Raw genomic sequence first — 114,883 nt, 5'->3', positions numbered from 1 at the left:
GCCGACGCGGTCGGCGCGGCGCCGTACCAGGTGGCGCAGTCGCCCGAACAGTTCGCCAGCAAACAGGTGATCTGGGGTGGCCGCATCGTCGGCGTGACCAACCTCGCCGACCACAGCGAGGTGGAGATCCTCGCCTACCCGCTGGACAAGTCGCAGCGGCCGCAGGCGAACGACAGCGGCAATGGCCGGTTCATCGCGGTCATGCCCGGCTACGTCGAATCGCTCGACTACCCGGCCGGCGCGCTGATCACGGTCAACGGGCAGCTCAGCGGCAGCCGCGCGGGCAAGGTCGGCCAGGCCGATTACGTCTTCCCGCTGGTGCAGGTGAACCAGTCGCACGTCTGGACCGCCGACGAGATGAACAAGGGCAAGAACAACGTGCACTTCGGCGTGGGCGTGGGCGTCGGCATCCGCTGATGCCTGGGCCATGTAGGAGCCCACGTGTCGGCGATGCCTTCTGACGCGCTGGCGCCAAAACTTCGCCCACTAGTGGGCTCCCACGAAAGGCGGTCCGACGGCGGCGCAATGTCATGCGCTGCCCTAGACTAGCCGGCTCACCTGCCACGGAAACGGTTTCATGTCCGGTCACGCCAATTCGCTCAAGGCGATCTTCCTCGCGCTCGGCGCCAACTTTGCCATCTTCATCGCCAAGCTGGTGGCCGCCTTCGTGACCGGTTCGGGCGCCATGCTCGCCGAAGCGGTGCATTCGCTGGCCGACTGCGGCAACCAGGGCCTGTTGCTGCTGGGCATCCGCCAGGCGAAGAAGCCGCCGTCGGACGAATACCCGCTGGGCTGGGGCCGCGCGCTGTACTTCTGGTCGTTCCTGGTGGCGATCCTGCTGTTCAGCGTCGGCGGCATGTTTTCGGTCTACGAGGGCGTGCACAAGCTAAGCCATCCCGAACCGCTCAAGTGGCCCTGGCTGGCACTCGGCGTGCTGGTGTTCGGCATCGTTGCCGAGGGCATCTCCATGCGCGGCTGCATGCAGGAGGTCAACAAGGCGCGCGGCGAGCAGAATCTGTGGACCTGGTTCCGCGAGACCCGCTCCAGCGAGTTGCTGGTGATCTTCGGCGAAGACCTCGCGGCACTGATCGGCCTGTGCCTGGCTGCGCTGGCCGTGGGCGCCACCATGCTCACCGGCAACCTTCTGTTCGATGCGATGGGGACGATCGCGATCGGCGCGCTGCTGGTGGTGGTGGCCGTGGCGCTGGCGGTCGAGGTCAAGGCCCTGCTGATCGGCCAGGGCGTGGAACCGCGCCGGCGCGCCGAGCTGATGGCCTTCCTGGAAAACCGCGCGGAAGTGGCCAAGGTGCTCAACCTGATCACACTGCAGATGGGCGCGGACGTGATGGTGTCAGTCAAGGCGAAGATGGAGGCGTGCGCCAGCGATCGCGCGATGATCGAGGCCATCAATACGGTGGAGCGGGCGATGAAGGCGCAGTTTCCCGACATCCGCTGGAGCTTCTTCGAGCCGGACCTGGTGGACTAGCCTGGCCCTCCCCCGCGGGAGAAGGTCCAGCTTCCTCTTCCCGCCGGGGAGAGGATCGCGGTGAAGGGGGCGGGGCTCGCGACCGGAGCCATGCTCCGATCCATTCCCAACGCAAGAGTGGCCCCTCACCCCAACCCTCTCCCCGGTGGGGAGAGGGAGCAAGGGCGTGCTTCGACCCATCGCTATCGCAAGAGTGTCTCCATAGCCAGCCTCTCCCCGGGGGAGCGGGCCAGGCTGCCGTACCGTTCCAAGGCGTTCGCCGGCGTAGAATGAACCGTCCCATCCGCGATACAACCCCATGATCCTCACACCTCGCCTGGTCGTTCTGCTGCTGCTCCTGCTGTTCGCGCTTTGCGTGCTGCTGGTGCACCTGCGCGGGCGGGCGCGGCTGCGCTTCGACCGCCAACTGGTCGACCATTCGGCGATCTTTGCGCCATACAACCTGCTGATGTACGCCTTCTCGGCGGTGCCGGCGCGACCGATCCTGGACCGCCGCGGCTTCCCGCAGCTGGACCTGCTGCAGGCCAACTGGCAGACCATCCGCGAGGAGGCGCTGCGCCTGTTCGACGAGGGCCACATTCGCGCCGCCGAGAAGCACAACGACGCCAGCTTCAACAGCTTCTTCAAGCAGGGCTGGAAGCGCTTCTACCTCAAGTGGTACGGCGAACCGCTCGCCTCGGCCGAGGCGCTGTGCCCGAAGACGGTCGCGCTGCTCAACGCCATCCCCAGCATCAAGGCGGCGATGTTCGCCACGCTGGCGCCGCACAGCAAGCTCAACCCGCACCGCGACCCATTCGCCGGTTCCCTGCGTTACCACCTGGGCCTGATCACGCCGAACTCGCGCGACTGCCGCATCTTCGTCGACGGCGAGGAACACGCCTGGGGCGACGGCAAGGACGTGGTGTTCGACGAAACCTACGTGCACTGGGTCGAAAACAAGACCGACCAGACCCGCGTGATCCTTTTCGCCGACGTCGAGCGCCCGTTGCGCACGCGCTGGATGGGCGCGATCAACCATCGCGTGGGTGCGTTCATGGGCAAGATCACAGCCTCGCCCAACGCGGACAACGGTGCCGAGAAGGTCGGCTTCGTCAACCGGATGTTCGCCCTGAACCAGCGCAGCCGCGAGCGCAGCAAGGCCTTCAAGCGCAGGCACCCGAAGCTGTTCCGCGGGCTCAAGTACGCCGGCATCGTGCTGCTGATCTGGCTGGTGTTCCTGGCGCCCTGGCCACTGGTGCGCTAGGCCACGGTCACTTTTTTCGCCGGTCGCGCGTCCTGGCCTCATCCCACCGGAGATTTTCCATGGATGCCCAGACCGCCCTGTTCCAGCAGCACCGCCCGCGCCTGTTCGGGCTCGCCTACCGCATGCTCGGCACGCCGACCGACGCCGAGGACGTGCTGCACGACGCCTGGCTGCGCTGGCACGCGCAGGACACCGCCCTGCTCGACGACCCGGAAGCCTGGCTGGTCACCGTGACCACCCGCCTGGCGCTCGACCGCCTGCGCCGGGCCAGGACCGAGCGCGAGCACTACACCGGGCCCTGGCTGCCCGAGCCGCTGGTGCCCGATGCCGAGCACCCGGAAACCGAGCTGGAGCGCGGCGAGACGCTCACGCTCTCCTTCCTGCTCCTGCTCGAACGATTGAGCCCCGAAGAGCGCGCCGCCTTCCTGCTGTACGAAGTGTTCGACTACAGCCACGCCGAGGCCTCGGCGATTCTGGGCATCGCCGAGGATGCCTGCCGCCAGCGGGTGCACCGCGCCAAGACGCGCCTGCGCGAGGGCCGCCCGCGCTTCAGCGTGGATGTGCGGGCCAGGCAGCGCATGATCCAGCGCTTCTCCGAGGCGTTGAAAAAACCGGACCTCGCATCGCTGCGCGCACTGTTTGCCGAGGACGCCATCGCCATCTCCGACGGCGGTGGTGTGGTGCGCGCCGTGCTGCGGCCTTTGCAGGGTGCCGATCGGCTGGTCCGCCTCTACACGCAGATCGCCACCCGCTTCTATTCGCAACCAGGCGTGTGTTTCACCACCACGACGCTCAACGGCGAACCGGTGCTGTTGGCCTGGGCCGACGACACGCTGGTCAGCGCGACATGGGTCGAATGCGAGGGCGACCGCATTACCGCCACGCTGGCATTGCGCCACCCCGGCAAACTGGCGCGCCTGGCGGCGGTCACGAAAAGCCGGCCCGTGGCGTCCTTGCATTGAACGGCCCATGTCGGGCCGCCTTCCAAGCCAAGGAGCCTCCCATGTCCCGTTTCGCCATCCAACGCCACTACAAGTCGATGATGCCGCTGGTCGAGCTCGGCAAGCAGGTCCACGACGCCGGCCGCCTGGAGCCGCGCCTGATCGACCTGGTGCTCATGCGCGTCTCGCAGATCAACGGCTGCGCCTACTGCCTGGACATGCACAGCAAGGACGCCCGCGCCGCCGGGGAAACCGAGCAGCGCCTGTACGTGCTGCCCGCCTGGCGCGAGACCACCCTGTTCAGCGAGCGCGAGCGCATCGCCCTTGCCTGGGCCGAGGAACTGACCGAGCTCGTCTCGCACGACGCGGTCTCAGATGCCCTCTACGAGCAGGCTCGCCAGCAGTTCGACGAGGCATCGCTGGTCGACCTGACCCTGCTGGTGGTCACCATCAACAGCTGGAACCGCATCAACGTCGCGGCCCGCACGATCGGCGGGAACTACCAGCCGGGGACGCACTGAGCCCATCGCGCCTGCGGCCTCCCCCCGTCCGAAAGGAAGTCTCACCCGCAGGCGCCCCGCTCTACCAACCGGAATCCGCACCGCCACCTGAACCGGGCGCCGGCTCTCTTCCGAGCCTTCCCCCGCCCCGCGGGGGAAGGTGCCGACAGCCGGATGGGGGCCACCGGAGCCAGCGACCCGACGTTCGCGTGAACAGGAACAACGCGGCGGCCGCGCGATGCCCTCAGCGATCACCCCGCGGCGGAGGCGCGCGTCGCGCGCGAGCCGAGCTTGCCCAGCGAGGTGGCCATGGCCTGGTGCGCGGCGCGCACTTCGGCGGCAAGGTCGCGATGGTGGGCCAGGTCGAGCGCCTCGGCCAGATCGGTCAATGCGCTGTCGAGCTCCACCGTCAGCACGTGCTCGCCCAGCGCCGACAGGCTGCTGCGGATAAGCCTTTGCGCCCGCGGCTGCTGGCCCGGCGGCAAGCGGCCGAACATCAGCACGAAAGTTCGCACGAACGAAGCCATCGTCTGCGGCTGCATCGATTCGGAGCCGACTACAGCCAGTATCTCGAACGTGTCCAGCAGTTTGGCGAACACATTGTCTTCGTAGACGACCGGCACCTGCGACGCACGCCGATCCGGCGTCTCGGTCGTCGCTTCCGTTTCGGCCGACCATCGCGCCATCAGATCGCGCAGGGTGTGCAGCACCATCCGGCCAGGCGCCGGGTTGGACTTGGCGGTCGATACCGAGGTCCAGCCGATCACCGCCAGCTGGTCGATCCCGTAGGCCGGGTCACCGTCCAGGTCGCGCTGCTGTTCAAGCCGGATCGCATTGCGCACGGCGTCGACCAGGCTCGCCGGCGCGTGCTCGGTGGGCGTGCGGATGGTCGCCAGCATGTCCTCGAAGGCGACGTAGTGCCCAATGGCGATCGCCAGGACAACCTCGGCGCCGGGCGTCCTGGCCAGCGCCGCCGCCATCGCGTCCAGGTCCACCCGCACCACGTAACCGTGCCCGGCGGCGCGCACGGGCGTGGATAACGATGCCGTAGCGGACGCCTCGGGCCGGGTGCGCCGCAGGAACTCCTGCTGGGTCCTGCGGGCGCGCAGGATGTGATCGTGGATGGTCTCGATCACCACCACCGGGCGCATCTGGTTGATGGTGGTGTAGAGCAGCACGATGATCAGCGACATCGCCACGAAGGTGAGCACCAGCGCCGCGGTCGCGCCGAACACCGGGTTGTACGGCCGGTTGACGGTAGCAAGGATCAACAGCATGTAGACCGCCAGCCCGACGAAAAACCCGAAGTAGAGCTGATTCAAGCGGCGCCGCAGGAACTGGTCGTAGACCACCGGCGTGAGCGCACCGGCCGCCTGCTGTACGGCCAGCAACAGCAGCGAGAAGGTGATCGAGGTGACCGTGATGATGCTGCCGGCAATGGTCGAAAGCAGCGAACTGGTGGCCTCCGCGTCGCGGAACAGCACCACGCGGATGGTGGTGCGCACCGGCTCCAGCCATCCGATGCGCGCCGAATCGAGCGCCGAGGTGCCCGCCGCCAGCAGCAGGAAGCCGACGATGAGCAGGCTTGGCAGGCCCAGGAATTCGACGAACGCGCGGCGGACGGTTTCCCAGGATCTCTTCAGCCGGCTGTCGCCCTCGCAGGCAAGGCGTTGGGGATCTGTCATGCGGTGAGCTCCATGGTCTCGGCTCCGCTTGCAACGCCTGCAAGCGGCCGGCGCTTCGGCGCGTGCCGAAGCGCTGGAAAGATCAGAGCATCACGGGCGTGGCGCTGCCGTCCACGCACCACCCGCCATCATGACGGTGATTCAGCCAGCCAGGCGGCGGGAGATCGCTTCGCCGAAGCTGGCGGTGTTGCCCTTGCCACCCAGGTCCGGCGTGACGTGGTCATGGTCGTTGACCATGGTCTCGCGGATGGCGCTGCGCAGGCGGGTGCCCTTGTCGACCATCCCTAAGTGGTCGAGCATGTCGGCCGCGGCCAGCAGCAGCGCGCAGGGGTTGGCGATGCCCTTGCCGGCGATGTCCGGCGCCGAGCCATGGACCGCCTCGAAGATCGCCGCGTGCTCGCCGATGTTGTCGCCCGGGGCCAGACCCAGACCGCCGACCAGGCCAGCGCACAGGTCCGAGAGGATGTCGCCGAACAGGTTGGTGGTCACGATTACGTCGAACTGCTCGGGGCGCATCACCAGCTGCATGCAGGTGTTGTCCACGATCATCTCGTTGAACTCGATCTGCGGGTATTCCTTGGCGATCTCGCGCGCCACGTTGAGGAACATGCCCGAGGCGGTCTTGATGATGTTCGCCTTGTGCACCGCCGTGACCTTCTTGCGGCCCTTCTTGACGGCCATCTCGAAGGCGTAGCGCACGATGCGGGCGCAGCCCTTGCGCGTCACGCGGATCATCGAGGTGGCGATCTCGCCGTCCTCGGATACGCTCTGGCCTTCGGCCAGGTAGGCGCCCTCGGTGTTCTCGCGCACCGTGATGATGTCGATGTTCTCGTAGCGCGCCTTGGTGCCCGGGAAGCTGGTCGCCGGACGCACGTTGGCGTACAGGTCGAAATGGCGGCGCAGGGTCACGTTGATCGAGGTGAAACCGCCGCCGATCGGGGTGGTGAGCGGGCCCTTCAACGCAACCTTGTGCTCGGCGATCTTGTCCAGCGTGGGCTTGGGCAAGAGGTCGCCGTGCTTCTCCAGCGCCACCATGCCGGCGTCGACGAAGTCGTAGGTCAGGCCGCAGTCCAGCGCCTCGAGCACGCGCAGGGTGGCGGTCATGATTTCCGGACCGATGCCGTCGCCCGGGATGACGGCGATGGTTTTGCTCATGGGGAACTCCTTGGGGACTGATCGCGGCCGCGCGGCTGGGCATGCGCGCGGCAAAGAGCCCCATTATCGCCGATGCGGCCCCGTGCCGGCAGCAGGCGGGGCCCGCCAGGGCGTTGCAAATCCTCGCATGGAGCGTTGCGGTTCATCGCACTGCACGGCCGATGGGCGGGCAGCGGCTATCGCCAGCCGCTGCCTGCAGGTCGTCCGTAGGAGCGCCCTTGGGCGCAACCCGGATGGCGGTCGCGCCCAAGGGCGCTCCTGCAAACGCGAGCCGTCGGATAGGTGAGCAGCCCTAGGGGTTCACGCTACGCGTGGTCGGCGCAAGAGGCGCCTTCGGCCTCGCCGCCCTCCAGCCGGTCGAGGAAGTCGACCGCGCGGCGCAGGTGTGGGATCACGATGGAGCCGCCCACCACCAGGCCGACGCTGAAGGTTTCGAAGAACTCCTCGCGGGTGACGCCGGCCTCCTTGCACTGCGCCACGTGGTAGCTGATGCAGTCGTCGCAGCGCAGCACCATCGAGGCGACCAGGCCGAGCAGCTCCTTGGTCTTCACGTCGAGCGCGCCCGGCTTGTAGGTCTGCGTGTCCAGCGCGAAGAAGCGCCGCACGACCTGGTTGTCCTCGGACAGGATGCGCTCGTTCATGCGCTGGCGGAACGCGGTGAATTCCGCCACGCGGTCCTTGCTGTTGTCGGCGTCGCTCATGCGGCCTCGCCCAGCAGTTGCTTGAGCTTGCCGCTGCGGTCGGCGGAAACCAGGTCGTCGTAGCCGCCCACGTGCTGGTCGTTGATGAAGATCTGCGGCACCGTGCGGCGGCCGCCGCTGCGCTGGAGCATCAGCTCGCGCTGCGCCGGGTCGGCGTCCACGCGTACTTCGTTCCACTCCAGCCCCTTGGACTTGAGCAGGTTCTTGGCGGCCACGCAGTAGGGACACACGGCGGTGGAGTAGACCTCGATCTTGGGCATGACTAACGCTCCGGGGGAACTGTGGAACCGGCCCTCTAGATGAGGTCCAGCCCGTCCATTTGCAAGCAACGGACGATGAACCGACGCCGCTACCGGCGGTCTGTACTGATGTATTGTCGCCCACCTATGGCCATGGCACCACGACTCGCCCCCCGCCTGCTCACTGCGCTGGTCACCGCCTGCCTCGCCGTTGGCGCGGGCGCGCAGGAGGACATCCGGCTGCCCGACCTGGGCAGCTCGGCCGACGCGCTGATTTCGCCGCAGGATGCCCAGGACTACGGCGCCGCGATGCTGCGCGAGATGCGCTCGCTGGACATGGTGGTCGAAGACCCGTTGCTGGACGACTACCTCAACGACCTGGGCTACCGCCTGGTGGCCAGCAGCGACCGTCCGAAAGACCACTTCACGTTCTTCGCGGTCAAGGACGAGGAGATCAACGCGTTCGCCGCGCCGGGCGGCTACATCGCGGTCAATGCCGGCCTGATCGCCATCACCCGCAGCGAAAGCGAGCTGGCCGGCGTGATCGCCCACGAGATCGGCCACATAACGCAGAACCACCTGCAGCGCGCGTTCGAGGATTCGAAGAAGGACGCGCCGCTGATGGCACTGGTGCTGCTCGGCGCGGTCGCCGCGGGCGCCGGCTCGCACAGTGGCGACTCGCCGATGGCGGTGCTGGCCGCGGGCCAGGGCCTGATCGCCCAGCGCTCGATCAACTTCACCCGCAAGGACGAGATCGAAGCCGACCGCGTGGGTATCCAGACGCTCGCCAACGCCGGCTTCGACCCGCGCGCCATGGCCAGCTTCTTCGAGCGCATGCAGGACACCCTGCGTGCCGGCGCCGGCGGCACCGACGTACCGGCGCTGCTGCAGACCCACCCGGTGACGCTGGCGCGCATCAGCGACGCCAAGTCGCGCGCCGGCGCGCTGCTGGCCGCGCAGAAGCAGCGCCCGAGCGGCACCACGCTGGTGCGCGGCGACTGGGAGAAGACCACCGCGCCGATCGCCTACGTGAAGGACCCGACCGCGCTGCTCGCCGCCGCCCCCGCGAAGGACGGGCTGGATACGTACGCGTTGATGCGCGAGCGCACCCGCGTGCTGGCCGGCGACGCGTCCAAGCTGGTCCACTACTACGACGCCAGCTTCGGTACGGCCGGCTTCGACAGCCCCGCCAACCGCTATGGCTACGCGCTGGCGTTGACCCGCAGCGGTGCCGGCGCGCAGGCGATCGCGCAGCTCAAGCCGCTGCTCGCCGCCCACCCGGACAACCTGATCCTCGACCTGGCGATGGCCGACGCGCAATGGCAGGACGGCCAGCGTGCCGCCGCGCTGGCGCGCTACGCCCGGCTCAACGCCCGCTCCCCGCGCAACCGCGCGGTGGCGCTGGCCTACGCCAAGGCGCTGACCGCCGGCGGCGACACCGCACAGGCGACGCTCGCGGCTTCCCTGCTGCGCCCGCTGCTGGACAACGCCGACGAACCGGACATCTACCGCAGCTACGCCCGCGCCAGCGACAAGGCCGGCGACGGCGTGCGCGCCGGCGAGGCCTATTCGGACGCCAGCTACCTCTCCGGCCGCCCGTTCGATGCCATGGAGCAGCTCAAGCGACTGCTCAAGCGCGACGACCTGGACTACTACGCCCGCGCGCGCATCCAGGCGCGCATCGCCGACCTGACGCCGCTGGTGCTGGAGCTGCGCAAGCGCAAGGTGCAGACGGTGGACAACCCGGACGGGCGGAGCCAGTAATCCCGGGCGCTTCACCACGGTCACCTTCCCGAACCCTGCACGAGGTCCCCAGTCCCGAGCCTTTCCCCGCGCATGCGGAGGAAGGTGCCGACAGTCGAATGGGAGCGCGCCTGGCCGAAAACCCTGGGGGTTGTCTCCCCTGCCTCCCGCGCTGCCGCACACCAACGGGAAAACCACTTCGCCCGCCCGGTGTCATCCCCACGTAACATTCCCCCATTGCAATACGCCCGTCACAGGCCAGGCGCAATCCGCGTGCACAAGCGCATCCTCATCATCGAAGACGAAGCCTCCATCCGCGACATGGTCACCTTCGCCCTGCACAAGGCCGGCATGGAGGCCATGCAGGCGGCCGATGCCCGCGCGGCGCAGATCGCCATCGCCGAACAGGTGCCCGACCTGATCCTGCTGGACTGGATGCTGCCGGGTACCAGCGGACTGGAACTGGCGCGGCGGCTGCGCAAGGAAGAGCTCAGCCGCGAGATCCCGATCATCATGCTCACCGCGCGCGGCGAGGAGATGGACCGGGTCAACGGGCTGGAAGCGGGCGTCGACGACTACGTGGTCAAGCCCTTCTCCACCCGCGAGCTGATCGCCCGCATCAAGGCGGTGCTGCGCCGCAGCCAGGGCGACGACGGCACCGGGATGGTGGAGCTGGGTGGCCTGCGCATCGACGGCCCGGCGCATCGCGTCTTTGCCGGCGAGGAGCCGGTGCCGATCGGCCCCACCGAATACCGCCTGCTGTACTTCTTCATGACCCATCCGGAGCGCGTCTACACCCGCGCCCAGTTGCTCGACCACGTCTGGGGCGGCAGCGTGTACGTGGAAGAACGCACGGTGGACGTGCACATCCGCCGCCTGCGCAAGACCCTCGAACCCTGGCAACTGGACGGCATGGTGCAGACCGTGCGCGGTTCCGGCTACCGTTTTTCGGCCAGCGCCTGAGCCCTCTTCCCGACCCCGGAGCCGACGCATGACCCGCGCCCGCCGCCTCGCGATCACCCTGCACGACCTGCGCGACGCGGCCGACAGCCTGCCTGATGCGATCGTGCTGCTGGACGAGGCATGGCGGGTGCGCTGGTTCAACCGCGCCGCCGAGACACTGCTTGGCCTGCGCCGCGGCAAGGAGCGCGGCGTGCTGCTCTCCGACCGGCTGCAGGGCACCGACCTGGCCGCCTGGCTGCGCGCCGGAGCGCGGGTGCCGCTGCACGACGTGCCGGCGCCCGGCCGGGCCGAGGGCCATCTGGACGTTTCCGTGCAGCCGTTCGGCCGCCGCCAGCGAATGCTGCTGGGGCGCGACATCAGCCCCCTGACGCGGCTGGAACAGATCCGCCGCGATTTCGTGGCGAACGTCTCGCACGAACTGCGCACCCCGCTCACCGTGATCCACGGCTACCTCGAACTGCTGGACCCCGAAGACGTGCCCGAACTCGCCCCGGTGCTCGGGGAAATGCGCGCGCAGTCCAAGCGCATGGGGCAGATCGTGGAGGACCTGCTGACCCTCTCCCGTCTGGAGACCCAGGACCACGTGGTCGACGAGCGCGTACCGATGGCCGCGCTGCTCGCCACCCTGCGCAAGGAAGCCGAGGCGCTGAGCCAGGGCCGCCACCAGATCACGCTGGAAGCGGATGCCGACTATGACCTGCTCGGTTCGCCCAAGGACCTGCACAGCGCGCTGTCCAACCTGGTCAGCAACGCGGTGCGCTACACCCCCAGCGGCGGGCGCATCACCATCGGCTGGCACCGTGCGACCGGGGGCGCAACCTATTCGGTGCGCGACACCGGCTACGGCATCCCGGCCAGCCATCTTGCGCGGCTGACCGAGCGCTTCTACCGCGTTTCCTCCAGCCGCTCGCGCGAGACCGGCGGCACCGGGCTGGGGCTGTCCATCGTCAAGCACGTGCTCAACCTGCACCAGGGGCGCCTGACCGTGGAGAGCACGCCGGGCCAGGGGTCCACCTTCGCCTGCCATTTCGGGCCCGAACGCCTGCTGCCGCCCGAAGCGGGCCCCCAGTAAAGGCGCACCCGTGCGCGACCGCGGGCCTTCCGGTCGCGCACGGTGCGTTCCTACAGGGGCCTGCACGGCTGAAGGCCACCCGACCGTGTGACGGTCACCGGGTGTACTTGGTCCCCGCATCGTCCAGAATGGGTCCCCATGGCCCGCAAACCGCCACAAACCGCCACTGCGATCGCCGACCTGTCCGCGCCGGAGCTGTACCTGAGCCGCGAGCTGGCCGCGCTGGAGTTCAACTTCCGCGTGCTCGCCATGGCGCGCGATGCCCACGTGCCGCTGCTGGAACGACTGCGTTACCTGAGCATCGTGGCGAACAACCTCGACGAGTTCTTCGAGGTGCGCGTGGCGATGCTCAAGCACCACCATGCCTATGGCTCGGCCGCACCGGGCCCGGACGGGCTGTCCTCCGGCGAACTGCTGACGCGCATCCGCGCGCGGGTGCTGGACCTGGTCACCGAGCAGTACGCGACCTGGCAGGAACAGCTCCGTCCACAGCTGGACGCCGAGGGCATCCGCTTCCTCACCCGCCACCAGTGGAACGCGGTGCAGCGGCGCTGGCTGCAGGGCTATTTCGAGCACGAGGTGCTGCCGGTGCTCTCGCCGCTGGGGCTGGACCCGGCGCATCCGTTCCCGCGCATCCTCAACAAGACGCTCAACATCGCCGTGGTGCTGCAAGGCCGCGACGCGTTCGGGCACGAGGGCCACATGGCGCTGGTGCGTGCACCGCGCTCGCTGCCGCGCATCGTCAAGCTGCCGACCGAAGTCGGCGGCGATGGCGACACGTTCGTGTTCCTGGCCGAACTGCTGCAGGCCTTCGTCGACCTGATGTTCCCCGGCTTCAAGGTGGTCGGTTCGTATCAGTTCCGCGTCACCCGAAACAGCGAGCTGATCGTCGAGGAAGCGGAGGTGGAGAACCTCGCCCGCGCACTCAGCGAGGAATTGCTCGGGCGCGGCTACGCGCGCCCGGTGCGGCTGGAAATCGCCAACGACTGCCCGAAGGCAATCACCGCCATGCTCGTGGCCAACTTCGAGCTGGAGGAATCGGACGTCTACCGTTGCGACGGCCCGGTCAACATCATCCGTGCCGGCGGCATCTACGACCATGTGGACCGGCCGGAACTGAAGTTCCCGCGCTTCGTGCCCTGCCTGCCGGCGGCGATCGAACCGGGCGCCAACCTGTTCGAGCTGATCGGCCAGCACGACGTGCTGCTGCACCATCCCTACGAAAGCTTCGCCGCGGTCGTCGACCTGCTGCGCCAGGCCGCGGCCGATCCGGCCGTGCTGGCGATCAAGCAGACGCTCTACCGCGCCGGCGAGGACACCCCGCTGGTCGACCTGCTGGTGGAGGCCGCGCGCAACGGCAAGGACGTCACCGTGGTGATCGAGCTGCGCGCGCGCTTCGACGAGGAGGCCAACATCCGCCTGGCGACACGACTGCAGGAAGCCGGCGTGCAGGTGGTCTACGGCGTGGTCGGCTACAAGACCCACGCCAAGATGATGCTGATCGTGCGCCGCGAGACCGGCGTCCTGCGCCGCTACGTGCACCTGTCCACCGGCAACTATCACCAAGCCAACAGCCGGATGTACACCGACATCGGCCTGATGACCGCCAACCCTGAGATCGGCGAGGACCTGCACAAGGTGTTCCAGCAACTCTCGGGCCTGGGCTCGGTGATCAGCCTCAAGCGCCTGCTGCATTCGCCCTTCACGCTGTACAAGAGCGTGGTCGCCAAGATCGAGCGCGAGACGGCCAACGCACAGGCGGGCAAGCCGGCGCGCATCGTGGCCAAGCTCAATGCGCTCAACGAGTCGCACGTGATCGAGGCGCTCTACCGCGCCTCGCAGGCCGGCGTGGAGATCGACTTGATCGTGCGCGGCGCCTGCACGCTGCGCCCGGGCCTGCCGGGTATTTCCGAAGGCATCCGCGTGCGCTCGATCGTGGGCCGGTTCCTGGAGCACAGCCGCGTGTACTGGTTCGCCAACGACGGCCAGCCAGAGATCTATTGCGCCAGCGCCGACTGGATGGAACGCAACCTGATGCGCCGCATCGAGGTGGCCTTCCCGATCCTCGACCCGGCGCTGGCCGCGCGCGTGTTCGACGAGACGCTGGCCAACGGCCTGGCCGACAACACCCAGGCCTGGCTGCTCGGCAGCGACGGCCGCTACACCCGCGCGGTACCGGGCGATCAGCCTCCGCACAGCGCGCAGCAGACGCTGCTGGACAAGATCTGCACATGAGCCTCGCACAACCCTGCTCTTGTAGGAGCGCACCTGGGCGCGACCGCCATGCCCCGTATGCCGAAACCGCCAGCCCACGCCAGCATGACGATGGCGAATGGGTGCGCTCCTCCAGCGTGAAGGCCGCGTGCGCCCGGCCGCGCGTGGCAGAATGCGCGCCTCGCCTGCCTGGAACCGCCGCGTGACCACCGAGCCCGTACCCATCAAGGATGGCGAGCTGATCGCAGCCGTCGACCTGGGTTCGAACAGCTTCCACATGGTGGTGGCGCGGATGGAGCACGGCGAGCCGCGCGTGATCGACCGCCTGCGCGACAGCGTGCGCCTGGCCGCCGGCCTGCGTTCGGACGGCACGCTCGATGCCGCCCACCGCGCCCGCGCACTGGCGAGCCTGGCGCGCTTCGGCCAGCGCATCGAGAGCCTGCCCTCGGCCAACGTGCGCGCGGTGGCCACCAATACCGTGCGGCGGCTGTCGTCGCCGCACAACTTCCTGGGCGCGGCCGAAGACGCGCTGGGCCATCCCGTGGAGATCGTCTCCGGCCGCGAGGAAGGTCGGCTCATCTTCCTTGGCGTGGCGCATGACCTGCCCGCCTCGCGCGAGCCGCGGCTGGTCATCGACGTAGGCGGCGGCAGCACCGAGTTCATCATTGGCCGCGGGCTCGCGCCGTTGCACACCGAGAGCGTGCAGGCCGGCTGCATCGCGTCCACGTTGCGCTTCTTTCCCGGCGGCCGGCTTACGCCCAAGCGCTGGCAGCGCGCGCGCAGCGAAGTCGGCGTGCTGCTGCAGCAGTTCGCCGAGGATTTCCGCGAAGCCGGCTGGCAGGAGGCCTACGGCTCCTCGGGCAGCGCCAAGGCGGTCGACGCCGTGGTGCAGGCGATGGGCCTGACCGACGACGGCGTCACCCTGGATGCCCTGGCCGAATTGCGCGAGGCGATCCTCGAACAGGGCCAGATGGACCTGCTGCGCCTGCCCGGCCTTACCGAGGAACGCGCACCGGTGTTCGCCGGCGCCGTGGTGATCCTGGAGGCGGCGTTCGAGGCGCTGGGCATCGGCCACATGCGCGTGTGCGAAAGCTCCATGCGCGAAGGCCTGCTGTGGGACCTGCTCGGCCGCGCCGGCGGCCGCGACCCGCGCACCGACAGCATCGACGCGCTGGCCACCCGCTACGGCGTCGATCGCGCGCAGGCGCGGCGCGTCGAGCAGACGGCGCTGGGGCTGTTCGACCAGGTCGCGCGTCCGTGGAAGCTGGATGCCGAGGCGCGCGAGTGGCTCTCCTGGGCCGCCCGCGTGCACGAGATCGGGCTGGCCATCGCGCACAGCCAGCATCACCACCACGGCGCCTACATCCTGCGCCATGCCGACCTGGCCGGTTTCTCGCGGCAGGAGCAGCAACTGCTCTCGGCCGTGATCGAGGCGCACCGGCGCAAGCCGGCCAAGGCGCTGATCTCGGTACTGCCGCAGCGCTACCGCGCGCTGGCCCGGCACATCACCGCGCTGCTGCGGCTGGCGGTGCTGTTCCGCCGCGGACGCCGCGCCGAGTCGCTGCCGCCACTGAAGCTCAACGCCACCAGCCACCGCCTTCGGCTGGCCATTCCGGCTACGTGGCTTGACCAGCATCCGCTGACCGAGGCGGACCTGGAGCAGGAACAGGGGCCGATGGCGGAGCTCGGGCTGACGCTGGAAATCCAGCGCACCTAGGCAGGCACCCACGCATCCCCTCGCCGGAAGGAAGGATGCGGCACACGGCGCGATCTCCCCGCGTGGTCCTTCCCCCGTCAACGGAAGAAGGCACACGGGCGCAGCTTCCCGGAAAAGCGCGCTTCAGCCCACGCAACGCCACCGCGTATCATGCGCAGGCAATCCACACAGGTTCCGCACGCATGCCCCGACTCCTGCTGGCCCTCCTGCTGTTCCTGCCCCTGGGCGTCGCCGCCCAGGCCGCGCCGCCGCCGGCGAGCACCAGCGCGACGCCCCCCGCGCCGGGGCCGAAGGTGCTGGTGCACACCAGCGTTGGCGACATCACGCTGGAACTGTTCCCGGACAAGGCGCCCAAAAGCGTGGCGAATTTCCTGCAGTACGTGCGCGAGGGCTTTTACGACGGCACCGTGTTCCATCGCGCCATCAACGGGTACCTGGTGCAGGGCGGCCTGTACACGCGCGACCTTCAACCCAAGCGCACCCATCCGGCGATCGCCAGCGAAGCGGACAACGGCCTGTCCAACCTGCGCGGCACCGTGGCGGTGGCGCGCGGCGCCGATCCGAACTCGGGCACGGCGCAGTTCTTCATCAACCTGGTCGACAACCGTCGCCTGGACTACGCCGGCAACCAGAGCGGGCTGACCTGGGGCTATGCGGTGTTCGGCCGGGTCGTCGAGGGCATGGACGTGGTCGACAAGATCGCGGGCCTGCCGACCCGCGGCCAGGGCCCGTTCGCCGCCGACGTGCCCTACCCGCTGCCGGTCATCCAGAGCGTACGCGTGATCGGCGAGGAGGCGCCCGCCTCCGCCGCCAGCGCCAAGGCAGCCAGCGTGGCCAGGCCAGCCGGCAAGAAGGGCGGCTGATGGCCAGCCTGTTCATCGCCGACCTGCATCTGGACGACAGTCGCCCGCACATCACCGACCTGTTCGAGCGCTACCTGGCCGGCGACGAGGTGCGCCAGGCCGACGCGCTGTACATCCTGGGCGACCTGGTCGAAGCCTGGGTCGGCGACGACGATGATGCGGAACTGCCGACCCGGATCGCCCGCGCCACGCGCGCGGTGCGTGCGTCGGGCCGGCCGGTGTACTTCCTGCCCGGCAACCGCGACTTCCTGCTCGGCCAGGATTACGCCGACCGCGCCGGCCTGACCCTGCTCGAGGACGGCGTGGTGCACGACCTGCATGGCCGCCCCACCCTGCTCATGCACGGCGACACGCTGTGTACCGACGACGTCGCCTACCAGGCGGTGCGCCGCCAGGTGCGCACGCCCGAGTGGAAGGCGAACATCCTGGCGATGCCGCTTCAGGCACGCCGCGCCTTCGCCGCCAAGGCCCGCGCCGACAGCCGCGCGCACACCGGCGCCACCATGGAGTCGATCATGGACGTGAACGCCGAAGCGGTCGCCCAGGCGATGCGCGGCGCCGGCGTCACCCGCCTGATCCACGGCCACACGCACCGGCCGGCGGTCCACGAATTCACGCTCGACGGCCAGGACGCGCAACGCATCGTACTGGGCGACTGGTACGAACAGGGCTCGGTGCTGCGCGTGGACGCGGACACGGTCGACCTGCGCCGCCTGCAATCGACGTAGGGCGGGCTTCAAGCCCAGCACCTTCGCCGGCGCGAACAAGGTGGGCTGAAGCCCACCTTGCGGGCTCGGGCCGGTTCGCGGCTTCGGCTACCATTGCCGCTTTCCGCCTCACAAGGACCCCTCCCATGCAGCTCGATCAGGTCAAGGCCGTCATCACCGGCGGCGCCTCCGGACTCGGCCACGCGGTGGCGCAGCATCTCGTCGCGCAGGGCGCGAAGGTCGCGCTGTTCGACGTCAACGAGGAGAAGGGCCAGCAGGCCGCCCAGGCGCTGGGCAATGCCGCGCGTTTCTACCGCACCGACGTCACCTCCGAGGAAGGCGTGACCGCCAACGTCGCCGCCGCGCGCGAGGCGATGGGCGGACTCAACGTGGTGATGAACTGCGCCGGCATCCTGGGCGCCGGCCGCGTGCTGGGCAAGGAAGGCCCGATGGCGCTGTCGCAGTTCCAGGCCACCGTGATGGTGAACCTGGTCGGCAGCTTCAACGTGGCCAAGGCCGGTGCGGCGCTGATGCAGTCCAACGAAGCCGGCGAAGACGGCGAGCGCGGCGTGATCATCAACACCGCCTCGGTGGCCGCCTACGAAGGCCAGATCGGCCAGGCCGCGTATTCGGCCTCCAAGGGCGGCGTGGTCGGCATGACGCTGCCGATGGCACGCGAACTGGCGCGCTTCGGCATCCGCGTGGCGACGATCGCGCCGGGCATCTTCTGGACCCCGATGGTCGATGGCATGCCCCCGCAGGTGCAGGAATCGCTCGGCGCCTCGATCCCGTTCCCCTCGCGCCTGGGCAAGCCGGAGGAATTCGCGCAGACGGTCGCCTTCATCCTGGGCAACCGCTACATCAATGGCGAGACCATTCGCCTGGATGGCGCGGTGCGGCTGCAGCCGAAGTAAATCGCCAATGGTCAATCGGGAATGGCCAAAGGCCTCCCGACTGCAGCGCTTACCATTCCCTATTCACCATTCCCGATTCCCAGCCCAATGAAAGCTTCCGACGTCAAGAAAGGCAACGTGGTCGAGCACGACGGCACTGTCTACCAGGTGCGCGACATCGAGCGCAGCGCGCCCACCGCGCGCGGCGGGAACGTGACCTTCCGCTTCACCATGTATTCGATCCCGGGCGGACGCAAGTTCGACCTGAGCCTGCGCGCGGACGACGACCTGAAGGAAATGGACCTGGTCCGCCGCGCGGCTAACTTCTCCTACATGGATGGCGAGGCGTTCGTGTTCATGGACGCCGAGGACTACACCCAGTACCTGCTCGGCCCCGAGCTGGTCGGCGACAACGCCGGCTACATCGTGGAGGACACCGAGGGCTACTACGTGCAGCTGATCGACGACGCGCCGGTAGGCCTGCAGGTGCCGACCAGCGTGGTGCTGACGGTGGTCGACACCGCACCGGAGCTCAAGGGCGCCAGCGCAACCAAGCGCACCAAGCCCGCGCGCCTCAACACCGGCGTCGAGATCCAGGTACCCGAGTACATCACCAACGAGGAAAAGGTCTGGGTGAACACGCTGACAGGCGAGTTCGCCGGGCGCGCCTGACCGGGCCGGTTCCCCGCGGGGCGCCCCATCCGCCGTGCGGGCACCCTCCCCCGCGAGAGCGGGGAAGGATCAAGGCGCGCGGTTCGGACGATGAGCTTGCCGCGGGTCACGGGGAAGGTGCCTAAGGCGAATGGGGTGCTCCTGGCGCGACGTCCTATACGGCGGTTCAACTAGTCTTGTGCAGAATCGCCTGTCCCCACCCCAGCGATTCGTCCCATGACCGCCAGCGTCTATTCGCTACGCGCCAACGTGCTGGAAAGCCTGACGCGAACCAAGCGTCCGGACGTCCCGCTGCGGGTGGTCGTACGCAACACGCTGGCCGTGGTGCTGCCGCTGGCGATCGGCATGGCGACCGGTTACACCGCGGTCGGCCTGGGCATCGCCGCCGGCGCGCTGGACACGATGTTCTCCGACCAGCCCGGACCGTACCGACAGCGGGTACGACAGCTCCTGCTGGCCTCGCTTGCCGCCGGCCTGGCGGCGTTCGCCGGCTTCCTGATCGGCGGGCACCTGCCCTCGATGCTGCTGGCTACTGCGCTGGTCGGCTTCGGCGGCGGCATGCTGGTGGTGTTCGGTACCGACCTGGCGCGCGTGGGCATGACCAGCATGATCCTGCTGGTGGTCACCGCGGCCTATCCCACCTCGCCCGCGCTTGCGGCGGCGGGTGCCGGGCTGATCTTCGCCGGCGGCCTGCTGATGATGCTTTTTTCGGTGGCTGCCTGGCCCCTGCAGCGCTACCGGCCCGAGCGGCAGGCGCTGGCGGTGGTCTACCGGGGTCTGGCCGCGGTGGCCCGGCAGCGCTCGCAGGACGACGAGGACGAGCCTGCGCTCAGTGGCGCGATGACCACGCTGCAGCAGACGCTGCTGGGCCGCTTCCACGCACGCGGCCGCGCCATGGAAGCCTTCGGCGTGATGCTGGAACTGGCCGAACGCATCCGCCTGGAGCTCACCGCGCTGGCCGACGGCTCACCGAACCACGCCGTGCCGCTGCGCTTCCGTGCTCGCGTGGCGCGCGTGCTCGACCATATTGCCGAGGCGCTGGAGGAAGGCGTAGCCCCGGATCCGGCCGAACGCGCGCTGCAGGCATTGCGCGCGATCGAACGGCATGCCGCCGAAACCAGCCCCCAGCGGGCGCTGCACGTGCATGCGCTGGCCGGCCAGCTCGCCGCTGCCGTGCGCAACGCGAACTGGGCCGGCAGCCGCGGCGAACAGCGCGCCGAATCCGCGGACCTGCGCCTGCCGGTATCGCTGCGGCAAAGCTCCGCACGCGCCATGTTGCTGGCCAACCTCACGCCGCGTTCGGTCGCGTTCCGCCATGCGGTGCGCTCCGCCGTGGCGCTGAGCCTGGCGCTGGCACTCTCGCGCGCACTGGAACTCCCGCACGGCTACTGGCTGCCGATGACCGTCGCCATCGTGCTGCGCCCGGACTTCGCCGCCACTTTCAACTTCGGCCTGCTGCGCGTGGTCGGCACCGTGCTCGGCCTGTTGCTGACCACCGGGCTGCTGCACGTGATCCCCGACGAGCCGTGGGCGCACCTGGTGCTGATGGGCGTGCTGTGCATGGCTTTTCGCTACCTGGCGACCGCGCACTACGGCATCGCGGTGGCGGCGCTGACCGGCACCGTCGTGGTCCTGCTTTCCTTCGAGGGCGTCGATCCGGGCGTGGCGGTGGCCGACCGCGTGATCAACACCGCGCTGGCCAGCGGCATGGCGCTGCTGGCCTACGTGCTGTGGCCGACCTGGGAACACGGCCGCGCCCGCGCAGCATTGGCCGACATGCTCGATGCCTATGCCGACTATCTGCGCGCACTCGGTCGACCGCAGCGTCGCGCAACCCACCGGGAGACGCGCACCGCCGCCCGTACCGCGCGCACCAACGCACTGGCTTCGCTCGAGCGCATGCGCGCCGAACCGGCCACGCCGGCGGCGCTGGTCGACCTGGCGCAGGCCCTGTTCGCCAACGGCAATCGCCTGGCGCGCACCGCGATGACGCTGGAAGCGTTGCTGCAACACCGCGCGAGCCTGCCCGAGCAGGCCGAGGTGAGCGCCTTCGTCGACCACACGGCCACGGCGCTCCACGGCATCGCCGGCGCACTGCGGGAGCAGCGTGCGGTATTGGAGTTGCCCGACCTGCGCCTGCTCCAGCGCAGCCTCGGCGCGCTGCTGGCGATGTCCGAGGACCCGTCCGGCGCCGACCAGGTCGCCCGCCTCACCGATCGCCTGGTGGACAACGCCAACACGCTTGCCCACGTGGTGGGCCGTTGCCCGCAGGAACCGGCTGCGCAGTCGGCCGGCAAGCACGTGCATCCCTGACCCACGTCGGTACCTGGCGATTTTCACACGCCGGTATTGCGTAAATCGCAGCGTAATTTATCCACGCATTTTTTTGATACCGCATTGTGTCGGTACCGCATTATCCGTGTTGTATTATCCCGCGGTACCACAGGGGATTTACTGACGATGACGCGTTACGACCCGGCAGCCTTTCTCGCCCCGCTGGATGGCGACTCGCCCACCGGCAGCGACCTCGAATACGATCCCGATTTCATGGCGCTCGAACGGGCGGCCGCGCCGCGCGCCGAACGCGCCATGGGCGACAGCGTCAAGGCGGCCGAGGAGCCGGACTGGGACGAGGTCGACTCGCTCGCCACCGGACTGCTCCAGCGCTCGCGCGACCTGCGCGTGGCCACGCACCTGGCGACCGCCTGGATGCGCACCGGCGGGATGCCCGGATGGGCCGCCGGCCTGGCGCTGATCCGCGGTCTGCTCGAAGACCATTGGGAGGGCGTGCACCCGCAACTGGACGCCGAGGACGACGACGATCCGACCGCGCGCGTCAACGCCGTCTCGGCGATCGCCAATCCCATGGGGCTGCTCGCCTATTTCCGTAATACGCCGTTCGTTCAGTCGCTGCGGCTCGGCCGGTTTTCTCTGCGCGATCTGCGCATCGCCAATGGCACGGTAAAAATCGATGCGGGCGACGAGGCGCTACCGAGCATGACGGAAATCGAGGCCTGCTGCCTCGATTGCCCTGAAGACGAACTCGCCGGCACGCTGGAAGCCGTGACGCGCATCCTCGACGAAGCCAAGGCGATCGACCGGATTTTCAACGACCGCATCGGCACCGCCGGCCCGGACCTCAAGCCCCTGCTGACCGACAGTTACGAATTGAAGAAATTCGTCGAATCGCAGGCAGCCCGGCGCAATCCCGATATTGCCGGTGAAGGCGAAACCGCCGCCGAGGACGGCGAGCCGTCCGGCCCGGCCACGCGCACCGGCGTGCCGGGACGCATCGAGACGCCGCAGGACGTCCTGCGCCGGATCGACGAGATCTGCGACTACTACGCGCGCTGCGAACCCTCCAGCCCGGTCCCGCTGCTGCTGCGCCGCGCCCAGCGCCTGGTCGGCAAGAACTTCCTCGACCTGCTCAAGGACCTGGCGCCCGGCGGCGTCAGCGAGATGGAAGTGATCTCGGGCCCGAACGAGGAATAACCCGCGTGGCGCCGCGCCACCTCGCGGCGCCACCTCAGGCATCTGGCGCTTGCAGGCACTTCCGCAAGCCACAGCCGTCGCCAGCAGGCGACCGGAAGCGAGCCAGGTCGCAGCAAGGGCACGCAAAAGCGATATCCATGCAGCGCTCCCGCGGACATTCGCGCGAGCCCCAGCCCCTCACCCCAGCCATCTCCCCGGTGGGGAGAGGGAGCCGAGTGCAGCGCTCGTGCCCCGGACCCACAAGTCCTGTTGCCTCAGCTCCCAAGCGCCCGCGGTTAAGCGGCGGCAGCTCCTCCAGAGCAAGTGACGGAGCAAGCTGAGCGCACAGGCGCCATGACGCTTGGTCCCCCGTGCTCAGCCAGGCCGTCAATTTTCCTGGGTCGAAAAGACAATCGCCCCCGGCGCCGGCAGGCGATCGGAAGCCCGCCGCAGGCGGCCCGGTCGCGTAGCGGCCACGCAAGATCGGATCCTGGCATCGCATGCGGGAGACGCTCCCGCGAGCCCCACCCCCTCCTCGAGCGGGAGACGGGGCTGAAGGTCAACGCACGCCCTTGCACATTGGCGCACCCGAACGCACGAACAGCTGGCGTACCGCCGGATCCCAGCTCAACGACAGGCCGCCCGGAAGCCCCACGGTGGCATTGGCGTCCGCGCTCTGCTCGAACGGACCGGCCGTTGCACTGGCGCCGTCGGCATAGGCGCCCGTGGCGGAAATCCGGAAGGCCACCGGGTCGGCGCAGGCCGACGTGTCGATAGCCTGCGCCACGGTCGCCCCGTAACCATCCAGCGGCGGCAACGTACCCTTGCCCAGCGCGACCGTGCGCGGGTCGGCCCGGCCGCACACCGCGTCCAGCGCATAGCCGACGGTGAAGGTCGGCGCCGGCACCACTTGCACCGCGACAGTCGCCTCCGGTTGCGCGCTGCAGCCGACCAGGAAGGCCTTGTGCTGCGGCCGCGCGTGCAGCACGTAGCTGCCCGGCACGAGCGATGCGGTCGCGGGCCACTCGAATTCGATGCGCGTGGGCAGCACTCCGGTGATACGCGGTTGCACGGCCAGCGGCGTACCGTTGGGATCAGTCGCGGTCAACTGCGGGTCCGGGCACTGCGGATCGTGCAGTTCGCTGCCCACCAGCGCCAGCGTGACCGACGTGTCCGCCACGCGCAGCGCGAAAACGGCCGCATGGTCCGCCGTTTCGAGCCGGTCGATGGTCGCCTGCATCGGCTTGCCCTCGGCCGGCGCCTGCGCGAGCCGGCGGACCGACAGCGCAAGCGCCTGCGCCATGGCCGCGAGCTCGCCCTCGCGACAACCGCCGGCGTTGTCGAGAAAGTCCGAGGCCAGCTGCGCGGCGGCGTGCGCGCGCAGGACCTGGCCGCGCGCGCGGTCGTCCAGCGCGGTCAGCGGCTGCGCGAGCTGTTTGCCCAGCGAGCCACGCAGGTTTTGCGCGAGCGCCTGCAACTGCGCCGTCGTCGCCGCGGCGGCCGGCTGGCCGGCCAGGCGTTGCCGTGCGGCGTCGAGCTGGTCGGCCACGCTCCCGGCCGTCAACCGCGGCGGAAGCTGCGCCCACGCCGGTGCGGCCAGCGCGAAGAGCAGCCCGAGCCCGGCCGCCTGGCGCAGGCGCAGCGCCTTACTCATCGCAATCCTCCACTTCCGGGTCGCAGGCCTGCTGGTCGGCAGGCAGCAGGATGCCGGAGGGCACGATGCCGTACGAGCGGTAGTCGGCCGAGATCACGCTCGGATCGATATAGACGTCCGTATGGTTGTTGGCGTTCTGCGCGCGACTGGTGAACAGCGAGGTCGGCACGTTGACGCTGTCGCCGCCGGTGAGCGGCAGCAGGTTGCCGCTGGCGTTCACCGCGTAGAAGTAGGCCGGCGGGATGCCGACCAGCGCGACGGCCTGGGGCCCGGTACCGGTGACGTAGATGGGCGCGTCGGACGTGCCAATGCGGCCGGTCGAGGCGAACGCGCCCTCGCCGTCATACAGCCAGGTCTTGCCGACCTGCAGCAGGTCGCCGCCGGTCACCCCGAGGTACAGCGACGAGGTTCCCGCATCGACGGTGTAGCCACTGCCGCCGACCGAGGCCAGCGTCAGCGTCTGCGCATTGGTCAGGCTGAAGCCAGCCGTCGAGGAGAAACCGCCCAGCGTGCCGATGTAGTTGGCCAGCGGACTGTTCGCCTTGCCAAGCTGGGTGTAACCACCGGCGCGGCCGGAGAGCGTGTCTGCGACGATGCTGCCGCCCTGCCCCTCGGTGATCGCGCCGGAGGACACCAGCGTGGTCGCCTTGCCCCTGACCTGTCCGTTGATCAGCAGGTCGCCACGGGTGGTGGTCAGGCTGAGGCTGGCGCCGCCGTCGAGCGGGCCGGTCACGGTGAGCGACGGACCGTTGCTCAACGCGAAGCCGGCGGCGGTGAACCCGCCCAGGGTATCGAGGCGGTTGGCACCGGTGAGCGCGACGGCGCCGGTGGCGTGGCCGCTCAGCGTGTGCGTGGTGATGCTGCCGGCGCTGCCTTCGCTGACGTTGCCGCTGACCGCCAGCGTAGTGCTGTCGCCGGTCAGCGAGCCGTTGATCGCCAGACTGCCACCGGTGATCAGCGTGGTGTTGCCACCGCCGTCGACCGTGCCGGTGACGGTGAGGGCCCGGTTGGTGGCGACCGTCAGTCCGTTGGCAGTGAAGTCGTCGAGCGCGCCGATCGCATTGGCCTGGTCGAGCGTGGTGCTGCCGGCCGAGTGACCGCTCAGGCTGTCGGCGGTGATGGCGCCGCCAGCGGTCTGGCTGATCTTGCCGCCGGACGCGAGGGTCACCGCTCCGCCGCGGATGGCCTGCGCCAGGGCCAGATCGCCAGCCGAATCGAGCGCGATGGTATTGCCGCTCAACGCCGTGTTGAGGACCAGCTTGCCCGCGGTGGTGGCCAGCGCGATGTCGCCGCCGCTGGCGGTCAACGGCCCGTTCACCGCCAGTGCCTTGCCGTTGCTCAGCGCGAAGTCGCGCGCGCTGAAGCTGCCCAGGGTGTCGATGCGGTTGTCGCCGTCCAGCGCGACGTCACCGCCGGCCTGGCCGGTCAGCGTACCTGCGGTAATGCGGCCCTGGTCGGACTGGTCGATGCCGCCGGCGATCGCGAGCGAGGTGCTGGTGCCGTCCAGTGTGCCGTTGATGGTGAGGCCGCCGGCCTTGGTGGTCAGCGCCGTGCTGGCTCCGCCATCGACGGTGCCGGCGATGGTCAGCGCCTGGGTGTCGGTGAAGCTGAGCCCGGCCGCGTCGAGATTGCCCAGGCTTGCCACCGCGTTGTCGCCCGTGAGGCTGGCGCTGCCGGTGACGTGCCCGGCCAGCGTGTCGGCGATGATGCGGCCGCTGCCGCTTTCGCTCAGTGCGCCGGTCACGTTCAGGCGCGTGCTGCTGCCCTTGACCGTGCCATTGATCACCAGGTTGCCGGCGGTATCGAGCGTGGTGCTCGCGCCGCCATCGACCGTACCGGCGACGCGCAGGTCCTGTGCGTCGTGCAGGCTGAAACCGGCCGCCTGGAAGTTGCCCAGCGTGCCGACGTGGTTGGCGCCACCGAGCGTGACGGTGCCGCTGGCCTTGCCGGTGAGCGCGTCGGCGACGATGTTCCCGCTGGCGCCCTCGGTGATGGTGCCGCCGGCCGAAAGGTAGGTGGCGTCGCCGTTGACGGTGCCGTCGATGCGCAGGTTGCCGCCCGCGGCCAGCGCGGTGCTGGCGCCACCGTCGACCGTGCCGGCGACCGTCAGTGCGCGGGTGCTGGTGAGGCTGAAGCCGTCCGCGCTGAAGTTGTCCAGCGTGGAGATGGCGTTGGCCTGGTTCAGCGTGGTCGCCCCCGCGGATTGCCCACTCAGTGTGCCGGCGCTAATCAGGCCGGTGGCGGTCTGGCTGATCGAACCGGCGGACTTCAGGCTCAGCGTGGTGGCGTTGATCGCCTTGCCCAGCATCAGGTTGGCCGCCGAGTCCAGCGCGATGCTGCCGCCGCTGAGTGCGGAGTCCATGTTCAGCGCGCCCGTGGTGGTGGTCAGCGCGATGCTGCCCGTGCCCACGCCGAGGCTGCCGTTGACCGTGAGCGCCTGCGCATTGGTCAGCGCGAAGCTGGCGGCAGCGAAGTTCCCCAGCGTGCCGACGTGGTTGCCGCGGGTCAGGGTGACGCTGCCGCCCGCCTGGCCGCCCAGTGTGCCGGTGACGAGATTGCCACTGGCGCCTTCGCTGATCGCGCCGTCCACGTCCAGCGAAATGCTGGCTGCATCGAGCGTGCCGTTGACGGCCAGGTCACCGCCGATCGTCAGCGCGGTGGCGCCGCTGGTCGTGACCGGGCCTGCCAGCACCAGGTCCTGCGCGTTGGTCAGCGACAGGTTGGCCGCGTCGAAACTGCCCAGGCTGAGGAGATGGTTGGCACCGGCGAGGCTGGCATCGGCCATGGCACTGCCGGTCAGCGTGCCGGCGGTGATCGAGCCGCCGGCCTGGGTGATGCCCGCGCTGGAGGTTAGCCCGACCTGGCCGGTGCCGGCGTCGATGCTGCCGGCGGTCTGGCTGATGCCGGCGCCCTGCAGCGCGATGGCCTGGCCACTGATGCCCGCCGCGACCTTCAACAGGCCGCCGGTGCCGATATCCACGCCGCCGGCACCGCCCGCCACCGCACCGTTGACGGTCAGGTCGCCCGCGGTGCGGAGCAGGAAGCCGTCGGCGCTGAAGCTGCCGAGTGCGGCGATGGCGTTGGCCGAGCCGAGCGTCACGTTGCCCAGCGCGTTGCCGGTCAGTGTGGCGGCAGTGAGCACGCCGGCGGTCTGCGTGATGTCGCCGCCGGTGCTGGCCAGGGTCAGCGTGCCGGTCGCGTTCACGTCGTGCGCCAGCGTCAGGCCGTCGCGGCCTTGCAGCGAGACGTTCGCGCCGCTGAGCGTGCCCTGGGTGGCCAGCGTGCCGCCATTGGCGGTGAGCACGAGATCGCCCGTGCCGGTGTCGATCCCCGACACCGGCAGGATCAGCGACCCGCCCGCGACCAGGCTGACGTCGGTATTGGCCGCGGCGGCCAGCGCGCCGATGGTCAGGTCCTCGGCGTCGCGCACGGACAGGCCGGCGCCGGTGAGGCCCACGCTGCCCTGGAAATCGTTGCCGGCGTTCGCGAGCGTGATGGAGCCCGTGGCTGCATCGAGCGTGCTCGTACCGGTCACCGTCAACGCACCCGACTGGCTGATCGCGCCGCCATTACTAGTCGCCGAGAGATGGCCGGCGATGGTTCCGCTGCCCAGGTTGAGCGCGCCGGTGCTGGTCACGCTCAGGGCGCCCGTGTCCAGCGCGCCCAGGGTCAGCGCGTTGGCGTCGACCAGTTGGGTGGTGCCGCCGGCGACGCTGACCGCGCCGGTGAAATCGTTGGCCGCGCTGGCCAGCGTGATGGCACCGCTGCCCGCATCGATGCTGCTGGTGCCACTCACCGTCAGCGCACCGTCCTGCGTGATCGCACCGCCGTTGCTGCCGGTGACGAGGTTGCCGCTGATGGTGCCGGCGCCCAGGTCGAGCGCACCCGTGCTGGTCGCGGCCAGCGACCCGGTGGCGAGGGTGCCCAGCGACAGTGCGTTCCGGTCGGTGATCCCGACCGCGCCGCCGCTCAGGCTCACCGTACCCACGAAGTCGTTGTTGCCGTCCGCCAGGGTGATCGCGCTGCTGCCGGCGTCGAGCGTGCTGGTGCCGTTGACAGTCAGCCCGCCGCTGGCCTGGCTGATCGCGCCGCCGTTGCTGGTTGCCAGCAGCGTGCCGGCCACGGTGCCCTTGCCGAGGCCGAGGTTGCCCGTGCTGGTGGCGGTGAGGTCGTCGGTCGCGAGCGTGCCCAGGGTCAGTACGTTGGCGTCGACGATCTGCGCGCTGCCGCCGGTCAGGCTGACCGCTCCCTGGAAATCGTTGCCGGCGCTGGTGAGCGTGATGGTCCCGGTGCCCGCGTCGACGGTGGTGGTGCCGGCGGCGGAGAGCGCGCCGGCGGTCTGGCTGATCGCCGCGTTGGTGCTGCCCAGGTAGAGGGTGCCGCTCGCGGTGACGTTGCCATTGAGCGTCAGGCCCGCGCCGCCAGTCAGCGATACGTTATTCCCGCCAAGGTCCGCGCTGGTGGCGAGGCCATCGCCCGCGCTAAGCGTGAGGTCGCCGGTGCCGGTGTCGATCGCCCCGAACGAGGCCAGGTCCAGCGCGCCGCCGGCCACCAGGCTGAGCGAGCCGTTGGTGGCGACGTTCATGCCGACCACGTGCAGGTCGCCCAGCGTCGTCAGCGAGACGGACGCGCCCTGGGCATCCACGGTACCGGTGAAGTCGTTGCCGGCGTTGTCGAGTACCAGCGCGCCACTGCCGGCGGCCAGGGTCACGGCCCCGCCGCCGGCCGCCTGGGTGATGCCGCCCACCTGGGTCAGGCCAAGGCCCGTCAGCGACAGCGTGCCGGTGCCGACGGTCGAGCTGCCCAGCACCAGCGCGTGGCTGCCGTTGTCCACGGCGACGTTGTGGGCGCCGCTGTTGGACAGGCTGACCGCGCCAATGAAATCGTTGCCCGGACCGGCGAGCGAGATGCCGGCGTTGCCCGCGTCGATGGCACTGGTGCCGTTGACGGTCAGGCCGCCCGACTGGCTGATCGCGCCATCGTTGCTGGTCGCGGCGAGGTTGCCGGCGACGGTGCCGCTGCCGAGGTTCAGCGCGCCGTGGCTGACCGCGGTCAGGTTCGCGGTCGACAGCGTGCCCAGCGCAAGCGCATTGGCATCGGTGACACGCGTGGCGCCGCCAACGAGGTTCACCGTGCCGCCGAAATCGTTCGCCGCGTCGTTGAGCGTGATCGCACCGCTGCCAGCGTTGACCGTGGCATTGCCGCTGATCACGAGCCCGCCCGCGGCCTGGCTGATCGCGCCGCCGTTGCTGGTGACGACCAGGGTGCTGGAGAGGCTGCCGGTACCGAGGTTGAGGTTGCCGTGGCTGGTGGCGGCCAGGTTGCCGGTGGCCAGCGTGCCCAGCACCAGCGCGTTGCGGTCCACGATCTGCGTGGCGCCGCCAGCCAGGCTGACCGCGCCGCCGAAGTCGTTGTTGGCCTGGGTGAGCGTGATCGCGCCGGTGCCGGCATCGACGCTGGAGGTGCCGGTGACGACCAGCGCACCGCTCTGGCTGATGTCGCCCGCGCTGGTGGCATTCAGGTTGCCGCCGACGCTGCCGCCGACGAAGCTCAGCGTGCCCGCACTGACCACCGTCAGGTCGCCGGTGCCCAGCGTGCCCAGCGCCAGGCTTCCGCTGTTGGTGATCCGCGTCGTGCCACCCGCGAGGCTGACCGCACCGGCGAAGCTGTTGGCGCTGTTGTCGAGCGTGATGGCGCCGCTGCCGGCGTCGATGTCGCTGGTGCCGCTGATGGCCAGGCCGCCGGCCTGGCTGATGGCGCCGCCATGGCTGGTGGCCGTGAGGTTGCCGCCGATCGCGCCCTGGCCGAGGTCGAGCGCACCGGTACTGGTGGCGGTCAGCGCGCCGGTGGCGAGGGTGCCCAGGCTCAGCGCGTTGCTGTCGGTGATGGCGACGGTGCCGCCGGTGAGGCTCACCGCGCCGGCGAAGTCGTTGCCGGTGTCGGTGAGCGTGATCGCGTTGGCCCCGGCGTCGAGGCTGCTGGTGCCGGTGACGACGAAGCCGCCGCTGGCCTGGTCGATCGCGCCGCCGCTGGTGGCGACGAGGTTGCCGCCGACCGTGCCGGCGCCCAGCGTCAGGCTGCCCGCGCTGTTCGTGGTCAGGTTGCCGGTGGCGAGGGTACCCAGCACCAACGCGTTGGCGTCAGTGATCTGCACGCTGCCGCCGTTCAGGCTCACGGCGTCCTGGAAGTCGTTGGCGGCACCGGCCAGCGTGATGTCGCCGGCCGCGGTGATCGCGCTGGTGCCGCCGGCGGTGAGGGTGCCGGCGGTCTGGGTGATTGCCCCGCTGCTGCTGCCCAGGCCGAGCGTCCCGCTGGCGGTGACGTCGTACGCGAGGACCAGGCCGTCATGGCTGGCCAGCGACACGTCGGCGCCGCTCAGGTTGCCGTTGATGCCGAGGTTGCCGCCGTTGGCGGCCAGGGTCAGGTTGCCCAGGCCGGTGTCGATCGCCGCCGTGGGCAGGAACAGCGAGCCGCCCGCGATCAGGCTCACCGAGGCGTCCGTGCCGCTGGTCAGCGCGGCCACGGTGAGGTCGCCCGACGACTGCAACGACACGTCGCCACCGGCAGCGCTTACCGCGCCGGTGAATACGTTGCCTGCGTCGGCCAGCGTGATTGCCGCACCGCCGGCGTCCAGCGTGCTGGCCGCGGTGACTGCGAGCGCACCGTCCTGGGTGATCGCGCCCCCGTTGCTGGTGGCCACGAGCGCGCCACCCACCGAGCCCTGGCCAAGGTCGAGCGCGCCGCTACTGGTGGCCGTCAGGTTGCCGGTGGCGAGCGTGCCGAGCGACAGCGCGCCGCCGCTGGTGATCTGCGTGGCGCCGCCGGTCAGGCTGACCGCTCCGCCGAAGACATTGCCCGTCTGGGTCAGCGTGACGGTGCCGCCGCCACTGGACGTGAAGCTAGAGATGCCGGTCACGTCCAACGCGCCGGTCTGGCCCAGGTTGCCCGCGCTCGTAGCATCGAGGCTGCCCGTGACGGTGCCGCCGGCGAACGTCAGCAGGTCGCCGCTGTCGACGGTGAGGTTGCCTGTGGCGAGCGTGCCCAGCGACAGCGCACCGCTGCTGGTGATCTGCGTGGCGCCGCCGGCGAGGGTCACCAGGCCGGTGAAGTCGTTCGCCGCATCGGCGAGCGTGATGCTGCCGGTGCCCGCATGGATCGTGCTGGTGCCGGTGACCGCCAGCCCGCCGCTGGCCTGGGTGATCGCGCCGTTGTTGCTGGTCGCGGTGAGGTTGCCGCCGACGGTGCCGGTTCCCAGGTTCAGCGCGCCGGTGCTGGTGGCGACCAGGTCGTCCGTGCTCACCTGGTCGAGCGTCAGGGCGTTCTTGTCGGTGATCTGCGCAGCGCCGCCGCCGAGGCTGACCGCGTCCTGGAAGTCGTTGTTGGCCTGGGTGAGCGTGATCAGGCCGGCGCCCGCGCTGAAGCTCGACGTGCCGGTGACGGTGAGCGCGCCGGTCTGGCTGATGTCGCCATTGCTGGTCGCGGTGAGGTTGCCGCTGACGCTGCCGCCGGCGAAGCCCAGCGTGCCGCTGGTGGTCGCGGTCAGGCTGCCGGTGGCCACCGTGCCCAGCACCAGGCTGGTGCTGTCGCTGATCTGGGTGGTGCCGCCGTAGAGGTTGGCCGTACCGATCGCGTTGGCACTGTTGGCCAGCGTGATGCCGTTGGTGGCGCGCGCGGTCACCGTGGTCGCCACGATGCTGCCGTTGCTGCCCTCCTTGATCGACGCGACCTTGTTGCTGGCGCTGCCGATGGTGAGCGTGGCGGCGTTGACCACCGCGGTGTTGGTGCTGTTGCCGATCTTCACCGCGCCCGAGGCCAGGATGTCGACCAGCCCGTCATGGGTATCGATCGTCGCGGCGCCGGTATCGCCGATGCTCACCACGCAGGCGGTGGTGCACGAGCCCTTGGTGTAGGTGCTCGCGCCGGCGGTGCCGGCGTAGTTGGCCCACAGATGCACGTCCAGCGACTGCCCGGCCGCCGCGGTGATGTCGTCGTTGACGAAGATGCTGCCGAAGGCCTGCAGGTAGAGTTGGCCCGCCCCGCTCGCGGTGATCGGGGCATTCACCGTGATGTCGCCGTTCTGCGACCCGCCGGCGGTGTTGGTGAACACGTAGACACTGGTGCCACCGGTCAGCGCCGTGCCAATCTCCCCGGCGTTGACCACCGACGGGTTGCCGCTGGGCGTGTAGACGGGGCCGCCGGAGACCTTGCTGTCCGTGCCGCTGCTGATGGTGATGTTGTAGGGATCGAGCAGCCAGCTGCCCATGTTGCCGTGCGCGGCCGACGCGTCGACGTGGCCCTGCGCGTTCAGTCCCTCGTGCGACGAGGTCTCCACGCGACCGCCGTCACCGCCGTAGGCGCCGCCGCGCGCGCTGATGCTGCCGTAGAAGTTGTTGACCTGGTTGCCCCAGACCACCACCGAGCCGCCATCGCCGTTGCGCGTGGCGTCCGCCTTGAGCGTGGCGTCGCCGTCCACGTAGACCGCCTTGGCCGTCTGCAACCCTTCGCCGCCCTGCCAGCCGCCACCGACGCGGATGTCACCGCCGCCGAACGTACCGGAGGCATCGATGCTGCCGCCGGTCACGCCGACGTTGCGGTCGGACAGCAGCTGCACGCTGCCGCCGTGCGTACCCGTGGCATCGATGCGGCCGCTGCTGACGGTGTCGCCGCCGCGTGCGACCAGGCGTACCGCGCCGCCGTCGTGGCTGATCGCGCCGGCGTCGATCACGCCCGAGTTGTTGACCAGGTTGGTGAACAGGTCGCGCGCGGCCGCGGCCTCCAGCACGACGGTGCCGCCATCGGCCTGCAGCGTGCCGGCGTTGCTGACCGCCGCCTTGGCATCCAGGCGCTGCTTCAGTTCGCCGGTGATCTGGACGTTGATCAGCCCGTTGCCATCGAAGTCCAGCACCGCGTGCTCGGCACCGTCGAGGTTGATCCGGCCGTAGTTGGCCAGGATCACGCCGTCGTTGGCCACGCTTCCGCCGATCAGGCTGACCGAACCGCCGCTGGCCGCCGCGATCGTGCCGTGGTTGACGATGCCCGCGCCGCCGCCGACCGCGTTGAGGTTGAAGTGGTTGGAGAGGAAATCGGTCGGCGTGAGGTCCAGCGTGCTGGCGACCAGCCCGCCCACGTTCACCTGCGCGGTGCTGCCGAAGATGATGCCGTGGGTGTTGATCAGGAACACCTGCCCGTTGGAGCTGATCTGGCCGAAGATCTGGCTCGGGTTCTGGTCGAGGATGCGGTTGAGCGCGATCGCCGATGTGCCCGGCTGGTTGAAGCGCACCAGCGCGTCCTGTCCCAGGTTGAAGCTCTGCCAGTTCAGTACCAGCTTGTCGCTGGTCTGGTTGATCACCACGTTGGCGCCGTCCTGCAGGATGCTGGCGCTGCCGCCGACGACGGTGCCGCCGGTCGGCGTGGTGGTCCGTCCCACCCCGCCGCCGGCCTGGACCGGTGCGCTGGCGAGCGCGCCGCACAGCAGCAGCGACAGGCTCAGCGGCAGTGCCTTGCGGCGCAGGCTGGCGAGGGAGTCCTTGCGGAAGGTCGCGCAGGTGGTGTGCATGGGCAAAGGTCCGTCAGAAGGTGAAGCCGAAGCGCGAATAGACGTGGTAGCCGCGCTTGTCCGAAGCGTCGCGGCTGCCGGTCGGCACCGAGGCGTCGAGGCGGAATTCGAAATGGTGGAAACGCGGGATGCGGAAGATCAGGCCCGCGCCGATGCCCTCGAGCGTTTCGATCGGGTTGTTGCCGTCGCGATGGTTCGAGGCGTAACCGCGGCCGAAGTCATAGAACACCTCCACTTCCAGCAGCTCGCGCCAGGGGCGGTCGTAGAACGGCGAGACCCGGTCGCCCAGGCCCGGCGCGTCGATGTGGTACTCCAGCGAGGTGTACCAGCCGCGGTCGGTGAGCGCGTCGGCGATCGGATAGGCGCGCACGCTGTCCGGGCCGCCGATCACGAACTGCTCCAGCGGCGGCAACGCATCACGCGTGTACTGGCCGCCCAGCTTGAAGTACAGGCGCTGCGAACGGGTCAGGAACTGCAGGCGGGTGTAGGAAAGCCGCGCCAGCAGGAAGTTGCTGTCGTGGTCGGGGCTGACCAGGTCCGGTTCCAGCGAGTCGTCGCGCACCGACTTGCGCAGGCTGCCCTGCACCACGTCCAGGCCGCGCAGGCGCTGGTCGGTGCGCTGCAGGCCAAAGCCCAGTTCGGCCACGTCGAAGCGCTCGTCCGAGAGCTTCACGCCGAGCGCGCCGAGCTGGGACTTCTCGCGGATGTAGCGCAGCGAGCTCTGCATCGAGACGTCGTCGGTGTTGACGAACTTCCAGTCGGCGCCGGCGAAGGTCGAGGAGGTCGGGCCGCGCACCTTCAGATCGGCGAAGGCGCCGCTGTTGATCTGAAGTTCGCTGCGGGTGGCGCCGATCACGCCGCTCAGCCCCGGCACCACCACGGTGGGCGCACGGTAGGACAGCGCGTAATAGACGTTGCTGTGCGGGTCCAGCGCGTAGTCGACGTTGGCGTTCAGCTGGTCGCCGATGCCGAGCGGGCTGTTCCAGGCCGCGCCCGCCTGCGCGCGGTAGCGACCGGTCAGTTCGGTGCCGTAGTTGTTGCCGCCCACGGTGAAGGTGAACGGGCTCCTGGCCTCGTGCGCGACCATGACCAGGTCGGTCTGGCCGGTCCTGGCGCCGGGCTGGAAGGTGGAAGAGACGGTCACGCCCGGCAGGTCGCGCGCGTACAGCAGCGCCGAGTCGATGTCCTGCTTGCGCAACGGCTGCCCCTTGAGCTTCTCGGCCGGCGCGGCAATCACTCCCGGCCGGTAGCGCGAGGTGCCCTTCACCACGACCTTGCCGATCGTGCCCTCGAGCACCCCCAGCCGCACGATGCCGTCGCTGCCCACGTCCTGCGCGGGCACGAAGGCGGTGGCCACGATGTAACCGGCCTTGCGATAGCGGTCGGTGATGCGGTCGGCAACCTGCTGCAGCTGGCTGAAGTTGGCCTGGACCGGCTTGCCGGACCCGCCGGAGAGCGTGGCGAACTGCTCGTCGGCCATCGCCTGCACGGTGGCCGGGGTGATGCCGTCCTCGGGATGGTCACCCACCCCCTGCACGCGAAAGCCATGCACGGCCAAGGTCTGTTCCTGCGCCCCGGCGGCCTCGCGCTCGCGCAGCGGCGGTACCGCGGCGGTGGCTGCGGCGTCGGGCACCGGCGCCGCCGGCGTGGCAAGGGCCTGCGCCACGGTCGCCGCAGGCGTCGCGCCCGCCCCCAGGTGTACCGCCAGCACCTGCCCCGGCAGGTAGGCGTGGGCGTCGGGGTAGCCGGCGTCATGCAGCCGGGTGGTAATCAGCACGGCGGCGGCCTGCAGTTGGCCGGCGTCGAGCGAGCTGGCGCCCGCGGTGGCCAGCGCCTGCTGGTATTCGGACTGGATCAGCTCCTGCACCTGGTCGGCCTGCGGCCCTTCCGTCGGGACGCCGCTGACCAGAATGTCCTGCGCGGGGGCACCCGGCGCGGCCGGTGCCGGTGGCGACGCCTGGGCCAACGCGTTCCCGCCCGCCAGGGCAAGGGCCACCGCTGCTGCGAGGCAAGCAATCCGCACGTCATTCCCCTTTGATGACCGTTTCCTTGGCGCGGCGCCGGTTGCCGGGCCGCATCAACGCGACGGCCGGGATCCGACCCGGCCGCTGGCAGCCGCGCAAACGCGCGGTCTCACCCTGTAGTGCGAAGTCCGTCAACAAAAGCGCCCATCCGAAGGCATTTCGTTCACGAATGACTCATCAGGCATTCACATTTCAGGAGGTGACGAACAGCAAGCCGAGCAGCACGGCACAAGCGAGCGCACCGGCGGCGAAGAGCGCCAGCAGCATCCGGCTCGAACGCGTCGTCCTGCCCAACAGGGCCGGTACCACGTCGGCGTCCGGCACGTCGGCGGGACGGGCCGGACGCACCACCGCCTTGCGGGCGGTGATGCCGTGGCTGTCGCGCAAGGCGGACAGCACGTTGCGCCGGCGCGCGCGGTACTCGGCGCGGGCGATGCGCCCCCCGTAATGAGCCTCGTCGAGGAGGCTCAGGTCGCGGTTGACGATGCGTTCGCGATCGTTCATGGCACCTCCCTCACCAGGCGCAGGCCGACATCCTTCTGCGCGCCGCCGCCGTCAGGGCGCCGGCTGTCGACGGTGCAGTCGGACCAGTAGCTGGTGTAGCTGCCGCCGCGCACCGCGGCGCCATCGTCCACCCATTCCCAGACATTGCCAGTCAGGTTGATCAGGCCCCACGGGTTGGGGCTGCGACCGCGGGCGGCGATCGGCGCGCCGCCGCCGTCGTCGGCCCCGGCGGTCGGTGGAATGCAGTTGCTGTCCGGCGCCTGCTTCCAGCCGCCCCCGGCGCGCGCGGCCGCCAGCCACTCGGCGTCGGTCGGCAGGCGATAGACGTGGCCGCTGGCGCCGCCGAGCCATGCCGCGTAAGCGCGTGCCTGGGCCAGGCTGATGTTGCTCACCGGCAGGCTGCCGGCGGAACGGTCGTCCAGTGCGATGGCGCTGCACTTGCCGGTGGCCGCGCAATAGCGGTTGTACTCGTTGACGGTGATTTCCGAGCGGGTCATCGCCAGCGTCTTGGCGCCGGCACGCACCACCACCAGCGCGGGGCCGCGCGTGCCGTCGATGCTGTCGAAGCAGGCGCGGCCCGCACCGACCAGGTCCGGCGCGGCACAGGGGTCGGCGGTGGGGCCGGCGGCAGCCGTGGGCGGCGCGGGGCGGATCACGGCCGGACTGCCCTTCCCTGCCGCGGTGGCCGCAGGCTGACCGGTGGCCGGTGCACGGCCGGCGGGGGACGCGACATTGCCCTGGGCGGGCGTCGGCGTAGCGGCAGGCGAAACCGGCGTCGACGGTGCACCGCTGACGGACTTGAGCGAATCCAGCAGCGCGGCGAGGGAGCCTTCGCCGAGCTGTCCGCGCAGCTTCATCTCCGCCTCGAGCGCGGCCAGCGCGTCGGCATCCGCGTGGCGCACCTGCGCCAGCTGGTGGCGCAAGCGATCGAGTTCGGTCGGGGACAGCGCCTGCCCGCGCGCTTTCACCAGGTCGGCCGCCAGGCCGTAGCGGGCGCTGGCCTTGACCAGATCGGTGCGCTGGCCGAGCAGGCCGATAGCGCGTGTGAGCACGTCGGTGGCTGCCTGGTAGCGGCCCTTGCGGAACGCTTCGCGCGCCTGGCCCAAGTAGGCATCGGCGAGCAGCTGCGGGCCTTCGCTGGCCAGGAACGGATGCTGCGGGACCAGCGTGCGGATACGCGCCAGCGATTCCTGTGCCTTGGCGGTGTCGCCCGCCGCTGCAGCGCGCTTGACCGACTCGATGCGTGCGGTGACTTCGGCCGCCGCGCTCTCCTGCGCCAGGCGGTCCTGCTGCTGCTTGTCCAGCGCGGCCAGGCGATCATGCTCGGCCTTGAGCACGGCCGACCGTGGGGCAACGGACAGGCCAAAGTCGACCAGCGCCTGATCCTGCGGCAGGTGCAGCGCATCGGTCTGGCGATCGGCAACCCTTGCGATGGCCGCCGCCAGCTGGTCGATGAGCGCACGGGTCTGCGGCGAGGTGTCACCCTTGAGCGGCGCCATCGCGGCGGCGACCTGGCGTTGCCACTCGGCGCTCGCTTCCGGGCGGGCGATCAGCACGGCCAGCGCGGCGCGTGCCTCGGGCAGGCTGGTGGCGGTCGCCGCGGTCGGCGCGGCGGCCACGGCCGTGCCGGAGGACATCGCCTCGAGCTGCGCCTGGCGGCGCTGCAGGCGGGCCGAATCGGGGAACAGGGCGATCGCCTGCTTCAGCTGCGCGGTGGCCTGGTCGCCGTGGTGCAGCGCCAGCGCATTGCCGATGGCGATGTCGTACTTGAGCTCCAGCTCGGCGTTCTTGAGCAGGCTGCTGGACGGATCGATGGCGCGGATCTTCTGCAGCGTCTCGATCGCATTGTCCGGCTGGTCGGCGAAGATCGCGCCGGCCTCGATCCGCTGGGAAAGCTGGGTGTCCAGGCTGTTGAGCAGTTCGTTCTTCTGCTGGTCCATCGCACTGCGACGGATGTCCAGCTCCGGGGAATACAGCTTGAGCTGGTCGCGCAAGGCGAACAGCTGCTGCGCGTGGGCGTAGTCGTAGCGGCCCTGCGCGGGGTTCCAGTAGGCGTCCAGGCGGCTCAGCAGGAAGCGCTGGATGAGATCGCCCTGGTCGAGCACCAGGCGCTTGCGCTCCTCGTCGCCGAGCGTGTCCAGCGCGGCCATCGCCTGGGCTTCGTCGGTGTAGCGGTGAGCGTCGTCCGGCGTGAAGCGCGCGATCACCTGCGCGACCTTGCGCTGGTGCAAATAGTGCGCGCCGCCCCAGCCGCCGGCGACCAGCACGACCAGTGCGCCGGTGCCCCAGGCGAGATATGGGCCGATGCGCTCGCGCAGGCCGACTTCGCGCAGGCCCTCGACGAATTCCTGCGCGGTGCGCAGGCGGTCCTCGCCGCGGAACGCGACCGCATCGCACAGCGCCTTGTACTGGCGGCGGGTGAGTCCCGGCACTGCCGGCGGCTTGCGCCCCTCGCGCATCGCCACCTCGGCACTCACCTTGTCGAACGGGTGCTTGCCGGTGAGCAGTTCGAAGGCGACGCAACCGAGCGCGTAGATATCGTCGCTCGGCGTCGGCTCGCTGCCCTGGATCATCTCAAGGCTAGCGTAGGCCGGCGTCAGCGCACCGAGCGTGCCGGCGTCGAACACGGTCTGCTCGCCGACCGCATCACCCATGTGCTTGCCGGCGCGCGCGATGCCGAAGTCAAACACCTTCGGCACGCCCTCGCGCGTGACCATCACGTTGCCGGGCTTGAAGTCCGAGTGCACCACGCCGGCGGCGTGTGCGCGCTTGAGCGCCCAGGCCATGCCCTCGATCAGCGGTCGGGCCTTGGCCAGCGGCATGCCGTTGTAGGCGCGCTCGCGGATCAGCGCCTTCATGTCCGAGCCGTCGACGTACTCCATCGTCATGAAGACGATGGTGCCGTCCTTGTCGAAGTCGTAGACGCGCACGATGTTGTCGTGCGCCAGCGACTGCGAGCGGCGCGATTCGCGTTGCAGCGCGATCAGCGAGTCGGGGTGGCGGCGGAACTCGTCGTTCAGCACCTTGACCGCGACGTAGGGATCGCGGTCGCGCGCTTCCACCTTGCGTTCGTCGCGCGCCAGGAACACCACGCCCATGCCGCCGCGGCCGATCTCGCGCTCGAGCAGGAAGCGGCCCTTGAGCAGCATGCCGACGTGCGCGTGATCGCCGCCCGCGGCGCCGGCCAGGCGTTCCCAGCTGGCGCTGTTGCCCGAGTGCGTGCCGGTGCCCGTGCCCGACTGGGTGCCGGTGGATTGCGCATCGTCCGGGGCACGGCCATGCGAGGCGGGCATGACCACCGTCGTCCCACCCACCGGTTCGGAAACCACCGGCGGACGCGAGGCCGGCATGACGACGGTCGCGTCGCCCGGGTCCTCGGACATGCCACGGGCGACCACTGGCGGCGCCACTCTGGTGGCGTCGCCTTCCATGGCCACGAACCCGGCCGGCGCGACGACGGTCGCGTCGTCAGCCACGACCGCCTCCGCCGTGATGGTCTGCACGGCCATCAGACGATCCAGCAAGGCCCGGCCGATCTCCGCATCCAGTTCGCCCTCGTCGTGCAGGCGCCGCACCAGCGCGAGCTCGTCGTGGTGGCGATCCTCGGGCACGGCGCCGCGGCGATCCAGCGTATCGAGCAGCACGGGGAGCGGCAGGTGGCCGTTGCGGAAGGCGGCGATCAGTTCGGCAAGCGTGTTCATGCAAAGCTCTTCGTCGGTGCTGCGATGGCCGGAGGCGCGGTCAGCTGACCACCAGCATGGGGACTTCGTTGGTGCGAACCTGCTGGCCATCCATGTACAGCGCCGAGCGCATCGTGTAGCGGCCGTCCTGGATGCCCTTGGGCAGGTTGAAGTCGAAGTTGGTCTCGTATTCGCCAGTGCCGTCGATCGCGGTGGCGTCCTTGGTGACGGTGGTCAGCTGGCGGCCGTCCGGCGCGAACAGGGTCAGCTGCTCCTTGAGCTGTGGCGCCTCGTCGTGGGTGCCGCGCACCAGCGTGACGCGCGACTGCATGGCCGCCTGGCTGCCGGAGCGGATGGTCTCGCCGGGCAGCAGTGCGGTCTGGTAGGCGCTGATGGTGTTGTTCGCCGGCAGGGCGCCGCGGTCGTGGCGGTACTGGTCTTCCACCGAACGCGCGTCGCGCACCTTGCGCGCGTGGTAGTTGTAGGCCATGCAGGCGAACACACCGATGCCGGCCCCGATCGCGGCGCCAGCCAGATGGCCCTTGCCCTTGCCGAACATCGAGCCGGCCAGCGCGCCAATCGCGCCGCCGACAGCCGGATTGCATGTGGGCGATGCCGTCTGGCTGGCGTTCGTGCGGGCACCGTCGTTGGCCATGCCCATGCCGGGCATCTGGGCGCAACCACTCACCAGGGCGAGTGTGCAGGCCGCACCCAACAGGCTGATACCGCGGAATCCTTGATGCATGGCGAGTCCCTCCTCAGTTGATCGAAATGCTGTTCATGGCCTGCTGCTGCGCCTGTTGGGCACGGCGCAGGAGACGTCTGGCGGCCGCGTCGCCCGGGTTCACCTGCAACGCGGCCTTGGCATTGGCGATGGCGGCCGAGTAGTTCTGCTGGGCGAAGTTGCGTTCGCCCTCGCGCAGCAGGCCTGCCGCGACCTCCTGCATGCGGCTGGAAGAACCTGCGGCCTCGTGCTTTTCGTTCGATGGCGTTCTGCCGGGCGTCGCGGCCGGAGCCTGCGTGGCCGGCGCACGCGTCTGTTGAACCGGCACCGGCGGCGGCACAGGCGTGCTCTGCGGAGGCAACGCGGGCACGGGTGCCGGCGACGCTTTCACCATGGCGGGCCGATCCAGTTCCTGTTTCTCCTTCTCCACGGCGGCGCGCCTGAGATCCAGCCGCGGCAGGAACAGATGCAGCCGCGCGGGCAACTCGAACACGCGCTCGGCCGCGGCGTAATCGCGCCGCCCCTTGGCCGGGTTCCAGTAGGCGTCGACACGGTCGAGCAGGAATTGCTGCACCTGGTCGCCCCGGTCGAGCATCAAGCGTTTGCGTCCGTCCTCGCCCAGTTGCTCGAGCGCGGCAGCCGCCTCGGCTTCGTCGCCGAAGTGCCGCGGGCTGGCTGTCTGGAAGCGCGAAGCGACCTCCGCCACCTGGCGCGCGCGCCACTGCCCCAGCGCACCCCAGCCAGCAACCGCCAGCAGCAGGACGCCGACCAGCGTCCAGGCGAGCGGTCGGCCCAGGCGCTCGCCCAGGCCGACATCGCGCAAACCCTCGACCAGTTGGTCCGCACTTTTCAGGCGCTGAGCGGCGGTGAAGGCGACCGCGTCGCACAAGGTTCTGTACTGGCGGCGGGTGAGTCCCGGCACCGCCGGCGGCTTGCGCCCCTCGCGCATGGCCACCTCGGCACTCACCCGGTCGAACGGGTGCTTGCCGGTGAGTAGTTCGAAGGCGACGCAACCGAGCGCGTAGATGTCGTCGGTCGCCTGTGGCGGCCGGCCCTGGATCATCTCCAGGCTGGCGTACGCCGGGGTCAACGCACCAAGGCGGCCTGCGTCGAACACCGTCTGGTCTTCGGCCGCCTCGCCCGGCTGCTTGCCGGCGCGCGCGATGCCGAAGTCGAACACTTTGGGCATCCCCTCGCAGGTGACCATCACGTTGCCGGGCTTGAAATCCGAGTGCACCACGCCGGCGTCGTGGGCGCGCTTGAGCGCCCGTGCCATGCCCTCGATCAGCGGCCTGGCCCTGGCCAGCGGCATGCCGCGAAAGGCGCTCTCGCGGATCAGCGTCTTGAGGTCCGAGCCGTCGACATACTCCATCGTCATGAAGACGATGGTTCCGTCCTTGTCGAAGTCGTAGACGCGCACGATGTTGTCGTGCGCCAGTTGCTGCGAGCGGCGCGACTCGCGTTGCAGCGCGATCAGCGAATCGGGATGGCGGCGAAATTCGTCGTTGAGCACCTTCACCGCCACGTAAGGGTCGCGGTCGCGTGCCTCGACCTTGCGCTCGTCGCGCGCGAGGAACACCACACCCATGCCGCCCCGTCCGATCTCGCGCTCGATCAGGAACCGGCCCTTGAGCAGCATGCCGATGGTCGCCTGGTCGCTGCTCGCCACATCGGCCAGCCCCTGCCAGGCGGCCGCGTCGATGCTGCCGGTGCCGCCCGCGGTGCGCGAACCGGTGACGCCGGTGCGGGTCGCCTCCGGCTGGACAGAGGCCGGCTTGACCACGGTCGCCTGGTCCGCCGGCGCATCGTCGGTGGCAGGCAGCATTGGCGGCGCGACGCGGGTGGCCTCGTCGGCGTGGAAGGCGATCGGTGTCGATCGCACGGACGGTGCAACGCAGGTCGCCTCGTCGGCTTCGGACGCGGCCAGCACCGAGGCCACTTCCTCGCCAGCGCGCTGCAGCACCTCCAGGCGCTCGCAGACCAGTTGTGCCACGCCGGCATCGAGGTGGCCTTCCTCGCGCATCCGCGCGATCCATTGCAGGTCGTCCGCGTGCTGGTCCGGAGGCACCACGCCACGCTCGGTCAGTGCATCGACCAGCAGCGCCGGCAACGACAACTGACCGGCCTGATAGGCCTCGACAAGAGCGCTTAGCGAGGGGGTAGCCATGTTCGTCGGGTCAGTCCTGCAGCCGCACGACCACGGCGGACACGTTGTCGCGCGCGGCGCGCCCCATGGCCATTGCGAACAGTCCCTGCAACACGTCGCCCGGCGGCTGCGGGCGGGCGCAATGCGCATCGATTTCCTCGTCGGACATCTCTTTGTTGATGCCGTCGGAACACAGCACGAACTGCATCCCCGGGCGGTTGCCGGCGACGACCCAATCGACGAACAGCCGCTCCTCCGCGCCGACCGCGCGGGTCAGCACGCCCGCGCCGGGCTGCGGGCGCGCGGGTGCGGGGCCGCCGGCGAACTGGGTAATCTCTTCCTTGACGCCGTGCACGTGGTCCTGGGTGATCTGGCGCAGGTGGCCGTCCTCGAAGCAGTAGGCGCGGCTGTCACCGACCCAGCCGCACAGCATGAAGTCCGGGTCGTAGACGAGCAGCACCACGGTCGAGCCGATCAGGTCGACGCCGCGCGCCATCGCCACCTGACGCAGTTCGCTGTTGACCTGCGCCAGCGTGTCTTCGATCGATTCGATGAACTCGAACACGTCGCCGTTGCGCGGCAGCGAGCCCAGTCGCTCGACGATCAGACCACTGGCGTAATCGCCCGCCGAGTGGCCGCCCAGGCCATCGGCGACGACCCACAGGCCGATGTCCTCGCGCAGCAGAATCGCGTCCTCGTTGTGCTTGCGGACCTTGCCGGTGTGGGTATGCCCCGCGGACTGGTAACGCACGGTCATGGCTGTACCTCGATGACGGCCAGCGGCCAGGGCCGCGAAGGGTTCGGACCCAGCGCCTGGGCCAGGCGCGCCTGCGCGTCCTCCGGCGTGGCGGCGGCCAGCGCCTGGGCCAGCGTGGCTTGCGAGAGCTGCGTGTGCGCCACGCCAGCCAGCAGCAGCAGGCGATCGCCGGGCACGAGCTCGCAGGCGACCTGCTCGCAGCCGGGCATGCCTTCAGCGCCCAGGCCCGGAAGCGAGGGAGCGTCGTTGGCGCCGAACAGCAGGTCGTCCAGTTCACCGCCACCGGGCAGCGTCGGCTGGGGCGGCGCGGTGGCAAACAGCGGGCGCATCCGCCCACCGCGCCAGTGCCAGGCACCGGCGGCCCCCACCCGCAGCAGCCCGGCCTGGTTGCCGGCGACACGGGCGGCAACCACGGCGCCGTCCTCGGTCGCGCGCCCGTGGCGCAGCAACGGATGGAGCGCCATCAGGCGGGCACGCAGCGCATGCGTGCCGGGCGCCGCCTCGTCGGCCGGGCTCATCTCGGCACCGACACTGGCTGCCGCGGAGGCGGCGCGGCGACGCGGGTCGGCCAGACCCTGATCCGCCGCCACCAGGGTCAGGGCGCAGGCGGGATGGCGAACCACGGCGGCACCGGGCGCCGTCTGGACCGAAAGCGCGGTATTGAACACGGGTGCGCCCACGAGCGCGGCCGCTGCCTGCGCCTGGCGGACGAAGCCCGGTACGGTCACGTCGTCATCCGACTCGTGCGCTCGAGCCGGTACCGGCGGCGGCACAGGCATCGGCGCCAGTTCGATAGCGGCAGGCGCCGCCGGCTCGGGCGGTGGTGCAGAGACAGCACCCGGAGTCAGCCATGCACCGGCCCGGGCCGCATCGAGGAAACCGGCATAAGCGTCCGGCGCAGGCAGGCCGCGGGTGGCGAGGATCCCGGCCGGCACGCGGCCTGCGCCCTCGCTCCACCACAGACACCACGGGCCGCCGTGACCGGCGAGCCGTCGCCACAGCCCGAGCAGCACCTCGGTGTCGATGGCGCGCGCCGGCAGCGGCAGGCGCCAGTGCGTCGCGCGGCTCACATCGATGCCCTCGCATGGGTCGACGGTCGCCGGCGCGCGGGTTTCGGGGCCCGGCAACGCTGCCACCAGCGCATCGAAACCTTCGGCGTCCACAGAAGCGCCTCGCTGGCCTTGTGCGTGCACGCGCGCCAGCGCGTCGAACCAACCGGCACCCTCGCGCAGCAGCAGCTCGATTTGCGCCGGCGAGATTGCCGCGGCCAGCACCATCGGGAAACTGCGGCCGACGCGATCGTCGGCGGGGCCGAACACGCCGGCCCAGGCACCCTCGCCGCAGGCCTGCGGCGACAGCACGAAGCGCCATGTCGGGCTGGCCCGGTAGGCGGCCGCCCAGTCCTGGCCCAAGGCCTCGCGGCTGGCGAACACCGCCTGCTCGAAATGCCGGTCCCAGCGTTCGACGAACGCGCCGGGCAGCCGCCGCTGCACGAAATCCCCCGCCCCCGGCAACTTGCCGAAGAATCCCACGCTCGCCGTCCCGCCCCCTGTCGGCCCGGACATGGCTAGCCTCCGCACCGGAAGCGTTGTACCTGCGTGTTGAGGAATGGGTTCTTCAGATTGCTGGCCTGGACGATCAGCTGCACCGCCTGGCCGCCGAAATCGAAGTGCGCCTGGTAGCGCAGGTCCGACTGGCGCGACAGCTTTGCTGCCTGCAATGCGTGGAAGAACGCCCAGTCGCCCTGGTAGTCGTAGCTGCTGAGCAGGTTGCCGGAGGTGTCCCAGGCGGACACCTTGACCTGCCCCGGCGTCGGCCCGGGCCACTTCATCGCCATGCTGGTGTTGCCGCCGGGCTTGTAATCGAAGGTCTGCCCGTCGATGGCGATGGCGAAGTGGCCGATGCCCGGCGCCAGCACCGGCGCCAGCAGCGTGAAGCCAACTTCGGGCGTGGGACTGCCGTTGCGGAAGTACATCTGCTTGATGCTGTCGGCCAGCTGCATCTGCGCCAGCATCGAGGCCGAGCCGCTGACCGCGCCCGGCCCGCTCTTCCACTGCCAGGTGCGCCCGCTGGTGTCGACCAGCTTGGCCAGGGTCTGCTTGAAGAAGCCGTCGTAGCGTCCGCCGTAGCCGAACATCTCGCCGAAGTTCTGCACCGGGATGTCATTGCGGCTGGCCGGCGAGAACGGGAAGCGGCCCTGGGTGAACGCCGCGCAATCCTGCGCCGCGGCCTGCTGGAACTGCTCGTCGAGCGCGCCCTTGGTGCCGCTGGCAACCAGCGCCTGGCTCTTGCCGGTGAGCGAGGCGACCCAGCCGGACACCGGCGGCGGCAATTGCGCCGCGGCCTGCTGCGCCATCAGCAACTGGGGGTTGGGCTGGCCCGCCGCGTCGCTGAAGTCGGTCATGGTGAGCAACGTCTTGCTCAACTGGTCGAGAGCGCCCAGGGTCTGGTCGATCGGCGCGGCACCGGGTGCGCCATCGCTCAGTTTGTTGAGCGTGTCGAAGTGCGCACTGATCGCGCTTCCCGGCGGCGCCTCGTCCGCCGCGCCACCGCCGCCGGCCTTCGCCAGCGCGCGGCCCAACGCGTTCTGGGTGGCCTTCTTGGCGGCGGCGTCCTTGGCCGCATCCAGCGCCTTGTCGCCGGCGTCGGTCGTCGGTGCGCGCAGCATGTCGCTGGTGTTGTCTCGCACCAGTTTGAGCAGCGACTTGAGCGGCGAGCTCGGGCCGGAGAGTTTTGCAGCGATCGTGCTGGCGTCCTGGATGCTGGCCGCTGGCTGCAGCTGCAGGTCGGCCAGCAACGCGTCCCAGGCCTTGATGTAGTCGGCTTCGTAGAGCGCCAGCACCTGGCGCGAGAGCCGCGCCTGCGCCAGCGCGTCGATCGGCTCGGCGCCGAACACCCAGTCGTCAGCGGCGAACTGCTTGACCGCCTCCTCCACGCCCTTGTCCGCCTCGATGGCGAACACCGGCTGCGTGTAGACCGCCGGCAGCGGCTCGGACAGCGGCTTGCCACTCTGGCGGCGGAACACGTTGCCGAGCAGGCCCAGTTCCTTGTCCAGTTGCAGCGGCTTGCCGGCGCTTTCGGCCGACAGCTTCATGCTGCCGTACACCAGCGTGGAAAGGTCGGCGGTACGCAGCGTGGTACGTGCCTGCTCCACCAGCGCCGCATCCAGCGGCAGCGCGCGCAACTGGCCCGGCTCCGCCACCAGCGCCTGGAAATGCTTCGCCAGTGCCTGCTGCAACACCGGCTCGTCCGGGAACACCTTGCGCCATTCCAGGTTGGCCAGCGCCACCAGTTCGTCGGCATCCAGGTGCTTGGGCTCGCCCAGCATCAGGTAGCCTTTCAGGTAGTAGTACAGCGCCTGCGGATCGGACGCGCTGGCGGCCAGGCCGCCGCGGAACTGCGCGCCCACGCCGGGCAGCAGCAGGGCGTTGAGTTCGCGCAGGTACGCGGCGTGCAGGTCCTCGCCCACCGCCTTGCCCTGGTACAGGCCCAACCGCATCGACATCGGCACGCCGCCCTCGGGCGTGGCGGTCTGCTGCACCGCCGACAGCGCTTCCAGACGGTCGAGCACCTTGGCGAAGTATTCCTTCGGGGTGACGCTGGCCGGCAGGTCGACGCCGGCCGGATAACCCTTCAGCGCGTCCTGCACCTGCCCCAGGTAGGCACGATTGCGCGCGTAGCTGGTGGCGAAACCGAAGCACAGCAGCACGGTGAACAGCGCCATGCCGGCGTAGGCGGCCAGTTGCACGGCGACCTTGCGCCGCTCGATCGCGGGGTTGGTGCCGGCCAGGCCGGACTCGCGGAACAGCACTTCCTTGAGCAACCGCTCCACGAAGAAGGTGCGTCGCTGCGCACCTTGCGGGTTCACGCGCGCGGCGTCCAGGCCGAAGGTGCGCGCCACCGCGCCCATCATGCGGTCGATCGGCGTGCCTTCCTGCGTGCCGGAGGTGAGGTAGACGCCGCGCAAGAGCGGCGGCGTGCCGTAGGCGTGGCCGGCGAACACGCCTTCGACGAACTGTCGCGCGGTCTCGCCCAGTGAGGCGAGCTGTTGTGGGAAAGACAGCACCGCCGCGCGACGGCCGCGGTCGCGTTCGGCGTGCAGCCGGTCGAGCGTGCGCGTGTTGAGCCGGTCGAGCAGCAGCCGGTATTCGTCGGCGAAGGCCTTCGCGGCGCTGCCGTCCATGGTCTTGTTGAGCGGGAAGGACACGCCCCAGACCTGGTTGCGCAGCTCGGGGTTCATGTCGTCGAAGAACTCGCCAAAGCCGGCGACCAGGTCGCACTTGGTTAGTACCAGGTAGACCGGCACGCCGATCTTCAGGTGCTCGGAAAGCTCGTCCAGCCGGCGCCGGATCGCGCGCGCGTGCTCCTGCCGGCCGGTGTCGTCCAGCACCATCAGGTCGGACAGGCTCATCGCCACGATCACGCCGTTGATCGGACGGCGCTTGCGGTAGCGGCGCAGCAGCTTGAGGAATTCGCCCCAGGCGGTGGCGTCGGCGGCGCGATCGGAGTCCTGCGTGGTGTAGCGCCCGGCGGTATCGAGGAACACCGCCTCGTCGGTGAACCACCAATCGCAGTTGCGGGTGCCGCCTACGCCGCGCAGCGCTTCCTTGCCGAAGCGCTCGGATAACGGGAAGTTGAGGCCCGAGTTCTGCAGCAGCGTGCTCTTGCCCGAGCCCGGCGGGCCGATCACCACGTACCAGGGCAACGCGTACAGGTTGCCGCGGCGCCGCTTGCGCAGCATCTCGACCGCTTCGGCGAAGCGGCCCTGCAACTGCGAGCGCTCGCCCGCGCTGCGGTTGTCGCCACCGGCGGGCGCCGCGCCATCCTGCCCGGCCAACTCGCCGGACATCTTGTTGGCCTTGCCGCGGGCGCGCAGCGCCTGCATCTGAAGCCAGGCGCCCCAGGCCAGCACGATCAGCATGATCAGCAGCAGCCGCGCGACCGGACTGGCCAACGGCTGCGCATCGCCGATCCCGAGATACGGGCCGCCCAGCCACACCAGCACCGAGAGAAGCAGCACGCCGATCAGCGTGACGAACCAGGCGGACTTCAAAAGGCTCAGCAACTTCGCCACGGCGTCAGGCCTCCGGAATGAACTTGATTTCGACGCGGCGGTTGCGCGTGCGGTTGTCCGGCAGGTCCGGCGGCAGCGCGATCGGCTGCGAGGCGCCGGCGCCGGTCGACTCGATACGGCCCGGGTTGTCCAGCCCCTGGGTCAGGACCTGCCGAACCGACTGCGCGCGCGCGGCCGACAGCGCGAAGTTGTCCTTGAACTTGAGCGAGTGGATCGGCTGGTCGTCGGTGTGGCCGATCACGATCACGCGGCCGGGCACCTGGTTGAGCGCGGCGGTGATCTTATGCAGCAGTGGCAACTGGCGATCGTTCACGTCGACGCCGCCGGAGGCGAACATCGCATTGCCCGACAGGCGCAGCATCGCCTGCCCGTCCGGCTGTTCGTCGATGCTCAGCAACCCCGCCTGCTCTTCCGGCGCCAGCAGTTGCTTCAGGCGCTTGCGCTCGGGCGCCGGGCGGTGCGCGGTATCCGGCGGCGTGGCGCCTTCGAGCCCGATCCGAGCGAGTTGCGCATTGACCGGTGCGGCCGCGTCGTTGAGCCGGGTGTAGAAGAACAGGAAGGCCGCCAGCAGTACGCAGGCGGCGGCGGTGGCGATCACCCACAACGGCACGTAACGCACCAGCGGGTTGCGCCGGTCTTCCACGCCGCGCCAGTGCGGCGCCATTTCCTGCGCGGCCGGCGTGCGCTGCTCCTTGAGGCGCCGATAAATATCTTCCTGGATGTCGGCGAGCTTCGCGCGCCCGCCCGCCTCGATCTGGTAGCGGCCGCCGAAGCCGAGCGCCAGGCAGATGTACATCAGTTCGATCAGGTCGATGTGCCGGGAGAAATCCGCACACAGCCGCTCGAGGATCTGGAAGAACTTGGCGCCGCCGTAGGACTCGCTGTGGAACGCCACCAGCAGCGTCTGCTGGGCCCAGCCGCTGTGCTCGCCCCAAGGCGCGTTGAGCACGGACTCGTCGAGCATGGTGCACAGCACGTAGCGCGCCGCCAATACGGTCTGCTGCGGCAGGTTGGACGCCTGCGCGCGGGCTTCGAAACGTCGTACCTGCGTGGTCGCCTGCTCGCGCAGGCGCGCGGCGTCCGGCGCGGTGGCACTGTGGCGCAACTGCACCGCCAGCAGCAACAGCGGGCTGGCCGCCTGCACCAGGGGATTCATGCCACCGCCGAGGAAACCGCTGATGTCCTCCTCGCGTGCGGGCCGGGCCGGTGTGCCGTAGGCAGCCTGCGGCGGTACGTGGGCGGCAGGCGGTGGGGCCACGGGCGCGGTCGGTGCCGGTGCGCCGCGCGGGCGCACCACGGTGGCATCGCGCATGTCCTCGTCAAAGGGACCGCTCATGGCATCAGCTCCGGATGGCCCAAAGTTGCAGGTCGAGGCCGGCGAACTCGCTGCCGAAATGGAAGGCGATGCCGCCGGAGGTCTTCAGCTCGCGCCACATCGGCGAGTGCTTGTCGAACTCGAAGTAGAGGTAGCCGGCGTTGTAGGGAATCTGCCGCGGCGCCACCGGCATCGGCTGCACCGCGATGCCGGGCAATTGCAGGTTGACCAGGTCGCGGATCTTCTCGGTCGGGCCGATCTTGGCGTGCGCGGGCAACTGCCGGCGCAGGTCCTCGGACTTCATGTCGGCCTTGGCCGAAAGCACGAAGGCGGCGGTGTCGATGAGGGTCAGGTCGGGCACCACCGCCACCCACACGCCGTACTTGCGCTGCTGCAGCGGGATCGGCATCGCGGTCTGCTCCATCACCGCGCTGAGCGCATTGCGCAACGAGACGATCACCGGCTCGAAGCTCTCGCGCAGCAGCTCGTGGCGGTACGGCGGGAACATCGGCGGGCGCTTGCCCGGCGCGGTGAAGGTGGTCAGCTCGCCCGCCATCGCCACCAGCGTGCGGTAGAAGGCTTCCGGGTGCTCCAGCGGCGCCTCGGCCAGGTGCGCGACGAGCGGCTGGTAGCGGTTGACCACCTGCAACATCAGGAAGTCGGCGATCTCCGCCGCGCCGCCGCGGTCGGTCAGCGCCACGCGGCTGGCCAACGCCTCACCGCGCTGGTGCAGCAGGCCGAGCAGCTCAGTGAGGAAAGTCACCAGCCGCGGCACGGCCTGGCAGCTCAGGCCGGTGGGCATGAACGACTCGTCCAGCATCACCCGGCGGTCGGCGCGACATTCGACGATGCGCGCGACCGGAATCTGCGCCAGTCCTTCCATCGGCTGCGACTGCGGCAGCAGGCGCGTGCTCATGCCGCCAACCTCCAGCGGGGTAAGACCCTCGACGCTGCCAGAGCTGTCGCGCACTTCGGTCTCGCGTACGCGGTAGCGGAACAGCCGCTCGGCCGGGGCTTCCGGCCGGCCGCTCTCGGGCTGGGTGGGCGAGCGCAGCGGCAGGGTCAGGTAGACGGTCTGGTCGCGCCAGTTGGCGTCAACCTCCAGCGCCGGCGGCAGCGGGTCGTCGCCGGGCATGGAGAACGGCGTACCGTCGGGGAAGATGCCCCGCGCGCGGCGGATGCCGAGCTTGCCGATGGCCAGCAGGTCCGGTTCCAGCTCCAGCTCCTGGAAGCCCCAGGCGTAGGGCCGCAGCGCGCCGGCGCGCAGCTCGACGAAGCGCTCGAAGTAGCGCTCCTGCTGCTGCAGGTGCTGTGGGCGCAGGAACAGGCCCTCGCTCCAAACCACTTTGTTGTTTTGCGTCATGACCGACCTGTCTGCTGGTTGTTTGCCGTACGGGCGCGGCGTCCGGGCGTTGGATGCAGGCGCCTCTCCCGGCCTCCCGCCCTCCTCGCGTCGATCCCTCGAAAGCGGGAATCCACCTGCTTGCCGGCCACTGCGCAGGGATGCGCGAGGGCAAGATGGATGCCCGCTTTCGCGGCAATGACGCCGAGGCAAGGGTGTCGTCCGTCTCCTCCGACCGGTTCGTCCCGATAGACCGTGCCTCGCTTCCTGGCGGCCCTCTCTCTAGTGCGTGTTTTTCACGTGAAAAGCGCCATGCGCGCTCACCGCTGCCGTATCCGCGCCGATTTGAGCCGCGCCAGTTGTTCTTCGTAGGCGCGCGCGAACTCATCGCCGAACAGGCGGCGGAAGCATTCGTCCGGGTCCTTGGCCAGGCCCTCGAAGTTCTCGCGGTAGCGCTCCCAGTAACGGCCCTTGCCGCCGAAGGCCGAGCGCTTGCTGCCGTCCACTTCCTGCTCCAGACGATCCGGGTTGAAGTGCGCCAGCACCGCCTCGAAACCGGCGCGCACGCCGGCCAGCATCGCCATCTGGTGGCAGCGGATGTCGTCGAAGGCGTCCTGGAAGGCGTCGGTACCCGAGAGGAACGCACCGTTGGCCGGGGCGAGCAGCTTCTGCAGCGCCTCGTCCGCGGTGGGCGCGAATTTCAACGGGTTGTTTTCCGAGCGCTGGATCAACGTGACCGGCAAGCGGAAGGTGTTCTTGATCTCGGCGCGGGCGCGCAACACGTCCATCACGCCATCGACGACGATGCGGAAGATGGTGTCCAGTTCGGGCGGCACGCCCGCGGCCGGTGCCATCGCCGCGGCAGCCAGGGCTGGTGGCGCCACCGGGGTCGCGGGCGGTGGCGCTGGGGCCGGCGCCGGGACCGGCGGCGTCCTGGGCGCGAAGTCGCCCATGGTGAGGTCCCAGTTCTCCGGCAGCGCCGGGCGCTGGCCGGCGACGCCCGGTGGGTGGAAATGGTCGGCCATGCCGCTGGAATGATTCCAATCGGTGGCGGGCGCTGGCACCGGTGCGGGGGCTGCGCCGAATGGCTCGTCCAGGAACGCCAATGGATCGAGCGCACCGACCGACCCGCCGGAAGCGGGAATCAAGGGCTCGCCGGACATGCCGCCCGCGGGCGGTTGTGGAGCGCCGAACGGACCACCGAGCATCTCGTCGAGAAAGTCGCCACCGGGCAGCGGCGCGGCCACGGCCATCGCCGGGATCGGCGCCGGCGCGGCGGCCGGGGCTGGCTGCACCAGGGTGGCGCTATCGGCCTGCAGCCGCACGGCGACCTCGAAGGTGTCGATCTGCAGACGGTCGCCGTCCTTGAGCGAGGCCGGATCGCCTTTCACCAGCGGGCGGCCGTTGAGCAGCATGCCGTTGGTGCTGCGATCCTCGATGAAGTACATGCCGTTGAGGCAGCGCACCATGGCGTGCACGCGCGAGACACCGGCGGCACCGAGCACCCAGTCGCAGTCCTCCGCGCGGCCGATGCTGCCGTCGCGGCCTTCGAACGCCTTCTGGCTGCGCGCGCCGAACTGAGCGGCGTGCGGGCCGAGCACGGCCAGGACGAGTGTCTGTGGAATAGGCACGCGTGGCTCCTTAGCTGGTCTGCATTTCGCCCGCGCCGAGCAGGCTCATGGCGCGCGCCATGAAGCCGGCACGGCGCTGCTCGAACCGTTCGGGCTCGAGCCCGGCCATCAGGTTGATCGCCGCAACCACGGCGCAGGCGGTGAGGTGTTCGGCCGGTGGCACGGGCGTTTCCTGGGTCGCCGGTGCCAGGCTTCCGCTGGCCCAGCCCGCGCAGGCGGCCAGCCAGGCGCCGATGCTCTTGTAGCCGCCGGCGTTGGCGAACTCGAACGCGGCGCGGCGATGGGGTTCCTCCGGCTCGCGCACCCATTGCTCGGCGAGTGCGGCGCCAGCGCGGTCCTCCAGCGGCAGCGCCGCATCGCGCGCGCACTGGCAGGCCCACGCCACCGCGTAGCGCTTGGGCAGCAGGCGCGCGAGCAGCTTCAGCGCGTCCTGCGTATCGCCGCCCTCGAGCAGGACCTGCACGGCTTCTCGCGGGCTCATTCCCGGTTCGAGCCGGCCGCGCGCAGGCGCGCCCAGTTCCATCTGTTCGGCAGCTTGAATGACGATCGACATGGCGCCCTCCCCTTACCCGATCATCACGACGCCACCGGACACCTGATTCATGCCGTCGCCCTTGAGCGTGAGCATGGGTGCCTTGACGGTGGCCATGGCGCTGCCGGCGACTTCGACCATCGCATCCGAATGCACCTTCAGGCTGGCGCCCGCGCCCAGATCCATGGTGGCGCCGGCTTTCACGCCGACCTCCACCTGGCCCTCGACCTTGACCCCGACGCTGCCGGTGATCTTGATATTGACGCCCTTGATCTCGATGTCGCCCGAGCTCTTGAGCACGATGCTCGACGCGCCGGTGACCAGCTCGATCTCCGTGCCGGCCGTGAGCTTGAACTTCTGGCCGATGCCGGTCGTGCCGTTGTTGGTGACGTCCAGCTTGTCGTCGTTCTGCACGGTGACCTTGCGGTCGTGCTTGATCGTCTCGGTCTGGTCGTTTTCCACGGTGAGCGTCTGGTCGTGCTTGACCGTTACCGTCTCGTCGTGGTCGATGGTGACGACGTGGTCGTTCTCGACCTCCTCGTGCATGTCCTTCTGGGCATGGATGAAGAAGTCTTCCTCGCCCTTCTTGTCCTCGAAGCGCAGTTCGTTGAAGTCGGCCGCACCACCGAGCAGGCTGCGGCTCTTGATGCCGCTCTGCGTCTTGGTCGCCTGCAGGCCGTAGGGTGGCGTGTTGTCGCCGTTGTAGACGCTGCCGATGATCAGCGGGCGGTCCGGGTCGCCTTCGAGGAAGCTGACGACCACCTCCTGCCCCACCCGCGGCAGGCTGACCGCTCCCCAACCCTTGCCCGCCCAGGCAGAGGCCACGCGCACCGGGCAGGAGCTCTTGGCCTCGGGCTTGTCCGGCTTGTTCCAGTGGAAGGTCACCTGCACGCGACCGTGGTCGTCGATCACGATGTCCTCGTCGGTTTCGCTGCCGGTGACCACGGCGGTCTGCAGGCCGACGATGGACGGCTTTACCGCCGTGGGCAGGCTGCGGAACGGTCGGCTGCTCTCGATCGCCTGGAAGCCGCAGCTGAAAGAGGGAGCATCCGCTCCGGCCCCGGACGCATAGCCGCCGCCATGGAGTTGCATGGCGGTGCCGATCACCAGGTACTCCTGGTTCAGATCGCTGCGCGGGAAACCGGTCAGCGTGAACAGACCGCCGATCTCGATGCCGCATGCCGTGGTGTTGCCGTTGTAGTGCGAGCGCGACGCGCTGAGTGCTTCGGCGCGCACCTGCGCGAAGTGCTGGCCGACCCGGGCATCGACATGCCCCCCGGGGAAGTCGAAACCGTCCGGGCCCTTCACCCCTTGCGTCCCGCCGGTGCCGTTGCCCAGCAACGAAGCCTTGGGCTTGAGCGGGTCGTAGTCGGTCAACTGCACCTTGCTCACGTCACGGCCGCGCGAAACGCCCCATTCGCTGATCGTGGCCTCGGTCCGCAACGCGCTATCGCGACTGGTCGAATACGCCACCTTGTCGAAGTGCGCCGCCTTGACATGCGCACCGATGCCATCGGCCAGCACCATCGTGTGCGTGCCTGCATCGTGGACGAAGTAGTAGTAGATGCCCTCCTGCTCCAGCAGGCGGCTGATGAAGTTCAGGCTGCTTTCGCGGTACTGCACGCAATAGTCGCGCGCCACGTAGCTGGAGCTCAGGCTGAGCTTGACGTCGGTATAGCCGGCTTCGGCGAGCACCTGCTTGACGATGTCCGGCACGGTCATGTCGGTGTAGATGCGGCAGTCGAACTTGTCCACCAGCAGCCAGGGCCTGGGCACCAGGCGCACGCTGTAGTGGGCGTAGTTGAGCCCCTCGATGACTTCGGCGCTGGTCTGCGTCGCCTCGCACACGATGCCGTTGAAGTGGCGCGAGAAGCCGTCGGCCTCCAGCCCCACCGTCATCGACGTGCCAAGCAGGCCGTTCAGGTCGATCTTCTCGTCACGGCTCACGAAGTCGACGTGATAGGAAAACATGCGTCCGAGCTGCTCCTCGGCCGCCATGCTGGTGAAGAGCAGGTCTTCGCACTGGGGCGAGGAAAGCGTGATCTGCTGGCTCATGGGTCCTTCCTGTGTGCGCAACGCGACGTCATGGCTGCCGTGCGCGCACCGAACGCGACCGCGGCAAAAAAACTGCTATAAGAGCGGCGCACGCCCGGCAGCAGGGATGACCGCCGTGCCGCCCACGCATACGCGCCAGCGGGGTTCCCCGATCCCTTCCCCGCGAGCGAAACCGGCATGTTCCATTCGCGCATTTCCGATCCCCTGGCCACCGAGGGGCTGCGCCGCCCGACCGGTGCCGTGCGGTGGTTCGCCACGATGCCGCTGCCGGGCACGACGTCGCAGGCACCGGCGCGCGCCGGCGCCACCGGGCCGGATGGGTCATTCCGGTTCCGCATGTGCCTCACCGACCACAGGTCCAAGCCATGAAACGCGTTGTCGTTCTTTCGATCGCCTCGCTGCTCGCCAGCGCCTGCGTCGGACCGGCCAGCTCGCTCGCGGCGGGCCTGTGCCGCGCCGGCGAAACCACCTACTTCAGCTGCCGGACTGCGCAGCACACGACGATCAGCCTGTGCGGCAGCCTGGGCGCGATGCAGTACCGCTACGGCAAGGCGGACAAGGTGGAATTGGCTTTTCCGGAAGATGCCTGGCAGGGCTCGCAACAGCTCGGTTACGCACACTACACGCGCTACCGGACCGAGCGCAGCGAAGTGGGTTTCAGCCGCAGCGGGGTCGACTACGCCTTGTTCGACGACAGCGAAGACGGCCACCGCAGCGCCGGCGTGCGCGTGACCACCGCCGAGGGAACCGATCACGAAGTGGCCTGCCACGGGCCGGTCGAAGGTCGCCTGGATACGCTCGGCAAAAGCCTGCGCTGCGATGCGGACAACGCGCTCAACGGCGGCAATTGCCCCTGAGCGGCCCGCCAGCCTGCTCGAGGGGAATGCCACCTTCTGCCGACCATGGAGGTGCAACCCGTGGGCCAACGAACACCTGTCCCACAGGGACGCGGAGCCATCGCCCCGTATCTGGGCAGACGTGAAACCGGACAAAGCTCGCACAGCCGCGGCGTCCATCAACCAATCAATACCTTGAAGCAGCCGAGCACGATCGTGCCGCCGTGTGCGCAGCTGTCCCCCATGCGCGCAGCCGGCTGACCGTCGATCAGGACCTTGGGCGAGCCCAGGACGATGCTGTCGGGCGGGCCCACACAGGTCGCGATGTCGCCCAGGCGGGCCGCCGGCAGGCCGCCGATCAGCACCGTGGGTGCGCCGGGCGCGGCGATCGGACCGCCCACGTGGGGCACGACGCCGGTGACCATCGGGCAGACATGCATGTCGGTGAGGCGGGCGGCGGGCTGCATGCGATTCCTCGGCTTAAGGTTGCCGGCCCGAACATGCGGCCACGCGCCGCGCCGGCCCGCCGATGTGCTCATCGGCAGTCCGGATCCACCGGGAACGGCTTCCAGCCTGGATTTCCGGCCGCCGGCGACGCTGGCGGGCTCCCCCTGGTGGCGGCACGCTGGCCGGGCCGGCCAGCGTTGCCTATAGGTGAATCCGTAAAACCGTGGCGAATCTGGTCACGCCTTCTTCACGCCGGAGTTCAGGCCAGCCCGACCTGCTTGAGCGCCTTGCTTTTGACGCCCGCGAAGAACCCCTTTTTCGAATGCGTGCCCTTGTTACTGCTGAGCCCCTCCAGCTGGAGGCGCGAGCCCTGGATGTTCTTGGTGGCGATCTTGAGCATCGGGTCCATCTGCTTCTTCTTCATCTGCTCCACGCGATCCATCCAGCCTGGCAGGCCGATATCCGCCACGAACATGTTCGCCACCGAGGAGGTATCGGCGCAGGTCAGCAGGTAGCAACCCAGCACCGGGCATTCGTTGAATACCGTCAGGTCGAGTGTGTTGGGCGTGGCCAGGCGCTTGTTGCCGGCGCGCATGTCCTTGATGTCCAGACCCAGCGAGAACAGTTGCAGTCCCAGGCTGGCCAGCGCATTGGCCGCGCCGATACCGGCGGTGGTGGCGGTGCCGAAGTCGGCAAACAGGCCGGCGATCTTGGCACCGGTGGCAACGCTCTGCTGCCCCAGCTTGACCGAGTGCCGCGCCAGGTCACGCTTGATGATGATCTGGATGGCCTCCGCCGCCGCGTAGGGATCGCCGGAACGAAATCCCTGCTTGTAGTCGCCGCTCTTGTAGAGGTTGTAACCGTCCTGGGCGACGGCCTTGCCCGCCTTGACCAGCTTTACGCCACTGGTGACTACGCCCAGGAACGGCGTGATCTCGGCCACCAGCTCGGACAGGACCTCGCCAGACACCGCCTCGATGACATCCTCGATGCCGGAGACGTCCGCGCACTCGACGATGAAGTCGCTGACCGCCTCCCGCATGCCCGGCAGACTGGCCAGCTTGCCGGCGGTCTTGCCACCCTTGACCAGCTTTTCGGTCGAGGACACGACCTTCTTGCCGCTGGCCAGCAGTTGCTTGGCCGACGAAAGCCGGCTGGTCATGCCGAACTTCAGCTGGGTCCCGGCGAACATGTTCACCAGCAACTGCCTGCGTGCCTTGGCCAGTTCGCCCAGTGCCCGAAATTCCTCGACGCTCAATGTTGCGGTCGGCATAGGTGGTTCCCCCGTAGTGGCGCGTAATGAACGCGGTTGCGGGCGGCCCGCTCGCGCGCAAGTCGGTGCCATGGCGCGCGCTGTGCGCTCCCGGCCGTTTACTCCTAAACCCCCGCCGCGTCCCACTCGGACAGGTAGCCGGCATGCAGTGCACGGCCATACCAGCACGGCACGAAGGCCCAACCCGGTCTTGGTCGTGATCGTTGCGTACGCACGCGCGGCAGGAACGAAACAGGATTCGGACCGTATGGCTTCATTGGCGGTCCTGTGCTTCGCCGCGGCTGTCCGGGCCGCTTGTCCACGTCGCGGCCCGCTTTCGCAGGTCCACCGTGTATCTGTCGCCCGTTTCGCTGTGAATCTCGATCGACCTGCCGTCGGGCAGCAGTCGCATGCTCTTGAAATAGCGGCCTGGCGTGCTCACGCCCGCGGCATCCTGGCTCGGCACTTCGTAGACCTTGAGCACCCACAGGCGCTCGCCATTCGCCTGATCGACAGCGACGAGATAGCCCCCAGATTGGGTGCCGCCATGCCGATAAGCCTGCATGTCCTGTTCATAGCGCACCCCCCGATGCACGATGGGTTCGACGGCCGGGGGCGAAGGACGGCTGGGGCTTGGCTTGTCTTCGTTCACGGCTTGCCCTTTGTCGGTTGAGGTTCAAAGCAGCGGCGTTTGCCGGGACGCCCCCGAAGGAAACTGCAAAGCGTCAGTGGCTCCTCCCTGGATGCCGATGCCGGCGGGCTGGCGCGGTCCTGGCGCTTCCGCCCGGCAGCGCCCGATGTCACGAAAGCGCCCCCCCGCGGCAAAGAGAAACGGGCGGTGGCTTACCGGTGCGAAAAGGCGCGTTCCAATTCGCCAGCGGATCTATACGTTGTTGTTCTTCGAGCCGTTGAACTTACGACTCGTCACCTGGGCATTGCTGAAGGCGTTGTAGCCGCCGCGACTCATCGGGACAATATGGTCGATCTCGACGCCCGAATCCGACCCCAGGTCGAGCAGCGCCGTTTTGACCGGATCGTCCGCCTCGTCGCTCCAGCACTCGCCCAGCCGCGCCCCTGGCTGCGAATAGCGATTGGCCAGCGCAACCAGGCTGCGCTGCGCCTTGGAAAATTTCTGGAACCGAGCAAACTGGCCGATGCCGTCCATGGAGACGGTATCGTTTGGATTGAATACCAGGTAATCCAGGAACGCATAGGGTCTGCGTCCCTCAGGCGGCAGCCCCGCGCTGTTAACGTTCCCTACCTGCTCCAACCGCCATCCTTTCGCCACCGCCGAACGAGCCTGCTCGAAGGCCGCTTGCATGTGCGCATCGATCGCGATACGCGTCACCACCGGCACGTCCTGCCGGATGCCGGTCGAATAGACGATATGGCCATCGAAGGTACCGTCGTCGCGGATGGCCATGTCGCGCAGCATCTGCACGTTTATCTGGGTCGGCATCCGCGGTTCGTCGGCGTCGCCGTAGGCCAGGCTGATGCATAAACCGTGACTGCTTCCGGCGGTGTAGCGGGCCTCGACCTGCCGCTCCAGTTCGCGAAAATCACGCCGGTTGACGTGTGCAAACATGGGAACGACATTCTCCGATTCGTTGACCCCACCCAGCCTCAGGCCGAAGATGTGGCCCGCCTCGGTATTGAAGAGGCGCCCTTCGTATTGGTCAGCCTGAAAGTTGTAGGCCAGTGGCTGTGCGTTCGCGGCGCTGCGCTTCTTGCCGGTCAGGTGGATCAAACCCAGCACCTTGGACGGTCGTAGCCGGAAACGCCCCGCCTGCTGGAACTGTTCGCGCTGAATCATCAAACGCTTCTTCGACCAATCGTCCCAACCCCACATCACTTTCTCCTACGCATTTGAAATGGTCGTGCCCGATCGATCCGCAAAGCGGTGACCGGAAACAGGGGCGCGGCGCCGCATGTCCATGGTCCGCGCCTCGAACCGCCGTCATCCGCAGGTGGAATGGCGTCGGGGATATCGCTACCCCTACCAACGGCAAAGGCCACGGGTCGCGTGCCACCGCAGGGACCGCAGGCGCGTGGCAACCGCCGCCTGCCATCCCTGCCTGGTGCAAAAAATCAGATTTCCGTTCCGTTGGTCGGCTCGGTGGTCTTGCGCTGGATGGCTCCCACACGCACCGTGGCGGCCATCCCCGCATTGCCGCCCACTTCGGCCAGCTTTGCATCCACGATGAATGCCTTTTCCTGTGCGTCGGAATATTTCTTGATGTAGCGGTAGTACGTATTGGCACCCGCGTTGATCACCAGATAACAATTGCCGTGTCCAGGCATGACGCTCCCCTTCTAGTGGTTGTGTGTTGGCTTTCGGAAAGTAATAAGCGGATCAGGCGAAGCTTGCAGGCGTGGGCAAACCCACTCGGCTAAAGCCACGCGCGCCCGCATCGCACAGTGTGTGGCTGCAATCGACTGCAAAAAAACCGTTGTCCCCATGCGTGCGGCCGGGTGAGCCATAGCAGGCAGACGGCTTACATCCAGGCTTGCCGCTTCCGCCAGTCGTGGGCGGTTACGGGTACACGATGCGCGGTTCGGCCTGCGCGTGCCCATGGGCTACCCGGCCAACAGGTCGTCGATGGAAGGGCTATCGGGATGCCGTTTCCTCGCCACTTCGTACACGGTGCCCAGTTCGCTCAGGGCGCGAGACAGGTCCAGCGCGTACTGGCCGTAGTATTCGGCGTCCTCGTCATTCAGTTGATCGTCGCATGCACGCTGCTCGTGCCACACCGCGTCGCGCTGCATGGCCTTGATGGCGAGCATGAGCGTCTGTATCGATATATCCATGGACGTTCTCAGTCCTCCTGCAGGTTTTCGGCCAGGGCATTCAGCCAGATCTGGAACAGCTCCAGCGGCATATCGTCCTTGGGCGCCAGGGTGAAGTGGTTGGCGCGGTCGCTGAAATCCGAGTCCTGAGTGACCGCGATCGCTTCCGGTATGGCAGTCCCCTTGGGCAGCCTGTACCAGCGGAATCCGCCCAGCGCCGTGGTTCGGTCGAATGTCGAAACGCCGCGATAATCGCCGGACACGCAACGACACCCGATGACGATCTGCCTGCCGTCCCGCTCGACGATTTTTACGTCGGGCAACCGCTCGGAGCCGTCCCTCCGGCGAAAGCCCGGGTTGGGATGGAGCAAGGGCCTGCCCTGGCGCGCCTCGTTCCTGCTCTGTCCACGATAGAGGTCGCGCGGAGTCGTGTCGTCGAAGTAGTACTTCGAACGCCCGGCCTCGCGATAGATGTTTTTCAACGAGTCGGTCACGACGGGCTCAGTCGAAAGCGTACGAGAAATCACCGTTGTCCACGCCAACCTTGGCGCCCTGGACCGGCCTGCCCTCGATCATCCGGTTGAGGAACTCGCGGCTGATGTCCGGCAGCATGGTGTTGGTCAGGATGGCGTCGATCATGCGGCCGCCCGATTCGCTCTCGGTGCAGCGGCTGACGACGAGCCTCACCACGTCCTGGTCGTACTCGAACGGGATGCGGTAGCGCGCTTCGATGCGCTTCTTGATGCGGTTGAGCTGTAGCTTGACGATCTCGCCCAGCATGGTCTCGCTGAGCGGGAAGTACGGGATGGTGACCAGGCGGCCGAGCAGCGCCGGCGGGAACACCTTCAGCAGCGGCTCGCGCAGTGCCTTGGCCATGCCCTCGGGCTCGGGCATCAGTTCGGGGTCGGCGCACAGGCTGGCGATGAGGTCGGTGCCGGCGTTGGTGGTGAGCAGGATCAGGGTGTTCTTGAAGTCGATCTGGCGGCCTTCGCCGTCTTCCATGACGCCCTTGTCGAACACCTGGAAGAAGATCTCGTGGACGTCCGGGTGCGCCTTCTCCACCTCGTCCAGCAGCACCACCGAGTACGGCTTGCGACGCACCGCCTCGGTCAGCACGCCACCTTCGCCGTAGCCGACGTAGCCCGGGGGCGCCCCCTTGAGGGTGGAGACGGTATGCGCCTCCTGGAACTCGCTCATGTTGATCGTGATCAGGTTCTGCTCGCCGCCGTAGAGCGCCTCGGCCAGCGCCAGTGCGGTTTCGGTCTTGCCCACGCCGGAGGTACCGGCAAGCATGAACACGCCGATCGGCTTGTTCGGATTGTCCAGGCCCGCACGGGAGGTCTGGATGCGCTTGGCGATCATTTCCATCGCGTGGTCCTGGCCGATCACGCGCCTGCCCATCAGGCCGGCCAGGTTCATCACCGTTTCCAGTTCGCTCTTGACCATGCGGCCGACCGGGATGCCGGTCCAGTCGGACACCACCGAACCGACCGCCACGTAGTCGACGGTGGGAAGGATCAGGGGGCTTTCGCCCTGCAGCTCGGACAGTTGCGCCTGCAGGCCTTTCAGTTCCTCCAGCGCGGCGGCGCGTTCGGCCTCGGTCAGCACGGCGCTGGCCACGGCAACCTCACCAGCTTCGGCGTTGGCGGCCTGCTCCAGCGCGCTGCCGGTGCCCTCGACGGGAGCGGCATCGCCACGCAGGCGCGCACGAATGGCGAGGATCTTTTCGACCAGGCCCTTCTCGACCTGCCAGTTGACCTCCAGCGTTTCCAGACGCGCCTTCGCCTCGGCCAGCTTTTCGCCGGCGGCGGCCTCGCGTTCGGCCACGTCGACGCCGACGGTCTTCTCGCGGGCGATGATGGCGAGCTCGGTTTCCAGCGCCTGGATGCGCTTGCGGGTGTCGTCCACTTCCGGCGGCACGGCGTGCTGGCTGATCGCCACGCGGGCGCAGGCGGTATCGAGCAGGCTTACCGCCTTGTCGGGCAGCTGGCGCGCAGGGATGTAGCGGTGCGAGAGCTTGACCGCCGCTTCGAGCGCCTCGTCCAGGATCTGCACGCGGTGATGCTTCTCCATCACGCTGGCGACACCGCGCATCATCAGGATGCCCTTCTCCTCGCTCGGCTCGTCGACCTGCACGGTCTGGAAGCGGCGTGTGAGCGCGGGATCCTTTTCTATGTGCTTCTTGTACTCGGCCCAGGTGGTGGCGCCGACCGTGCGCAGGTTGCCGCGCGCCAGCGCCGGTTTCAGGAGGTTGGCGGCGTCGCCGGTACCCGCCGCGCCGCCCGCGCCGACCAGGGTGTGCGCTTCGTCGATGAACAGGATGATCGGCCTCGCTGATGACTGCACTTCCTCGATCACCTGACGCAGGCGGTTCTCGAACTCCCCCTTCATGCTGGCGCCGGCCTGCAGCAGGCCCACGTCCAGTGTGCGCAGTTCGACGTCCTTGAGCTGCGGCGGCACGTCCCCCTGGGCGATGCGCAGGGCAAAGCCTTCGACCACGGCGGTCTTGCCTACGCCGGCCTCGCCCACCAGCATCGGGTTGTTCTGGCGGCGGCGCATCAGGATGTCGACGACCTGGCGGATCTCCTCGTCGCGGCCGACGATCGGGTCGATCTTGCCGTGGCGGGCCTGCTCGGTCAGATCGACGGTGAACTGCTTGAGTGCCTCCTGCTTGCCCATCTGCGCCGGGCCCATCGCGCCGCTGGCCTCGCCGGGAACGGCGCCGCCCAGCTGAAAGCCGTCGCTGGCATTCTGGCCATCTTCCGGCGAGCCGGACACCACCTCGGCAAACTTCTCCACCAGCGTTTCGGGCTTGATCTTGTCGAACTCGGCCGAGATGGCGACCAGCGCGTTACGCAGGTGGCGCGTGCGCAACACTCCGACCATCAGGTAGCCCGTACGCACCTGCGCCTCGCCGAACATCAGCGTGGCGAACACCCAGCCGCGCTCGACCGCTTCCTCGACGTTCGAGGACAGATCGGTGATGGTGGTGGAGCCGCGCGGAAGCTTGTCCAGCGCGTCGGTGACGTCGCGCGCGAGGTTGGACGGATTGATATTGAACTGCTTGACGATGCGATGCAGGTCCGAGTCCTGCAGCTGCAGGATCTGGTGGATCCAGTGCACCAGCTCCACGTACGGGTTGCCGCGCAGCTTGCAGAACACGGTCGCGCTTTCGATTCCCCGGTAGGCAAGCTTGTTGAGTTTCCCGAACAGGGCGCTGCGACTGATCTCGGCCATGACACTTTCCCAAGGTTGGAGGTTCCCTCGCGGGAACATGGAATCGGATGCGTTGAAAGATTTCGGCGAAGCCGGGCTAATCGAACAGTTCTTCGTATGGAACGAGGTTGTCGGACCGCTGCTGTTCCTCGACGTACATCCGCTTCAGTTCCGTCTGCGCCCTGGAGTACGCCAGCAGGTCCTCTTCGAGCCAGGACAGCTCCGGGTCCTCGGCGCGTTCGATCCCGTTCTGCAGTTCTTCGATCCTGGCCTGCACCGCCAGTACCGACATGGTCAATGTGTGGATGCTTATCGTCATGGCGCGGTTTCCTAGCTGTGCGCGTCTTCGTAGAGCTTTGCCAGGGCGGCCCCGGCGAAATTGTCCAGCGCCCCTTTCAGGACGCCGGGAAACATCGGCTTGCATGGCTCGATCTGGTAATGGTTCGCTGCAAAGGCCTCGTTGTAGCCCGGGCCGACGATAACCAGATTGGGATCGACCAGGGTGTCTTTGGGGATATGGAAATACCGCCACGTTTTCCCCTTGAAGACGTTTTTCCTGTCGAAAAGCGAGGTGCCACCGCCCGGCTGCACCAATCCTTCCACGATGGTCACGTCCGGCTTTCGGTATTTCGGCTTGCCGCTGGCAAGCACGCCGATCTGCTTGCGTTGGAAGGTCGGATAGAGAATCCCTCGGACTGGCTCGTCGTCGACGACGGGGCCGTCCGGGAATTCGCTCGTATGAATGGCCCTCCACAGGTTTGCGGGACACTTCGACATAAGCGCTTCTCCTTGTTCTTGCAGCACCGGTCCTAGCGCGGTGCTCGCCGAGCTGCCGTCCAGTTCGACGATGCCACGCCGCTATGATTTCCCTAGCTCACCGGCAACACGACATCGTCGCTGTCGTTCGTGCCGGTGCGCTTTCCCAACCACAAGCTCAGCCCGAGGCGTCCGCTTCGGCCCAGCCGTGCAACCGGAACTTCTTCATGCTTGAGCACCAGTTGTACGTCCCAGGCTTTCTCGTCGCCGACGTAGCTGCGCACACTGGCCACCAGCTGCGTCAGCGCGGCGCCGCCCGGCAGGAAATGCTCGAACTGCCTGCGGCAGAGCGGTCCCAGGCGAAGCCGGAAGCGCTGTTGCGTGCCCCACACGCTTTCACCGATGACGGTCGTGTGGCCCAGGCAGGCGACCTCCACCGAATGGCCCAGCCGCAGGTACGCTTCGTGCGGCAGGCGCATCCACTCGGCCACGAACTCGATCACCCGCACGGGGATGGCAAAGAAGTGCTGCAGCAGGCTGCGCAGGCCCTCGGCATTGCGCGTCTGTGCGACCATGCGTCCGGCGAAGTAGCGCTTGTAGTCGTCCGGCAGTGCATCGCGACCCTGCAGGCCTGGGGTGGCCATGCCGACCAGCGCGCCGGTGTAGAGCCGGAAGCGGTCCTGTGCCGGGCGGTCGGCCTGTACGGTGGGCTGGGCGTTGGCCCAGGTGCGGTACAGCAGGCTGGCCATGCGGTGGTGGAAAATGTCGGCGAACGCGGTCAGCGTGGTGTCGCGTGCATTGCGTTCGCGGTCGAGCGCGTACTCGGTCAGGTGCAGCGGCAACGGTGCATTGACCCCGAACAGGCCGAAGAACAGTGCGTGCAGGCGCGCCGGACGCCCGTCGGTGGCGCGCTGGTAGCGATCGATCGCGCGCGGTGCGAACGCCAGCGACGGCGTCTGGCACAACCGCACGAAATCCTCCGACGGTTTGGTCGACTCGCCCAACCGCGGCCGCGACGGATGCGCGCATTCGAGTTGCCGGATCGCCTCGAAAAAATCGAAGTCGCCCGGCCGCGCCTCGAGCGCCCGCTCGAGTACTACAGCGTCTGGCGCGTGCCCAGCCGTGCCGGCCATCGGGCTACCTCGTTGCGTTCGAGGGTGCGCAGCACCGTCTCGGTGAAGGAGTTGATCGAAACGTAGCGCGCAAAGAAATGTTGCATGACCGAGCCGAGCAGGAAGGCGCCGGTGCCCTCGAAGGCGCCCTCGTCGCAAGTGAGCGTGATCTCCAGTCCGCGACCGAAACTGATCGGCCCGGGGACCGGGATGCGCCGCACGATCGACTGCGAGGTCACCGTCTTGATGCCGTCGATCTGCCGGCGCGCGGCCGGATCGAACTCGTCGCAGTACAGCGTCAGCATCTCGCGCAGCGCGGCAGCGCCTTCGGCATGACCCTCGCCCAGCAGCGAGACGTAGTTCAGTTGCAGGTGGCTGACCAACCGCCAGGCGGTTTCCCCACTGGCGACCGACGCGCGCGGCTTGGTCGGGCCAGCCACGCAGCGTATCGACTCGACCGGCGCGCCGACGTCCATGGTGAAGTCGGTATTGGCCTTGCCCACCGGCATCTGCAGCGGCAGGTCGCGATTGGTGCACATCAGTTGCATGCCGACCTGTCGCAGTCGGCTGGCGTAAGGCGCCTCATTCGAGTCGACCAGAGCGATGAACAGCTCGCTGCCGACGTAGCTCGATCGCGCACCCTGCAACTTCTGCCGCGACGACAGCTGGCGCGGCTCCCGGCGCAGTGTGTAGAAGGCGCCGTGGCTGCTCTGCCAGCTGCGCTCGTCGCAGCCGTAGAACGGCTGGAACCGTTGTTCGGGCTCCTGGCTGTCGCCGAAGCCTTCGACCTGGCCGATCGAGTGGATCTCGAAATCCATCGGCCGCGTGCGGTCGGCCAGCACGTGGTATTCCGCCTTGCCCTGCTGCAAATGGATGCGATCGGCGCGCCGCGGGAACAGGTTCACTGCCGGGGTGCAGAACAGGCGGAAGTTGCCTGCATCCACCGCGTTGTGGAGGCGGCTCACGCCGCGGTCGAACAGCACCACGATCTCGAACTCGCTCCCCTGTGCCCGGGACAGCGCCTGGCGCAAGCCGGTGAACACCGCAAACAGGTAGCGCTCAGGGCAGGCGAAGTACTCCTGCAGCAGCCGGTAGCCGCTGAACGAGCGACCGCTGTAGGGAATCATTGCCTCGGCGTCGTCGAATCCCTTGGGGTGGATGCTGTTTGCCGGCAGCACGGTGCTGCGCATGCCTGAGCCGTCCTTGCCGCGCACCACCACCGAGACGGCGTTGCCGAGCAGTTGCTCGTATAGCCGCTTGGGTAGCTCGTCGGCGCCGGCGATGAACACCGGTAGCTCATCCAGCGCGAGCTCGCAGGCCTGGGCGCCTGCGGTGACGGCGAGCTTCAGACGCAGTCCCGCGCGCACGCTGCCGTCGGCAGGAATCTCCACGCCCGCCGCGGCGATCGCCGCGGGCGTGTCGAAATACTTGGCCTCGGTGATCCGCAATGGCCAAAGCGTGACGTCGTGCGCTGTGCGGTATTCGCAGGCGGTGCGCTCGTCCCGGCCGATCAGGCTGCGCAGTGCGGTATCACGCGGTACGCGGTGGCCGGCGGCCAGCGCGCTGTCCTTGAGGTCCGCGGCCAACTCCACCACCGCCATCGAGGGCACCGGTGCCAGGTAGTGCGGGTAGACCATCTCCATCAGGTGCTGGGTGAACACCGGCTGCTGCGCATCCAGCTTCAGCTGCACCCGCGCGGCGAGGAAGGCGAAACCCTCAAGCAGGCGCTCGACGTAGGGGTCGGCGCACTCGAAGCCTTCCATGCCCAGGCGTCCGGCGATCTTCGGATACTCGCGCGCGAACTCCGCGCCCATCTCACGGACGTGCTGCAGTTCCCGGTTGTAGTAGCGCAGGAGGTGGGGATTCATGGTGTCCTAACCGAAGCTTTCGGAGACACGGAAATTGCCCGTCTCCAGGTCCACCTCGGTCTTGAGGTAGAGGTTCAGCGGGATCGGCTGGGCCCACATCTGCGAGTCGATGTGGAAGGTCAGCGACTGGCCATCCATGCGCTGGTCATCGACCTTGACCGAGATTTGCAGCGTGCTTGCCGTCAGCCGCGGCTCGAACGCCAGGATCGCTTCGCGAATCAACCGCTGCAGCGCGTCGGCGTCGACGCCGGAAAGCGCCGCGCCGGTAAGGTCGGGAATGCCGAAATTGAGAACCGAGCGGGCAACGTCCGGATAGTCGTCCAGGGGCACGCTGGTACCGAGGTTCACGCAGTTGAGCAGCCAGGAAATGTCCCGGGAAACGCAATCGCGCAACCGGTTCGCCGAGATCACCCGTTTCTCGCGACTCTCTTCGGCCTTGCCCGGCTCGTCGTCGGTCAACCGATCGAGCAGCGAGGGCTGCAGGCGCTCCTGGGTGGTGAGTTCGGCCACGACGCGTTCCCCGAAGGCCTAGTCGAAACAGATCAGGCGCGTATCCAGCAATGAATGCTCGCCGGCGTCAGTGGCAAACATCCGCTGGCCCAGCCCGACGTACTCCCCGTCGCCGACTGCTTGCCATTCGGTGCGCCTCGCCAACAGCAATTCGCCCTCTTCGCTGCACTCGCTGCCCGGGTAACGCACCGGCACGAACCCGACCGTGCGCCCGCCATGGCGCCACACCAGTTCGGCCGGCAGCCACACCATGTCGCGCAGGTCGCTGGGCGCCTCGAAACGGATCTCCTTGAGCTGCGCCATCGGTACCCAGACGTAGCCGGTGTTGATCACCGCTTCCAGGCAGGGTCCGAAGCGCATGTCCCCGTCGGCGATCCATTCGAAGGGAATGTCGTCGATGCGACCGGCGATCGCGGGCGCTTCCTCCAGCGCCTGCGTACGCATTTTCGCCGCAGCGGCGATGTTGCCATCGAGCGAAAGCTTCAGGGCCTGCAGCAGTTGCGCCAGCCAGGCGACCGGTTCACCCACCACGGTAGGAAGGTGCCGACCGGCGAACACTGCCGCGCGATCGATCTCGGCCCGCGCGAGCACACCGTAGGTCTGTGCCAGCAACACGTTGGTCGGATCCAGCTCGCGGCTGGCGACGAGCTGTTCGCCGGCCCGCCGCCATTGCCCCAGTACGGCCAACAACTGGAACAGGAAGACCCTGGCGCGTGCATCGCCAGGATCCTTGCGCACCTGGGCCACCAGCGCCTGCCGGGCCTCTTCGACCTGGCCTGCCTTGAGCAGGCCATCTGCTGTGATGCCCATCGTGTACTCCCCAGGTGCGCGCCCCGTGCCGGTCGGTTAGGCCGACACTTCCTGCATGTTGTAGGTGAACGGCTTGGCCGCACCGTCCGCCGAGCCGTCGGGCTTCTGGGGCTGATACTTGTAGGCGAACTTGCCGAAGTGCACCGTGATGTTCTCGGTCAGCCGATCCTCGCCGCCGGAACCGCCGGTGGACACCGACGTGATCATCACGCCTTCGCTCAGCTCGATGGTGAGGTAGTCGGTCTGCTCGCCGGTGGCGTTGGTCACCGAAAGCGTGGCCTTCTCCAGTCGTGCGCCGGTGCAGCAGGCCTGCAGCAGCGCGTGCGAGCTGCTGTCGACGTACTTGGTGATGGAGAGATCCTGCACGTGGGCCTTGCCGCCGCCGCCGGTCTTGCTGTTGTGCAGGTCGGCGCTGTTGCTGGCGCCCCAGGACCAGGCCAGCACCGGCACTTCCTTGGCGTGCTTCTTGTGGAGGGAGCTACCCTCGACTTTGACCGAGCCGCCCTCGAACTTGAGATGCATGTCGAATGCCATGAAACAGACTCCTTAAGGTGACTTGATGGAACGGGATGTGCTTCTGGTGCGCGGCGGACCTGCCGCGCACCCAAGGCCGCCGCCCGGGCGCCCGAGGCTTTTAGGCCTCAGGCCTTCTCGGAAGGCAAACGCGATACCAGGCGCAGCGAGACCGTCAGTCCCTCGAGCTGGTAGTGGGGCTTGAGGAAGAACTTGGAGCTGTAATAGCCCGGCGCACCCTCGACTTCCTCGACCACCACCTCCGCCGAGGCCAGCGGGTGGCTGGCCTTGTACTCCTCGCTGGAGTTGGCCGGGTCGCCATCGACATAGTTGAGGATCCAGTTGGTCAGCCACTTTTCGATCTGCTCGCGGCTGCTGAACGAACCGATCTTGTCGCGCACGATGCACTTGAGGTAATGCGCGAAGCGGCAGCAGGCGAACATGTACGGCAGGCGCGCGGCCAACGCGGCGTTGGCGGTGGCGTCCGGATCGTCGTATTCCTCCGGCTTGGCCAGCGACTGGGCGCTGATGAAGGCGGCCATGTCCGAGTTCTTCCGATGCACCAGCGGCATCAGGCCCATCTTGTCCAGTTCCGCCGAGCGGCGGTCGGTAATGGCGATTTCGGTCGGGCACTTCATGTCCACGCCACCGTCGTCGCTCGGGAAGGCGTGTACGGGCAGGCCTTCCACTGCGCCACCGGACTCGATGCCACGGATGCGCGAGCACCAGCCGTACGTCTTGAACGAACGGTTGATGTTCACCGCCATGGCATAGGCGGCGTTCTGCCAGGTGTACTTGGACGAATCCGCACCGGCGGTGTCTTCCTCGAAGTCGAACTCCTCCACCGGGTTGGTGGCGGCGCCGTAAGGCAGACGCGAGAGCGTGCGCGGCATCGCCAGGCCCAGGTACTTGGCGTCCTCCGATTCACGCAGCGAACGCCAGGAGGCGTAATCGGGGGTCGAGAAGATCTTGGACAGGTCGCGCGGGTTGGACAGCTCGTTCCAGCTCTCCATGCCCATCAGGGAGGAGTTGGCCGCGGCCAGGAACGGCGCGTGGGCAGCGGCTGCCACCTGCGCGATGCCGCCCAGCAGCTCGACATCCTGCGGGCTGTGGTCGAAGTAGTAGTCGCCGACCAGGCAACCGTACGGCTCGCCGCCGAGCTGGCCGTATTCCTCTTCGTACATCTTCTTGAAGATCGGGCTCTGGTCCCAGGCGGTGCCCTTGTAGCGCTTGAGCGTCTTGCCCAGCTCCTTCTTGGAGATGTTCATGACGCGGATCTTCAGCTGCTGATCCGTCTCGGTGTTGTTGATCAGGTAATGCAGGCCGCGCCAGGCGCTTTCCAGCTTCTGGAAGTCGGCGTGGTGCATGATCAGGTTGACCTGCTCGCTGAGCTTGCGGTCGATCTCGGCGATGTAGGCGTTGATCGTCTGCGCGACGTCTTCGGAGACGATGTCCGACTTGCTCAGCACCTGCTCGGCCAGCGTGCGGACGGCCGACTCGACTTCTTCCTTGGCGCGGTCGCTCTTGGGCTTGAATTCGCGACTCAGCAGCGCGGCGAAATCGCCGGCTTCGAGGGTTTCGGTGGCTTGGCCGCGCTCGGCAACGGTTTCGGTGGACATGTGTGCTTACTCCGCGTCGGAAGGCTTGGCGGCCGAAACCAGCGACTGCAGCAGGGCCGGGTCGTTGATCGCCTGGGCGATCAGCTTCTCCGCACCGGCCTTGCCGTCCATGTAGGTATTGAGGTTGGCCAGCTGGGTGCGGGCCTCCAGCAACTTGGCGACCGGGGCGACCTTGCGCGCCACCGCGGCGGGCGAGAAGTCATCCATGCTCTCGAACGTGATGTCCACGTTCAGGTTGCCCTCGCCGGTGAGCGTGTTGGGCACCGCGAACGAAACGCGCGGCTTCATCGACTGCAGGCGGTTGTCAAAGTTGTCGACGTCGATTTCCAGCGCCTTGCGATCCTCGATCGGCGGCAGCTCGGCGTTGTTGGCGCCGGACAGATCGGACATCACGCCCATCACGAACGGCACCTGGACCTTCTTCTGTGCGCCGTAGACCTCGACGTCGTACTCGATCTGCACCCGCGGCGCGCGGTTGCGCGCGATGAACTTCTGACTGCTTTGCTTGGCCATTGCGGCTGTCTCCTGGGGCTTGAGGTCTTCCGGTTGGAACGCGACGCCTTGAGGGCACGTCCGCGGATGTGCGGCGCAGGCGAGCGCACGTCCCGGACCGCGCGCGGCAGCCGACACGGACACCGCGCAACGATGGAATCGTTTCGCTCGGTTCGCTTGGACGCACGCGGCAAAGGGCGGACTAACGCCTTCCCACTGTTCTAGTGCGTGGAGGTCTTCACGGATCGGCCACGGAGATGAACGTGTCGTTCAGGTCCCGTTCACCTGACGAACACGCCATGCCGCGAGGGCCCATTCAGGGCAATGCCTGACCCAATGAGGAGTGGCGCTGGCGGTGACTCCCGCCGGGAAGAGCTGGTCGGCTTGCGTGCCGGCTCAGGCCTGCAGCTCGCGCTGCAGCCAGGCGCGGGCCAGGCGCCACTCGCGCTGTACCGTGGTGGCGGAAATGCCCAACGCGGCGGCGATCTGCTCGGCGCTCAGGCCGACAAAGAAGCGCATGGAGACGATGCTGGCCTGGCGCGGGTCGATCTGTTCGAGCGCGTCCAGGGCATCGAGCAGACCCACGTAGTCGATGTCCGGCTTGAGCGAACCGGAGATCTCCGACAGCTCGATGCGATCGCAGTCCTGCGGGCGCTTGGCCGCCTGGCGGCGCCGGGCCGAATCGACCAGCACCTCGCGCATTGCCCGGGCTGCGACGCCGAGCAGGTGACCGCGACTTTCCCATTGCGGCGGGCAGTTGCCGCCGAACACCTTCAGATAGGCCTCATTGACCAGCGCCGTGGCGCTCAGCGTGCGCTCGCTGGTGTTGCGGCGCAGCTGCGCGCCGGCCAGCCGGTGCAGCGCCGCGTACATCTGGCGCAGTGCTTCCTCCAGCGCGGCGGTATCGCCCGCCTGCGCCGAATGCAGCAGTCGCGTCACGTCGACACTGGAGTTCACGGTCTGGTGGTCCCTTCCCGCCCGGATGGCCACGAGCCGGCTGGCGCCGGCCCTGGATCGCGGCCAGGCTCGGCCGCGGCAAAAGTATAGGCCAAAGGCCCCGGCGCGACAGGAAGCGGGGGTCGTTTCCGCACTACGGGGCCACCGCAACCGCCCTGCTAGACTCGCCGGCATGCTCAAGATCGATACCCACGCGCACATCCTTCCCCGCGATTGGCCCAATTTGGCCGCCAAGTACGGCAACGACCGCTTCCCGGTCATGACCCATACCGACGGCCGCCACCGCATCTACAAGGACGGCAAGTTTTTCCGCGAAGTGTGGGATTCGGCGTTCGATCCGCAGACCCGTATCGACGACTACGCCCGCTTCGGCGTGGACGTGCAGGTCATTTCCACCGTGCCGGTGCTGTTTTCCTACTGGGCGCCGGGCTACCAGGCGCTGGAACTGCATCGCCACCTGAACGACCACATGGCCAGGATGTGCCATGACTTTCCCCGCCACTATGCCGGCATCGGCACGGTTCCGCTGCAGGCGCCGGAGCTGGCCATCCGCGAGCTGGAGCGCTGCATCGACGAGCTGGGCCTGCAGGGCGTGCAGATCGGCTCGCACTGCAACGACTGGAACCTGGACGCGCCGGAACTGTTCCCCTTCTTCGAGGCGGCGGCCGACCTGGGCGCGGCGATCCTGGTGCACCCGTGGGACATGATGGGTACCGACACCATGCCCAAGTACTGGATGCCCTGGCTGGTCGGCATGCCGGCCGAGCAATCGCGCGCCGGCTGCTGCCTGGCCTTCGGCGGCGTGCTGGAGCGACTGCCGAAGCTGCGCATCATGCTGGCCCACGGCGGCGGCAGCTTTCCGTGGTCGATCGGGCGCATCGAGCACGGCTTCCGCATGCGCCCGGACCTGGTCGCCACCGACAACCCGCGCAACCCGCGCGAGTACCTCAAGCGCCTGTACTTCGACTCCTGTGTGCACGACGAGCGGGCGCTGCGGTATCTCCTGGATGTGACCGGCGTCGATCGCGTGATGCTGGGCACCGACTATCCTTTCCCGCTGGGCGAACAGGAGCCCGGCAGCGGCATCGAGGCCTTGGGGCTGGATGAAGCGGACCGTGCTCGCTTGTTCCACGGCACCGCACTGGAATGGCTGGGCCTGCCCTTGCAGCGATTCGTCAACCAGGCACCTCTTTCGGAGCGTTCATGATCCTTTTCCGCAGCTTCTTCCTGGCCGGCGCCCTGCTGCTGGCCGGCACCGCCTGTGCCACCGATGTCAGCATGGCCGGTGGCGAGGTCGCCTTCAGCACGCCGGACAACTGGGTCACCATCATGGAGACCCAGGGCCTGCCTGAAATGCGCGTGTTCCAGGTGCCCGACCCCTCGCCCACCGCCCGCGACAACCTGGCTTCGGTCACGGTGGAAGTCGAACCGGTCGGCGGACTGGCCGCCTTCGAAGGGTACGTCGCCAACGCCACCCGCAAGGCCAAGGCGCTGGACGGTTACAGCGCGATCGGCAGCCCGGACGGCCCCAACAGCCACGCCTACACCGCGCAGGACCACGGCACGGCCTACCACTACGACGAACGCTACTGGTTCCGGAACAACCACGCGGTCCGCCTGCGCTGCGCGCGCCCGGCCCGCAGCGAGGCCGGTGCCGCCTGGGCGGCGGCGTTCGACAAGGGCTGCGACGCGGTCGCTACCGATCTGGCTCGATGAGGTTCAAAGGATGACTGAGTACCAGGCCTCGGCCGCATGGGCCGCCGCCGCCGATGAGGCCGATCCGCTGCGCGCGTTCCGCGACGAGTTCCTGATTCCCCCGCACGAGGATCGCGATTCGAACTACTTCTGCGGCAACTCGCTCGGCCTGCAGCCGCGGGCGGTACGCCAGGCGGTCACGGCGGAGCTGGACTACTGGGGCGAACTGGGCGTCGAGGGCCATTTCAAGGGTCGCCTGCCCTGGATGGACTACCACGAGTTCGTGCGCGACGACCTGGCACAGGTCGTGGGCGCATTGCCTTCCGAAGTGGTCGCGATGAATACGCTGGGCGTGAACCTGCACCTGATGATGGTGAGCTTCTACCGCCCGACGCCCGAGCGCCACGCCATCCTGATCGAGGCCGGCGCCTTCCCGACCGATCGTTATGCGGTCGAATCGCAGATCCGCTTCCACGGCTACGACCCGGCCACCGCGCTGATCGAGCTGGAGGCGGACGAACCCAACGGCACGATCTCGGACGCGGCCTTCGAGCGGGCTCTTGCCGAGCACGGCGCGCGCACCGCCCTGGTGATGCTCCCGGGCGTGCAGTACCGCACCGGCCAGGCTTTCGACCTGAAGACCATTGCACGCCTCGCGCATGCGCAGGGTTGCCGGGTGGGCTTCGACCTGGCGCACGCGGTCGGCAACCTGCCACTGCAGTTGCACGACAGCGACGCGGATTTCGCCATCTGGTGCAGTTACAAATATCTCAACGCCGGGCCCGGCGCGGTCGGCGGTGCGTTCGTGCACGAGCGCCACGCACGTGAGGCGCTGCCGCGCTTCGCCGGCTGGTGGGGCCACGACAAGACCACCCGCTTCCAGATGGGCCCGCAATTCGTGCCCACGCCCGGCGCCGACGGCTGGCAGCTTTCCAACCCGCCGATCCTCGCGCTGGTGCCGCTTCGCGTGTCGCTGGAGCTTTTCCGCCGCGCGGGCATGGCGCGGTTGCGCGAAAAGTCCCTGAAGCTGACCGGTTATCTGGAGTGGCTGGTCCGTACGCAGCTGGCCGACGTGCTGGAGATCGTCACGCCCGACGAGCCGGCGCGCCGCGGCGCGCAGCTGTCGATCCGCGTGCTCGGCGGCCGCGCCCGCGGACGCGCGCTGTTCGAGTACCTCATGGCCAACGGCATCATCGGCGACTGGCGCGAGCCGGACGTGATCCGCATTTCGCCCGCGCCGCTCTACAACCGCCACGCCGACTGCCTGGCCTTCGCCGAAGCGGTGCGCCGCTGGGCCAACGGCTGACGTGTCCAGCCGGTCGCACTGGGAGGCGGTCTATCGCAGCCGCTCGACCCAGGCGGTGAGCTGGTATCGCCCGCACCTGGACGTCTCGCTCGCGCTGCTGCGCCAGGCGGGCCTGGATGCTTCCACGCGGCTGGTCGATGTGGGCGGCGGCGCTTCCACGCTGGTCGACGACCTGCTGGAGCTGGGCCTGACCGACATCACCGTGCTGGATCTGTCGCGGACGGCCCTCGACGTCGCGCGCGAGCGATTGGGCACGCGCGGCAAGGCCGTGCGCTGGCTCGCCGGCGATCTCCTGGAGGCCGACTTCGTCCCTGCCGCCTTCGACCTTTGGCACGACCGCGCGGTACTGCATTTCCTCGCCGCGCCGGAGGACACCGCGCGTTACGCCGCACAGGTGATGTGCGCCTTGCGTCCGGGCGGGCATGCGGTCATCGGCGGCTTCGCGCCGGACGGTCCGGAGCGCTGCAGCGGTCTGCCGGTGGCGCGGCGCTCGCCGGCCGACATCGCCTCGGTGCTCGGGCCGGCGTTTCGCCTGGTCGGGGTAAGCACGGAGCGGCACATCACGCCCGCCGGCACCGCCCAGATCTTCGCCTATGCGTTGCTCGAACGTCGCTGACCGCGCCGATACATTGCAGGAGCCCGCTTGCGGGCGATGCTCTCGGGCACCGACCAACAAGAGCATCGCCCGCAAGCACGCTCCTACGAAACGGGCTTGCTTCATCGCAGCTTGATTGCGGATGCGCCATGGTGGGACCTCCGCTGTCCGGAGACCGGCATGAAAAACGACGCGCCCCATGACGATACCGACCTGAGCAAACTAGGCGAGCTGATCGACGACATCGAGGTGGCCATGATGACCACGCTGGCCCAGGACGGCTCGCTGGTCAGTCGCCCGCTGCAGACGCTCAAGCTCACCGCCGACGGCGACCTGGTGTTCTTCACCGCCGCCGACAGCGCCAAGGTCGACCAGCTCACCGACGACCTGGACGTGAACCTCGCCTACGCCAACCAGGACGACAAATGCTACGTCTCGGTGCGCGGGCGTGCGCGCATCAACCGCGACCAGGCGCTGATCGACGAGTTGTGGTCAGCCGCACAGAACGTGTTCTTCTCCGGCAAGGACGACCCCAATCTCACCGTCCTGCGCGTGCGCGTGCGCGACGCGATGTACTGGGAGTCCTCGGGCAACTTCGTCGAGCGCGCGCTGGATTTCGCCCGCGGCATGTGGAACGAGCAGCCGCGCGACCTTGGCCACCAGGGCCACCTGCACGGTTGACGGTGCACCGTCAGGCGCTTTCCAGCACCTGGCGCAACTTGCGCCCCAATTCGGCAAGCGTATAGGGCTTGCCCAGCAGCGGGGCGCCAGGGTCCGTGGCGCCATGGCGTTGCGCCGCGGCCGCCGAATAGCCAGTGGTGAACAACACCTTCAGCCCTGGCCGAGCGAGGCGCGCCTCCTCCGCCAGCCGGCGCCCGTCGACGTCCGGCATGACCACGTCGGTAAGCAACAGCGCGATGTCCGCGTGCGCGGCCAGCATGGAAAGCGCGGCATCGGCGCCATTGGCCTGAAGCACGCGATAGTTCAGCTCGTGCAGGGCTTCGGCAGTGACCTGCCGCACCGCCGGTTCGTCATCCACCAGCAGGATCAGCTCCTGCCGGCCAACCGGCAATGCGCTCGCTGCCCGGTCGGGTTCCTGCCCGTGCGCCTGGCCGACCAGCCGCGGCAGGTAGACCTTGACGCCCGTACCCCGACCCGGCTCCGAGTAGATCGACACGTGCCCGCCCGACTGTTTGACGAAGCCATAGACCTGGCTGAGTCCCAGACCGGTGCCCTGCCCGGCCTGCTTGGTGGTGAAGAAGGGATCGAAGGCGCGCGCGGCCACCTCCGCCGGCATCCCGGTACCGCTGTCGCTGACCGTGATCGACACGTAGTCGCCGGCCTCCATGTCCGGGTAGCCGGCCATATGGCGCCGGTCGAGGACGGCGTTGGCCGTTTCGATGGTGAGCCGCCCGCCACCGGGCATCGCATCGCGGGCGTTGACCGCGAGGTTGAGGATGGCGTTCTCGAGCTGGTTCGCATCGACCAGCGTCAGCCACAGGCCATGGGCGGTGAGCACCTCCAGGCGGATGTCCGGACCGATCGCGTGACGCAGCAGTTCGGACATGCCTTCCACCAGCACGTTGGCGTCCACCGGCCGCGGGTCGAGCGGCTGCTGACGGGCAAAGGCGAGCAGGCGCTGGGTCAGCGTGGCCGCGCGGTTGGCCGCTTCCATGGCGTTTCCGGCGTGCCGCCGTTCCGGCGCGTCTTCGGGCAACCGATGCTGCAACAGGTCGAGCGAACCGATCACCACGGCCAACATGTTGTTGAAGTCGTGTGCGATGCCGCCGGTGAGGTGACCGACCGCCTCCATCTTCTGGCTCTGCCGCAACGTCGCCTCGGCCTGCGCCAGGGCGCTCGCCTGCTCCTTCTGTTCGGTGACGTCGCGACCGCTGGCGTAGATGGTGTCTTCGTCCTGGCTGACCAGCCAGGCGATGCAGCGGTAACCGCCATTCTTGTGCCGCATGCGGTTCTCGAAGGCCGGACCCCGGGCCAGATTGGAGAAGAACGGGCGCTCGCCGACCGGGCGGTCGTCGGGATGGATGAACTCGTACGCACGGTGCCCGATCACCTCCGCCGCCGGCCAGCCAAGCACCGCATACCAGGCATCGCTGACCTGCAGGAAGTAACCGCGTTCGTCCACCACCGCCTGCAGGTCGCGCGAGTATTTCCATGCGCGGTCGCGCTCGCGGGTGCGCGCCTCGACGCGTTGTTCTAGCGTTTCGTTGATCTCGCGCAGGCGGTCTTCGGCGGCGCGGCGCTCCTCGATTTCCCGTTGCGCGACGGCATACAGGTTCGCGTTGTCGATCGCGATAGCCGCATGCGCGGCGATGCCGGCCATCAACCGCTCGTGCCGCGCCGAAAAGCGCCCGGGCTCGGGATGACCGAAAAACAGCCCGCCCGAGACGCGACCCGAACGGGACACCACCGGCACGGCGAGATAACTGCGCACGGGCGGGTGTCCCGGCGGCAGCCCGTGGTAGGGCGGACTCTTGCCGTAACGCGGGTCGCGCAGCACGTCGTCACAGCGCACGACGCGCTCGCCCGCCAGCGTCGGGCGGAACAGCAGGCTGGCCCGCGGCATCGGGTAGCGGTCGAACACGTGCCGGTCCACGCCGGAGAGGGTGTAGAGCATCATGCTCTCGCCCGCCTCGTTGGTGGTGTTGTAGAAGAACGCGCCCATGCTGGCACCGATCAGTGCGACACCGGCATCGGTGACCGTCTGCACGACACGCTCCAGCTCCAGTTCACTGGCCACCGTCGCGCCGACGCGGTTGAGTGTCTCCAGCGCCTGCGTTTCGTCGCGCAGCGCCCGCTCGGTCTGCACGCGCTCGGTATCGTCGTGCATGGTGAGCACGGCGCCGAGCGACTGCCCGTCGGCATCGCGGATCGGGCGTGCCGAGCCCTGTGCGATCACCTCCGAACCGTCAGGGCGGCGAATCCGCCAGCGCACGTCGGTAACGGTTTCCCCGGCAAGCACGGCCCGCGACAATGGCAACTCGCGCGGCGGATAGGGACGTCCGTCTTCGGTCAGCAACCGGTAGGCGCAGGTGTAGTCGTCCGGCTCCACGTCGAACCGGCTGACCCCGTGCAGTCGTGCTGCCGCCTCGTTGACATAGGTGATGCGGCCGTTGGTGTCGGCCAGGATCACGCCTTCGGCCAGTTGCCCCAGCACCGCGTCCTGCTCGACCGCGAGCAGCGCCCGCGGCATGCCTCGCTGATCTTCACGTTCGCTCACGGCGATCGCTCCTGCATCGGAACGCGGCATGCCAGGCCTTGCACGATGTCGCTGGCAGCATCGGAGGCATGGCGCGAAGTATCCGCCCGACGCCGTGAACCGCCCTCGAAACGGACTGAACGCCTGTTCAGCCCGTCAACGAGGCAAGGCGCGAGGCCAGCTCCTCCAGCCGCACGTCAGCGCCACCACCGGGCGAAACGCGTTCGGCCAGGCTGCGCTCGGGCGTGCGCCCCTCGCCGGCCGAGGCGGCGGCAGCCGCCGCGGCACGGTAGGCGTCACGGAACGGTACGCCGGCCGCCGCCTGTTCGATGGCGACGTCGGTGGCGTACATCGCCGGCTCGATCGCCGCGCGCATGGCCGGCTGGTTCCAGTGCATGCGGGCGAGCAGATCGGGCGCCAGTTCCAGCGCGGCCAGGCCGTGGGTCATGCCGTGGAAGATCGAGCCCTTGGAGAACTGCAGGTCACGCTGGTAGCCGGTCGGCAGCGACAGCAGCTGCTCGATCTCGCAGCGCGCCGCCGCCACGGTGGCGTAGCTGGCGCGCAACAGCTCGACGACGTCGGGGTTGCGCTTGTTCGGCATGATCGAGCTGCCGGTGGTGTACTCCGGGGGCAGGCTGACGAAACCGAATTCGGCGGTGGTGAACAACGACAGGTCCCAGGCCAGGCGGCGCAGGTCCAGCAGCGCGCTGGCCAGGGCTTCCAGCGCTGCCAGTTCGAACTTGCCGCGCGAGAGCTGCGCGTAGATTGGCGAAAGCTGCATGCGCGCGAAGCCCAGCGCGGTGGTCGTGTACTCGCGATCGAGCGGCAGGTTGACGCCGTAGCCGGCGGCGGTGCCGAGCGGGTTGGCGTCGATCCAGCCCAGCGTCTGGCGCGCGCGCAGGGCGTTGTCGATGAAGGCTTCGGCGAACCCGGCGAACCACATCGCGGTGGAAGACACCACCGCGCGCTGCAGGTGGGTGTAGCCGGGCAACGGCAAAGCCGGCTGCGCGGCCCGTTCCAGGCACACCGCCGCGATGGCGCGGCAGTGCGTCGCCAGCGCGTCGAGTTTCTCCTTCAGCCACAAGCGCGTGGCGACCAGCACCTGGTCATTGCGGCTGCGCCCGGTGTGTACGCGCCGGCCGGCATCGCCAAGCCGCTCCGTGAGCCGCGCCTCGATGGCCGAATGGCCGTCCTCGTAACGCTCGTCCAGCACGAAGGCGCCCGAGCGGAAATCCTGCGCCAGCGTGTCGAGTTCACGCTCGAGTGCCGCGGCCTCGTCGGTGCTGATCACGCCGATGCGTGCGAGGCCCTCGACGTGTGCCTTGCTCGCGGTGATGTCGTGCAGGAAGAACTCGCGGTCCAGCAGCACGTCGTTGCCGGCGAGGAAACGCATGATCCGGGCGTCGGTCTCGACGCCGGCCTTCTGCCAAAGGAGGTCGCTCATGGCTGGTCGTCCGGTTGGAGGGGGGAAAGGGCCTGGCGCAGGAATGCGACCGCGTCGTCCGGCGCCATCTCGCGGCGTTCGCCGCTGGCCCGATGCTTCAGCTCGACGGTGCCGTTATCCAGCCCACGTGGGCCGACCCGTACCTGCCAGGGCAGGCCGATCAGGTCCATGCGCGCGAACTTGGCGCCCGGCCGCTCGTCGGTATCGTCGAGAAGGACGCTCAAGCCGGCCGCGCGCAGGCTGGCGTACAGCGACTCGCAGGCGGCATCGACGCGGCCATCGCCGTGCTTCAGATGCAGCAGCCCGACCTGGAACGGCGCCACACCGTCCGGCCAGACGATGCCCTGGTCGTCATGGCTGGCCTCGATGATCGCGCCCACCAACCGCGACACGCCCACGCCGTAGCAACCGCCGTGGATGGGCCGCTCGATGCCGTCGGCGTGGCGCACCACGGCATTCATCGGCACCGAGTATTTGGTGCCGAAATAGAAGATCTGGCCGACTTCGATGCCGCGTGCGAGCAGTCGGCGTTCCGCCGGCACGTCGCGCTCGAAGCGCTCGACCTCGTGCACGTCCTCGGTGGCGGCGTAGGGCGCCGTCCATGCCTCGACCAGCGACGTCAGGTCGCCGCCGTAGTCGACGTCGGCGCCTGGCACCGGCAGGTCCAGCACGGCGCGGTCGCAGAACACCGCCGATTCGCCGGTCTGCGCCAGCACCAGGAACTCGTGCGAGAGATCGCCGCCGATCGGCCCGGTTTCCGCCCGCATGGGAATCGCCTTGACGCCCATCCGGTCGAACATGCGCAGGTAGGCGACGAACATGCGCTGATAGGAACGGCGCGCGGCGGCCTCGTCCAGGTCGAACGAATAGGCGTCCTTCATCAGGAACTCGCGCCCGCGCATCACGCCGAAGCGCGGGCGCTGCTCGTCGCGGAATTTCCACTGGACCTGGTAGAGGTTCAGCGGCAGGCTGCGCCAGGAACCGACGTAGCTGCGGAAGATCTCCGTGATCATCTCCTCGTTGGTCGGCCCATACAGCAGCTCGCGCTCGTGGCGGTCGCGGATGCGCAGCATTTCCGGGCCGTAGGCGTCGTAGCGGCCGCTCTCGCGCCACAGGTCGGCCAGCTGCAGCGTGGGCATCAGCAGCTCGACCGCGCCGGCGCGATCCATTTCCTCGCGCACGATGCGCTCGATGTTCTTCAGGACGCGCAGGCCCAGCGGCAGCCAGGCGTAGATGCCGGCGGCCTCCTGGCGGATCAGGCCGGCGCGCAGCATCAGGCGGTGCGAGGCGATCTGCGCCTCGGCGGGGTTTTCCTTCAGGGTGGGCAGCAGGTAGCGGGTCAGGCGCATGGCAGGGTCTCGGTAGCGGGCGGGAGGGCGAGCGCGACGCGGCGTCGCCTCACGGTCGCTCCGCCGGCGCCACCGGGATGCCCGTCAGTTCGCCCTGCCCCAGCGCGCGGTTGATGTTCTGCATGGCCTGGGTGGCGGCCCCCTTGAGCAGGTTGTCCAGCGTGGCGACCACCACCACGCGACGGCCGTCCAGGGCCATGGCGAAGCCACCGATTTCCGCGTGGTGCCTGCCGGCGACACGGCTCACCCAGGGTGCCTCGTCCAGCACCTGCACCAGCGGCTCGCCCTCGTAGGCGTGGCGGAAGCGTGCCATCACATCCTCGCGCTTCATCGCGCGGGCGAGGTAAAGGTTGCAGGTGACGGTCAGGCCGCGGAAGTGTGGCGCCACGTGCGGCATGAACTCCACCGGCACGCCCAGGTGCGCCGAGGTCTCGCGCTCGTGCATGTGGCCGGTGAGCGCGTACGGCATCAGGTTGTCGCGCAGCTTGTCCGGATCGTTCTTGTCCGAGGGCGTGGTGCCCGCGCCGGAATAGCCCGACACGCCGAAGCACACCGGCGGCGCGGCGAGCAGATCCTTCAGCGGCGCGACCGCCAACTGGATCGCGGTGGCGTAGCAACCGGGATTGCTGATCCGCCGCTGGCCGCGCCAGCGGCCGCGCGTCAGCTCGGGCAGGCCGTAGTACCAGCGCTCGTCGAAGCGGTGGTCCGCCGACAGGTCCACGATCAGCGGATCGGCACCGGCCTTGTCGAAGGCTTCCACGCACACCCCCGCCTTGCCGTTGGGCAGCGCCAGGATCACCACGTCGGCGCCCAGCGCCGGCAGGTCCTCGTGCGCCGGGGCGCTGTAGCGCAGCTCGCCGGCGTAGTCGGGCACGTGCGCGTCCACGCGCTGGCCATCCAGTTCGCGCGAGGAGACATAGGCCAGCTCCAGCGCCGGATGCCGCGCGATCAGGCGGATCAGCTCCGCGCCGGTATGGCCGCGCGCGCCGACGATGCCTACGGTCTTCTTGTCCATTCTCTCCAGCCTCACGCTGCGTTGTTCGTCAGGGGCACGGCATCGACCAGCGTGGGCAAGCGTTGCGCGCAGTGGGCCACGCAGCGCTCGATCAACCGGAAGTCGTCGATGCCGTACCAGTACACCTTCCAGCGCGGCTGCTTGAGCGAACCATCGCATTCGGCATCGTAGAACGGGTTGATGGTGTTGCCATGGCGCGAACGCCAGAACAGCCGCGGGTTGGCCTCGCGCATCACCAGCCACACGGCGCGCCCGAGGCCTTCGCCCTGCGCCTCGTCCAGCACGGCGAACTTGTCCAGGTAGGCCAGGCCCTCCTCCTGCGTGAGGATCATCGCGGCGCGGTAGTTCTCGCTCACGTAGATACGGTACGGATGCGTGCGCTCGAAGTAGTCCGCCACCAGCGCGCGGCCGAAACTCGATTCGATCAGCCCGCGCAGGCGCACCTGGTCCACGCCATCCCACGAATCGAAGCCGAGCACCTTCTCGCCCCGGCGCACGAGCGTGCCCGAGCCTTTGTGGGTGAACAGCTCCTTGGCCAGTTCCGCCGGACGCGTGATCGACACCGACGAGGTGAGCGGCAGGTCGGCCAGCAAGTCGGCGATCTGCTCGATCTTCAGCCGCATGCCGCCATCGATCCACGGCTGCGCCATCAGATGCTCGTACTCGGTGGAGAGGTTGATCGAGTCGATCACCTGGCCGTCCGCATCGAGCAGGCCGCCGGTCCCGGTCAGGAACACGATCTTGTAGGGCTGCAGCACGCGTACCAGTTCGTTCGCGGCGATGTCCGCGTTGATGTTGAGCAGTTGGCCTTCGGACGTCTCGCCCAGGCTCGCGATCACCGGGATCGCGTTGGCGCGCAGTGCCGCCTCGATCGGCGCCAGTTCGATGCCGGTCGTCCTGCCGACCATGCCCAGCGTTTCGCGGTCCAGGTAGTCGGACATGAATACGCCCGAGGCCACCGACACGGCGCGCGTGTCCATCGCATGCAGCGCGTCGACCAGGCGCAGGTTCTGCTGCTGGAACACGCGCCGCACCACGCCCATCGCCTGCGGCGTGGTCACGCGGAGGCCGCCGACCGTCTGCTTGGCGATGCCGGCTGCGGCCAGCTCCTGGTCCAGTTGCGGGCCGGCACCGTGCAACACGATCGGGGTCAGGCCGACCTGCTGCAGGAAGGTCAGCGAGGAAGCCAGTGCCGGCAGGTCGTCGCGCAACACGGCGCCGCCGACCTTCACCACGGCGAAGCGCTTGGCATCGATCTGCGAGAAGCGCTTGAGGTATTGCTGGATTTCCTTCGCGCTGCCCATGCTTTCGAGCAGGCGCACGATGGTCTTGCGCGTGTGCTTATGCGTTTCCACGGCTCACGATCCGGTAGAGGTTTTCGGCGTACTGCTGCAACTGGTCGAGCGCGACCCATTCGTCGGCGCTGTGTGCCTGCGCGATGTCGCCCGGGCCATAGACGAAGGCCGTGTAGCCGACGGCGGAGAACAATGCCGCCTCGGTCCAGAAGTCCACGGCGTTGCCGACCGGAATCTCCAGCTCGTCCGCCAGGTCGCGGGCTGCCAGGCGCCTGGTCTCGGCACCGGCGGTGTCGCCTGCCGGCAGCGAACTACCGCGGAAGGTTTCCTCGAAATGGACCGGGGCCACGTCGCCCAGGCTGGCGAAACGCTCGAGCAACCGGTCGGGGTGCATGGTCGGCAACGGCCGGAAGCCGAAGCGCACCTCGGCGGTTGGCGCGATCACGTTGGCCTTGATTCCGCCTTCCACGCGGCCGATGTTGAAGCGCAGTCCAGTCAGTCCGCCGAAGCGTTCGTGCGACTGCGCGGCGACGAAATCAAGTGCCGCCGCACCCCAGCGCACCGCCTGGTGCAGCGCGCTGTCGGTCGGCTTCTGCTCGCCCGAGGCGTGCCCGGCCTGGCCCGCGAAGCGCATCAGCACCGACTGGATGCCGCGGTGCGCCAGCACCGCCTCGCCGCGCGTGGGCTCGGCCACGATCACGGCTTCGTAGCGGTTACCCGGTGTGGCCGGAAAGTCCCGCAGGAAGCCGGCGACGCAGCGCGCATCGTTGGCTTCCTCGTCGGTGGTTAACAGCAACGCCAGCGGACCGTCGGTGGCCTGTGCCACCGCCAGCAGCGCCGCGGCCGCGCCCTTGATGTCGCAGGCGCCCAGGCCGATCGCGCGGTCACCCTCGACCCGGAGCTCGTGCGGACTGGCGCTCCACGCCGGCGAATCCGGCACGGTGTCCAGGTGCACGTTGAACAGCAGCCGGGGCTGGCCGCGCGCAGCATGCAGGGTCACGGCCCCGGCGCCATGGTCGGTCACCGTCACCTCGAAGCCGGGCAGCTGCGAGCGCAGATAGTCGAAGATCCCGCCGGTGCCGATCGCCCGCGGCGGGTTGCGCGTATCGAAGGCGACAAGCGCGCGCAGGTGGCTCAGCGTGGCATCCAGCAGAGCGCTCATCGCATGTTCCCCCAACGCAGAGCCCCTCTCCCCTCGGGAGAGGGCTTGGCCTGCCCTGAGCCCGTTGAAGGGGGGTGAGGGTCCGGGCGGAGCGGGCGGTCGAGGCACACCCGAACCCTCTCCCCCTGCCCCTCTCCCGGGGGGAGAGGGGAGCAAGGCCAGATCCTCATCACGTCGCGCTCCGGTTCACTTCCGCCCACAGCGTCGAGCTCATGCCGAAAAGCTTGATGAAGCCCTCGGCCTCCTGCACGCCCCAGTCGGCCGACTGCGCGTAGGTGGCGCCCTTGGCGTTGAGGATGTGGGGCGACTCCACCGCCACCGCCTCGACCGTGCCGCCGTGGGTCTGCAGCGTCACGACGCCGTTGACGGTAGCCTGGCTGGAGGCCAGGAAGGCTTCCAGGTCGGTCTTGACCGGATCGTGGAAGAAGCCTTCGTAGACAACCTCCACCCACTTGCGCGCAACCTCCGGCTTGAAACGGTTCTGTTGCTTGGAAAGCACCGCCTCCTCCAGCGCGCGATGCGCTGCCAGCAGCGCGGTCAGGCCGGGCGCCTCGAACACGATCCGGCCCTTGAGGCCGATGGTGGTGTCGCCGGTGTACATGCCGCGCCCCACGCCATAGCGGGCGAACAGCGCATTGAGCCTCGCCAGCAATTGATGGCCCGGCAGGCGCTCGCCGTCGAGGCTTACCGCCTCGCCGCGCTCGAAGCCGAGCCTCACCGCCAGCGGTTCGGACGGCCATTCGGCGCGCGGCTTGCACCAGCCGCGTGCGCCCTCGCCCGGCGCCTGCCATTTGTCGATCTCGCCGCCGGACATGGTCACGCCCAGCAGGTTCTCGTTGATGGTGTACGCCTGCTGCTTGGCGCGCACGCCGAAGCCTCGGTCCTCCAGGTACTTCTGCTCGTAGGCGCGGGTCTGCGTGTGCTGTTTCTGGATCTCGCGGATCGGCGCCACGATGCGGTAGTCGCCCAGCGCCTTCACGGCCAGGTCGAAACGCACCTGGTCGTTGCCCATGCCGGTGCAGCCGTGCGCGATGGCGTGGGTGCCCAGCTCAGCGCAGCGCGCGAGCGCGGCTTCCACGATCAGGTAGCGGTCGGACACCAGCAGCGGGTACTGGCCCTGGTAGCCCTCGCCCGCCCACACGAACGGCCTGACGAAACCGTTCCAGATGGCCGGGCCACCGTCGACGGTGCGATGGCTGGCGACACCCAGCTCCTGCGCGCGGTGTTCGATGAAGGCGCGCTCCTCGGCATCCACGCCGCCGGTGTCGGCGAACACGGTATGCACGTTCCACCCCTGCTCCTTGAGGTAGGGCACGCAGAAGCTGGTGTCGAGGCCGCCGGAAAAGGCCAGGACGATGTCCTTGGAGCCGTCAATCGGGAATGGGGAATCGGGAATCGTAGCAGCGTTGGACATGGTGGCACTCGCGAGTCGAAGGTAGATGGCAGCTCTGGAACGATTCCCTATTGACGATTTCCGATTCCCGGCTGCTCAAGCAGCGAAGCCATCACGGCCTTCTGCACGTGCAGGCGGTTCTCGGCTTCGTCGATGGCGATGCAGTAGGGCGCGTCCATCACCGCATCGGTCGCCTTGACGTTGCGGCGCAGCGGCAGGCAGTGGCTGAACAGGCCGTGGTCGGTCAGCGCCATCTTCGCTTCGTCCACCATGAAGTGCCGGTGGGCCTCGCGGATCGGCTTTTCCTGCTCCCAGCGACCGAAGTACGGCAGCGCGCCCCAGCTCTTGGCGTAGACCACGTGGGCGCCGCTGTAGGCCTCCTCGATGTCGTGGCTGACCTTGAGCGAACCGCCGTTCTGCGCGGCGTTCTGCCGGCCGGCCTCCATGTAGCGCTCGTCCAGCACGTACTCGGGCGTCGGGCACAACAGGGTCACGTCCATGCCGAGCTTGGTGGCGATCAGCAGCGCCGAGTTGGCCACCGCCGTGTTGAGCGGTTTCGGGTGGTAGGTCCAGGTGAGGACGTACTTCCTGTTCTGCAGGTCGCCCAGGTGTTCCTTCAGCGCCAGCGCATGCGCCAGTTCCTGGCAGGGGTGGGTGATCGTCTCCATGTTGATCACCGGCACGGTGGCGTAGCGGGCAAAGGCCTTGATGACGCGGTCCTCGCGATCCACCGACCAGTCCTGGAATTTCGGGAAGGCGCGCACGGCGATCAGGTCGACGTAGCGGCTGAGCACACGCGCCACCTCGGCGATGTGCTCTTCCGCCTCGCCGTCCATCACGGTGCCGACCTCGAACTCGATTGGCCACGCATCCTTGCCTGGCGAGAGCACGATCGCGTGGCCGCCGAGATGGAACGCGCCCAGTTCGAAGCTGGTGCGCGTGCGCATCGAGGGATTGAAGAAGAGCAGCGCGATGGACTTGCCGGCCAGTTGCTGCCCCCGCGGCGAGCGCTTGAACGCGGCGGCCTGCTCCAGCAGGGCGTCGATCTCGGCGCGGCTGTAGTCCTGGGTGGTGAGAAAATGTCGAAGGGCCATGGCGAAGCTCGCTTGAGTGGGTCGGTGGCGACCGTGGCGGGCTTTCGTCAACAAAAAACCCGGCGCGGTGGCCGGGTTTGTTCGTCGTTGCGCTTGATGCGCGTGCAGCGACAGCCTACCCGGCCGAATGTCGGACCAGCGGTCGGCGCGCACGCGAGGTCATGCCAGCGGCCATGCGGGCGCTGGTGAGCACGGTAGCGGTGTAGACGGCTGCGGACATGGGACTTCCGGGTAGGGAGCGGGCATCATGCCGGGATTCCTGCGGCGGCGCAACACCTATTTTTGGACGTCCATACGAACGGACGTCCAAAACGAAAACCGCCGCCCGGAGGCGGCGGTCTCAAGGCAAAACTCCCTTCACTCGGCCGGGGCGACGCTCACGCGTACCCGCAGGCGCTCGCCGGGATCGTAGTTCAGGCGGGAGACGTACACGTCGCCGTGATAGCGGTATTCGACGTCGTAGCCCATCAGGCGGCGCTGCTCGCTGACCGAGCTGACCTGGCGACAGCGGGTCACCGTGTCGTCATATTCGCGCTGGCCGCGTCCAGCCACGCCGTGGCCGACCGCGCCACCGGCCACCGCGCCGGCGACCGTGGCCGCCTTGCGGCCGTCACCCTTGCCGACGGTGTTGCCGAGCACGCCGCCAATTACCGCGCCGAGCACGGTGCCGGCGGTGGTATTGCCGCCGCCTTCGCGACGCACGACCGGCTCGTCGTAGCACTCCTGCCGCGGCACTTCGGTGCGGGCGACGCCGTACACCGGGTCGACCCGCAGCACGTCGGCCCAGCCGTAGTGCGTGTTGGCATCGTCGCCTTCGGCGTAACGACCGTCCTGCGCCTGCACGGCGCCGGTGGCGAGGACGAGCGCGAGGACGGGGAGCAACATCTTCTTCATGGGACCTCCAGCATGGTCCGAAAAGCGCTTCTGCGCGATTGTCATTGCAACAAATTCACGCTGAATCAACGCTTAGAGCTTCCGTGGGATGACCGGGGGCGTTGGGGCCATTCAGCGTCTGTCGGTTTCCTGGCGCTCGTCCGATCTTTCCCGCCAGTCCCCTCCCCCGACCCGCTCCGCGGAGGGGAGAGGAGCCATGGGTGGTGCCTGTTAAGATGCGCGGCCTCGCCGCGCCACCGACCCGTCCGATGCCGATCACCCTCTACAACAGCCTTACCCGCCGCACCGACGCCTTCGTGCCGCTCGATCCGCAGCGGGTGACCATGTACCTGTGCGGGCCGACCGTCTACAACTACGTGCACATCGGCAACGCGCGCGGCCCGGTGGTATTCGACGTGCTGGTGCGGCTGCTGCGCCGGCATTACCCGCAGGTGGTCTACGCCCGCAACATCACCGACGTGGACGACAAGATCAACGCCGCGGCGCTGGCCCAGGGCACGCCGATCGGCACGATCACCGACCGCTTTACGGCCGCCTACCGCGAGGACATGGCGGCACTGGGTATCGCGCCACCGGACATCGAGCCGCACGCCACGGCGCATATCGGCGAGATCATCGCGATGATCGAGACGCTCATCGCCAGCGGCCACGCCTACGCAGCCGACGGGCACGTACTGTTCAACGTCGGCACCTACGCCGCCTACGGCCAGCTCTCCGGCCGCGATACCGACGAGCTGATCGCCGGCGCGCGCGTGGAAGTGGCGCCGTACAAGAAGAACCCGACCGATTTCGTGCTGTGGAAGCCGTCCACGCCGGAACTGCCCGGCTGGGACAGCCCCTGGGGCCGCGGCCGCCCGGGCTGGCACATCGAGTGCTCCGCGATGAGCGCGGCGCACCTGGGCACGACCATCGACATCCATGCCGGCGGCGTGGATCTGACCTTCCCGCACCACGAGAACGAGATCGCACAGTCCACCTGCGCCCATGGCGGCGAGGTGTTCGCGCGCTGGTGGCTGCACAACGGCATGCTCACCTTCGACGGGCGCAAGATGTCCAAGTCGCTGGGCAACGTGCTGCTGGTGCACGAACTGCTCAAGCGTCACCCGCCCGAGGCGCTGCGCCTGTTGCTGCTGCGCGGCCATTACCGGCAGCCGCTGGACTGGTCCGAGACCGCGCTGGCGCAGGCGGTGAGCACGCTGGATGGCTGGTATCGCGTGCTGCGCGATCTGGCCGACGTGCGCGTCGAGGGCGAGCTGCCCGTACCCGCGCGGGTGGAGGCGGCGCTATGCGACGACCTCAACACCCCGCAGGCGCTGGCCGAGCTGGCCCTGCTCGCCGATGCGGCGCGGCACAGTGGCAGTGCCGACGCCAAAGCCGCGCTGCTCGGTGGCGGCGCGCTGCTCGGCCTGCTTCAGCAAGACGCCGAGGGGTGGTTCAAGCATGGCGACGATGGCGTGGATGCAGCCCGCGTCGAAATCTTGCTGGAGGCGCGCCGCGAGGCCCGCGCGGCCCGGGACTTTGCGCGCGCCGACGCCATCCGAAACGAACTGGCCGCCATGGGCGTGGTGATCGAAGACGGCGCGCAGGGCACCCGCTGGAGCGTATCCAAGGGCTAGCGCCTTTGCGGGACCCGCTCGCGGGCGGTTTCTTCCGCCTGCGGAACAAGGTCATCGCTTGCGAGCGGGATCCTGCGGGCGGAGATGGCTTCGACCGCGTGGTCGCGCTGCGCGATAATGCCCGCATGAACACCGCCGCCCCCAGCGCCGAGCAGGCGCAGCAGGACATTGCCGAGGAATTCGCTTTCTTCGGCGATTGGTCCGAGCGTTACCAGTACCTCATCGACCTGGGCAAGCAGTTGCCCCCCTTCCCCGAGGAGTGCAAGACCGAGGAGCATCGCGTGCACGGTTGCCAGTCGATGGTATGGCTGGTGCCCAGTGGCGACGCGACCAAGATGCACTTCGCGGCGACCAGCGATTCGGCGATCGTCTCCGGACTCATCGCCTTGGTGCTGCGCGTGTATTCCGACCGACCGGCCGCCGAGATCGTCGCCACGGAGCCGGCGTTCGTGCAGTCGATCGGCCTGGCCAAACATCTCTCCCCGACCCGTTCCAACGGCCTGACGGCGATGCTGGCCAAGCTCAAGGGCTACGCGGCGCAAACACTGGCTTGATGCGACGCTTCCTGCAGGAGCACACCTGCGCGCGATCGGCAGGCGTGGCGGTCGCGCCCAAGTGCGCTCCTACAGCGACTTTCCCCCTGAAACACGAAGCCCCGCATGACGCGGGGCTTCGTTTCGACCGGATCGCCGGGTTCAGTCGCCCATCTGCTTCTGCAGATGCTCGCGGCGCTCCTGCGCGTCGAGCGACAGCGTGGCGATCGGGCGCGCGTCCAGCCGCTCCAGGCCGATCTCCTCGTCGGTTTCCTCGCAGTAACCGTAGCGGCCTTCCTCGATCCGGCGCAGCGCCTTGTCGATCTTGGAGATCAGCTTGCGGTAGCGATCGCGGGTGCGCAATTCGAGCGAATTCTCCGTTTCGCGGGTCGCACGCTCGGCTTCGTCGCCGACGTCGCGCACCTCGTCACGCAGGTTCTCCATCGTCTGGCGCGATTCCTCGACCAGCTGGTCCCGCCAGTCCCGCAGCTTGTTGCGGAAGTAGGCAAGGTGCTTCGGGCTCATGTACTCCTCGTCGTTCGAGGGACGGTAACCCTTGGGCAGGTCGATGTTGATGGTGGAAGGCAGGGCGTAACGGCCATCCTCGCGGGTCACGCCATTGTCGAGAGTTGTAACGGAATTATTCATTGAGGACTGCGGGGTCTTCTGTTTCTTGAGTGGGGTATGGCGGGCGGTGGCCGTGGCCACGCGGGGGGGCGCCATAGCGACGGCACTCGCCACTTTGCCCTTCATGGGCGCAACGGCGGGTGATGGAGATGTTTGCTTGACGGCGACGGTCGGCGCCGCCGGTCGCGCGGCCGCGGGCTTGGACGGCCTGGTTTCCGGTTTGCTGACGATCTTGTACGGCTTGGGCGTGCTCGCCGGCTTGGGAGTGGCCTTCTTCGCAGCCTTCGTCACCGGCTTGGCGGGCGTCGCCTTCTTCGGGGCTGCCTTGGCTGGCGGCATCGCCGCTTTCTTCGGCGACGCCTTCGGCTGCGGCTTGGACGCCTTCCTGGCCGCGGCCTTCGGCTGTGGCTTGGCCTTGTTGGCGGCCGACGCCTTCTTCACCGCCGGAGCCGGCTTGCGCACAGCCTGCTTCCCGGCCGGGGCCTTGGCAGCAGGCGCCTTCCTGGCCGGAGCCTTCTTTGCCACGGTCTTGCTGGCGGACTTGGTAGCCGACTTTGCAGCGGGCTTCGCAGCCGCCTTGCCGGCGACCGGCTTGCGCGCAACGGGCTTCTTCACCGACGCCTGCTTGGCAGCCGGCTTGCGGGCAGGCGCAGCCTTTTTGGCGGTAGCGCTCTTGCCGGTCCGGGCAGCGGCCGCAGCGACTTTGGGCTTGCTCGTCTTGGCTTCTTTCGCCTTGCCCGCAGCCTTCCCTTTCTGCGCCTTGGCGGCGGTCGAACTACGCGTCGTTTTCGCCATATCCCTTCACCGTTTTGGCCGTGGCGGCCGGGTGTTATAGCCCATGCGTCTTACACCATCAACAGGCATCTGGAATACTTCGTGTCACTACATGCCGCGAGCCGTTTCGGCTGCGTGAACGAAAGTGACCCGATTCCTGCTCCTCCTGCTTGGCGCTTACAAACGCTTGCTGAGCCCCCTGCTGGGTCAGCGTTGCCGCTTCCACCCCAGCTGTTCCGATTATGCACGGATTGCCATCGTGCGCTTCGGCCCCCTGCGTGGCAGCGTCTTGGCGCTATGGCGCATCCTGCGTTGCCAGCCGTTGTGCGCCGGCGGCGAGGACCCGGTGCCTGAGGATTTCCACTTCGCACGCTGCCGCTCCCACGAGGAACACTGACTGGCAGCGGCCCTTCACCGAACGCGTGGGACCGCGACGTTGGATGATCGAGCGAGAAACGCTGCCCAAGGCTGTCCCATCCGCGCTTCGGGCAACTTCCCCGCGCGCGAGGGGAGGATCAGCGGGGCCGAACTAGGCCGCCGAGCCGTAACCGCCCGGCACGCCTTTGCTGGCGTAGGCCACCGCGTCGTGCGGGTGCAGGCTTTCCTGGTGTTCCAGGCGCACATGGAAGTCGGCGATGCGCGGGTCTGCATCGAGTGCCTTCTGGATACGTCGCGCGGCATCTTCGCAAAACATCAGGTTGCCGCCGTTGGCCAGCGCGAAGGCCTGTTCGTCCTCGCGTTTGACCGCGGTCTGCACCGGCGTGCCGAGCGCCTGCTCGACCCGGTCGAGCGTCGAAATCAGGTTGAAGCCCACACCATCGGCCAGGCGCACCAGCAAGCGCGCCACGCTGCGCTGCGCATGCGGCGTGGCGACGATGCCCTGCTCGCTGCCCAGCCAGGCCAGCACGGCCGCGTGGTCGAGCGGTTGCGCGGCGTCAAAGTCGCGCGCGAACTGCTCCTGGATCATCTGGCGCGACAGCGCGGCGGACGCCGGGCAGGTCGAGGAGTAGACCACCTCGGTTCCCAGCTCGAGCTGGAATCCCTCGGGCGAGAGGCTCGCCTCGATCGACACCGGGTAGGCACGCCAGCCGCTGTTGCCGCTGCGCAATGCAGGTCGTCGGACCAGATGATCGAAGCGGATGCTGATGCGGGCACGGTCCGAAAGATCCTTGTGCGACTCCAGGAATGCCTGCAGCAGCGCCTCGATCATCGCCGCGTCCAGCGGGTTGGCGCCGAGGTGCCGGTCGACCAGCAGGTAGAGGCGCGACATGTGAATGCCGCGCTTGTCCGGGCGGGTCAGGTTGACGAAGGCGCCCACCTGCGCACTGGCGCGCTCCACGTTGCCGTCGCCCGCATCGAAGCGCACCGGCACCTCGATGCCGTCCATGCCCACCCAATCCAGCGCACCGGCCAGATGCGGCTGCGCCTGGACGGCGACGTCGGGCAGCAGGCGGGCGGTGTTTTCGTGGCTGTGCATGGGATGTCCTTGCGGCAGGCGGGGGCGCCGTGCGGCTTTCTATTTTGGGGCAGCGCGCGCGGGGGCAACAGGCATGCTGCGGAAACACTGTGTTGAGTGCATGGAACCGCGCTCGTGGTTGGGTCAGGCGGCGCCCGCACGACGCCAGCGTCGCGCAGCCTGCCAGGCGGCCCATGTCGTCGCCAGGCCGCCGGACGGGCGGGCGCGCTGCAGCGCCTGCAACGGCTCGGCGGCCCCGGTCGCATGCCGACTCAAGCGCTCGCCCTCGCGCGACTCGATTGCGCGGAACACGCTGAGCGGGCCAGGCAGTCGCGAGGCCTCGCGCCAGCTGGCCGCGAGCTCGCCCAACTGGTCGCGTACGGCCGCGTTGCGTGCAGCGCCGGCGCGGCGCAACTGGTCGCGGCTCAGACCATGGCGCGCCAGCGACGCCATCGGCAATGGCAAGCGGTCGCGTTCGACATCGTCATCCAGGCGGCGCAGCGCATGCAGCAGATGGCTCAGCGCGGCAAGCCGGGCCGCACGCTCGGGCGAGGCCGCCTCGCCGAACCACCAAGCGGTCTCCAGCGCAGCCAGCGCACCGTGCAAGGGCGAGGCGGCCGCCAACTGGGCGCCGAAGTCGGACGCGGTTCCCTCTTCCAGCTGGGCCATCGCCGCCAGCACCGGGGCCAGCCAGCGCTCACTGCCCACGCGCGAGGCACGCTCATCGTCGAACAGCACCTGGGTCAGCGGATGGCGTCCGCCGGTTTCCGCGGCGTTGGCCAGCTCCTCCGCCCACCAGTTGAGTTTGGTGGCAGCCACATGCGCTTCGCGGATGCCGTAGGCGGCAGCAAGCCATTCCTGCTCCAATGCGGCCAGTGCAATGTGGCCCGGGTAGCGCGCGGGATCGACGAACGCCAGCGCCACGCGCTGCGCCGGTTGCGCGGCCAGCCATTTGTCGACGTAGCTCTGCAGGGCGTTGTGACCGGCGTCCATCACGCCACCGCCTGGCCGTGGCGCAGCCATTGGGCGAACTGGTGAGGCGTGTCGAGCACGGCGTCGGCGTTCCATTCGTGCGGATTGCCGCCGTCGAGGTAGCCCCAGGCCACCGCTACGGTGTACAGCCCGGCGGCGGCGCCGGCCATGACGTCGCGGCGGTCGTCGCCGACGAACAAGCTGCGTGCCGGGTCGACGCCCGCGCGCTCGCAGGCCAGGCGCACGGGTGCCGGATCGGGCTTCTTCACCGGGAGGGTGTCGCCGCTGACCACCGCCGCCGCACGGCCCTCCCAGCCGATCCGCTTGAGCAGTTCGTCAGTGAGGAAGCCAGCCTTGTTGGTGACGATGGCCCAGCGCACGCCGGCGGTTTCGAGCTGGGCGAGCATTGGCTCGATACCGTCGAACGGGCGCGTGGCCTGGCCCATCACCTCTTCGTACAGCGCCAGATAGCGCTCCACGCGGGCTTCCACCGCCGGTTCGCCCTGGTCGCCGAAGGCGCATCGCAATACCGCCCGCGCGCCACGCGAGACCACCTCGCGCACCGGCGCATAAGGGGGCACCGGCGTGCCCTCTTCCCCGCACTGGCGCTCGAGCGCGGCGTAGAGGTCCGGGGCGCTGTCGAGCAGCGTGCCGTCGAGGTCGAACAACACCCCTTCGATGATGTTCGGCAGCGGTTTCATGCCGGCTTGCGCGCACACAACAGGTAGTTGACCGCCGTGATGCGGCTCAGCGAGGCCTTGCGCGTGAGCGGGTTGTAGGCCAGGCCCGACACGTCCTCCAGTTCCAGGCCCGCATGGCGCAGCAGACGACCCAGTTCCGAGGGTTTGAGGAATTGCGCGTAGTGATGGGTGCCACGCGGCAGCAGGCGCATCACGTACTCCGCGCCGAGGATCGCCGCGCCGAACGCGGCCGGCGTGCGGTTGAGGGTGGACATGAACAGGCGTGCGCCCGGCTTGAGTATCGCAGCCAGGTCGGTCACCAGCGCGACGGGGTCGGGCACGTGCTCGATCAACTCCATGCAGCAGACCGCGTCGAAGCTTTCCGGCTCGTTGGCGGCGAGTGCAGCGGAGGACTGCACGCGGTAGTCGAGCTGCAGTTCCGACTCGAACAGGTGCAGCTTCGCCACCTCGATGACTTTCTCGCCCAGGTCGATGCCGGTGACCCTCGCACCGTTGCGGGCCAGCGCCTCGCTCAGCAGACCGCCACCGCAGCCGACGTCGGCAACCTTCGCATCGCGCAGGTCCACGCGGGCAGCGACGTAGGCGGCCCGCACCGGGTTCAGGTCATGCAGCGGGCGCGATTCGCCGTCCGGATCCCACCAGCGGGCGGCCAGCTTGTCGAAGCGGGCGATTTCGTCGGGGCTGACGTTGGTGGTGGTGTCGGTCATGGAACAGTCCTTACGTGCGCAGACTTTTGTAGGAGCTCGCTTGCGGGTGATGCTCTTTCGACGCGCCTTGAAGCCAGGGCATCACCCGCATGCGGGCTCCTTCGAGTGAGGGGCGGCTAGTGCGCCTGCCATTCGTACACGGTCACGTCCCAACCGCCGCTGACGTGCGTAGGGTCGCGATGGGCGATGGCTTGCGCCTCGGCCAGGTCCGTCGCGTGCAGCAGGTAGGCGCCGCCGGACTTGTCGCCGAACGGGCCCGAGCGCTCCACGCGGCCTTCCGTACGCAGTTCGACGAGGAAGCGCTGGTGCGCCGGCACCACAGCCGGGTCGAACTGCGGGCGGCGCATGACCATGACCAGATAGACGTTCATGCGTCCTCCTTACGAAAACGCGGCGATGCGCTCGCGCCAGGCGTGTGCCTTGGCCAGGATCGCCGCTGGTTCGAGGTCGACCAGCTCGCGCCCGGCGAGCTTGCGGCGGCCGGCGATCCATACGTCAGTCACCTGGTGGCGCCCGGCCGCGTAGGCCAGCTGCGAAGCAACGTGGAACAGCGGCTGTGTCTCGATATCGCTCAGCCGCACGGCCGCGAGATCGGCCTGCTTGCCTGGCTCGATCGAGCCGATGCGGGCGTCCAGGCCGATCGCCTTGGCACCGTTGAGCGTGGCCGCGCGCAGCGCATACGCCGCATCGAATGCCGCAGCGTCGGAAGCGACCGCCTTGGCCAGGATAGCCGCCGTGCGCATCTCGCCGACCATGTCCAGATCGTTGTTGGAGGCGCAGCCGTCGGTGCCGATCGCCACGTTGACACCGGCGCGGCGCAACTTTTCCGCCGGACAGAACCCGGAGGCGAGCTTGAGGTTCGACTCGGGGCAGTGCACCACCGACACGCCTGCGTCCGCGCAGACGGTGATCTCGCCCTCGGTCAGCTGTGTCATGTGCACCGCGATCAACCGGTCGTTGACCAGGCCCAGCTTCTGCAGGCGCTGGAACGGGCGCAGGCCGGATTTCTTCTTTTCTTCCTCCACCTCGTGCGCGGTCTCGTGCAAGTGCAGGTGGACCGGGATGTCGAGCTGGTCGGCCAGCACACGGATGCGCTCGAAGCTCTCGTCCGAGACCGTGTAGGGCGCGTGCGGCGCAAACGCCGTACCGACCAGACTGTCGCCACGGAAGCTGTCGTGCACTTCGCTGGCGCGCTCGAAGTATTCGTCCTGGCTCTTGGCCCAGGCGGTGGGAAATTCGATCACCGGCAGGCCGACCACGGCACGAAAGCCCAGCCGCCGGTAGGTCGCGCCGATCACGTCAGGGAAGAAGTAGTTCTCGTTGGCGCAAGTGGTGCCGCCGCGCAGCATTTCGGCGACCGCCAGTTCCACGCCGTCGCGCACGAACTCCGCGCCGATCACCTTCGCCTCGGCCGGCCAGATGTGCTGCTGCAGCCAGGTCATCAGCGGCAGGTCGTCGGCCAGCCCACGCAGCAACGTCATCGGGTTGTGCGTGTGGCTGTTGACCAGGCCGGGAATCAGCGCGTGCTCGGTCAGCTGCACCCGCTCGCGCGGCGCGTAGACCTCGCGCGCCTGCGCGATCGGCAGTACGGCTTTGATCTGGCCGCCGTCGACCGCCACCGCGTGATGTTCCAGCACCACCGCGTGCGGCTCCACGGGAACGACCCAGCGGGCTTCGATGAGGAGGTCGATCTCGGTGGCGGTTGGAATCATCGGGGTCTCGTGTGGCGTTGGAACGAAAACGGCACGGCGCCTGCGCTGCCGTGCCGTCGGTTTGCTGCAGCCTGCGCTTACTTGCCGACGCGGCTGACGTATTCGCCGGTGCGGGTGTCGACCTTGATCACCTCGTCGGTGCCCACGAACAGCGGCACGCGCACCACGGCGCCGGTTTCCAGCGTGGCCGGCTTGCCGCCGCCGCCGGAGGTGTCACCACGGACGCCCGGGTCGGTCTCGGTGATCTTCAGCTCGACGAAGTTCGGCGCCTGCACGGTGATGATCTCGCCGTTGAACAGCGTCACCACGCACTCTTCCTCGCCCTTGAGCCACTTCGCCGCATCGCCCACGCCCGCCTTCGTGGCCTGGTGCTGCTCGAAGCTTTCCTGCTGCATGAAGTGCCAGAACTCGCCGTCGGAGTACAGAAACTGCATGTCGGTGTCGGTGACGTCGGCGACCTCGAAGGAGTCGGACGACTTCATCGTCTGCTCGGTGGTGCGGCCCGTCTTCAGGTTGCGGATGAAGATGCGGGTGAACGCCTGGCCCTTGCCGGGCTTGATGAAGTCGGCGTCGGTGATGACCCACGGATCGTTGTTGTGAAGGATCTTCATACCCTTCTTGACGTCGTTGAGACCGGCGGTCGCCATGCGCTTTCTGCTCCAGAGGTAAACACCGCCGTTCCGGCGGCTAAAATAGGGGTTTGCACGGGCCCGAAGCCCGCCTCAAGGCCCACCATGATAACCGCAAGCCCCGCCGCCCGCCTATCGCCGACCACCCCCGACTGGCGCGAGCTGTGGCGGGACGCGATCACCGACGCCGGCGAGTTGCTGGGGGCCGTGGGGCTGGCGCACCTGGCCGACCGGCTGCCGCCGGCCGACGCCGGCTTCGCGCTGCGGGTGCCGCGCGGCTTCGTGGCGCGCATGCGCCCGGGAGATGCTGGCGACCCGCTGCTGCTGCAGGTTCTGCCGCAACTGGCCGAACTGGACCACGTGCCCGGCTTCGTCGCCGATGCGGTGGGCGACCTGGCCTCGCGCGAGGCGCAGGGCGTGCTGCACAAGTACCACGGCCGTGCATTGCTGATCGCCAGCGGCAGTTGCGCGATCAACTGTCGCTATTGCTTCCGCCGGCACTTCCCCTACGGCGAGGAGATCGCCGCGGCCGGACAATGGAAGCAGGCGCTGGCCCATCTGAAGGCCGACCCGTCGATCAGTGAGCTGATCCTGTCCGGCGGCGACCCGCTCGCCCTGGCGACCTCGAAGCTGGAAGAGCTCGGCCGTGGCCTGGCAGACCTACCGCAGGTGACCCGCCTGCGTATCCACACCCGCCTGCCGGTGGTGCTGCCCGAGCGCATCGACAGGCCGTTCCTGGCCTGGCTGGAGGCGTTGCCGCTGCAGAAAGTCGTGGTGCTGCACGCCAACCATGGCAACGAGTTCGACAGCAGCGTGGACACTGCCTGCGCATCCCTGCGCCAGGCCGGCGCCACGCTGCTCAACCAGTCGGTGCTGCTGCGCGGGATCAACGATGAGGCCGACACGCTGGCGGCGCTATCCGAGCGGCTGTTCGCCGCCGGCGTGCTGCCCTACTACCTGCACCAGCTGGACCGCGTGCAGGGTGCCGCCCATTTCGAGGTGGACGACGCGCGCGCCCTGGCCCTGGTCGAGGACCTGCGCCAGCGCCTCCCCGGCTACCTGGTACCCCGGCTGGTGCGCGAAATCGCCGGGGATGCTTCCAAGCGCCCGCTGTGACGATGCGACGGGTCGGATGAGGCGGGTGTTGCCTTTGTGTGACTTGCCGCTGGCGCTCTCGGGGGGAATCCGTTACAAACCGTGGATGGAGGGTGAACGGCTGGAACCGGCTCGCCTTCCGGTCGCGGCGAGGGGCGCCAGCGACCCCGCCGATCCACGGGCAGCCGCCAGGGCTCAATGAAAAAAGACTCCGTCATCAAGATCCTCTTCGTCGAAAAGTCCGTCGAGGATGCCGAACAGATCATCAGCCTGCTGCGCAACGCCGGCATCGCGGTACGCCCGGCGCGGGCGACCCAGGCCGACCAGGTGCGGACGGCACTGGACGAGCTGGAGCCGGACATCGTGCTGTTCGACCCGGCTGCCGGCCTGGAGCTGCGCGAGGTCGCCCACCTGCTGGACGCGCACGGCCGCGACGTGGCACTGCTGGCGCTGGTCAACCAGCTCGACACCCAGAGCGTGGCCGAAATGTTCGCCGGCGGCGTGCGCGGCACCGCGCTGCGGACCCAGCCCAAGCAACTGATCGCGGTGCTGCAGCGCGAGTTCGAGTCGCTGCACACGCGCCGCCAGGTACGCCTGCTGGAAGCCGCCCTGCGCGAGTCCGAGCGCCGCTGCGACGCCCTGCTCGATTCCTCCACCGATCCCATCGCCTACGTGCATGAAGGCATGCACGTGCGCGCCAATCGCGCCTACCTGGAAACCTTCGGCTACGAGGAGTTCGACGACCTGCTCGGCCTGCCGGTGCTGGACATGATCGGCACGGCAGATGCCGAAGCCTTCAAGGGACTCCTGCGCGCCCATTCGCGCAAGGAAAAGGCGTCCAACCAGGTCGAGCTGCAGGCGCGGCGCGCCGACGCCAGCACCTTCAAGGCCACGGTCGAATTCGCTGGCGCCACCTTCGAGGGCGAACCTTGCCTGCAGATCGTGTTCCGCCGTCAGCAGGTCGACCCGGCGCTGATCGAACAACTGCAACGCGACCCGGTCACCGGCCTGTTCAACCGCGCCCGCACGCTGGAGACCATTGACGAGTCAGTGGCCGCCGCGGCCAAGGGCAAGAAGGGCCAGACCCTGCTGCTGATCGAGCCGGACAACTGGCAGACCATCGTCGCCGGCATCGGCCTGGGCCAGGCCGACGAGCTGCTGGCGGCGTTCGCGGGCCGCATCAGCGCGCTATTGGGCGAGACCGACACGGCCGGCCTGCTGGCCGAGCACACCATCGGCGTGATGCTTCAGTCGCGTAGCGACGAGGCGATCAAGCAGTGGATCGAAGGCGTGCTGCAGTCCATCGCCAGCGACATTTTCGATGCCGGCACCCGCTCCATCACGGTCACCGCCAGCATCGGCGGCAGCCTGCTGGGCGAGAAGAACGCCAACGCCGAGCTGCTGCTCAACCAGGCCAGCCAGGCGCTGCGCAACGCGCAGAGCCAGGGCGGCGGCCGCAGCGAACTGCATGACCCGGCCGCCCGCGAGAAGGCCGAGGAGGAGCGCGAGCGTTACTGGCTGCAGCTGCTCAAGCAGGCGCTGGAGCAGGACAACTTCGTGCTCTACCACCAGCACACGATCAGCCTGCAGGACGCCGAGGGCGAATACTCCGAGGTCCTGCTGCGCATGAACGGCCCGCAGGGCGAGGTGCTGCCCGGCTTCTTCATGCCGATCGCCGAAAAGCACGGCCTGACCCCGGCGATCGATCGCTGGGTACTCAACCGTGCGATCGAGATGCTCAAGGCGCGCGACGGCCAGGGCGTGCAGACGACCTTCTTCGTCAAGCTCACTGCCCAGTCGATGCAGGACGCCGCGTTCCTGCCCTGGCTGGAGGACCGGCTCAAGCGCGCCGGGCTGCGCCAGGGCCAGATCGTGCTGGAGATGACCGAGAGCAAGGTGGTGACGCTGCTGCGCCCGGCGCAGGAGTTCATCACCCGCTGGAAGAAGATGGGCGGGCGCTTCGCGCTGGAGCAGTTCGGCTCGGGCCTCAATTCGTTCCAGTTGCTGACCCACATCGACGCCGACTACCTGAAGATCGACCGTACCTACATGAACCAGCTGCCGCAGCATCCCGAGAACCAGAAGAAGATCGGGGAGATCTGCGTGCAGGCGCACGAGATGAAGCGACTGACCGTGGCCGAGTGGGTCGAGGATGCGACCAGCACCTCGCTGCTGTTCGCCTGCGGCGTGGATTTCGTGCAGGGCAACTTCCTGCAGGAACCGCAGCGGTTGATGTAGCAGGGCGACTGGCTGATCGGCAGGAGCGCACCACGTGCGCGACGCGGATGGGCTGCGGCATGGCGGTCGCGCACAGGGTGCGCTCCTGCAGGGCTCCCGACTTTCACCGGTGCAAACAAAAACCCCGCGGATCGCTCCGCGGGGTTTTTGCGCGGATCGTTACGCAGCCCTTACTCGGCGGCGGCAGCAGCCTTGGCGGCCGCCTTGGCGGCCGACACGGCGGCGATGTCTTCCTTGATGCGGGCAGCCTTGCCTTCCAGCCCACGCAGGAAGTACAGCTTGGCGCCGCGCACCTTGCCCTTGCGCTTGACCTGCACCGAATCGATCGCCGGGCTGTGCGCCTGGAACACGCGCTCCACGCCGGTGCCGTGCGAAATCTTGCGCACGGTGAAGGCCGAATGCAGGCCGCGGCTGCGCTTGGCGATGACGATGCCCTCGAAGGCCTGCACGCGCTCGCGGTTGCCTTCCTTCACCTTGACGTTGACCACCACGGTGTCGCCGGGGCCGAATTCCGGCAGCTGGCGGGTGATCTGCTCGGCTTCGAACTGTTCGATGATCTTGTTCATGGCAACACCTGATTGAAATTTGCAATTACTGCGGCTTGACGGCCGCTTCGTCGTGCCGCGAATGCTCGCGGCGGAATTCTTCCAGCAATGCGCGGGACGCTTTGTCCAGCGCGCATTGCGCCAAAAGGTCGGGCCTTCGCAGCCAGGTCCGTCCCAGCGACTGCTTCAGGCGCCAGCGGCGGATCGCCGCGTGGTCGCCGGAAAGCAGCACGTCCGGCACGTCACCCAGTGCGTCATGCACCGGCTTCGCGTAGTGCGGACAGTCGAGCAGTCCGTTCGAGAACGAATCCTGCTCGGCGGATTGCGCGTCATTCAACGCGCCCTCCTGCAACCGGCCGACCGCGTCGATGATCACCGCGGCGCCCAGCTCGCCCCCGGACAGCACATAATCGCCGATGGAGAGCTCCTCGTCGACCTCGTGCGCCAGCAGGCGTTCATCCACACCCTCGTAACGCCCGCAGAGCAAGGCGATGCGCGGCAATGTCGCCAGCGCCTCCACCCTGCCCTGCGTCAGCCGCGCTCCCTGCGGGCTGAGATAAATCACGTGCGCCGGTTCCGGCGCCGCCTCGCGCATGGCCTTAAGGGCCGCCCGCAAGGGTTCGATCAGCATCACCATCCCGGGTCCGCCGCCGCAGGTGCGGCCGTCCACGGTGCGGTAATTGTCGGTGGCGTAGTCGCGCGGGTTCCAGGTTTCCACCTGCAGCAACTGCCGCTGCTGCGCGCGACCCACTACACCGACGGCGGCGCACTGGCGCATGAAGTCGGGAAACAGCGTGACGACATCGATGCGCATCGGATCCCTCGCCTTGCTAGAACTCCGGATCCCAGTCCACCACCATGCGCCCGCCGGACAAGTCCACCGAACGCACGTAAGTCCCCTGGACGAAGGGCACCAGCCGCTCGCGCGTGCCGTCCCTCACCACCACCACGTCATTGGCGCCGGTGGCGAACAGGTGGCTCACCCGTCCCAGCGACACCCCTTCGGTGGTGACGACCTCAAGCCCCTCGAGGTCGACCCAGTAATACTCGCCCTTGGCCGGCGGCGGCAGCAGTTCGCGGGCGACATGGATATCCAGTCCCACCAGCGCTGCCGCAGCCTCCCGGTCGTCCACGCCGGGCAGTTGGCAGATCAGCCCCTTGCCCTGCGGACGTCCGTTGATGCCGCCGACCTCCATCGCCTCGCCCGGCGCCTTTTCGAGCAGCCAGGGCTGGTACTTGAAGATCTGCGTGCGGGGCTCGGTCCAGGATTCGATCTTGAGCCAGCCCTGCACGCCGTACAGCCCGACGATGCGTCCGACCAGGACGCGCCGACCGGCTGTATCCATGCTTAGGCAGCAGCCTGCTGCTTGCCGGCTTCCTTGAGCAGGGCGGCGACCTTGTCGGTCAGCTGGGCACCCTTGCCCACCCACTCGTTCACGCGCTCGACGTTGAGCTCGAGACGCTTGTCCTTGCCGGAGGCGACCGGGTTGTAGAAGCCCACGTTCTCGATGCTGCGACCGTCGCGCTTGTTGCGCTGGTCGGTCACGACGACGTGGTAGAACGGGCGGCCCTTGGCGCCACCGCGCGAAAGACGAATCTTGACCATAAGTAAAAGCTCCAGAGGTGCCGGCCGCGCCGGCAGCACGCACGGGATCCGCGCGCGGTAAACGCGGCATTTTAGTGGATTTTTGGTAAAAGGGAAGCCCTGCAAAGGCAGCGCCCCCGAAAGATGGTCGCCCTGCCGGGCGTCATTCCCGCCGAAGCGGGAATCCGTCTTGCTTCTCAGGCGCGAAGCCCGAACCGCCCCCCCCCATCGCGGGAATGACGCGCGTTGATGGCAAGCCCGGAGGCAAGCCTCACCGCATCGGCGGGAAGCCGCCGCCCATCCCGCCCATGCCCTTCATGGCCCCGCGCATCTGCCGCAAAAGGCCCTTGGTGCCGCCCTTGGAGAGCTTGGACATCATCTTCTCCATCTGCATGTACTGCTTGAGCAGGCGGTTGACGTCGGCCGGCTGGGTGCCCGAACCGCGCGCCACGCGGGCGCGGCGCGAGCCGTTGAGCAGATCGGGATGGCGACGTTCCTTCTTGGTCATCGAACCGATGATCGCGACCATGCGCTTGATCTCGTTGTCGTTGACCTTCGATTTGACGTTGTCGGGCAGGTTGGCTACGCCCGGCAGCTTGTCCATCAGGCCGGCCAGACCGCCCATGTTGTTCATCTGCTCAAGCTGGTCGCGCATGTCGTTGAGGTCGAAGCGCTTGCCCTTCATTACCTTCTGGGCAAGCTGCTGCGCCTTTTCCTGGTCGACCTTGCGCTCGACCTCCTCCACCAGCGAGAGCACATCGCCCATGCCCAGGATGCGCTGGGCAAGCCGGTCCGGGTGGAAGGGTTCCAGCGCATCGGTCTTCTCGCCGGCGCCCAGGAACTTGATCGGTCGCCCGGTGATGTAGCGCACCGACAGCGCGGCACCGCCACGGGCATCGCCGTCGGTCTTGGTCAGCACCACGCCGGTCAGCGGCAGCGCCTCGCTGAACGCCTTGGCGGTGGTAGCCGCGTCCTGGCCGGTCATCGAGTCGACCACGAACAGCGTCTCGACCGGCGTGATCGCGGCATGCAGCGCCTTGATCTCGCCCATCATCGCTTCATCGATGTGCAGGCGGCCGGCCGTGTCGACCAGCAGCACGTCGACCACTTCGCGGCGGGCCGCGGCGATCGCGGCCTTGGCGATGTCGACCGGATTCTGCCCCGCCTCGGACGGGAAAAACTTCACGCCGACCTGCTCGGCCAGCGTGCGCAGCTGCTCGATGGCGGCCGGACGGTAGACGTCGCAGCTGACCACCATCACCTTCTTTTTCTTGCGCTCGGTCAGGAAGCGGGCAAGCTTGGCCACCGTGGTGGTCTTGCCCGCGCCCTGCAGGCCAGCCATCAGCACCACCGCGGGCGGCTGCTGGGCAAGGCTGAGCTCGGCGTTGGCCGTCCCCATGACCTTGGTCAGCTCCTCGCTGACCACCTTCACCAGCGCCTGGCCGGGCGACAGGCTCTTGAGCACTTCCTGGCCGACCGCGCGCACCTTCACCCGTTCGATCAGCGCCTGCACCACCGGCAGCGCGACGTCCGCTTCCAGCAGGGCGATGCGCACCTCGCGCAGGGACTCGCGGATGTTTTCCTCGGTCAGCCGACCGCGACCGCGCAGGCGGTTGACGGTGGCGGAAAGGCGTTGGCTGAGCGACTCGAACATGGGATCGGCACGACAGAGGGAAACACCAGATTATAGCCGCCCCGGGGGGCGGTTCGCGGCGGCGGGCGCAAGCCGACCGCCGCAAGCCCGGTTTACGGTGCCGCGTTGGCTGCTTTTTCCCGCGCGGGCTGGGCCTTGATCCACGTCGCCAGGTCAGCGATGACCTTGGGATCGACCGCCGCCGGCTTCGTGTAGTCGGCGATGGTGCCGGTCTTGCCCGCGGGCATGAACAGGTGGCTCAGGCCCGGATACAGGTGGAAGACGGTGCCGTCACGCTGGCCCAGCAGCTGTTTCCATCGCCCGAAATCCAGCGTGGGCGACACCTGGAAATCGCTTGCGCCCTGGAGGAAGAGCATTGGTATCGACAGCGCTCGCGCATCGGCCACCGGATCGACCCGCTGCCAGCTCAGCCAGTAGGTCTGCGGTGCGTTGTTGAAGTTCCCCGCGGGCGCATCTTCATCTGGCCCGACCTTGGCCAGCAGGGCCTTCTCGTCGATGACGGCCTGGACATTTTTCTGGACGTCCTCGGCCGACAGACCGGCGCGAACCGACTGCTCCCGCGCCTGCTGTTCGAGCGCGTCGAGGATGTGCCGCGCCGGCCCGGCCATCAGCACCAGTCCGGCCAGTTGCGGATCGCGACGACCGATGCGCGGCGCCATCATGGCGCCCAGACTGTGGCCGACCACAAACACGCGGCGGGCGTCGATGTGCGGCTGCTTGGCCAACACGCGCGCCGCGGTCACGGCATCGTCGGTAACTTCCGAGTCGATCACACGCCCGCTCTTGTCGCCCCAGGTCTGGTTGTAGTCGAAATTGCGCTTGTCATAGCGCAGCGAGGCGATACCCATGCGAGCCAGGCCTTCGGCGATGTCCTTGAACGGCCGGTTGGGGCCAATCAGCTCGTCGCGGTCGTTGTCGCCCGAACCGGACACCAGCACGACCGCCGGGAACGGCCCCTCGCCGGACGGCAGCGTGAGCGCCCCGAACAGGGGACCCGCCGGCGAGGGCACGTCCAGTCGCAGCACGCGCCCGCCACCGGCCAGCGCGTGCGGCTGTTCCGGGTGCGGCTTGACCGCGCGCGAAAGCAACCCCGCCACGGCCTTGGGCATGATACGCACGGTTTCGATCCGGTCCTGCGGGTCGCATCGGGTCAGCATGACTTGCGTGCCCTTGGCGAAGACCAGATCGGTGCTCATGACATTGGCCCGCACCAGAGGCGTCGCGTGGCTGCGGTAGGCGCCCGATTGCGACTGCAGTGAGGCCCAGGCCTGCCCGAGCGCCTTGGCATCGAGCTTGCCCGCCAGCTCCGGAGTGAAATCCGCGACCGCCTTGGCGAAATCGCCGTGACCGAGGGCCTCGGCCATGGCCGTCGTACGGATGCCGCACGCCGCCGAGGGCGACTCGGCCAGCGCGTGACCGGAACAAAGCAGCGCCGCGGAGCCGAGCGCGGCCAGGACAGTGGTTCGCAACAACATGGGCAATCTCCTTCTGCAACAGGCACCGCAGCGCGGCATGACGATCAATCGCGCGATACAAGCCTGCGATGGATCCAGTACGAATAGGCAACCGGCGCCAGGCACGCCAGGACGAGCAGGCCGATCGGCAGCCAGTGCGGCGCACCCGCCAGCGCGCTGATCACCGCGCCAAGGCCACCGAGCAGCACGACCCAGCCACCGATGCGATGAGTGCGCTCCCACACCACGTCACTGGAAAGCGTCCAGGGCGTGCGGATGCCGATGAAGGCATTGCGGCGCAACTTGCCCATGTAATTGCCGATCACCATGAACAACACGCCCAGCGTGACCAGCGCGATGGGTACGACCGGCAGCGGATGGCCGGCGCTGCCCAGCAGGATCGACAGGTCGATCACCAGCACGGCCGCCTGGGTCGCAAGCATCGCGATGTCGAACACCCTGACGCTGGAAGGTGACTCGAACTGGCGCGGCGCGATCCGCGGCAGCAACGCCGCAAGCAGCGCGATGCCCACCAGCAGCATCGCCGGCAGGAACGCCGACCAGAACCGCGGCGTCCACCGGTTGGGCTGGCCATGGAGATCCCAGTGCGTGGGCACCAGCGCGGGAAGGCGCGGATAGGCCCACAAGCCCACGACCGCCGCGATCAGCACGAACAGGCCCGACACGATCACTGTGCGTGAGGGTTTCATCGCTTGCCTCCGGATTTGGGCGTGGCGGGGAACAGATCCATCAGCATCCGGGCGAGGTCCTCGAACACGGTGCTGTTCAACGAATAGACGATGTACTGGCCGCGCCGTTCGGTGCGCACCAGATCGGCCTGCTTGAGCACCGCGAAATGGTGCGACAGCGAGGCCGGCGTGATGTCGAAGTCCGCGCCGATCTCGCCGGCGCTCAACGCCCCGCCTTGCAGCCGCTTGAGGATGGCGCGGCGGGTGGGGTCGGCCATGGCCTTGAAGACTTCCTGCTGCTTCATGGATCTGCCCGTGCTTCGATGGCGCATATATTTAGATAGTTTTCTAAATATCTCAACCCGACTTCCGGCACGGTCCCCGGTTTCGGGCGCGGTCCCCTCGGCCCGTCGCGACCGCGTTCACCCGGGCCGGGGGCTATGCCACACTTGCACGCCATGTTGCCTGCCCTCTCGATCTTCGCCATCGCCTGCTACCTGCTCGCCTCCGGCCTGCTGGCGTGGCCGCTGTTCCGGCACCAGGCAGCCACACCGTCGGTCGCCTGGCAGCGCCCTGCCCTCGCGGTGGCGATGCTGGCCGTGCTGGCGCACGCGGGCGTGCTGCTGGGCATGCACCGCGGCGCGCTGGACCTGCACTTCTTCGCCGCGCTTTCGCTGGTTGCCTGCGTGGTGTCGGCACTGACCCTGTTCGTCAACCTGAGCCGGCCGGTCGCCGCGCTGGGCGTGGTGGTATTTCCGTTGGCGGCGTTGCTCGTGGCGATCGACAGTTTCCTGGCGCCAGCGACCATGCCGGTGGCGATGGACTGGCAGATCAAATTGCACGTGACGGTGGCACTGGTGGCCTTCAGCCTGCTGTCGATCGCCGCGGTGCTGGCACTGGGCCTGGCGGTGCAGGAACGCGGCCTGCGCCACCGTCAGTTCGGGCCGTGGCTGCGCGCGCTGCCGCCGCTGACGCTGACCGAGACGCTGCTGTTCCGGGTGATCGGGGCGGGGTTCGCACTGCTCACCCTGACGCTGATCACCGGCGCGCTGTTCGTGGGCAACCTGTTCGGCCAGCACCTGGTGCACAAGACGGTGCTGTCGATCGTCGCGTGGCTGGTGTTCGGCGTGCTGCTCTACGGGCGCTGGCGCTTCGGCTGGCGCGGGCGTCGCGCGGTCAACCTCACCCTGATCGGCATGGCGGTGCTGGTGCTGGCGTTCTTCGGCTCGAAGTTCGTGCTGGAGCTGGTCCTGCACCGGCCGGTGCCGCGGCTGTAGCCGATACCGATCGCCGTTCGCAAGGGCGCCCGACTCTCCGCATCCAGCCACCGGCCGGCCGCACCCCGACCCGGATCGCCTGCGCCTCCCTCTACAGTCCATCCGACCAGATGGCGGAGGAAACCGCATGCAGGAAAACCGAGCGACCACCGGCCGACTGCGCCGCGTGATCCGGCGGGCCGTGCTGGGCCTGACGATATTGGTTGTGCTGCTGGCCGGGGCCGGCGCGCTGTACAACGCGATGGCGATCCGTCGTCTGCGCCAGACCTATCCGCCACCCGGACGGCTGTACACGGTCGATGGCTACCGGATGCATCTCTATTGCAGCGGAACCGGCTCGCCGACCGTCATCCTCGAGTCGGGCCTGGCAGAAAGCTTTCTGGTGTGGGGCAAGGTTCAACCCGCCCTTTCACGAGTCACGCGCGTGTGTTCGTACGACCGCGCCGGCCTGGGCTGAGTGAGGCCGTTCCCGGAGCGCGCGACCCCGATCACATGGCCGGCCAACTGCACGCGCTGCTGGCCGCAGCCGGCATCAGCGGTCCGCTGGTGTTGATGGGGCATTCCGCCGGCGGCCTGCACATCCGCGCCTATACCGCCCGCTTCCCACAGGACGTGGGCGGACTGGTCTTCGTGGATGCCACCACGCCAGGGCTGGACCGCCGGATACCCGCCGCGGTACGCGCACTGGGCGAGCATGGGCCGTTCCAGCGTGCGCTGTTCAAGACCATGATCGCGTTGGGCATACCGCGCGCACTGGGGGAATGCACGACACCGCCGCCCGGTTTCGGGGCCACCGCGAACCTCTGGCGCGCGGACGCCTGCAGGCCGTCCTATGTCACGACCTGGGCGCGCGAATCCGCGGCGCTGCGGCCGTCGCCCGTCGAACCGGCGCGAAACAACCCGTTCGGCGAGCTGCCCGTACTTGTCTTCTCGCGGGATCCGCATTCGCCGCCCCCGCACCAGCTGCCCGCTTACGTGTCTGCGGGACTGGCAACAGAGCCAGCGCATCCATGAAGCCATGCAGGAGGACATCAAGCAGCTGTCCACGCACAACCGCCGCATCATCGCCAAGGGCAGCGGGCACTACATCCATTTCGAGCGCCCGGAACTGCTCGTGCGTGAAGTGGCGACCTTCATCCAGGCCATTCGGGCTGGCGGGACCCTGCCCGGCGAGGGCACCACCGTCACCGAGTGATCGGCCGCGCGCGAAAGCCGGCCGCCGGCTCAGGCGTCGCGACAGGCGTCGATGGCCTGGGACAGGCGCTCCACACCGATGACTTCCATCTCGCCCACCTTGCCCTTCTTCGGCGCGTTCGCCTTGGGCACGATGGCGCGGCGGAAGCCGTGGGTCGCCGCCTCCTTCAGGCGTTCCTCGCCGTTGGGCACCGGGCGGATCTCGCCGGAGAGGCCGACCTCGCCGAAGGCGATGGTCTTGTCCGGCAGCGGGCGGTCACGCAGCGAGGAGAGCACTGCCAACAGCACCGGGAGGTCGGCCGCGGTTTCCTGCACGCGGATGCCGCCGACCACGTTGACGAACACGTCCTGGTCGTAGGCCGCCACGCCGCCGTGGCGGTGCAGCACGGCCAGCAGCATGGCCAGGCGGTTCTGTTCCAGGCCCAGCGCCACGCGGCGCGGGTTGCCCAGCGAGCTCTGGTCGACCAGCGCCTGCACCTCGACCAGCAGCGGCCGGGTGCCCTCGCGGGTGACCATCACGGCGCTGCCAGAGGTCGGTCCCGAGTGCGCGGAGAGGAAGATCGCCGACGGGTTGGGCACCTCACGCAGACCCTTGTCGGACATGGCGAACACGCCCAGTTCGTTGACTGCGCCAAAGCGGTTCTTGAACGCGCGCAGCACCCGGAAGCGGCTGCCCGACTCGCCCTCGAAGTACAGCACCGCGTCGACCATGTGTTCGAGCACGCGGGGACCGGCGATGCCGCCTTCCTTGGTGACGTGACCGACCAGGAACACGGAGGTGCCGGTTTCCTTGGCGAACCGCGTCAACTTGGCCGCCGACTCGCGCACCTGGCTGACCGAACCGGGGGCTGCGGTGAGCAGCTCGGTCCAGATGGTCTGGATGGAGTCGATCACCAGCACGTGCGGGCGCGTGGTGATCGCCTGTTCGAGGATGCGTTCGATGCACGTCTCCGCCAGCGCCTGCAAGGGCTCCAGCGGCAGACCCAGGCGCTGCGCGCGGGCCGCCACCTGCGAGAGCGACTCCTCGCCGGTGACGTACACGCTGGCCAGGTGCGCGCCCAGCGTGCCGAGCATCTGCAAGAGCAGCGTGGACTTGCCGATGCCCGGATCGCCACCGATCAGCACGACCGAGCCCTGCACCAGGCCGCCGCCCAGCACCCGATCGAGTTCCCCGATGCCGGTGTGCGTGCGTGCCTCGGTGGTCAGCGCCACTGCTGTCAGCGGCGTGACCTTGGCAGCGCCCGCCGCGTTGCCGGCGTAGCTGGAGCGCTGCGCGCCGACCGAAGCCTTCGCCGTGGTCGCGGGCGCCAGCACCACCTCGCTCAGCGTGTTCCAGACGCCGCATTCGACGCATTGGCCCTGCCATTTGGAGTGTTCGGCACCGCAATCGGTGCAGACGTAGGCGGTCTTGGCCTTGGCCATGGGGGAATTCCGGACAGTCGAGGGCGATGAGCTTAGCCCGGCCTGCTCGCAGGGGGCGAGACGGCAAGCGCCGGTGTCACCTGTAGGAGCGCACCCTGTGCGCGACCGCGCGGCATGGTCGGGCATGGCGGTCGCGCACAGGGTGCGCTCCCACATGGCACGCCGCAGGCGGTTCAGGCCTCGTCTTCGACGAACAGCACGCGGCGGGTCATGCCACAGGTGAGGTCGTAGCTGATCGTGCCGGCGTGGCGGGCGATGGTCTCCACCGGCAGGCGATCGCCCCACAGCGTGACGCGATCGCCTACCTTCGCCTGCGGCGCGCCGCGCAGGTCCAGCGTGATCAGGTCCATCGAGACCCGGCCGATCAGCAGCACGCGGGTGTCGCCGACCAGCACCGGCGTGCCGCTGGCGGCGCTGCGTGGATAGCCGTCCCCGTAGCCGACGGCAGCGACGCCGACGGGCATGTCTTCCGGACAGGTCCAGGTGCCGTTGTAGCCGATGGACTCGCCCTGGCCGATGCGGTTGATGGCGATCAGCCGCGTGGCCAGCGTCATCGCGGGACGGAAGCCGAAATCCGCGCCACTCTTGTCGTCGACGACCGACAGCCCGTACAGCAGCCCGCCGGTACGCACCCAGTCGGCGCGCGCCTGCGGCCAGCCGAGTACGGCAGCGGAATTGGACAGCGAACGTGGGCCGTCCAGTCCGCGGGTCGCCTCGGCGAAGCGCTCGATCTGCGCGCGGGTCTGTTCGCCATCGAAGACTTCCGAGTCGGAGAAATGGCTAAGCAGTCCGATCTCCGGATCCAGCCCGGGCATCGCGGCCAGCCGCGCGTGCACGCCGGCCACGCACTCGGGGGCGAAACCCAGGCGGTGCATGCCGCTGTCGATCTTCAGCCACACGCGCAGTCGGCCGCGCCCCGGGCGGGCCTCGGCCAGCCAGTGCAACTGCGCCTCATGATGGATCGCTGCATCCAGTTGCAGGCGTTGCATCTCGGCGATGTCACCGGGCTGGTCGGGCCCCGACAGCACCACGATACGCTGGCGATGGCCGGCCGCGCGCAGGCGCAATCCGTCGCCCAGCGCGGCCACCGCGAAGCATTCGGCCTCGCTATCGAGTGCACGCGCGACACGCTCCAGCCCATGGCCGTAGGCGTCGGCCTTGACGACGGCCATGACGCGCGCCGGGGCGGCCATCGCCTTGATGCGGGCGAGGTTGTGGCGCAGGGCGCCTAGGTGAATGGTGGCGGTCGTGGTGCGGCTCATTTGATGTACGGGAATCGGGAATCGTTAATGGCGAATCGTTGAGAGCAAGGACAAAGCGGCCCGCTTTTGCCATTCGCGATTGACGATTCCCCATTCCCCGCCATCAATCGAACGATCCCACGAACGAGTCGGCCGCGTAATTCTCGAACTTCGTGTAGTGCCCCAGGAAGGTCAGCTTCACCGTATCGGTCGGACCGTTTCGTTGCTTGCCGATGATGATTTCGGCCAGACCTTTGTCGGGCGATTCCTTGTTGTAGTACTCGTCGCGGTAGATGAACATGATCACGTCCGCGTCCTGCTCGATGGCGCCCGACTCGCGCAGGTCGGACATCATCGGGCGCTTGTCGGCGCGCTGTTCCAGCGAGCGGTTCAACTGCGACAGGGCGATCACCGGCACGTTCAACTCCTTGGCAAGGCCCTTGAGTGAACGGGAGATTTCTGAAATCTCGGTGGCGCGGTTCTCCTTGTTTCCGGGCACCTGCATCAGCTGCAGGTAGTCGATCACGATCAGGCCCAGGCCGCCATGCTCGCGGTGCAGGCGGCGTGCGCGCGAGCGCAGTTCCACCGGCGAGAGGCCGGGGGTGTCGTCGATGAAGATCTTCGCTTCGGAGAGGATCGCGATGGCATTGGTCACGCGCGGCCAGTCCTCCTCGGACAGGTCGCCGTTGCGCAGGTGCTGGGCGTGGATGCGGCCGATCGAGGAGATCAGTCGCAGCGCCAGCTGCGAGGCGGACATTTCCATCGAGAAGATCACCACCGCCTTCTTGCCACGCAGCGCGGCGGCCTCGGCGATGTTCACCGAGAAGGCGGTCTTGCCCATCGAGGGACGCGCCGCGACGATGATCAGGTCCGACGGCTGCAGGCCGGAGGTGAGTTCGTCCAGGTCGTTGAAGCCGGTGGAGATGCCGGTGAGCTGGCCGCGGTTCTCGTAGCGCTCGGTGAGCAGGCGGAAGGCGTCCTTGACGGCATCGCGCATGGACACCGAATCCTTCTTGCCGCGCGCGCCCGACTCGGCGATCTTGAAGACCGCCTGCTCGGCGTTCTCCAGCACCTCGTGCACGCTCTTGCCCTCGGGCCGGTAACCGTCTTCGGTAATGCCGGTGCCGGCGTCGATCAGCTGCCGCAGGATCGACTTCTCGCGCACGATGTCCGCGTAGGCGCCGATGTTGGCCGCGCTGGGCGTGGCGTTGGCCAGCTCGATCAGGTAGCTGGCGCCACCGACCATCTCGGCCAGGTCGTTGGCCTCGAACCAGTCACCCAGCGTCACCGCATCGCAGGGCATGCCCTTGTTGGCCAGCTCGTTGATGGCGCGCCAGATCAGGCGGTGGTCCTTGCGGTAGAAATCGCCCTCGCCCAGGCGGTCGGCGACCTTGTCCAGCGCGTCGGGCGCGAGCATCAGGCCGCCCAGCACCGCCTGCTCGGCGTCGATGGAGTGCGGCGGCACGCGCAGCGCCTCGATGGCGGAGCCGTGGCCGCTCTTGCGCTCGGGGACAAAGGACATGGATCGGTTTCCTCGCAGACGGCCGCGCCGCCGGCGGCGGACACGTGAGCGACGAGGATACGCGGCGGCCTCTCAGCCGACGAGACAATAAGTCTGTGGATAAGCTGTGGTTGGCGGTGGATAAGACGCGGGCGACGGGTTCAACGCAAGGCTTCCCCCATCCGCCCTTCGGGCACCTTCCCCCGCGACCGCGGGGGAAGGTGCCGACAGGCGGATGGGGGCGCTCTTCGCGGATGCGTGCAAGCCCATCACCGCGCCGCCGCCTCCAGCGCCCGATAGTCCTCATCGGAAAGCGCCAGCTGCGCCGCCCCCGCATTCTCGCGCAGGTGCTCGACCTTCGAGGTCCC

General features: G+C 68.5%; 98 protein-coding genes (2 of these 98 cut by a window edge). 32 read left to right on the top strand and 66 right to left on the bottom strand.

What is annotated here, in order from left to right:
• From J7I44_RS12720 to J7I44_RS12700, 5 genes are all read left to right on the top strand, one after another.
• Positions 1–417: the 3' portion of a Slp family lipoprotein gene (locus tag J7I44_RS12720; RefSeq protein WP_209621376.1), read on the top strand. It extends 99 nt beyond the left edge of the window; only the last 417 of its 516 coding nucleotides appear in the window; its start codon lies off the left edge, out of view; it ends in the stop codon at positions 415–417.
• Positions 418–577: 160 nt separating this feature from the next.
• On the top strand, positions 578–1,486 hold the full coding sequence (locus J7I44_RS12715) for a cation diffusion facilitator family transporter (RefSeq protein ID WP_209621373.1): 909 nt from the start codon (positions 578–580) through the stop codon (positions 1,484–1,486).
• Positions 1,487–1,802: 316 nt separating this feature from the next.
• A complete protein-coding gene (locus J7I44_RS12710; protein ID WP_280921082.1) occupies positions 1,803–2,729 on the top strand; it encodes an aspartyl/asparaginyl beta-hydroxylase domain-containing protein in 927 nt (308 codons plus the stop codon).
• 59 nt (positions 2,730–2,788) lie between these two features.
• The gene (sigJ, locus tag J7I44_RS12705) at positions 2,789–3,691 is read left to right on the top strand and encodes an RNA polymerase sigma factor SigJ (protein ID WP_209621368.1); all 903 of its coding nucleotides are present in this window, start codon (positions 2,789–2,791) and stop codon (positions 3,689–3,691) included.
• A 41-nt stretch (positions 3,692–3,732) separates the two neighbouring features.
• A complete protein-coding gene (locus J7I44_RS12700) occupies positions 3,733–4,191 on the top strand; it encodes a carboxymuconolactone decarboxylase family protein (RefSeq protein WP_209621364.1) in 459 nt (152 codons plus the stop codon).
• A 230-nt stretch (positions 4,192–4,421) separates the two neighbouring features.
• Here J7I44_RS12700 and J7I44_RS12695 read toward each other — a convergent pair whose 3' ends face one another.
• The 4 genes from J7I44_RS12695 to grxC all read right to left on the bottom strand — a co-directional run bounded on the left by J7I44_RS12695 (position 4,422) and on the right by grxC (position 7,971).
• A complete protein-coding gene (locus J7I44_RS12695) occupies positions 4,422–5,855 on the bottom strand; it encodes a DUF2254 family protein (protein WP_209621359.1) in 1,434 nt (477 codons plus the stop codon).
• Positions 5,856–5,996: 141 nt separating this feature from the next.
• Complete coding sequence (locus J7I44_RS12690; RefSeq protein ID WP_209621357.1) at positions 5,997–7,010, bottom strand: isocitrate dehydrogenase; 1,014 nt, start codon at positions 7,008–7,010, stop codon at positions 5,997–5,999.
• Positions 7,011–7,315: 305 nt separating this feature from the next.
• The gene (locus J7I44_RS12685) at positions 7,316–7,711 is read right to left on the bottom strand and encodes a carboxymuconolactone decarboxylase family protein (protein WP_209621353.1); all 396 of its coding nucleotides are present in this window, start codon (positions 7,709–7,711) and stop codon (positions 7,316–7,318) included.
• A complete protein-coding gene (grxC, locus tag J7I44_RS12680) occupies positions 7,708–7,971 on the bottom strand; it encodes a glutaredoxin 3 (protein ID WP_209621350.1) in 264 nt (87 codons plus the stop codon). The genes J7I44_RS12685 and grxC overlap by 4 nt, the downstream gene beginning before the upstream one ends.
• 126 nt (positions 7,972–8,097) lie before the next feature.
• Between grxC and J7I44_RS12675 the strand changes: the two genes are divergently transcribed.
• The 11 genes from J7I44_RS12675 to tssA all read left to right on the top strand — a co-directional run bounded on the left by J7I44_RS12675 (position 8,098) and on the right by tssA (position 22,286).
• Complete coding sequence (locus tag J7I44_RS12675) at positions 8,098–9,714, top strand: M48 family metalloprotease (protein ID WP_245188170.1); 1,617 nt, start codon at positions 8,098–8,100, stop codon at positions 9,712–9,714.
• A 252-nt stretch (positions 9,715–9,966) separates the two neighbouring features.
• Complete coding sequence (gene phoB, locus J7I44_RS12670) at positions 9,967–10,656, top strand: phosphate regulon transcriptional regulator PhoB (protein ID WP_209621345.1); 690 nt, start codon at positions 9,967–9,969, stop codon at positions 10,654–10,656.
• Positions 10,657–10,684: 28 nt separating this feature from the next.
• Positions 10,685–11,728, top strand: coding sequence for a phosphate regulon sensor histidine kinase PhoR (gene phoR / locus J7I44_RS12665; RefSeq protein ID WP_209621342.1), 1,044 nt, complete (start codon positions 10,685–10,687; stop codon positions 11,726–11,728).
• A gap of 138 nt (positions 11,729–11,866) precedes the next feature.
• Positions 11,867–13,963, top strand: coding sequence for a polyphosphate kinase 1 (gene ppk1, locus J7I44_RS12660; protein ID WP_209621340.1), 2,097 nt, complete (start codon positions 11,867–11,869; stop codon positions 13,961–13,963).
• Between the two features lie 181 nt (positions 13,964–14,144).
• Positions 14,145–15,659, top strand: a complete 1,515-nt coding sequence (locus J7I44_RS12655) for a Ppx/GppA phosphatase family protein (protein WP_209621338.1) — start codon at positions 14,145–14,147, stop codon at positions 15,657–15,659.
• A 182-nt stretch (positions 15,660–15,841) separates the two neighbouring features.
• Positions 15,842–16,522, top strand: a complete 681-nt coding sequence (locus J7I44_RS12650) for a peptidylprolyl isomerase (RefSeq protein ID WP_209621335.1) — start codon at positions 15,842–15,844, stop codon at positions 16,520–16,522.
• A complete protein-coding gene (gene lpxH, locus J7I44_RS12645) occupies positions 16,522–17,250 on the top strand; it encodes a UDP-2,3-diacylglucosamine diphosphatase (protein ID WP_209621333.1) in 729 nt (242 codons plus the stop codon). The genes J7I44_RS12650 and lpxH overlap by 1 nt, the downstream gene beginning before the upstream one ends.
• A 125-nt stretch (positions 17,251–17,375) precedes the next feature.
• Positions 17,376–18,143 (top strand): SDR family NAD(P)-dependent oxidoreductase, encoded by a 768-nt coding sequence (locus J7I44_RS12640; protein ID WP_209621330.1) that lies wholly within the window; start codon positions 17,376–17,378, stop codon positions 18,141–18,143.
• 87 nt (positions 18,144–18,230) lie between these two features.
• Complete coding sequence (gene efpL, locus J7I44_RS12635; RefSeq protein WP_209621327.1) at positions 18,231–18,794, top strand: elongation factor P-like protein EfpL; 564 nt, start codon at positions 18,231–18,233, stop codon at positions 18,792–18,794.
• A 216-nt stretch (positions 18,795–19,010) separates the two neighbouring features.
• Complete coding sequence (locus J7I44_RS12630) at positions 19,011–21,107, top strand: FUSC family protein (RefSeq protein ID WP_209621324.1); 2,097 nt, start codon at positions 19,011–19,013, stop codon at positions 21,105–21,107.
• Between the two features lie 147 nt (positions 21,108–21,254).
• Entirely contained in the window at positions 21,255–22,286 is a 1,032-nt protein-coding gene (gene tssA / locus J7I44_RS12625) for a type VI secretion system protein TssA (protein ID WP_245188167.1), read from the top strand.
• 538 nt (positions 22,287–22,824) lie between these two features.
• On the opposite strand, the gene J7I44_RS12620 is transcribed toward tssA, so the two are convergent.
• The 15 genes from J7I44_RS12620 to J7I44_RS12550 all read right to left on the bottom strand — a co-directional run bounded on the left by J7I44_RS12620 (position 22,825) and on the right by J7I44_RS12550 (position 55,259).
• A complete protein-coding gene (locus J7I44_RS12620) occupies positions 22,825–23,919 on the bottom strand; it encodes a hypothetical protein (RefSeq protein ID WP_209621318.1) in 1,095 nt (364 codons plus the stop codon).
• A complete protein-coding gene (locus J7I44_RS12615; protein ID WP_209621315.1) occupies positions 23,912–33,475 on the bottom strand; it encodes a two-partner secretion domain-containing protein in 9,564 nt (3,187 codons plus the stop codon). The genes J7I44_RS12620 and J7I44_RS12615 overlap by 8 nt, the downstream gene beginning before the upstream one ends.
• 13 nt (positions 33,476–33,488) lie before the next feature.
• Entirely contained in the window at positions 33,489–35,171 is a 1,683-nt protein-coding gene (locus J7I44_RS12610; RefSeq protein WP_425599758.1) for a ShlB/FhaC/HecB family hemolysin secretion/activation protein, read from the bottom strand.
• A gap of 520 nt (positions 35,172–35,691) precedes the next feature.
• Positions 35,692–36,003, bottom strand: a complete 312-nt coding sequence (locus tag J7I44_RS12605) for a hypothetical protein (protein WP_209621309.1) — start codon at positions 36,001–36,003, stop codon at positions 35,692–35,694.
• Positions 36,000–39,704 (bottom strand): protein kinase domain-containing protein, encoded by a 3,705-nt coding sequence (locus J7I44_RS12600; RefSeq protein WP_209621306.1) that lies wholly within the window; start codon positions 39,702–39,704, stop codon positions 36,000–36,002. The genes J7I44_RS12605 and J7I44_RS12600 overlap by 4 nt, the downstream gene beginning before the upstream one ends.
• Before the next feature lie 40 nt (positions 39,705–39,744).
• On the bottom strand, positions 39,745–40,428 hold the full coding sequence (locus J7I44_RS12595) for a hypothetical protein (protein ID WP_209621302.1): 684 nt from the start codon (positions 40,426–40,428) through the stop codon (positions 39,745–39,747).
• A 13-nt stretch (positions 40,429–40,441) separates the two neighbouring features.
• Positions 40,442–42,574, bottom strand: a complete 2,133-nt coding sequence (locus tag J7I44_RS12590) for a serine/threonine-protein kinase (protein ID WP_209621299.1) — start codon at positions 42,572–42,574, stop codon at positions 40,442–40,444.
• A 10-nt stretch (positions 42,575–42,584) separates the two neighbouring features.
• Positions 42,585–43,310, bottom strand: a complete 726-nt coding sequence (locus J7I44_RS12585; protein WP_209621296.1) for a PP2C family protein-serine/threonine phosphatase — start codon at positions 43,308–43,310, stop codon at positions 42,585–42,587.
• Positions 43,307–44,875 carry a type VI secretion system-associated protein TagF gene (gene tagF / locus J7I44_RS12580; RefSeq protein ID WP_209621292.1) on the bottom strand — a complete coding sequence of 523 codons (1,569 nt, stop codon included), beginning with the start codon at positions 44,873–44,875 and terminating at the stop codon, positions 43,307–43,309. Before tagF ends, J7I44_RS12585 begins: the two co-directional genes overlap by 4 nt.
• A gap of 2 nt (positions 44,876–44,877) precedes the next feature.
• Complete coding sequence (tssM, locus tag J7I44_RS12575; RefSeq protein WP_209621288.1) at positions 44,878–48,384, bottom strand: type VI secretion system membrane subunit TssM; 3,507 nt, start codon at positions 48,382–48,384, stop codon at positions 44,878–44,880.
• A 4-nt stretch (positions 48,385–48,388) separates the two neighbouring features.
• A complete protein-coding gene (gene icmH, locus J7I44_RS12570; protein ID WP_245188164.1) occupies positions 48,389–49,696 on the bottom strand; it encodes a type IVB secretion system protein IcmH/DotU in 1,308 nt (435 codons plus the stop codon).
• A gap of 28 nt (positions 49,697–49,724) precedes the next feature.
• Positions 49,725–51,062: a type VI secretion system baseplate subunit TssK gene (tssK, locus tag J7I44_RS12565; RefSeq protein ID WP_209621281.1), complete on the bottom strand. Its 1,338-nt coding sequence runs from the start codon at positions 51,060–51,062 to the stop codon at positions 49,725–49,727.
• 299 nt (positions 51,063–51,361) lie between these two features.
• Entirely contained in the window at positions 51,362–52,666 is a 1,305-nt protein-coding gene (tagH, locus tag J7I44_RS12560; protein WP_342451984.1) for a type VI secretion system-associated FHA domain protein TagH, read from the bottom strand.
• Positions 52,667–52,682: 16 nt separating this feature from the next.
• Positions 52,683–53,225, bottom strand: a complete 543-nt coding sequence (locus J7I44_RS12555) for a DUF6931 family protein (protein WP_209621275.1) — start codon at positions 53,223–53,225, stop codon at positions 52,683–52,685.
• A gap of 12 nt (positions 53,226–53,237) precedes the next feature.
• Positions 53,238–55,259, bottom strand: coding sequence for a type VI secretion system Vgr family protein (locus J7I44_RS12550; protein ID WP_209621272.1), 2,022 nt, complete (start codon positions 55,257–55,259; stop codon positions 53,238–53,240).
• Between the two features lie 177 nt (positions 55,260–55,436).
• On the opposite strand from J7I44_RS12550, the gene J7I44_RS12545 reads away from it, so the two are divergent.
• Both J7I44_RS12545 and J7I44_RS12540 read left to right on the top strand, forming a co-directional pair.
• Positions 55,437–55,628: a hypothetical protein gene (locus tag J7I44_RS12545; protein ID WP_209621269.1), complete on the top strand. Its 192-nt coding sequence runs from the start codon at positions 55,437–55,439 to the stop codon at positions 55,626–55,628.
• Complete coding sequence (locus J7I44_RS12540; protein ID WP_209621266.1) at positions 55,625–56,116, top strand: hypothetical protein; 492 nt, start codon at positions 55,625–55,627, stop codon at positions 56,114–56,116. The genes J7I44_RS12545 and J7I44_RS12540 overlap by 4 nt, the downstream gene beginning before the upstream one ends.
• 158 nt (positions 56,117–56,274) lie before the next feature.
• Here J7I44_RS12540 and J7I44_RS12535 read toward each other — a convergent pair whose 3' ends face one another.
• The 18 genes from J7I44_RS12535 to J7I44_RS12450 form a co-directional block, all read right to left on the bottom strand.
• Positions 56,275–56,562, bottom strand: a complete 288-nt coding sequence (locus J7I44_RS12535; protein WP_209621263.1) for a PAAR domain-containing protein — start codon at positions 56,560–56,562, stop codon at positions 56,275–56,277.
• Positions 56,563–56,801: 239 nt separating this feature from the next.
• Positions 56,802–57,815 carry a hypothetical protein gene (locus J7I44_RS12530; protein WP_209621260.1) on the bottom strand — a complete coding sequence of 338 codons (1,014 nt, stop codon included), beginning with the start codon at positions 57,813–57,815 and terminating at the stop codon, positions 56,802–56,804.
• A gap of 253 nt (positions 57,816–58,068) precedes the next feature.
• Positions 58,069–58,446 carry a hypothetical protein gene (locus J7I44_RS12525; RefSeq protein ID WP_209621256.1) on the bottom strand — a complete coding sequence of 126 codons (378 nt, stop codon included), beginning with the start codon at positions 58,444–58,446 and terminating at the stop codon, positions 58,069–58,071.
• Positions 58,447–58,677: 231 nt separating this feature from the next.
• A complete protein-coding gene (locus tag J7I44_RS12520; protein ID WP_209621252.1) occupies positions 58,678–59,607 on the bottom strand; it encodes a DNA/RNA non-specific endonuclease in 930 nt (309 codons plus the stop codon).
• A 275-nt stretch (positions 59,608–59,882) separates the two neighbouring features.
• Positions 59,883–60,095: a hypothetical protein gene (locus J7I44_RS12515; RefSeq protein ID WP_209621249.1), complete on the bottom strand. Its 213-nt coding sequence runs from the start codon at positions 60,093–60,095 to the stop codon at positions 59,883–59,885.
• A gap of 276 nt (positions 60,096–60,371) precedes the next feature.
• Positions 60,372–60,602 (bottom strand): hypothetical protein, encoded by a 231-nt coding sequence (locus J7I44_RS12510; RefSeq protein WP_209621245.1) that lies wholly within the window; start codon positions 60,600–60,602, stop codon positions 60,372–60,374.
• 8 nt (positions 60,603–60,610) lie between these two features.
• Entirely contained in the window at positions 60,611–61,075 is a 465-nt protein-coding gene (locus J7I44_RS16995) for a Tse2 family ADP-ribosyltransferase toxin (protein WP_209621242.1), read from the bottom strand.
• Positions 61,076–61,082: 7 nt separating this feature from the next.
• Positions 61,083–63,818 carry a type VI secretion system ATPase TssH gene (gene tssH, locus J7I44_RS12500; RefSeq protein ID WP_209621239.1) on the bottom strand — a complete coding sequence of 912 codons (2,736 nt, stop codon included), beginning with the start codon at positions 63,816–63,818 and terminating at the stop codon, positions 61,083–61,085.
• A gap of 76 nt (positions 63,819–63,894) precedes the next feature.
• Entirely contained in the window at positions 63,895–64,116 is a 222-nt protein-coding gene (locus J7I44_RS12495; RefSeq protein ID WP_209621236.1) for a hypothetical protein, read from the bottom strand.
• An 11-nt stretch (positions 64,117–64,127) separates the two neighbouring features.
• A complete protein-coding gene (locus J7I44_RS12490; protein ID WP_209621233.1) occupies positions 64,128–64,574 on the bottom strand; it encodes a Tse2 family ADP-ribosyltransferase toxin in 447 nt (148 codons plus the stop codon).
• Positions 64,575–64,666: 92 nt separating this feature from the next.
• Entirely contained in the window at positions 64,667–65,686 is a 1,020-nt protein-coding gene (gene tssG / locus J7I44_RS12485; RefSeq protein ID WP_209621230.1) for a type VI secretion system baseplate subunit TssG, read from the bottom strand.
• Positions 65,650–67,533 carry a type VI secretion system baseplate subunit TssF gene (tssF, locus tag J7I44_RS12480; protein WP_209621227.1) on the bottom strand — a complete coding sequence of 628 codons (1,884 nt, stop codon included), beginning with the start codon at positions 67,531–67,533 and terminating at the stop codon, positions 65,650–65,652. The genes tssG and tssF overlap by 37 nt, the downstream gene beginning before the upstream one ends.
• A gap of 6 nt (positions 67,534–67,539) precedes the next feature.
• On the bottom strand, positions 67,540–68,043 hold the full coding sequence (gene tssE / locus J7I44_RS12475) for a type VI secretion system baseplate subunit TssE (RefSeq protein WP_209621223.1): 504 nt from the start codon (positions 68,041–68,043) through the stop codon (positions 67,540–67,542).
• An 18-nt stretch (positions 68,044–68,061) separates the two neighbouring features.
• Positions 68,062–68,853 (bottom strand): type VI secretion system accessory protein TagJ, encoded by a 792-nt coding sequence (locus tag J7I44_RS12470; protein ID WP_209621220.1) that lies wholly within the window; start codon positions 68,851–68,853, stop codon positions 68,062–68,064.
• 36 nt (positions 68,854–68,889) lie between these two features.
• Positions 68,890–69,387, bottom strand: a complete 498-nt coding sequence (locus tag J7I44_RS12465; RefSeq protein WP_209621217.1) for an Hcp family type VI secretion system effector — start codon at positions 69,385–69,387, stop codon at positions 68,890–68,892.
• Positions 69,388–69,494: 107 nt separating this feature from the next.
• On the bottom strand, positions 69,495–70,985 hold the full coding sequence (tssC, locus tag J7I44_RS12460) for a type VI secretion system contractile sheath large subunit (protein WP_209621214.1): 1,491 nt from the start codon (positions 70,983–70,985) through the stop codon (positions 69,495–69,497).
• A gap of 6 nt (positions 70,986–70,991) precedes the next feature.
• The gene (gene tssB / locus J7I44_RS12455; RefSeq protein ID WP_209621210.1) at positions 70,992–71,498 is read right to left on the bottom strand and encodes a type VI secretion system contractile sheath small subunit; all 507 of its coding nucleotides are present in this window, start codon (positions 71,496–71,498) and stop codon (positions 70,992–70,994) included.
• A 375-nt stretch (positions 71,499–71,873) separates the two neighbouring features.
• On the bottom strand, positions 71,874–72,434 hold the full coding sequence (locus J7I44_RS12450; protein WP_209621207.1) for an ECF-type sigma factor: 561 nt from the start codon (positions 72,432–72,434) through the stop codon (positions 71,874–71,876).
• Between the two features lie 172 nt (positions 72,435–72,606).
• On the opposite strand from J7I44_RS12450, the gene J7I44_RS12445 reads away from it, so the two are divergent.
• The 5 genes from J7I44_RS12445 (at position 72,607) to J7I44_RS12425 (ending at position 76,711) form a co-directional block, all read left to right on the top strand.
• Positions 72,607–73,641, top strand: a complete 1,035-nt coding sequence (locus J7I44_RS12445) for an amidohydrolase family protein (RefSeq protein WP_209621204.1) — start codon at positions 72,607–72,609, stop codon at positions 73,639–73,641.
• Positions 73,638–74,150: a hypothetical protein gene (locus J7I44_RS12440; RefSeq protein ID WP_209621201.1), complete on the top strand. Its 513-nt coding sequence runs from the start codon at positions 73,638–73,640 to the stop codon at positions 74,148–74,150. Before J7I44_RS12445 ends, J7I44_RS12440 begins: the two co-directional genes overlap by 4 nt.
• Before the next feature lie 10 nt (positions 74,151–74,160).
• Positions 74,161–75,435, top strand: a complete 1,275-nt coding sequence (kynU, locus tag J7I44_RS12435; protein ID WP_209621199.1) for a kynureninase — start codon at positions 74,161–74,163, stop codon at positions 75,433–75,435.
• Position 75,436: 1 nt separating this feature from the next.
• Positions 75,437–76,051, top strand: coding sequence for a class I SAM-dependent methyltransferase (locus J7I44_RS12430; protein WP_209621196.1), 615 nt, complete (start codon positions 75,437–75,439; stop codon positions 76,049–76,051).
• 159 nt (positions 76,052–76,210) lie between these two features.
• Positions 76,211–76,711, top strand: a complete 501-nt coding sequence (locus J7I44_RS12425) for a pyridoxamine 5'-phosphate oxidase family protein (protein ID WP_209621193.1) — start codon at positions 76,211–76,213, stop codon at positions 76,709–76,711.
• Between the two features lie 10 nt (positions 76,712–76,721).
• Here J7I44_RS12425 and J7I44_RS12420 read toward each other — a convergent pair whose 3' ends face one another.
• The 9 genes from J7I44_RS12420 to J7I44_RS12380 form a co-directional block, all read right to left on the bottom strand.
• The gene (locus J7I44_RS12420; RefSeq protein WP_209621190.1) at positions 76,722–79,268 is read right to left on the bottom strand and encodes a PAS domain S-box protein; all 2,547 of its coding nucleotides are present in this window, start codon (positions 79,266–79,268) and stop codon (positions 76,722–76,724) included.
• 127 nt (positions 79,269–79,395) lie between these two features.
• Positions 79,396–80,691 carry an argininosuccinate lyase gene (argH, locus tag J7I44_RS12415; protein ID WP_209621187.1) on the bottom strand — a complete coding sequence of 432 codons (1,296 nt, stop codon included), beginning with the start codon at positions 80,689–80,691 and terminating at the stop codon, positions 79,396–79,398.
• Entirely contained in the window at positions 80,688–82,040 is a 1,353-nt protein-coding gene (proS, locus tag J7I44_RS12410) for a proline--tRNA ligase (protein ID WP_209621184.1), read from the bottom strand. Before proS ends, argH begins: the two co-directional genes overlap by 4 nt.
• Positions 82,041–82,089: 49 nt before the next feature.
• Complete coding sequence (gene argC, locus J7I44_RS12405) at positions 82,090–83,055, bottom strand: N-acetyl-gamma-glutamyl-phosphate reductase (protein ID WP_209621181.1); 966 nt, start codon at positions 83,053–83,055, stop codon at positions 82,090–82,092.
• Between the two features lie 11 nt (positions 83,056–83,066).
• Entirely contained in the window at positions 83,067–84,359 is a 1,293-nt protein-coding gene (locus tag J7I44_RS12400; protein ID WP_245188157.1) for an acetylglutamate kinase, read from the bottom strand.
• A 37-nt stretch (positions 84,360–84,396) separates the two neighbouring features.
• Entirely contained in the window at positions 84,397–85,512 is a 1,116-nt protein-coding gene (locus J7I44_RS12395; protein ID WP_209621175.1) for an acetylornithine deacetylase, read from the bottom strand.
• A 169-nt stretch (positions 85,513–85,681) separates the two neighbouring features.
• The gene (locus tag J7I44_RS12390; RefSeq protein WP_209621173.1) at positions 85,682–86,926 is read right to left on the bottom strand and encodes an argininosuccinate synthase; all 1,245 of its coding nucleotides are present in this window, start codon (positions 86,924–86,926) and stop codon (positions 85,682–85,684) included.
• Between the two features lie 47 nt (positions 86,927–86,973).
• Positions 86,974–87,999, bottom strand: coding sequence for an N-acetylornithine carbamoyltransferase (locus tag J7I44_RS12385; RefSeq protein ID WP_209621170.1), 1,026 nt, complete (start codon positions 87,997–87,999; stop codon positions 86,974–86,976).
• 357 nt (positions 88,000–88,356) lie between these two features.
• Positions 88,357–88,893 carry a glycine zipper 2TM domain-containing protein gene (locus J7I44_RS12380; protein ID WP_245188146.1) on the bottom strand — a complete coding sequence of 179 codons (537 nt, stop codon included), beginning with the start codon at positions 88,891–88,893 and terminating at the stop codon, positions 88,357–88,359.
• A gap of 248 nt (positions 88,894–89,141) precedes the next feature.
• Between J7I44_RS12380 and cysS the strand changes: the two genes are divergently transcribed.
• Both cysS and J7I44_RS12370 read left to right on the top strand, forming a co-directional pair.
• On the top strand, positions 89,142–90,509 hold the full coding sequence (gene cysS, locus J7I44_RS12375; RefSeq protein WP_245188156.1) for a cysteine--tRNA ligase: 1,368 nt from the start codon (positions 89,142–89,144) through the stop codon (positions 90,507–90,509).
• A gap of 125 nt (positions 90,510–90,634) precedes the next feature.
• Positions 90,635–91,063: a SufE family protein gene (locus J7I44_RS12370; RefSeq protein ID WP_209621164.1), complete on the top strand. Its 429-nt coding sequence runs from the start codon at positions 90,635–90,637 to the stop codon at positions 91,061–91,063.
• A gap of 141 nt (positions 91,064–91,204) precedes the next feature.
• On the opposite strand, the gene dksA is transcribed toward J7I44_RS12370, so the two are convergent.
• Positions 91,205–92,464, bottom strand: a complete 1,260-nt coding sequence (gene dksA / locus J7I44_RS16875; RefSeq protein ID WP_245188145.1) for an RNA polymerase-binding protein DksA — start codon at positions 92,462–92,464, stop codon at positions 91,205–91,207.
• 124 nt (positions 92,465–92,588) lie between these two features.
• Here dksA and yidD point away from each other — a divergent pair, with 124 nt between their 5' ends.
• Positions 92,589–92,840, top strand: coding sequence for a membrane protein insertion efficiency factor YidD (yidD, locus tag J7I44_RS12360; RefSeq protein WP_342451980.1), 252 nt, complete (start codon positions 92,589–92,591; stop codon positions 92,838–92,840).
• Positions 92,841–92,972: 132 nt separating this feature from the next.
• Here yidD and folE2 read toward each other — a convergent pair whose 3' ends face one another.
• The 7 genes from folE2 to efp all read right to left on the bottom strand — a co-directional run bounded on the left by folE2 (position 92,973) and on the right by efp (position 98,638).
• Positions 92,973–93,920: a GTP cyclohydrolase FolE2 gene (gene folE2, locus J7I44_RS12355; RefSeq protein WP_209621161.1), complete on the bottom strand. Its 948-nt coding sequence runs from the start codon at positions 93,918–93,920 to the stop codon at positions 92,973–92,975.
• Between the two features lie 123 nt (positions 93,921–94,043).
• Positions 94,044–94,892 carry a squalene/phytoene synthase family protein gene (locus tag J7I44_RS12350; RefSeq protein ID WP_209621158.1) on the bottom strand — a complete coding sequence of 283 codons (849 nt, stop codon included), beginning with the start codon at positions 94,890–94,892 and terminating at the stop codon, positions 94,044–94,046.
• Positions 94,892–95,572, bottom strand: a complete 681-nt coding sequence (gph, locus tag J7I44_RS12345) for a phosphoglycolate phosphatase (RefSeq protein ID WP_209621155.1) — start codon at positions 95,570–95,572, stop codon at positions 94,892–94,894. The genes J7I44_RS12350 and gph overlap by 1 nt, the downstream gene beginning before the upstream one ends.
• Complete coding sequence (gene ubiG / locus J7I44_RS12340) at positions 95,569–96,279, bottom strand: bifunctional 2-polyprenyl-6-hydroxyphenol methylase/3-demethylubiquinol 3-O-methyltransferase UbiG (RefSeq protein WP_209621152.1); 711 nt, start codon at positions 96,277–96,279, stop codon at positions 95,569–95,571. The genes gph and ubiG overlap by 4 nt, the downstream gene beginning before the upstream one ends.
• Positions 96,280–96,395: 116 nt before the next feature.
• Positions 96,396–96,650 (bottom strand): YciI family protein, encoded by a 255-nt coding sequence (locus J7I44_RS12335; protein ID WP_209621149.1) that lies wholly within the window; start codon positions 96,648–96,650, stop codon positions 96,396–96,398.
• A 9-nt stretch (positions 96,651–96,659) separates the two neighbouring features.
• On the bottom strand, positions 96,660–97,991 hold the full coding sequence (locus J7I44_RS12330) for a TRZ/ATZ family hydrolase (RefSeq protein WP_209621147.1): 1,332 nt from the start codon (positions 97,989–97,991) through the stop codon (positions 96,660–96,662).
• Between the two features lie 77 nt (positions 97,992–98,068).
• Positions 98,069–98,638 carry an elongation factor P gene (gene efp / locus J7I44_RS12325; RefSeq protein WP_209621144.1) on the bottom strand — a complete coding sequence of 190 codons (570 nt, stop codon included), beginning with the start codon at positions 98,636–98,638 and terminating at the stop codon, positions 98,069–98,071.
• Positions 98,639–98,725: 87 nt separating this feature from the next.
• Between efp and epmB the strand changes: the two genes are divergently transcribed.
• Both epmB and J7I44_RS12315 read left to right on the top strand, forming a co-directional pair.
• Positions 98,726–99,736: an EF-P beta-lysylation protein EpmB gene (gene epmB, locus J7I44_RS12320; protein ID WP_209621141.1), complete on the top strand. Its 1,011-nt coding sequence runs from the start codon at positions 98,726–98,728 to the stop codon at positions 99,734–99,736.
• Between the two features lie 177 nt (positions 99,737–99,913).
• The gene (locus J7I44_RS12315; RefSeq protein WP_209621138.1) at positions 99,914–101,953 is read left to right on the top strand and encodes an EAL domain-containing response regulator; all 2,040 of its coding nucleotides are present in this window, start codon (positions 99,914–99,916) and stop codon (positions 101,951–101,953) included.
• A gap of 170 nt (positions 101,954–102,123) precedes the next feature.
• On the opposite strand, the gene rplS is transcribed toward J7I44_RS12315, so the two are convergent.
• The 8 genes from rplS to J7I44_RS12275 all read right to left on the bottom strand — a co-directional run bounded on the left by rplS (position 102,124) and on the right by J7I44_RS12275 (position 108,185).
• Complete coding sequence (rplS, locus tag J7I44_RS12310; RefSeq protein WP_209621135.1) at positions 102,124–102,519, bottom strand: 50S ribosomal protein L19; 396 nt, start codon at positions 102,517–102,519, stop codon at positions 102,124–102,126.
• Positions 102,520–102,544: 25 nt separating this feature from the next.
• Positions 102,545–103,312: a tRNA (guanosine(37)-N1)-methyltransferase TrmD gene (gene trmD, locus J7I44_RS12305; RefSeq protein ID WP_209621132.1), complete on the bottom strand. Its 768-nt coding sequence runs from the start codon at positions 103,310–103,312 to the stop codon at positions 102,545–102,547.
• Between the two features lie 16 nt (positions 103,313–103,328).
• Positions 103,329–103,844, bottom strand: coding sequence for a ribosome maturation factor RimM (rimM, locus tag J7I44_RS12300; protein ID WP_209621130.1), 516 nt, complete (start codon positions 103,842–103,844; stop codon positions 103,329–103,331).
• Positions 103,845–103,846: 2 nt separating this feature from the next.
• Positions 103,847–104,104: a 30S ribosomal protein S16 gene (gene rpsP / locus J7I44_RS12295; RefSeq protein ID WP_091333189.1), complete on the bottom strand. Its 258-nt coding sequence runs from the start codon at positions 104,102–104,104 to the stop codon at positions 103,847–103,849.
• Positions 104,105–104,354: 250 nt separating this feature from the next.
• Positions 104,355–105,737, bottom strand: a complete 1,383-nt coding sequence (ffh, locus tag J7I44_RS12290; RefSeq protein WP_209621129.1) for a signal recognition particle protein — start codon at positions 105,735–105,737, stop codon at positions 104,355–104,357.
• Positions 105,738–105,829: 92 nt separating this feature from the next.
• Positions 105,830–107,212, bottom strand: coding sequence for an alpha/beta hydrolase (locus J7I44_RS12285; protein ID WP_209621126.1), 1,383 nt, complete (start codon positions 107,210–107,212; stop codon positions 105,830–105,832).
• Positions 107,213–107,256: 44 nt separating this feature from the next.
• A complete protein-coding gene (locus tag J7I44_RS12280) occupies positions 107,257–107,901 on the bottom strand; it encodes an SdpI family protein (protein WP_209621124.1) in 645 nt (214 codons plus the stop codon).
• On the bottom strand, positions 107,898–108,185 hold the full coding sequence (locus J7I44_RS12275; protein WP_209621122.1) for an autorepressor SdpR family transcription factor: 288 nt from the start codon (positions 108,183–108,185) through the stop codon (positions 107,898–107,900). Before J7I44_RS12275 ends, J7I44_RS12280 begins: the two co-directional genes overlap by 4 nt.
• Positions 108,186–108,338: 153 nt before the next feature.
• On the opposite strand from J7I44_RS12275, the gene J7I44_RS12270 reads away from it, so the two are divergent.
• The 4 genes from J7I44_RS12270 (at position 108,339) to J7I44_RS12255 (ending at position 110,352) form a co-directional block, all read left to right on the top strand.
• A complete protein-coding gene (locus J7I44_RS12270; RefSeq protein ID WP_245188144.1) occupies positions 108,339–109,157 on the top strand; it encodes a cytochrome C assembly family protein in 819 nt (272 codons plus the stop codon).
• Between the two features lie 127 nt (positions 109,158–109,284).
• Entirely contained in the window at positions 109,285–109,614 is a 330-nt protein-coding gene (locus J7I44_RS16990) for a hypothetical protein (protein WP_209621120.1), read from the top strand.
• A 35-nt stretch (positions 109,615–109,649) separates the two neighbouring features.
• On the top strand, positions 109,650–110,171 hold the full coding sequence (locus J7I44_RS12260; protein WP_342451979.1) for an alpha/beta fold hydrolase: 522 nt from the start codon (positions 109,650–109,652) through the stop codon (positions 110,169–110,171).
• A 4-nt stretch (positions 110,172–110,175) separates the two neighbouring features.
• Entirely contained in the window at positions 110,176–110,352 is a 177-nt protein-coding gene (locus J7I44_RS12255) for an alpha/beta fold hydrolase (protein ID WP_209621114.1), read from the top strand.
• Between the two features lie 29 nt (positions 110,353–110,381).
• On the opposite strand, the gene radA is transcribed toward J7I44_RS12255, so the two are convergent.
• The 4 genes from radA to J7I44_RS12235 form a co-directional block, all read right to left on the bottom strand.
• Positions 110,382–111,773 carry a DNA repair protein RadA gene (gene radA, locus J7I44_RS12250; RefSeq protein WP_209621111.1) on the bottom strand — a complete coding sequence of 464 codons (1,392 nt, stop codon included), beginning with the start codon at positions 111,771–111,773 and terminating at the stop codon, positions 110,382–110,384.
• Positions 111,774–111,946: 173 nt separating this feature from the next.
• Positions 111,947–113,035 (bottom strand): alanine racemase, encoded by a 1,089-nt coding sequence (alr, locus tag J7I44_RS12245; RefSeq protein WP_209621107.1) that lies wholly within the window; start codon positions 113,033–113,035, stop codon positions 111,947–111,949.
• 103 nt (positions 113,036–113,138) lie between these two features.
• Positions 113,139–114,536, bottom strand: a complete 1,398-nt coding sequence (locus J7I44_RS12240; RefSeq protein WP_209621104.1) for a replicative DNA helicase — start codon at positions 114,534–114,536, stop codon at positions 113,139–113,141.
• A gap of 248 nt (positions 114,537–114,784) precedes the next feature.
• Positions 114,785–114,883 carry the final stretch of an aldo/keto reductase gene (locus J7I44_RS12235; protein WP_209621101.1) on the bottom strand. Its footprint extends 762 nt past the window's final position, so 99 of the gene's 861 nt are visible here — the last part of the coding sequence; its start codon lies beyond the right edge, outside the window; it ends in the stop codon at positions 114,785–114,787.

The sequence above is a fragment of the Frateuria flava genome, from assembly GCF_017837635.1.
GTDB lineage: Bacteria > Pseudomonadota > Gammaproteobacteria > Xanthomonadales > Rhodanobacteraceae > Frateuria_A > Frateuria_A flava.
Note: the sequence above shows the minus strand (reverse complement) of the source record. Positions and strands in the feature narration are given on the sequence as shown.

What these genes read in the sequence shown, in the direction of transcription:
- trmD (WP_209621132.1), bottom strand. Translation starts at nt 103,312, where the DNA reads ATGCGCATCGATGTCGTCACGCTGTTTCCCGACTTCATGCGCCAGTGC.
- J7I44_RS12445 (WP_209621204.1), top strand. Translation starts at nt 72,607, where the DNA reads ATGCTCAAGATCGATACCCACGCGCACATCCTTCCCCGCGATTGGCCC.
- J7I44_RS12275 (WP_209621122.1), bottom strand. Translation starts at nt 108,185, where the DNA reads ATGAAGCAGCAGGAAGTCTTCAAGGCCATGGCCGACCCCACCCGCCGC.
- J7I44_RS12555 (WP_209621275.1), bottom strand. Translation starts at nt 53,225, where the DNA reads ATGTCGATCGTCATTCAAGCTGCCGAACAGATGGAACTGGGCGCGCCT.
- J7I44_RS12395 (WP_209621175.1), bottom strand. Translation starts at nt 85,512, where the DNA reads ATGAGCGCTCTGCTGGATGCCACGCTGAGCCACCTGCGCGCGCTTGTC.
- J7I44_RS12510 (WP_209621245.1), bottom strand. Translation starts at nt 60,602, where the DNA reads ATGGATATATCGATACAGACGCTCATGCTCGCCATCAAGGCCATGCAG.
- J7I44_RS12615 (WP_209621315.1), bottom strand. Translation starts at nt 33,475, where the DNA reads ATGCACACCACCTGCGCGACCTTCCGCAAGGACTCCCTCGCCAGCCTG.
- ubiG (WP_209621152.1), bottom strand. Translation starts at nt 96,279, where the DNA reads ATGACCGACACCACCACCAACGTCAGCCCCGACGAAATCGCCCGCTTC.
- J7I44_RS12350 (WP_209621158.1), bottom strand. Translation starts at nt 94,892, where the DNA reads ATGGACGCCGGTCACAACGCCCTGCAGAGCTACGTCGACAAATGGCTG.
- J7I44_RS12285 (WP_209621126.1), bottom strand. Translation starts at nt 107,212, where the DNA reads ATGTTGTTGCGAACCACTGTCCTGGCCGCGCTCGGCTCCGCGGCGCTG.
- dksA (WP_245188145.1), bottom strand. Translation starts at nt 92,464, where the DNA reads ATGGCGAAAACGACGCGTAGTTCGACCGCCGCCAAGGCGCAGAAAGGG.
- proS (WP_209621184.1), bottom strand. Translation starts at nt 82,040, where the DNA reads ATGCGCCTGACCCGCTACCTGCTGCCCACCCTGAAGGAAAACCCCGCC.
- J7I44_RS12605 (WP_209621309.1), bottom strand. Translation starts at nt 36,003, where the DNA reads ATGAACGATCGCGAACGCATCGTCAACCGCGACCTGAGCCTCCTCGAC.
- epmB (WP_209621141.1), top strand. Translation starts at nt 98,726, where the DNA reads ATGATAACCGCAAGCCCCGCCGCCCGCCTATCGCCGACCACCCCCGAC.
- lpxH (WP_209621333.1), top strand. Translation starts at nt 16,522, where the DNA reads ATGGCCAGCCTGTTCATCGCCGACCTGCATCTGGACGACAGTCGCCCG.
- alr (WP_209621107.1), bottom strand. Translation starts at nt 113,035, where the DNA reads ATGAGCCGCACCACGACCGCCACCATTCACCTAGGCGCCCTGCGCCAC.
- J7I44_RS12700 (WP_209621364.1), top strand. Translation starts at nt 3,733, where the DNA reads ATGTCCCGTTTCGCCATCCAACGCCACTACAAGTCGATGATGCCGCTG.
- J7I44_RS12490 (WP_209621233.1), bottom strand. Translation starts at nt 64,574, where the DNA reads ATGTCGAAGTGTCCCGCAAACCTGTGGAGGGCCATTCATACGAGCGAA.
- efp (WP_209621144.1), bottom strand. Translation starts at nt 98,638, where the DNA reads ATGGCGACCGCCGGTCTCAACGACGTCAAGAAGGGTATGAAGATCCTT.
- tssG (WP_209621230.1), bottom strand. Translation starts at nt 65,686, where the DNA reads ATGGCCGGCACGGCTGGGCACGCGCCAGACGCTGTAGTACTCGAGCGG.
- J7I44_RS12650 (WP_209621335.1), top strand. Translation starts at nt 15,842, where the DNA reads ATGCCCCGACTCCTGCTGGCCCTCCTGCTGTTCCTGCCCCTGGGCGTC.
- J7I44_RS12620 (WP_209621318.1), bottom strand. Translation starts at nt 23,919, where the DNA reads ATGAGTAAGGCGCTGCGCCTGCGCCAGGCGGCCGGGCTCGGGCTGCTC.
- rplS (WP_209621135.1), bottom strand. Translation starts at nt 102,519, where the DNA reads ATGAACAAGATCATCGAACAGTTCGAAGCCGAGCAGATCACCCGCCAG.
- J7I44_RS12715 (WP_209621373.1), top strand. Translation starts at nt 578, where the DNA reads ATGTCCGGTCACGCCAATTCGCTCAAGGCGATCTTCCTCGCGCTCGGC.
- J7I44_RS16990 (WP_209621120.1), top strand. Translation starts at nt 109,285, where the DNA reads ATGCAGGAAAACCGAGCGACCACCGGCCGACTGCGCCGCGTGATCCGG.
- J7I44_RS12520 (WP_209621252.1), bottom strand. Translation starts at nt 59,607, where the DNA reads ATGATTCAGCGCGAACAGTTCCAGCAGGCGGGGCGTTTCCGGCTACGA.
- J7I44_RS12600 (WP_209621306.1), bottom strand. Translation starts at nt 39,704, where the DNA reads ATGAACACGCTTGCCGAACTGATCGCCGCCTTCCGCAACGGCCACCTG.
- tssF (WP_209621227.1), bottom strand. Translation starts at nt 67,533, where the DNA reads ATGAATCCCCACCTCCTGCGCTACTACAACCGGGAACTGCAGCACGTC.
- folE2 (WP_209621161.1), bottom strand. Translation starts at nt 93,920, where the DNA reads ATGCACAGCCACGAAAACACCGCCCGCCTGCTGCCCGACGTCGCCGTC.
- tssA (WP_245188167.1), top strand. Translation starts at nt 21,255, where the DNA reads ATGACGCGTTACGACCCGGCAGCCTTTCTCGCCCCGCTGGATGGCGAC.
- J7I44_RS12335 (WP_209621149.1), bottom strand. Translation starts at nt 96,650, where the DNA reads ATGAACGTCTATCTGGTCATGGTCATGCGCCGCCCGCAGTTCGACCCG.
- J7I44_RS12585 (WP_209621296.1), bottom strand. Translation starts at nt 43,310, where the DNA reads ATGACCGTGCGTTACCAGTCCGCGGGGCATACCCACACCGGCAAGGTC.
- rimM (WP_209621130.1), bottom strand. Translation starts at nt 103,844, where the DNA reads ATGGATACAGCCGGTCGGCGCGTCCTGGTCGGACGCATCGTCGGGCTG.
- J7I44_RS12255 (WP_209621114.1), top strand. Translation starts at nt 110,176, where the DNA reads ATGCAGGAGGACATCAAGCAGCTGTCCACGCACAACCGCCGCATCATC.
- ppk1 (WP_209621340.1), top strand. Translation starts at nt 11,867, where the DNA reads ATGGCCCGCAAACCGCCACAAACCGCCACTGCGATCGCCGACCTGTCC.
- J7I44_RS12675 (WP_245188170.1), top strand. Translation starts at nt 8,098, where the DNA reads ATGGCCATGGCACCACGACTCGCCCCCCGCCTGCTCACTGCGCTGGTC.
- efpL (WP_209621327.1), top strand. Translation starts at nt 18,231, where the DNA reads ATGAAAGCTTCCGACGTCAAGAAAGGCAACGTGGTCGAGCACGACGGC.
- J7I44_RS12470 (WP_209621220.1), bottom strand. Translation starts at nt 68,853, where the DNA reads ATGGGCATCACAGCAGATGGCCTGCTCAAGGCAGGCCAGGTCGAAGAG.
- tssH (WP_209621239.1), bottom strand. Translation starts at nt 63,818, where the DNA reads ATGGCCGAGATCAGTCGCAGCGCCCTGTTCGGGAAACTCAACAAGCTT.
- cysS (WP_245188156.1), top strand. Translation starts at nt 89,142, where the DNA reads ATGCCGATCACCCTCTACAACAGCCTTACCCGCCGCACCGACGCCTTC.
- argH (WP_209621187.1), bottom strand. Translation starts at nt 80,691, where the DNA reads ATGAGCGACCTCCTTTGGCAGAAGGCCGGCGTCGAGACCGACGCCCGG.
- J7I44_RS12630 (WP_209621324.1), top strand. Translation starts at nt 19,011, where the DNA reads ATGACCGCCAGCGTCTATTCGCTACGCGCCAACGTGCTGGAAAGCCTG.
- J7I44_RS12270 (WP_245188144.1), top strand. Translation starts at nt 108,339, where the DNA reads ATGTTGCCTGCCCTCTCGATCTTCGCCATCGCCTGCTACCTGCTCGCC.
- argC (WP_209621181.1), bottom strand. Translation starts at nt 83,055, where the DNA reads ATGGACAAGAAGACCGTAGGCATCGTCGGCGCGCGCGGCCATACCGGC.
- tssK (WP_209621281.1), bottom strand. Translation starts at nt 51,062, where the DNA reads ATGACGCAAAACAACAAAGTGGTTTGGAGCGAGGGCCTGTTCCTGCGC.
- tssB (WP_209621210.1), bottom strand. Translation starts at nt 71,498, where the DNA reads ATGGCCAAGCAAAGCAGTCAGAAGTTCATCGCGCGCAACCGCGCGCCG.
- J7I44_RS12535 (WP_209621263.1), bottom strand. Translation starts at nt 56,562, where the DNA reads ATGCAGCCCGCCGCCCGCCTCACCGACATGCATGTCTGCCCGATGGTC.
- tssC (WP_209621214.1), bottom strand. Translation starts at nt 70,985, where the DNA reads ATGTCCACCGAAACCGTTGCCGAGCGCGGCCAAGCCACCGAAACCCTC.
- ffh (WP_209621129.1), bottom strand. Translation starts at nt 105,737, where the DNA reads ATGTTCGAGTCGCTCAGCCAACGCCTTTCCGCCACCGTCAACCGCCTG.
- J7I44_RS12465 (WP_209621217.1), bottom strand. Translation starts at nt 69,387, where the DNA reads ATGGCATTCGACATGCATCTCAAGTTCGAGGGCGGCTCGGTCAAAGTC.
- J7I44_RS12640 (WP_209621330.1), top strand. Translation starts at nt 17,376, where the DNA reads ATGCAGCTCGATCAGGTCAAGGCCGTCATCACCGGCGGCGCCTCCGGA.
- J7I44_RS12425 (WP_209621193.1), top strand. Translation starts at nt 76,211, where the DNA reads ATGAAAAACGACGCGCCCCATGACGATACCGACCTGAGCAAACTAGGC.
- J7I44_RS12280 (WP_209621124.1), bottom strand. Translation starts at nt 107,901, where the DNA reads ATGAAACCCTCACGCACAGTGATCGTGTCGGGCCTGTTCGTGCTGATC.
- gph (WP_209621155.1), bottom strand. Translation starts at nt 95,572, where the DNA reads ATGAAACCGCTGCCGAACATCATCGAAGGGGTGTTGTTCGACCTCGAC.
- J7I44_RS12590 (WP_209621299.1), bottom strand. Translation starts at nt 42,574, where the DNA reads ATGGCTACCCCCTCGCTAAGCGCTCTTGTCGAGGCCTATCAGGCCGGT.
- J7I44_RS12695 (WP_209621359.1), bottom strand. Translation starts at nt 5,855, where the DNA reads ATGACAGATCCCCAACGCCTTGCCTGCGAGGGCGACAGCCGGCTGAAG.
- J7I44_RS12370 (WP_209621164.1), top strand. Translation starts at nt 90,635, where the DNA reads ATGAACACCGCCGCCCCCAGCGCCGAGCAGGCGCAGCAGGACATTGCC.
- J7I44_RS12540 (WP_209621266.1), top strand. Translation starts at nt 55,625, where the DNA reads ATGAAACGCGTTGTCGTTCTTTCGATCGCCTCGCTGCTCGCCAGCGCC.
- J7I44_RS12380 (WP_245188146.1), bottom strand. Translation starts at nt 88,893, where the DNA reads ATGAAGAAGATGTTGCTCCCCGTCCTCGCGCTCGTCCTCGCCACCGGC.
- J7I44_RS12260 (WP_342451979.1), top strand. Translation starts at nt 109,650, where the DNA reads ATGGCCGGCCAACTGCACGCGCTGCTGGCCGCAGCCGGCATCAGCGGT.
- phoR (WP_209621342.1), top strand. Translation starts at nt 10,685, where the DNA reads ATGACCCGCGCCCGCCGCCTCGCGATCACCCTGCACGACCTGCGCGAC.
- J7I44_RS12685 (WP_209621353.1), bottom strand. Translation starts at nt 7,711, where the DNA reads ATGAGCGACGCCGACAACAGCAAGGACCGCGTGGCGGAATTCACCGCG.
- kynU (WP_209621199.1), top strand. Translation starts at nt 74,161, where the DNA reads ATGACTGAGTACCAGGCCTCGGCCGCATGGGCCGCCGCCGCCGATGAG.
- J7I44_RS12440 (WP_209621201.1), top strand. Translation starts at nt 73,638, where the DNA reads ATGATCCTTTTCCGCAGCTTCTTCCTGGCCGGCGCCCTGCTGCTGGCC.
- icmH (WP_245188164.1), bottom strand. Translation starts at nt 49,696, where the DNA reads ATGCGCGATGCCACCGTGGTGCGCCCGCGCGGCGCACCGGCACCGACC.
- J7I44_RS12515 (WP_209621249.1), bottom strand. Translation starts at nt 60,095, where the DNA reads ATGCCTGGACACGGCAATTGTTATCTGGTGATCAACGCGGGTGCCAAT.
- rpsP (WP_091333189.1), bottom strand. Translation starts at nt 104,104, where the DNA reads ATGGTCAAGATTCGTCTTTCGCGCGGTGGCGCCAAGGGCCGCCCGTTC.
- J7I44_RS12690 (WP_209621357.1), bottom strand. Translation starts at nt 7,010, where the DNA reads ATGAGCAAAACCATCGCCGTCATCCCGGGCGACGGCATCGGTCCGGAA.
- grxC (WP_209621350.1), bottom strand. Translation starts at nt 7,971, where the DNA reads ATGCCCAAGATCGAGGTCTACTCCACCGCCGTGTGTCCCTACTGCGTG.
- J7I44_RS12315 (WP_209621138.1), top strand. Translation starts at nt 99,914, where the DNA reads ATGAAAAAAGACTCCGTCATCAAGATCCTCTTCGTCGAAAAGTCCGTC.
- sigJ (WP_209621368.1), top strand. Translation starts at nt 2,789, where the DNA reads ATGGATGCCCAGACCGCCCTGTTCCAGCAGCACCGCCCGCGCCTGTTC.
- J7I44_RS12390 (WP_209621173.1), bottom strand. Translation starts at nt 86,926, where the DNA reads ATGTCCAACGCTGCTACGATTCCCGATTCCCCATTCCCGATTGACGGC.
- J7I44_RS12400 (WP_245188157.1), bottom strand. Translation starts at nt 84,359, where the DNA reads ATGGGCAGCGCGAAGGAAATCCAGCAATACCTCAAGCGCTTCTCGCAG.
- J7I44_RS12240 (WP_209621104.1), bottom strand. Translation starts at nt 114,536, where the DNA reads ATGTCCTTTGTCCCCGAGCGCAAGAGCGGCCACGGCTCCGCCATCGAG.
- J7I44_RS12530 (WP_209621260.1), bottom strand. Translation starts at nt 57,815, where the DNA reads ATGCCGACCGCAACATTGAGCGTCGAGGAATTTCGGGCACTGGGCGAA.
- radA (WP_209621111.1), bottom strand. Translation starts at nt 111,773, where the DNA reads ATGGCCAAGGCCAAGACCGCCTACGTCTGCACCGATTGCGGTGCCGAA.
- J7I44_RS12495 (WP_209621236.1), bottom strand. Translation starts at nt 64,116, where the DNA reads ATGACGATAAGCATCCACACATTGACCATGTCGGTACTGGCGGTGCAG.
- J7I44_RS12330 (WP_209621147.1), bottom strand. Translation starts at nt 97,991, where the DNA reads ATGATTCCAACCGCCACCGAGATCGACCTCCTCATCGAAGCCCGCTGG.
- J7I44_RS12550 (WP_209621272.1), bottom strand. Translation starts at nt 55,259, where the DNA reads ATGAGCCAGCAGATCACGCTTTCCTCGCCCCAGTGCGAAGACCTGCTC.
- J7I44_RS12595 (WP_209621302.1), bottom strand. Translation starts at nt 40,428, where the DNA reads ATGCATCAAGGATTCCGCGGTATCAGCCTGTTGGGTGCGGCCTGCACA.
- tagF (WP_209621292.1), bottom strand. Translation starts at nt 44,875, where the DNA reads ATGTCCGGGCCGACAGGGGGCGGGACGGCGAGCGTGGGATTCTTCGGC.
- J7I44_RS12545 (WP_209621269.1), top strand. Translation starts at nt 55,437, where the DNA reads ATGTTCCATTCGCGCATTTCCGATCCCCTGGCCACCGAGGGGCTGCGC.
- J7I44_RS12385 (WP_209621170.1), bottom strand. Translation starts at nt 87,999, where the DNA reads ATGGCCCTTCGACATTTTCTCACCACCCAGGACTACAGCCGCGCCGAG.